Annotated in this window: 111 protein-coding genes (2 of these 111 cut by a window edge); 41 read left to right on the plus strand and 70 right to left on the minus strand. The window is 70.1% G+C overall.

What is annotated here, in order from left to right:
• Both LQ938_RS12700 and LQ938_RS12705 read right to left on the minus strand, forming a co-directional pair.
• Positions 1-543, minus strand: the 5' portion of a protein-coding gene (locus LQ938_RS12700) for a PfkB family carbohydrate kinase (protein WP_223722703.1). It extends 381 nt beyond the left edge of the window; only the first 543 of its 924 coding nucleotides appear in the window; it begins with the start codon at positions 541-543; its stop codon lies beyond the left edge, outside the window.
• Between the two features lie 2 nt (positions 544-545).
• Positions 546-1037 carry an FBP domain-containing protein gene (locus tag LQ938_RS12705; RefSeq protein ID WP_223722702.1) on the minus strand — a complete coding sequence of 164 codons (492 nt, stop codon included), beginning with the start codon at positions 1035-1037 and terminating at the stop codon, positions 546-548.
• A 74-nt stretch (positions 1038-1111) separates the two neighbouring features.
• Here LQ938_RS12705 and LQ938_RS12710 point away from each other — a divergent pair, with 74 nt between their 5' ends.
• Positions 1112-1600: a YajQ family cyclic di-GMP-binding protein gene (locus tag LQ938_RS12710; protein ID WP_223722701.1), complete on the plus strand. Its 489-nt coding sequence runs from the start codon at positions 1112-1114 to the stop codon at positions 1598-1600.
• Between the two features lie 70 nt (positions 1601-1670).
• Here LQ938_RS12710 and LQ938_RS12715 read toward each other — a convergent pair whose 3' ends face one another.
• The 8 genes from LQ938_RS12715 to LQ938_RS12750 all read right to left on the minus strand — a co-directional run bounded on the left by LQ938_RS12715 (position 1671) and on the right by LQ938_RS12750 (position 9304).
• The gene (locus LQ938_RS12715; RefSeq protein WP_223722700.1) at positions 1671-2231 is read right to left on the minus strand and encodes a manganese efflux pump MntP; all 561 of its coding nucleotides are present in this window, start codon (positions 2229-2231) and stop codon (positions 1671-1673) included.
• Between the two features lie 240 nt (positions 2232-2471).
• Positions 2472-3149: an esterase/lipase family protein gene (locus tag LQ938_RS12720; protein WP_223722699.1), complete on the minus strand. Its 678-nt coding sequence runs from the start codon at positions 3147-3149 to the stop codon at positions 2472-2474.
• Positions 3146-3931, minus strand: coding sequence for an alpha/beta fold hydrolase (locus LQ938_RS12725; protein ID WP_223722698.1), 786 nt, complete (start codon positions 3929-3931; stop codon positions 3146-3148). The genes LQ938_RS12720 and LQ938_RS12725 overlap by 4 nt, the downstream gene beginning before the upstream one ends.
• A 150-nt stretch (positions 3932-4081) precedes the next feature.
• On the minus strand, positions 4082-5062 hold the full coding sequence (locus LQ938_RS12730) for an alpha/beta hydrolase (protein ID WP_223722697.1): 981 nt from the start codon (positions 5060-5062) through the stop codon (positions 4082-4084).
• 127 nt (positions 5063-5189) lie between these two features.
• Positions 5190-6563 (minus strand): FAD-dependent oxidoreductase, encoded by a 1374-nt coding sequence (locus tag LQ938_RS12735; protein WP_223722696.1) that lies wholly within the window; start codon positions 6561-6563, stop codon positions 5190-5192.
• 61 nt (positions 6564-6624) lie between these two features.
• Positions 6625-7686 (minus strand): polyprenyl synthetase family protein, encoded by a 1062-nt coding sequence (locus LQ938_RS12740; RefSeq protein WP_223722695.1) that lies wholly within the window; start codon positions 7684-7686, stop codon positions 6625-6627.
• Positions 7687-7768: 82 nt separating this feature from the next.
• The gene (locus tag LQ938_RS12745; protein WP_223722694.1) at positions 7769-8503 is read right to left on the minus strand and encodes a demethylmenaquinone methyltransferase; all 735 of its coding nucleotides are present in this window, start codon (positions 8501-8503) and stop codon (positions 7769-7771) included.
• Between the two features lie 234 nt (positions 8504-8737).
• Entirely contained in the window at positions 8738-9304 is a 567-nt protein-coding gene (locus tag LQ938_RS12750) for a DUF402 domain-containing protein (protein WP_223722693.1), read from the minus strand.
• 22 nt (positions 9305-9326) lie between these two features.
• Here LQ938_RS12750 and LQ938_RS12755 point away from each other — a divergent pair, with 22 nt between their 5' ends.
• Positions 9327-10571: an isochorismate synthase gene (locus LQ938_RS12755; protein WP_223722692.1), complete on the plus strand. Its 1245-nt coding sequence runs from the start codon at positions 9327-9329 to the stop codon at positions 10569-10571.
• Between the two features lie 114 nt (positions 10572-10685).
• Here LQ938_RS12755 and menD read toward each other — a convergent pair whose 3' ends face one another.
• Both menD and LQ938_RS12765 read right to left on the minus strand, forming a co-directional pair.
• Entirely contained in the window at positions 10686-12479 is a 1794-nt protein-coding gene (menD, locus tag LQ938_RS12760) for a 2-succinyl-5-enolpyruvyl-6-hydroxy-3-cyclohexene-1-carboxylic-acid synthase (protein ID WP_223722691.1), read from the minus strand.
• Position 12480: 1 nt separating this feature from the next.
• On the minus strand, positions 12481-12864 hold the full coding sequence (locus LQ938_RS12765) for a PLD nuclease N-terminal domain-containing protein (RefSeq protein ID WP_223722690.1): 384 nt from the start codon (positions 12862-12864) through the stop codon (positions 12481-12483).
• A 113-nt stretch (positions 12865-12977) separates the two neighbouring features.
• Here LQ938_RS12765 and LQ938_RS12770 point away from each other — a divergent pair, with 113 nt between their 5' ends.
• Positions 12978-13325, plus strand: coding sequence for a DUF4229 domain-containing protein (locus tag LQ938_RS12770; RefSeq protein WP_223722689.1), 348 nt, complete (start codon positions 12978-12980; stop codon positions 13323-13325).
• An 11-nt stretch (positions 13326-13336) separates the two neighbouring features.
• Here the strand turns inward: LQ938_RS12770 and LQ938_RS12775 are convergent, their stop codons facing one another.
• The 4 genes from LQ938_RS12775 to LQ938_RS12790 form a co-directional block, all read right to left on the minus strand.
• Positions 13337-14314 (minus strand): 1,4-dihydroxy-2-naphthoate polyprenyltransferase, encoded by a 978-nt coding sequence (locus LQ938_RS12775; protein WP_223722688.1) that lies wholly within the window; start codon positions 14312-14314, stop codon positions 13337-13339.
• A 97-nt stretch (positions 14315-14411) separates the two neighbouring features.
• Positions 14412-15563: an AMP-binding protein gene (locus LQ938_RS12780; RefSeq protein ID WP_223722732.1), complete on the minus strand. Its 1152-nt coding sequence runs from the start codon at positions 15561-15563 to the stop codon at positions 14412-14414.
• The gene (locus tag LQ938_RS12785) at positions 15560-16462 is read right to left on the minus strand and encodes a 1,4-dihydroxy-2-naphthoyl-CoA synthase (protein WP_223722687.1); all 903 of its coding nucleotides are present in this window, start codon (positions 16460-16462) and stop codon (positions 15560-15562) included. The genes LQ938_RS12780 and LQ938_RS12785 overlap by 4 nt, the downstream gene beginning before the upstream one ends.
• The gene (locus LQ938_RS12790) at positions 16459-17265 is read right to left on the minus strand and encodes an LLM class F420-dependent oxidoreductase (RefSeq protein WP_223722686.1); all 807 of its coding nucleotides are present in this window, start codon (positions 17263-17265) and stop codon (positions 16459-16461) included. The genes LQ938_RS12785 and LQ938_RS12790 overlap by 4 nt, the downstream gene beginning before the upstream one ends.
• 49 nt (positions 17266-17314) lie before the next feature.
• Between LQ938_RS12790 and LQ938_RS12795 the strand changes: the two genes are divergently transcribed.
• A complete protein-coding gene (locus LQ938_RS12795) occupies positions 17315-18304 on the plus strand; it encodes an o-succinylbenzoate synthase (protein ID WP_223722685.1) in 990 nt (329 codons plus the stop codon).
• Positions 18305-18364: 60 nt separating this feature from the next.
• On the opposite strand, the gene LQ938_RS12800 is transcribed toward LQ938_RS12795, so the two are convergent.
• The gene (locus LQ938_RS12800; RefSeq protein WP_223722684.1) at positions 18365-18982 is read right to left on the minus strand and encodes a TetR/AcrR family transcriptional regulator; all 618 of its coding nucleotides are present in this window, start codon (positions 18980-18982) and stop codon (positions 18365-18367) included.
• 130 nt (positions 18983-19112) lie between these two features.
• Between LQ938_RS12800 and LQ938_RS12805 the strand changes: the two genes are divergently transcribed.
• The gene (locus tag LQ938_RS12805) at positions 19113-21932 is read left to right on the plus strand and encodes an efflux RND transporter permease subunit (RefSeq protein WP_223722683.1); all 2820 of its coding nucleotides are present in this window, start codon (positions 19113-19115) and stop codon (positions 21930-21932) included.
• On the plus strand, positions 21929-23980 hold the full coding sequence (locus LQ938_RS12810) for a YhgE/Pip family protein (RefSeq protein ID WP_223722682.1): 2052 nt from the start codon (positions 21929-21931) through the stop codon (positions 23978-23980). Before LQ938_RS12805 ends, LQ938_RS12810 begins: the two co-directional genes overlap by 4 nt.
• Before the next feature lie 167 nt (positions 23981-24147).
• Here LQ938_RS12810 and LQ938_RS12815 read toward each other — a convergent pair whose 3' ends face one another.
• From LQ938_RS12815 to LQ938_RS12870, 12 genes are all read right to left on the minus strand, one after another.
• Entirely contained in the window at positions 24148-27177 is a 3030-nt protein-coding gene (locus LQ938_RS12815) for an alpha-mannosidase (RefSeq protein WP_223722681.1), read from the minus strand.
• Positions 27178-27200: 23 nt separating this feature from the next.
• Positions 27201-28094 (minus strand): carbohydrate ABC transporter permease, encoded by an 894-nt coding sequence (locus LQ938_RS12820; protein WP_223722680.1) that lies wholly within the window; start codon positions 28092-28094, stop codon positions 27201-27203.
• Entirely contained in the window at positions 28091-29020 is a 930-nt protein-coding gene (locus LQ938_RS12825; RefSeq protein WP_223722679.1) for a carbohydrate ABC transporter permease, read from the minus strand. Before LQ938_RS12825 ends, LQ938_RS12820 begins: the two co-directional genes overlap by 4 nt.
• Positions 29021-29024: 4 nt before the next feature.
• A complete protein-coding gene (locus tag LQ938_RS12830) occupies positions 29025-30386 on the minus strand; it encodes an extracellular solute-binding protein (protein ID WP_223722678.1) in 1362 nt (453 codons plus the stop codon).
• 119 nt (positions 30387-30505) lie between these two features.
• Positions 30506-31723: an ROK family transcriptional regulator gene (locus tag LQ938_RS12835; protein ID WP_223722677.1), complete on the minus strand. Its 1218-nt coding sequence runs from the start codon at positions 31721-31723 to the stop codon at positions 30506-30508.
• A 29-nt stretch (positions 31724-31752) separates the two neighbouring features.
• Entirely contained in the window at positions 31753-32775 is a 1023-nt protein-coding gene (gene ccsB, locus LQ938_RS12840) for a c-type cytochrome biogenesis protein CcsB (RefSeq protein ID WP_223722676.1), read from the minus strand.
• Positions 32776-32779: 4 nt separating this feature from the next.
• Positions 32780-34594, minus strand: coding sequence for a cytochrome c biogenesis protein ResB (resB, locus tag LQ938_RS12845; protein WP_223722675.1), 1815 nt, complete (start codon positions 34592-34594; stop codon positions 32780-32782).
• Positions 34575-35315, minus strand: coding sequence for a cytochrome c biogenesis CcdA family protein (locus LQ938_RS12850; protein WP_223722674.1), 741 nt, complete (start codon positions 35313-35315; stop codon positions 34575-34577). The genes resB and LQ938_RS12850 overlap by 20 nt, the downstream gene beginning before the upstream one ends.
• A gap of 10 nt (positions 35316-35325) precedes the next feature.
• Positions 35326-35940, minus strand: coding sequence for a TlpA family protein disulfide reductase (locus LQ938_RS12855; RefSeq protein WP_223722673.1), 615 nt, complete (start codon positions 35938-35940; stop codon positions 35326-35328).
• Positions 35937-36566 (minus strand): histidine phosphatase family protein, encoded by a 630-nt coding sequence (locus LQ938_RS12860; protein WP_223722672.1) that lies wholly within the window; start codon positions 36564-36566, stop codon positions 35937-35939. Before LQ938_RS12860 ends, LQ938_RS12855 begins: the two co-directional genes overlap by 4 nt.
• A 62-nt stretch (positions 36567-36628) precedes the next feature.
• The gene (locus LQ938_RS12865) at positions 36629-37312 is read right to left on the minus strand and encodes a DedA family protein (RefSeq protein ID WP_223722671.1); all 684 of its coding nucleotides are present in this window, start codon (positions 37310-37312) and stop codon (positions 36629-36631) included.
• Between the two features lie 117 nt (positions 37313-37429).
• Positions 37430-37951, minus strand: coding sequence for a DUF6264 family protein (locus tag LQ938_RS12870; protein ID WP_231341331.1), 522 nt, complete (start codon positions 37949-37951; stop codon positions 37430-37432).
• 58 nt (positions 37952-38009) lie between these two features.
• Between LQ938_RS12870 and aspS the strand changes: the two genes are divergently transcribed.
• The 6 genes from aspS to LQ938_RS12900 all read left to right on the plus strand — a co-directional run bounded on the left by aspS (position 38010) and on the right by LQ938_RS12900 (position 45036).
• Entirely contained in the window at positions 38010-39353 is a 1344-nt protein-coding gene (gene aspS / locus LQ938_RS12875; RefSeq protein WP_223722669.1) for an aspartate--tRNA(Asn) ligase, read from the plus strand.
• Positions 39354-39630: 277 nt separating this feature from the next.
• Complete coding sequence (locus LQ938_RS12880) at positions 39631-40770, plus strand: ABC transporter substrate-binding protein (RefSeq protein WP_223722668.1); 1140 nt, start codon at positions 39631-39633, stop codon at positions 40768-40770.
• Positions 40771-40811: 41 nt separating this feature from the next.
• Positions 40812-41714: an ABC transporter permease gene (locus tag LQ938_RS12885; protein WP_223722667.1), complete on the plus strand. Its 903-nt coding sequence runs from the start codon at positions 40812-40814 to the stop codon at positions 41712-41714.
• Complete coding sequence (locus LQ938_RS12890; protein ID WP_223722666.1) at positions 41711-42505, plus strand: ABC transporter permease; 795 nt, start codon at positions 41711-41713, stop codon at positions 42503-42505. The genes LQ938_RS12885 and LQ938_RS12890 overlap by 4 nt, the downstream gene beginning before the upstream one ends.
• Entirely contained in the window at positions 42502-43608 is a 1107-nt protein-coding gene (locus tag LQ938_RS12895) for an ABC transporter ATP-binding protein (RefSeq protein WP_223722665.1), read from the plus strand. Before LQ938_RS12890 ends, LQ938_RS12895 begins: the two co-directional genes overlap by 4 nt.
• Positions 43609-43815: 207 nt before the next feature.
• A complete protein-coding gene (locus LQ938_RS12900; protein WP_223722664.1) occupies positions 43816-45036 on the plus strand; it encodes a mechanosensitive ion channel family protein in 1221 nt (406 codons plus the stop codon).
• Here LQ938_RS12900 and LQ938_RS12905 read toward each other — a convergent pair.
• From LQ938_RS12905 to LQ938_RS12930, 6 genes are all read right to left on the minus strand, one after another.
• Positions 44985-45284 carry a Dabb family protein gene (locus LQ938_RS12905; protein WP_223722663.1) on the minus strand — a complete coding sequence of 100 codons (300 nt, stop codon included), beginning with the start codon at positions 45282-45284 and terminating at the stop codon, positions 44985-44987. The two genes, LQ938_RS12900 and LQ938_RS12905, sit on opposite strands and share 52 nt — an antisense overlap.
• Positions 45281-45568, minus strand: coding sequence for a glutaredoxin family protein (locus LQ938_RS12910; RefSeq protein WP_223722662.1), 288 nt, complete (start codon positions 45566-45568; stop codon positions 45281-45283). Before LQ938_RS12910 ends, LQ938_RS12905 begins: the two co-directional genes overlap by 4 nt.
• Positions 45569-45650: 82 nt before the next feature.
• Positions 45651-45944, minus strand: coding sequence for a rhodanese-like domain-containing protein (locus LQ938_RS12915; protein WP_223722661.1), 294 nt, complete (start codon positions 45942-45944; stop codon positions 45651-45653).
• Between the two features lie 85 nt (positions 45945-46029).
• Positions 46030-46128, minus strand: a complete 99-nt coding sequence (locus tag LQ938_RS12920; protein ID WP_003792170.1) for a 30S ribosomal protein bS22 — start codon at positions 46126-46128, stop codon at positions 46030-46032.
• Positions 46129-46211: 83 nt separating this feature from the next.
• Positions 46212-46403 (minus strand): helix-turn-helix domain-containing protein, encoded by a 192-nt coding sequence (locus LQ938_RS12925; RefSeq protein ID WP_223722660.1) that lies wholly within the window; start codon positions 46401-46403, stop codon positions 46212-46214.
• A gap of 93 nt (positions 46404-46496) precedes the next feature.
• On the minus strand, positions 46497-46895 hold the full coding sequence (locus LQ938_RS12930; RefSeq protein WP_223722659.1) for an ArsR/SmtB family transcription factor: 399 nt from the start codon (positions 46893-46895) through the stop codon (positions 46497-46499).
• Positions 46896-46980: 85 nt separating this feature from the next.
• On the opposite strand from LQ938_RS12930, the gene LQ938_RS12935 reads away from it, so the two are divergent.
• Genes LQ938_RS12935 through LQ938_RS12945 form a run of 3 tightly spaced genes read left to right on the plus strand, consistent with a single transcriptional unit; the run spans position 46981 to position 49572 of the window.
• Positions 46981-48423, plus strand: coding sequence for a TrkH family potassium uptake protein (locus LQ938_RS12935; RefSeq protein ID WP_374197479.1), 1443 nt, complete (start codon positions 46981-46983; stop codon positions 48421-48423).
• Positions 48416-49087 (plus strand): potassium channel family protein, encoded by a 672-nt coding sequence (locus LQ938_RS12940; RefSeq protein WP_223722658.1) that lies wholly within the window; start codon positions 48416-48418, stop codon positions 49085-49087. Before LQ938_RS12935 ends, LQ938_RS12940 begins: the two co-directional genes overlap by 8 nt.
• Before the next feature lie 17 nt (positions 49088-49104).
• Positions 49105-49572, plus strand: coding sequence for a hypothetical protein (locus LQ938_RS12945; RefSeq protein WP_223722657.1), 468 nt, complete (start codon positions 49105-49107; stop codon positions 49570-49572).
• Between the two features lie 19 nt (positions 49573-49591).
• On the opposite strand, the gene proC is transcribed toward LQ938_RS12945, so the two are convergent.
• Entirely contained in the window at positions 49592-50422 is an 831-nt protein-coding gene (gene proC / locus LQ938_RS12950; protein ID WP_223722656.1) for a pyrroline-5-carboxylate reductase, read from the minus strand.
• A gap of 93 nt (positions 50423-50515) precedes the next feature.
• Between proC and LQ938_RS12955 the strand changes: the two genes are divergently transcribed.
• Both LQ938_RS12955 and LQ938_RS12960 read left to right on the plus strand, forming a co-directional pair.
• Entirely contained in the window at positions 50516-51643 is a 1128-nt protein-coding gene (locus LQ938_RS12955; protein WP_223722655.1) for an alpha/beta hydrolase, read from the plus strand.
• Between the two features lie 16 nt (positions 51644-51659).
• Positions 51660-52589, plus strand: a complete 930-nt coding sequence (locus LQ938_RS12960) for an LLM class F420-dependent oxidoreductase (RefSeq protein ID WP_223722654.1) — start codon at positions 51660-51662, stop codon at positions 52587-52589.
• A gap of 65 nt (positions 52590-52654) precedes the next feature.
• Here the strand turns inward: LQ938_RS12960 and tadA are convergent, their stop codons facing one another.
• The gene (gene tadA, locus LQ938_RS12965) at positions 52655-53122 is read right to left on the minus strand and encodes a tRNA adenosine(34) deaminase TadA (RefSeq protein ID WP_223722653.1); all 468 of its coding nucleotides are present in this window, start codon (positions 53120-53122) and stop codon (positions 52655-52657) included.
• A 35-nt stretch (positions 53123-53157) separates the two neighbouring features.
• On the opposite strand from tadA, the gene upp reads away from it, so the two are divergent.
• Positions 53158-53790 carry a uracil phosphoribosyltransferase gene (upp, locus tag LQ938_RS12970; RefSeq protein ID WP_223722652.1) on the plus strand — a complete coding sequence of 211 codons (633 nt, stop codon included), beginning with the start codon at positions 53158-53160 and terminating at the stop codon, positions 53788-53790.
• 33 nt (positions 53791-53823) lie between these two features.
• On the opposite strand, the gene LQ938_RS12975 is transcribed toward upp, so the two are convergent.
• Together LQ938_RS12975 and LQ938_RS12980 are read right to left on the minus strand one after the other, a co-directional pair.
• Positions 53824-54822: a magnesium and cobalt transport protein CorA gene (locus LQ938_RS12975; protein ID WP_223722651.1), complete on the minus strand. Its 999-nt coding sequence runs from the start codon at positions 54820-54822 to the stop codon at positions 53824-53826.
• Positions 54823-54892: 70 nt separating this feature from the next.
• On the minus strand, positions 54893-58468 hold the full coding sequence (locus LQ938_RS12980; RefSeq protein WP_223722650.1) for a TM0106 family RecB-like putative nuclease: 3576 nt from the start codon (positions 58466-58468) through the stop codon (positions 54893-54895).
• Between the two features lie 80 nt (positions 58469-58548).
• Between LQ938_RS12980 and LQ938_RS12985 the strand changes: the two genes are divergently transcribed.
• Entirely contained in the window at positions 58549-60615 is a 2067-nt protein-coding gene (locus LQ938_RS12985; protein ID WP_223722649.1) for an NAD(+) synthase, read from the plus strand.
• Between the two features lie 99 nt (positions 60616-60714).
• Here the strand turns inward: LQ938_RS12985 and LQ938_RS12990 are convergent, their stop codons facing one another.
• The gene (locus tag LQ938_RS12990) at positions 60715-61641 is read right to left on the minus strand and encodes a phenylacetaldoxime dehydratase family protein (RefSeq protein ID WP_223722648.1); all 927 of its coding nucleotides are present in this window, start codon (positions 61639-61641) and stop codon (positions 60715-60717) included.
• A 149-nt stretch (positions 61642-61790) separates the two neighbouring features.
• Positions 61791-62804: a carbon-nitrogen hydrolase family protein gene (locus LQ938_RS12995; protein ID WP_223722647.1), complete on the minus strand. Its 1014-nt coding sequence runs from the start codon at positions 62802-62804 to the stop codon at positions 61791-61793.
• Between the two features lie 214 nt (positions 62805-63018).
• Here LQ938_RS12995 and LQ938_RS13000 point away from each other — a divergent pair, with 214 nt between their 5' ends.
• The gene (locus LQ938_RS13000; protein WP_223722646.1) at positions 63019-63918 is read left to right on the plus strand and encodes a helix-turn-helix domain-containing protein; all 900 of its coding nucleotides are present in this window, start codon (positions 63019-63021) and stop codon (positions 63916-63918) included.
• A gap of 64 nt (positions 63919-63982) precedes the next feature.
• Here LQ938_RS13000 and LQ938_RS13005 read toward each other — a convergent pair whose 3' ends face one another.
• Positions 63983-64564, minus strand: a complete 582-nt coding sequence (locus LQ938_RS13005; RefSeq protein WP_223722645.1) for a hypothetical protein — start codon at positions 64562-64564, stop codon at positions 63983-63985.
• Positions 64565-64752: 188 nt separating this feature from the next.
• On the opposite strand from LQ938_RS13005, the gene LQ938_RS13010 reads away from it, so the two are divergent.
• Both LQ938_RS13010 and LQ938_RS13015 read left to right on the plus strand, forming a co-directional pair.
• Positions 64753-65706 carry an aldo/keto reductase gene (locus tag LQ938_RS13010; RefSeq protein WP_223722644.1) on the plus strand — a complete coding sequence of 318 codons (954 nt, stop codon included), beginning with the start codon at positions 64753-64755 and terminating at the stop codon, positions 65704-65706.
• A gap of 58 nt (positions 65707-65764) precedes the next feature.
• Positions 65765-65923, plus strand: coding sequence for a hypothetical protein (locus LQ938_RS13015; RefSeq protein ID WP_223722643.1), 159 nt, complete (start codon positions 65765-65767; stop codon positions 65921-65923).
• Between the two features lie 19 nt (positions 65924-65942).
• Here the strand turns inward: LQ938_RS13015 and LQ938_RS13020 are convergent, their stop codons facing one another.
• Positions 65943-66473 (minus strand): hypothetical protein, encoded by a 531-nt coding sequence (locus tag LQ938_RS13020; RefSeq protein WP_223722642.1) that lies wholly within the window; start codon positions 66471-66473, stop codon positions 65943-65945.
• A gap of 355 nt (positions 66474-66828) precedes the next feature.
• Here LQ938_RS13020 and LQ938_RS13025 point away from each other — a divergent pair, with 355 nt between their 5' ends.
• Complete coding sequence (locus LQ938_RS13025; protein ID WP_223722641.1) at positions 66829-67881, plus strand: right-handed parallel beta-helix repeat-containing protein; 1053 nt, start codon at positions 66829-66831, stop codon at positions 67879-67881.
• 10 nt (positions 67882-67891) lie between these two features.
• Here the strand turns inward: LQ938_RS13025 and LQ938_RS13030 are convergent, their stop codons facing one another.
• The 3 genes from LQ938_RS13030 to LQ938_RS13040 form a co-directional block, all read right to left on the minus strand.
• Positions 67892-68062 (minus strand): hypothetical protein, encoded by a 171-nt coding sequence (locus tag LQ938_RS13030; RefSeq protein ID WP_231341333.1) that lies wholly within the window; start codon positions 68060-68062, stop codon positions 67892-67894.
• A 233-nt stretch (positions 68063-68295) separates the two neighbouring features.
• A complete protein-coding gene (locus LQ938_RS13035; RefSeq protein ID WP_223722639.1) occupies positions 68296-68754 on the minus strand; it encodes a VanZ family protein in 459 nt (152 codons plus the stop codon).
• Positions 68755-68834: 80 nt separating this feature from the next.
• The gene (locus LQ938_RS13040; RefSeq protein WP_223722638.1) at positions 68835-69998 is read right to left on the minus strand and encodes a MalY/PatB family protein; all 1164 of its coding nucleotides are present in this window, start codon (positions 69996-69998) and stop codon (positions 68835-68837) included.
• A 195-nt stretch (positions 69999-70193) separates the two neighbouring features.
• Between LQ938_RS13040 and LQ938_RS13045 the strand changes: the two genes are divergently transcribed.
• Together LQ938_RS13045 and LQ938_RS13050 are read left to right on the plus strand one after the other, a co-directional pair.
• A complete protein-coding gene (locus LQ938_RS13045; protein WP_223722637.1) occupies positions 70194-71222 on the plus strand; it encodes a TerC family protein in 1029 nt (342 codons plus the stop codon).
• Positions 71222-72088, plus strand: a complete 867-nt coding sequence (locus LQ938_RS13050) for a cation-transporting ATPase (protein ID WP_223722636.1) — start codon at positions 71222-71224, stop codon at positions 72086-72088. The genes LQ938_RS13045 and LQ938_RS13050 overlap by 1 nt, the downstream gene beginning before the upstream one ends.
• Before the next feature lie 10 nt (positions 72089-72098).
• Here LQ938_RS13050 and LQ938_RS13055 read toward each other — a convergent pair whose 3' ends face one another.
• Positions 72099-72926, minus strand: a complete 828-nt coding sequence (locus LQ938_RS13055) for an endo alpha-1,4 polygalactosaminidase (protein WP_223722635.1) — start codon at positions 72924-72926, stop codon at positions 72099-72101.
• Positions 72927-72954: 28 nt separating this feature from the next.
• The gene (locus LQ938_RS13060) at positions 72955-73317 is read right to left on the minus strand and encodes a response regulator transcription factor (RefSeq protein WP_223722634.1); all 363 of its coding nucleotides are present in this window, start codon (positions 73315-73317) and stop codon (positions 72955-72957) included.
• A 63-nt stretch (positions 73318-73380) separates the two neighbouring features.
• Between LQ938_RS13060 and LQ938_RS13065 the strand changes: the two genes are divergently transcribed.
• Entirely contained in the window at positions 73381-75348 is a 1968-nt protein-coding gene (locus LQ938_RS13065) for a sensor histidine kinase (protein ID WP_223722633.1), read from the plus strand.
• Between the two features lie 13 nt (positions 75349-75361).
• On the opposite strand, the gene LQ938_RS13070 is transcribed toward LQ938_RS13065, so the two are convergent.
• The 3 genes from LQ938_RS13070 to LQ938_RS13080 all read right to left on the minus strand — a co-directional run bounded on the left by LQ938_RS13070 (position 75362) and on the right by LQ938_RS13080 (position 79385).
• Entirely contained in the window at positions 75362-77095 is a 1734-nt protein-coding gene (locus tag LQ938_RS13070) for a hypothetical protein (protein WP_223722632.1), read from the minus strand.
• Between the two features lie 119 nt (positions 77096-77214).
• Positions 77215-78372 carry a cystathionine gamma-synthase gene (locus LQ938_RS13075; RefSeq protein ID WP_223722631.1) on the minus strand — a complete coding sequence of 386 codons (1158 nt, stop codon included), beginning with the start codon at positions 78370-78372 and terminating at the stop codon, positions 77215-77217.
• Complete coding sequence (locus tag LQ938_RS13080; RefSeq protein WP_223722630.1) at positions 78369-79385, minus strand: pyridoxal-phosphate dependent enzyme; 1017 nt, start codon at positions 79383-79385, stop codon at positions 78369-78371. The genes LQ938_RS13075 and LQ938_RS13080 overlap by 4 nt, the downstream gene beginning before the upstream one ends.
• Before the next feature lie 314 nt (positions 79386-79699).
• Between LQ938_RS13080 and LQ938_RS13085 the strand changes: the two genes are divergently transcribed.
• The 6 genes from LQ938_RS13085 to LQ938_RS13110 all read left to right on the plus strand — a co-directional run bounded on the left by LQ938_RS13085 (position 79700) and on the right by LQ938_RS13110 (position 86259).
• On the plus strand, positions 79700-80677 hold the full coding sequence (locus tag LQ938_RS13085) for a MetQ/NlpA family ABC transporter substrate-binding protein (RefSeq protein WP_223722629.1): 978 nt from the start codon (positions 79700-79702) through the stop codon (positions 80675-80677).
• 91 nt (positions 80678-80768) lie between these two features.
• Positions 80769-81809 carry a methionine ABC transporter ATP-binding protein gene (locus LQ938_RS13090; RefSeq protein ID WP_223722628.1) on the plus strand — a complete coding sequence of 347 codons (1041 nt, stop codon included), beginning with the start codon at positions 80769-80771 and terminating at the stop codon, positions 81807-81809.
• On the plus strand, positions 81806-82465 hold the full coding sequence (locus LQ938_RS13095; protein ID WP_223722627.1) for a methionine ABC transporter permease: 660 nt from the start codon (positions 81806-81808) through the stop codon (positions 82463-82465). The genes LQ938_RS13090 and LQ938_RS13095 overlap by 4 nt, the downstream gene beginning before the upstream one ends.
• Positions 82465-83655, plus strand: coding sequence for an acyl-CoA dehydrogenase family protein (locus tag LQ938_RS13100; protein ID WP_223722626.1), 1191 nt, complete (start codon positions 82465-82467; stop codon positions 83653-83655). Before LQ938_RS13095 ends, LQ938_RS13100 begins: the two co-directional genes overlap by 1 nt.
• Positions 83652-84845 carry a hypothetical protein gene (locus LQ938_RS13105; RefSeq protein ID WP_223722625.1) on the plus strand — a complete coding sequence of 398 codons (1194 nt, stop codon included), beginning with the start codon at positions 83652-83654 and terminating at the stop codon, positions 84843-84845. Before LQ938_RS13100 ends, LQ938_RS13105 begins: the two co-directional genes overlap by 4 nt.
• Before the next feature lie 13 nt (positions 84846-84858).
• Positions 84859-86259, plus strand: coding sequence for an NtaA/DmoA family FMN-dependent monooxygenase (locus LQ938_RS13110; protein ID WP_223722624.1), 1401 nt, complete (start codon positions 84859-84861; stop codon positions 86257-86259).
• Positions 86260-86350: 91 nt separating this feature from the next.
• Here LQ938_RS13110 and LQ938_RS13115 read toward each other — a convergent pair whose 3' ends face one another.
• Complete coding sequence (locus tag LQ938_RS13115; protein ID WP_223722623.1) at positions 86351-87220, minus strand: sulfurtransferase; 870 nt, start codon at positions 87218-87220, stop codon at positions 86351-86353.
• A gap of 125 nt (positions 87221-87345) precedes the next feature.
• On the opposite strand from LQ938_RS13115, the gene LQ938_RS13120 reads away from it, so the two are divergent.
• Together LQ938_RS13120 and LQ938_RS13125 are read left to right on the plus strand one after the other, a co-directional pair.
• Positions 87346-87816, plus strand: coding sequence for a MarR family winged helix-turn-helix transcriptional regulator (locus tag LQ938_RS13120; RefSeq protein ID WP_223722622.1), 471 nt, complete (start codon positions 87346-87348; stop codon positions 87814-87816).
• Between the two features lie 33 nt (positions 87817-87849).
• Positions 87850-88272 carry an organic hydroperoxide resistance protein gene (locus LQ938_RS13125; RefSeq protein ID WP_223722621.1) on the plus strand — a complete coding sequence of 141 codons (423 nt, stop codon included), beginning with the start codon at positions 87850-87852 and terminating at the stop codon, positions 88270-88272.
• 80 nt (positions 88273-88352) lie between these two features.
• Here LQ938_RS13125 and LQ938_RS13130 read toward each other — a convergent pair whose 3' ends face one another.
• From LQ938_RS13130 to LQ938_RS13160, 7 genes are all read right to left on the minus strand, one after another.
• Positions 88353-89030: a response regulator gene (locus tag LQ938_RS13130; protein WP_223722620.1), complete on the minus strand. Its 678-nt coding sequence runs from the start codon at positions 89028-89030 to the stop codon at positions 88353-88355.
• Complete coding sequence (locus LQ938_RS13135; RefSeq protein ID WP_223722619.1) at positions 89027-91552, minus strand: sensor histidine kinase; 2526 nt, start codon at positions 91550-91552, stop codon at positions 89027-89029. The genes LQ938_RS13130 and LQ938_RS13135 overlap by 4 nt, the downstream gene beginning before the upstream one ends.
• 226 nt (positions 91553-91778) lie before the next feature.
• Positions 91779-92387 carry a potassium-transporting ATPase subunit KdpC gene (kdpC, locus tag LQ938_RS13140; RefSeq protein ID WP_223722618.1) on the minus strand — a complete coding sequence of 203 codons (609 nt, stop codon included), beginning with the start codon at positions 92385-92387 and terminating at the stop codon, positions 91779-91781.
• 22 nt (positions 92388-92409) lie between these two features.
• A complete protein-coding gene (gene kdpB / locus LQ938_RS13145; protein WP_223722617.1) occupies positions 92410-94569 on the minus strand; it encodes a potassium-transporting ATPase subunit KdpB in 2160 nt (719 codons plus the stop codon).
• Position 94570: 1 nt separating this feature from the next.
• On the minus strand, positions 94571-96253 hold the full coding sequence (gene kdpA, locus LQ938_RS13150; RefSeq protein WP_223722616.1) for a potassium-transporting ATPase subunit KdpA: 1683 nt from the start codon (positions 96251-96253) through the stop codon (positions 94571-94573).
• Positions 96253-96342, minus strand: a complete 90-nt coding sequence (locus tag LQ938_RS13155) for a potassium-transporting ATPase subunit F (RefSeq protein WP_223722615.1) — start codon at positions 96340-96342, stop codon at positions 96253-96255. The genes kdpA and LQ938_RS13155 overlap by 1 nt, the downstream gene beginning before the upstream one ends.
• Positions 96339-96485, minus strand: a complete 147-nt coding sequence (locus LQ938_RS13160; protein ID WP_223722614.1) for a hypothetical protein — start codon at positions 96483-96485, stop codon at positions 96339-96341. The genes LQ938_RS13155 and LQ938_RS13160 overlap by 4 nt, the downstream gene beginning before the upstream one ends.
• A 157-nt stretch (positions 96486-96642) precedes the next feature.
• Here LQ938_RS13160 and LQ938_RS13165 point away from each other — a divergent pair, with 157 nt between their 5' ends.
• Both LQ938_RS13165 and LQ938_RS13170 read left to right on the plus strand, forming a co-directional pair.
• Positions 96643-97287, plus strand: coding sequence for a TetR/AcrR family transcriptional regulator (locus LQ938_RS13165; protein ID WP_223722613.1), 645 nt, complete (start codon positions 96643-96645; stop codon positions 97285-97287).
• Positions 97284-99050 carry an MDR family MFS transporter gene (locus LQ938_RS13170; RefSeq protein ID WP_223722612.1) on the plus strand — a complete coding sequence of 589 codons (1767 nt, stop codon included), beginning with the start codon at positions 97284-97286 and terminating at the stop codon, positions 99048-99050. The genes LQ938_RS13165 and LQ938_RS13170 overlap by 4 nt, the downstream gene beginning before the upstream one ends.
• A 9-nt stretch (positions 99051-99059) precedes the next feature.
• On the opposite strand, the gene LQ938_RS13175 is transcribed toward LQ938_RS13170, so the two are convergent.
• Positions 99060-99440, minus strand: a complete 381-nt coding sequence (locus tag LQ938_RS13175) for a hypothetical protein (protein WP_223722611.1) — start codon at positions 99438-99440, stop codon at positions 99060-99062.
• A 185-nt stretch (positions 99441-99625) separates the two neighbouring features.
• Between LQ938_RS13175 and LQ938_RS13180 the strand changes: the two genes are divergently transcribed.
• Complete coding sequence (locus tag LQ938_RS13180; protein WP_223722610.1) at positions 99626-99922, plus strand: DUF7882 family protein; 297 nt, start codon at positions 99626-99628, stop codon at positions 99920-99922.
• Between the two features lie 59 nt (positions 99923-99981).
• On the opposite strand, the gene LQ938_RS13185 is transcribed toward LQ938_RS13180, so the two are convergent.
• The gene (locus LQ938_RS13185; RefSeq protein WP_223722609.1) at positions 99982-100428 is read right to left on the minus strand and encodes a MarR family winged helix-turn-helix transcriptional regulator; all 447 of its coding nucleotides are present in this window, start codon (positions 100426-100428) and stop codon (positions 99982-99984) included.
• Between the two features lie 84 nt (positions 100429-100512).
• Positions 100513-100866 carry a DUF7882 family protein gene (locus LQ938_RS13190; RefSeq protein ID WP_223722608.1) on the minus strand — a complete coding sequence of 118 codons (354 nt, stop codon included), beginning with the start codon at positions 100864-100866 and terminating at the stop codon, positions 100513-100515.
• Positions 100867-101018: 152 nt separating this feature from the next.
• Between LQ938_RS13190 and LQ938_RS13195 the strand changes: the two genes are divergently transcribed.
• Entirely contained in the window at positions 101019-101204 is a 186-nt protein-coding gene (locus LQ938_RS13195) for a hypothetical protein (RefSeq protein ID WP_223722607.1), read from the plus strand.
• Between the two features lie 151 nt (positions 101205-101355).
• Entirely contained in the window at positions 101356-102432 is a 1077-nt protein-coding gene (locus LQ938_RS13200) for an alkene reductase (protein ID WP_223722606.1), read from the plus strand.
• Between the two features lie 82 nt (positions 102433-102514).
• Here LQ938_RS13200 and LQ938_RS13205 read toward each other — a convergent pair whose 3' ends face one another.
• A complete protein-coding gene (locus LQ938_RS13205; protein WP_223722605.1) occupies positions 102515-103945 on the minus strand; it encodes a GH1 family beta-glucosidase in 1431 nt (476 codons plus the stop codon).
• Between the two features lie 163 nt (positions 103946-104108).
• Here LQ938_RS13205 and LQ938_RS13210 point away from each other — a divergent pair, with 163 nt between their 5' ends.
• Entirely contained in the window at positions 104109-104921 is an 813-nt protein-coding gene (locus tag LQ938_RS13210; RefSeq protein WP_223722604.1) for a shikimate 5-dehydrogenase, read from the plus strand.
• A 55-nt stretch (positions 104922-104976) separates the two neighbouring features.
• On the opposite strand, the gene LQ938_RS13215 is transcribed toward LQ938_RS13210, so the two are convergent.
• The 4 genes from LQ938_RS13215 to LQ938_RS13230 all read right to left on the minus strand — a co-directional run bounded on the left by LQ938_RS13215 (position 104977) and on the right by LQ938_RS13230 (position 110105).
• Positions 104977-105900: a methyltransferase family protein gene (locus tag LQ938_RS13215; protein WP_223722603.1), complete on the minus strand. Its 924-nt coding sequence runs from the start codon at positions 105898-105900 to the stop codon at positions 104977-104979.
• Between the two features lie 705 nt (positions 105901-106605).
• Entirely contained in the window at positions 106606-107655 is a 1050-nt protein-coding gene (locus LQ938_RS13220; RefSeq protein ID WP_223722602.1) for a fumarylacetoacetate hydrolase family protein, read from the minus strand.
• A 321-nt stretch (positions 107656-107976) separates the two neighbouring features.
• Positions 107977-108873 (minus strand): MBL fold metallo-hydrolase, encoded by an 897-nt coding sequence (locus LQ938_RS13225; protein ID WP_223722601.1) that lies wholly within the window; start codon positions 108871-108873, stop codon positions 107977-107979.
• On the minus strand, positions 108870-110105 hold the full coding sequence (locus tag LQ938_RS13230; protein WP_223722600.1) for an MFS transporter: 1236 nt from the start codon (positions 110103-110105) through the stop codon (positions 108870-108872). The genes LQ938_RS13225 and LQ938_RS13230 overlap by 4 nt, the downstream gene beginning before the upstream one ends.
• A 137-nt stretch (positions 110106-110242) precedes the next feature.
• Here LQ938_RS13230 and LQ938_RS13235 point away from each other — a divergent pair, with 137 nt between their 5' ends.
• The gene (locus tag LQ938_RS13235) at positions 110243-111214 is read left to right on the plus strand and encodes a LysR family transcriptional regulator (protein ID WP_223722599.1); all 972 of its coding nucleotides are present in this window, start codon (positions 110243-110245) and stop codon (positions 111212-111214) included.
• Here LQ938_RS13235 and LQ938_RS13240 read toward each other — a convergent pair.
• The 3 genes from LQ938_RS13240 to LQ938_RS13250 all read right to left on the minus strand — a co-directional run.
• Complete coding sequence (locus LQ938_RS13240) at positions 111211-111690, minus strand: BLUF domain-containing protein (protein WP_223722598.1); 480 nt, start codon at positions 111688-111690, stop codon at positions 111211-111213. The genes LQ938_RS13235 and LQ938_RS13240 overlap by 4 nt on opposite strands.
• Complete coding sequence (locus tag LQ938_RS13245; protein WP_223722730.1) at positions 111687-111908, minus strand: hypothetical protein; 222 nt, start codon at positions 111906-111908, stop codon at positions 111687-111689. The genes LQ938_RS13240 and LQ938_RS13245 overlap by 4 nt, the downstream gene beginning before the upstream one ends.
• A 167-nt stretch (positions 111909-112075) precedes the next feature.
• A protein-coding gene (locus tag LQ938_RS13250) for an ABC transporter permease (RefSeq protein WP_223722597.1) crosses the window boundary here: on the minus strand, positions 112076-112192 show its end. It continues 1170 nt past the right edge of the window; only the last 117 of its 1287 coding nucleotides appear in the window; the start codon falls outside the window, past its right edge; its stop codon occupies positions 112076-112078.

Here is a 112192-nt window from a genome sequence, read left to right on the forward strand (position 1 = left end):
CACGAGGTCGGCCATTCGGGCGACCGCCTCGAAACCGCGCACGAAGCGGTCGCGGTCGTGCATCATGCCCTCGCGCGGGTTCGGATCGATCGCGACGAGGCCGTCCGCATCCGCGAGGGCCGAGGCGAGCTCCGCCGTCTGCTCCTCGTCGTCGAACGGCATGCAGCTGACCACGGTGATCGCGGCTCCCGCTATCGCGGCGCGCTCGGCCTCACCGAACCGCACCCGCCGAGCCTGCGCCGCGTCGTTGAACACGTAGACCGGTTCGCCGCCGGGCCCGCGCGTGCTGGTCGCGCGGGAGCTGCCGAGCGGCGAGATCGTCGCGATCAGCGCCACGCCGTAGTCATCGAGGTACGAGCGAATCTGCGCGCCCGCCTCATCGTCGCCGACCATCGCAATGAGGGTCGCGGGAAATCCGAGCCGGGCGAGGCCGACCGCCACGTTCAACGCGGCGCCGCCGACGAACTCGCGCGAGCCCTCCGCATCCTGGATCTCATCGATGAGTGCGTCGCCGATGACGACGACGGGTCGCACGCTCGCCATGTCTACATCCCCCGTCCGGCGACGCGGTCGATGAATGCCTCCGCGCGGCGCCTGGTGCCGTCGATGCGCCGGTCGACGCTCGCTCGGATCTCGCTCGGCGCCAGCGGAGCCGCCAGGCGCACGTTCTCGTGGCACGAGAGGTCGGCGCACATGTACGTTCCGACACTGTCGCCGTGTCCGCCGGCATCCCCGGCCTTACGCGCGGTGAAGAGCGTCACCTGGTCGGCCGGCTGCATCGTGTGGCAGACGTTGCACATCGCCGAACGGGCCGAGCTCGACCCGTCGGCCGCGCGCAGCAGAATCCCCACCGCTTCACCGTCCCGGTCGGCGACGAGGTACGCGCGTCCGCGGCTGCGCGGATCCCGCCACGCGAGAAAGTCGAGGTGGTCCCAATCCGCGAGCACGAAGTCGAGCGGGATCGCCGCGACCCGGCGCTCGTCTGCATCCGCATTCACCAGCGCGGCGCGCAATTCATCCTCGGTCAGTGCCCGCATCCGCACAGTCTATGAACGCGGGTGCGCGCGGGCGACTCCGGATGCGGAACCCGCCCGCCCGGTAGAATCGCGGCATGGCTGACTCCAGTTTCGACATCGTCTCCAAGATCGACCGCCAGGAGGCGGACAACGCACTGAACCAGGCCCGTAAAGAGGTCGAGCAGCGCTACGACTTCAAGGGCGCGGATGCCTCGATCGAGTGGAGCGGCGAAGCTGTGCTCATCAAAGCGAACAGCGAAGAGCGCGCGAAGGCCGTTCTCGACGTCTTCCAGACCAAGCTCATCAAGCGCGGAATCTCGCTGAAGAGCCTTGAGACGGGCGAGCCGATGCCGAGCGGCAAGGAAGTGCGCATCACCTCGACCCTCAAAGAGGGCATCACGCAGGAGAACGCGAAGAAGCTCGGCAAGATCCTGCGTGACGAGGGCCCGAAGTCTGTCAAGTCGCAGATCCAGGGCGACGAGCTGCGTGTGCAGTCGAAGAGCCGCGACGACCTGCAGGAGGCCCAGCGTCTGCTGAAGGCCGCCGACCTCGATTTCGACGTGCAGTTCACCAACTACCGCTGAGCCAGCCCACGACCGGGTGCCACGCGACCACGCCCCGCGGACCGCATCCGGGGTCGTCGACGACCGCCGCTCAGGCCAGCAGGTGTTCGAGCAAGATTTTCGTGCCGATGCCGATCAGCACGATGCCGCCGCCGATCTCGGCCGCTTTCTGGAACCGGGTTCCCACCCGGTGTCCGATCGCGACACCCAGGAACGAGACGGCGAACGTGATGACGCCGATGAGCGCCACGGCGGGCACGATGTCGACGTCGAGGAACGCGAAGCTGATTCCGACCGCGAGCGCGTCGACGCTGGTCGCGACACCGAGCAGGACCAGTTCGCGGGGGCGAATCCGGCCGTTCGGCGCGGCGTCGGGGTGAGCCCGGAACGCCTCCCAGAGCATCCTTCCGCCGATGAGCGCGAGCAGCCCGAAAGCGATCCAATGGTCGACCGGAGCGATGAAAGTGCTGAACTGCGCCCCCAGCACGAACCCGAGCAGCGGCATGAGCGCCTGGAAGAGCCCGAACGTCAGCGCGACGATGAACGCGTCCCGGTACACGTGCCGCGTGACGCGCACGCCCTGCGACAGCGAAACCGCGAAGGCGTCGGCGGAGACACCCACCGAGACGACGAGCAGAGTGAAGAAGGACATGGTCGCCTTTCCGACGTGCCCGGCGCGACAAACCCGACACGTCGATGGTGTCGAGAGTCTCGTTCACCCGGAATCCGGGCGGCGCACCGGGTGAGGCCGATCTCACCAGCATGTCGACACGCTCTGCGGGAACTACTCCCTCTCGGTGAACCATCCTGGCAACTCCGGGGCGAACTTTTCGTTCGGTGCCCCGAAAGCGATGACGCCCGCGGGCGCCCGCTCGCTCGGCGATCCCGCGTGTCAGGCGCTCTCACTCATCGCGGCCACCTCGGCGACGATGCGCGGATCGGCCAGGATGCGGAAATGCCCACCGGTGTCGAGCTGCACATTCTTCGCTCCGGCGAGCGCGCTCCCGCCCGGGATGTGCGGGTCGAACCGCCCGTAGACCGAGACGATCCGCGCGTTGACGGCCGTCTGCTGTCCGAGGAGCAGGATCGTCTCATCACGCGGCGAGAAGATACGGAGCGAGCGCGACACCGCGAGATACCGGGCGTACACGGAGCCACCGAACGGCGCCGCGACGGTCACCATCCCCCGGATGCGACCGGATGCGGCGCCGAACGCCATCACGTGCTTGCCGATCAGCCCGCCCTTGCTATGCGCGACGAGCACGACGTCGCGCAGGTCGCGCTCGGCGAGATAGTCGACGACCCGCGCGGCCCCCTCGGGCACGGGCTGCAGGTTCGAGCGGAGCGGATCCAGCACGTGCACGGGATGGCCGCGATCGTGCAGAGCGACGATCAACGGCTGCAGGAACCGCCAACTCTCGTACACGCCCGGGATAACGACGATCGGTACACCGTCGCCGGTGCGGAATCCCGCCGGATCCGTGCGGCCGAAGAACGCCCGTACCTGCCAGACGATCGCGTACGCGTAGTCGCGGATCCACCACCCGAGGTTGCGCGCGAGGGTGATCACCGCGGCACCGGAGGGAGTGCGGCATCCGGGCCGATGGCGGCATCCGCATCCGCGAATGTCCGGATCGCGGAGGCGACGGCGCGCGGGGCGGAGTGCTGCGCGTAGTGCGGACGACGAGGGATCTCGACCAGGTGCGCATCCCGCGCGCTGTCGCGCACCTCGCGGCTCCAGCGTCTTCCCGCCACCGGGTCCCATCCCCCGCGGATGACGAGAAGAGGCATCCGGAGCACAGCGGTCCGCTCCTCGAGCGGGTACGCCAGCATCGCCCGCAGCTGAGTCACGAACCAGGGCAGCCCGCACCGGATGTAGTCGGCCACGACGATCGCGTTCGTCGCCGGACGCTCGCGAGTGGAGTCGACGGCGAGCGCGAGCCCCTGCGCGAGCGCGGTGCGGTGACGCACGTCGGCGGCCGGGCCGATCACGACGACGCGCGACACGAGGTCGGGGCGCTGCACCCCGAGCTCGGTCACCCACTGCGCGCCCATCGAGTGGCCGACGGCGACGATCCGCTGCGCGCCCAATCCATCGATCACACGTCCGAGAGCGGCCGCCATCGTCGGCACATCGAGTTCACCGGCCGGCCGGGGCACCCCGCCGAAGCCCGGCAGATCGATCGTGTGCACGGTCGCGTGGGCGGCGAGAGCGGCGTGCAGTCCTTCGAGCGAGCGGTGCGACATCCCTATCCCGTGCACCAGCACGTAGACGGGGGCGCCGGGTGCACCCCTCGAGGAGAAGACGCGGAACTCGCGCCCCTGGGGATCGACGACGCGCGCGGGCTGCATCCCCCGATCATGCGCCTCGCCGCGGCGCACCGGGCGGGCATGCGTCCGATGCGGCATCCGTGCTAGAAGGCCAGGCACGACTGGTGCTTCGGATACGGCGGACGCTGGGGCTGCGGCCGGCCCTGCTTCGAGCGCGGGCGCGTCGCGATGCTACCGGGGCAGCCCGGCGGCCCAGTCCGCGACCACCCGGTACGCGCTCGCCCGAGGTTCCGGCGCCGACAGGAACACGTCGTGGATGGCCCCGTCGATGCGGGCGACGGTCACGAGCGGCCCGATCCGGAGCGCGGCCCGCGCGATCTCATCGTCCACGAGCACCGAGTCGGTGGAGGTCATCTCCGGCAGCCACCGCACCGGCGGAGTCGACCGCGCGGAGAGCACCACGAGCGCCGGAGCGCCGACATCGACACCGTCCGCGATGGTGGCGTGCCCGACGAGAATAGCGTGGAACCAGCCCGGATGCGTCGGAAAACCCTGTGGGGGCCGCCACTCCGACTGATACTCCGGCGTCGGGATGACGCCCAACTCCGTCTGCGCTCGCGTGTAGAACCCGAGGTCGACGACCGGATGCTGCCCTCGCGGCTGGTAGCGCGCACGCGCCGCCACGAGCGGAGCGATCGCCTGCCGGGCGAGCGCCCCGACCTGCAGTTCGAGCCAGGGACTGTTCAGAATCAGCGCGGCGACGCGCCCGTGATTCCGCGCCGCCCAGAGCGTCAGAGTGAGCCCGCCGGTCGAGTGCCCGAGCAGCATGACGCGCCGCCGCATCCGTCCGCGCTGCCCCATCGCCTCGAGCGCGAGTTCGATGTCTTCGTCGTACTCGTCGAGCGAATCCGCGTAGCCCGGGATCTGCCCGGGCCGCAGGCTCCGCCCGTACCGGTGCAGATCGAGCGCGTAGAAGCGGGCACCGAGTCGATTCCAGAACTGCGCGAGTTCCTTCTGGAAGAAGTAGTCCGACCATCCGTGCACGTACAGGATGTCGACGTCGCGCAGCGGAGCGGTCCAGGAAGCGAGCGGATGCGGCAGGCTCCGCACCAGCGTCGCGACGAGCTGGCCGTGCTCACCCGGGAGCGCGAGCGGCAGCGTCAGCTGCTCGAACCCCGCCCCGAGCAGGTCGGGGCTCCACCCGTCACGCATGCCGTCAGCCTAGCGGCGCCCTCCGCCGCCGACGCCGACCCACCCCCTTACGCCCGACCCACCCCTGTAATACCTGCGTAAAGGGGGGCGGGTCGGAGAGAAGGGGGTGGGTCGGCGACCGAGCGGGTCACTCGCCTCGCGACACGTTCACCATCTCGGCGCGATCGACGACTTTGATGCGGGCGCGAGCGTGCGGTTCGCCGAGGGCGACCTCGTGCTCATCGAGACGGTGCCAGCCCTCGAGGTCGGTCCAGCGCACGCCGCGTTCGGCCAGGAGCGCGGGAATCGACTCTTCCGACGGGTCCTCCGGCTGCCACCACGAACCCTGCCCGTTGATGACGTGCCGCACGGTCTCCATCGCGTCGGACTTCGTGTGGCCGATGAGCCCGACCGGACCGCGCTTGATCCAGCCGGTCGCGAAGACGCCCGGCACGATCTCGTTCGAATCCGGATGCAGCGCCTGCCCCTCCTGGTTCGGGATCACGCCGTGCCGCTCGTCGAACGGCACCCCCGGCAGCGGCGAACCGAAGTAGCCCACCGCACGGTAGAGCTGCTGGATTGGCAGCTCGCGGAGCTCGCCGGTACCGGTCACACCACCCTCGCCATCGGGACGCGTGCGCTCGTAGACCAGCGCAGACACCCGACCGTCGGCATCCTTCTTCACCTCGACGGGCTTCGCCCAGAAGTGCAGGTGCAGACGCCGCGAGGCCTCGCCGCCGGCGTTGTTGACACTCGGGCGCTTCCGCCACGACTGCAGCACGCGGTCGATGACCATGATCTGCTTGTTGCTGGCGATGGCGTTCTTGGTCGCCTCGTCGTAGTCGAAGTCCTCGTCGTAGACGACCATGTCGACGTCGCGCAGTTCGCCGAGCTCGCGGAGTTCGAGCGGCGTGAACTTCACCTGGGCGGGTCCGCGCCGGCCGAACACGTGGACGTCCGTGATCTCGGATGCGGCGAGCCCGGCGTGCACGTTCTCGGGGATCTCGGTGGGGAGCAGGTCTTCGGCGTGCTTGACCAGCATCCGGGACACATCGAGGGCAACGTTGCCGACACCCACCACGGCGACGGACTGCGCGTCGAGCGGCCACGTGCGCGGCACATCGGGGTGACCGTCGAACCAGCTGACGAAGTCGGCGGCGCCGAATGAGGAGTGCGCGTCGATGCCGGGGATGTCGAGGTCGGCATCCCGGATCGCGCCCGTCGAGAAGATCACCGCGTTGTAGTGCTTCTTGAGGTCGTCGAGCGTGATGTCCTGCCCGAAGCGCACGTTGCCGAACAGCCGGATGTCGCCACGGTCGAGCACATCGCGAAGGGCCGTGATGATGCCCTTGATGCGCGGATGGTCGGGGGCGACGCCGTAACGGACGAGTCCGTAGGGTGCGGGCAGCTGCTCGAAGAGGTCGATCGAGACGTCGAACGCCCGCTCCGCCTTCAGCAGCAGGTCTGCGGCGTAGATCCCCGCGGGACCTGCACCGACGATCGCCAGCCTCAGCTTGCTCATGGGTGTCCTTTCGAAGGGAGGGCGCGGGTCGTCGCCGACCGGCCTCGTCGTGGGGGCGGGATCAGCTGCTGCGGTCGGCGACCGCGTCGGCGAAGCGGGTGAGCGCCTCGCGCACGGGCCCGCGCGGCAGGGGCGCGAGTGCCTCGACGGCTTCGGCCGACCAGCGGTGCGCCAGGCGGAGGGTCTCCGCGGTCGCGTCGTGCTCGCGCAGTTCGGCGAGCGGGCCGTCGAGAATCGCCGCGTCAGCGCCGTCGGCGATCAGCGCGACACCCTCGTCGATGCGGGAGACGAGTTCGGCGGATGCCGCATCCGTCCGCGTGGCGAGCAGCAAGTACGGCATGGTCGGCACGCCCGCGCGCAGATCGGTGCCGGGCACCTTGCCGGTCACCGCCGGGTCAGCGGAGAGATCGATGACGTCATCGAGCAGCTGGAACGAGACGCCGACCTTTTCGCCGAAGACGAGCACGGGCTCGCGGTACTCGGCGGGGGCGTTGGAGAACAGCACTCCCGCCTGGGCAGCGGCGGCGATGAGCGACCCGGTCTTGTCGGAGAGCACCTGCAGGTAGTGGTCGACGGCGTCGACGCCTTCGGTCGGGCCCACCGTCTCGTGCATCTGGCCGAGCACGAGCCGTTCGAACGTGTCGGCCTGCAGCCGGATGGCGCGTTCGCCGAGTCGGGCCATGATCTGGCTCGCGCGGGCGAAGAGCAGATCGCCGGTCAGGATGGCGATGCTGTTGCCCCAGACGGAATGCGCCGCCGGAACACCGCGGCGCTTGTCGGCACCGTCCATGACGTCGTCGTGGTATAGCGAACCGAGGTGCGTGAGTTCGAGGGCCGCCGCGCCGTCGATGACCTCGTCGGTGACGCCGTCGCCGAGCTGAGCGGTCAGCAGGGTCAGCATCGGGCGCACCCGCTTGCCACCCGCCTCGTACAGGTAGCGGCTTGCCGCATCCGCGACGCGATCGGTCACGCGCAGCTCTTCGCCGATGTGGATCTCGACCCGGTCGAGGCCCTCCTCGACCGCCTTCAGCAGCCGCCGGGAGGCGGGACCGGCGAACACGCGCTCGGTCAGGCCGAGACGGCTCGCGAAGTGCGCACCAGGCGCGGCGGGGCTGCGGGTCACTCCCTCAGCCTACCCGGGGTGGGCGTGCCCGGTTCCGTGCGTGCCCCGTGGATCAGGACCGAACGGCGGATGCGGGCGCTGCTCAGAGGGCGTCGGCCCGGGGGAAGGGCGCCCGGGCGCGGTGCAGAGCGACGATGCCGAACGTGAGGTCGCGGTAGGCGACGTCGGCCCACCCGGCTTCACGCAGCCACACGGCGAGCGTCTTCTGGTCGGGCCAGTCCTTGATCGACTCGTTCAGGTAGTCGTACGCCTCGGCGTTCGAACTCACGCCCTTCGCAACGACCGGCAGGATGCGGTCGTTGTAGAAGCGGTACAGGCCGGCGAAGAGCGGATGCTGCGGGTGCGAGAACTCGCAGATGACGAGCCGTCCGCCGGGTTTGGTGACCCGGCGCATCTCGGCGAGCGCCGCGCGCGGGTCGTTGACGTTGCGGAGGCCGAACGAGATCGTCACGGTGTCGAACTCCGCATCCGCGAACGGGAGAGCCGTGGCGTCGGCTTCGACGAACGACAGTCCGGGCACGTCGCCGTGGCGGCGGGCTCCCTCGGCGATCATGCCGGGTGAGAAGTCGGCGGCGACGACCTCGGCGCCGCTCCGCGCGAGAGCGACGGAGCTCGCGCCGGTGCCGGCGGCGAGGTCGAGAATGCGCTGGCCGCGACGCGGGGCGACCGCGCGGGTCGTGGCGATGCGCCAGAGCCGGTCGTTGCCGAGACTCAGCACCGTGTTCGTGCGGTCGTAGTTCTGCGCGACCTGGTCGAACATGCCGCTGACGCGCTGCGGGTCTTTGCCGAGGTCGGCGCGGTTGTGCTCTTCGCTCACCCGCCCAGCCTAAGCGCTCCCCCGCGCGCAGGCCTCGGTCGCACTCCCGGGCCCGGCGCAGGTTCCCGCGATGCGAGGCACGCGGGCCGAGGTGCGGGGGCCGCGCGCTAGTTTTCTGCTCGCGCGCTTCAGATCTGTGGCGCGCGAGCAGAAAAGTGGCGCGCCAAGCACGGAGGGCGAGTGAGATGCGGACGCGGCGCGGGCGCGGCGCGGGCACGACGCGCGGCAGCGCGGTCAGCGCGAGGGGCCGAGCGCGGCCAGGCGCGCGAACCAACGATCGGCCGTGGCGTCGTCGAACGGGGGTTCGTGGGCGCCGACGCGTCGCTCGAGATCGAGCGCGAGCGGCTCGAGATGCGCGATGACCTCCGCCGGGTACCCGTAGTGCGCGAGATGGTCTTCCCACTCGTCACGGTCGTCGATGTACAGCCCGCGATCGTCCAGCGCGCGCACGACGTCGAGATCCATGTCGATGCCTTCGATCACGTCCGCATCCGTCGTCGACCAGCGCACGTCCCAGGCCAGATCGATGTAGATCCGAATGCGGGCGGGCGCTGCATTCACGGTGCACGCGTAGGTGCCGGCGGCGGGCACGAGGGTGACGTTCGGGCTCTCAGCGACGACGTCGCGGCCCGGCCGGGCCGACCGCCATCCGGCCTGCTGCCCGATCCAGTCGCCCCACTCGTCGCGTCCGAGGTAGACGCTCTCGTGCACCCAGTGCGGGGCGCCGTCCCATTTGCGCCACCGGAAGGTCACCGGGGTACCGGGCGCGGGACGGTCGGATGCAGGCGGGGCCACGGTCACGCGACGAGTCTAGGCTTGGACGGTGACCCGATCCGCCCTCCCTCGACTGCGGGTGGAGACCCGTGAGATCGACCACGTCGAGGACCCCCTGGCCTTCACCGACGCCACGCATCCGCTCGTCTGGCAGCGGCGCGGCGACGGCATGGTCGGGTACGGCGCCGCGGTCGCGCGAGTGACGGGCGATGCGGGGACGGCGATCGAGGACCGCTGGCGCGAACTCGCCGCCGCGGCCGACATTGACGACCCGATCGGCTTTCCCGGAACGGGGCTCGTCGGTTTCGGCGCGCTCGCGTTCGCCGCCGCATCCGCCCGCTCGAGCGCCATCGTCGTGCCACAGCTCATCGTCGGACGCCGTCACGGCCGGTCGTGGCTGACGACCGTCCGCACCGACGGCGCGATCTCGGCGACGCCGCGCGCGACAGAGTACGGCCCGCACTGGTCGGCCACGCTCGGTCCGGGCGCGCAGTCGCCGGAGGGGTACATGGCATCCGTTCGCGCGGGCCTCGCCGCCATCGCCGCCGGAGACGTGAGCAAAGTCGTGCTCGCCCGCGACCTGGCCGGAACGGTGCCCGCCGGCTCCGACCTCCGCCGCCTCGTGCGAGCGCTCGCTTCCGGATACCCCGACACCTGGGCGTTCGCGGTCGACGGGTTGATCGGCGCGAGCCCGGAAACGCTCGTCACGGTCGAGCACGGCGTCGTGACCGCACGGGTGCTCGCCGGCACCGCCGCTCGGGGCGCGGATCCGGATGCGGACACCGCCGCATCCCTCGCCCTCGCCACGAGCCCGAAGGATCAGGACGAGCACCAGTTCGCGGTGCGCAGCGTGCTCGAGTCTCTCCGCCCGCACACGAGTGCGCTGCGCGCGAGCGAGCAGCCGTTCACGCTGAAGCTGCCGAACGTCTGGCATCTCGCGACCGACGTGGAGGGCCGGCTGGCGGATGCGGCATCCGCCCTCGACCTCGTGGCTGCCCTGCATCCGACCGCCGCGGTCGCCGGCACCCCGACGGCCACCGCGCTCGAGGCCATCGGCCGCCTCGAGCCGTTCGATCGCGGGCGGTACGCCGGTCCGGTCGGCTGGATCGACGCGAACGGATCGGGCGAGTGGGCCATTGCGCTGCGCTGCGCGCAGTTCGATCCCGGCGACCCGGGCGCCCCGATCCCGCTGACCGCCTACGCGGGTGCCGGGATCGTCGCCGGCAGCGATCCCGAGTCGGAGCTGCTCGAGACCCGGGTGAAGTTCCGCCCGATCGTCGACGCGCTCGCCTGACCCCGCCCGCCGAGCCACCCCCTTCGCGCCGAGCCGTCCCTTTCTGCGCGTGCCGCACAGGGGTGGGTCGCGCACAGAGGGGTGGGTCGGCGAGCGGGCGACCCCGCGCCGGGGTCAGCGCGGGAGCGGGACCTCGATGATCTGGCGGCCACCGGCGGGCGAGGTCAGGGCCTGGTCGAGGGCGGCGCGGGTCGTGACGCGCTGATACTCCCAGCCGTACGCCTGCGCGAGATGTTCGAAGCGCGCGGACTGCGGGGTGTAGAGCACCCGGTCCATCGCATCGGCGTCGGCGACCGCCGCGACCTCGAGACCGTCGAAGATCGTGCCGCCGCCGTCGTTGCCGACGATCACCTGGATGCGCGGCTCCTGCTCCGCGCCGGGGAAGAGCAACGCCCCGACATCGTGCAGCAGCGTCAGGTCGCCGAGCAGCACGCGGGTGACTCCCGGACGACCGTCGCGCTGGCTGGCGAGCGCAATGCCGAGCCCCGTCGCGACCGTGCCGTCGATACCGGCGAGCCCGCGATTCGCGTGCACGGGCACCTTCTTGCCGCCGAGCAGGCGATCGGCGACCCGCACGAGCCGCGACGACCCGAACATGAGCCGATCGTGCGGCCAGGTCGCCCGCCAGACGGCATCGGCGAGCGCCGCGCGATCGAGCGGCGCGCGGATCACGCCGAGTTCGGCCGAGATCGCTCCGAGACGCTCGCTCGGATTCGTCGAGGCGAGGGCATCGGCATCCGGTGCCGGCGGGGTCAGATCGACGGATGCGGCGCGCGACGCCCGCATCCACTCCCCCAGCCATTCGCGGTCGCCGGCGCCCGGGGCCACCGCGATCTCATCGACCGGGGTCGTCGTGCCGTTCAGGTTGAGCGGTTCACCGGGGCCGCGGAGCGCCACCACCTCGATGTCATCGCGTGCGAGCACGGCGGTGACCTCGCGGCTGAGCGTCGGGTGGCCGAGCACGACGGCACGCTCGATGCGACCGCCGAGGTGCGGATCGGCGAGCAGATCGCGGTATCCGTGCACGATGTTGCGACCGAACCGCGCGCCGCTGACGATCTCAGCGACGAGCGGCCATCCGCCCTCGTGCGCGATGCGCTCCGCGTCGGGGCCGGCATCCGCGCCGGCGATGACGATCGTGCGAAGCCCGCGGTGCAGGATCTCGGGGGCGTCCGCGACGTCGGCGGGTCCGTCGGACTCGCCGATCCCGCCGCCGCCCTGGTACAGCGCACCGGATGCGGCGACCTCCTCGGTCGGCGCCTCCGTCTCGGCGGGTTCGGACTCGCCGCCCACGGCGGTCGCCGCCCACGGCGGAAGCACCCCGGCGAGCGGCTCGCGGAACGGCAGGTTGAGGTGCACGGGGCCCGCGGAGCGCAGCCCTGAGCCGAGCGCCGCATCGAGCGCCTCGTCGGCGAGCTGACGCACCATCGCCGTCTGGGCGCCCGTGCCGTCGGGATCGATCTCGTCCGGCACCGGGGCGTCGGCCTCGAACCGCGTCGCGGCGGTGAACAGGCCGGGCTGGCGGGTGGTCTGATTCGCGCCGACGCCGCGGAGCTCCGGCGGGCGGTCGGCGGTGAGCAGCAGCATCGGCACACCCGAGTGATGCGCCTCGAGCGCCGCGGGCAGCAGGTTCGCGACCGCGGTGCCCGACGTGCACACCACGACCGCCGGCATCCGCGACTCCCGCCCGATGCCGAGCGCAGTGAACCCCGCGACCCGCTCATCGATCCGCACGTGGACGCGCACGAGACCGGCGCGTTCGAACTCGGCGGCGACGAGCGCGAGGGCCTGCGAGCGCGACCCCGGGCTGAGCACGATCTCGGTGAGACCGCGCTCCACCAGACGCCCGAGCAGGGCAGTCGCCGCATCCGTCGCCGGTGCGCGACCGGCGGTGTCTTGCGCGCTCACGTCAGCTGGCGCGGGTGTCGTCGTCGTCGCCCGGACGATGCGGCGCCGGCGGCCCGGGTTCTGCGTCGTCGCCTTCGGCGTCGAGCTGGGCGAGTTCTTCTTCGAGCCGACGGATGCGTTCGTCCTGATCGCTGATCGAACCGATCGTGCGGAGGAACTGCGGATCGTCATCGGGTGCGCGGCGCACGACGGGAGTGCTGCGCCGGCCACGGCCGACGAGGAGCCAGAGGATGCCGCCCACCACGGGGAGCAGGATCACGATGACGATCCAGGCACCCTTGCTGACGCCTCGGTGCCGCGTCGACGGCTGCAACGCGCAATCGACGGCGGTGTACACCCAGAAGACGACGGCCACGAGCGCCAGAATGAGCAGGAGCCTCGCCATGAGGCCAGTCTAGGCTGCGCGCCACGACCCCGGGCGGCAGCACCCGCGCGCTCAGGCCTCTCACGGGCGCGACCCCGGGCGGGGCGCGCGGCGCCCGCACGTAGGATGAGGGGGTGAAGGCCCGTCCCGCGATCGTCTACTCGATCTTGCGAATTCTCGCGTTCCTGGTGCCCTTCGGCATCCTGATGCTGTTCCCCGTGTTCCAGGATCTGTACTGGCTGGCGGCCATCTTCGCCGCCCTCATCGGCCTCAGCCTGTCGCTGCTCCTGCTGCGCCGTCCCCTCGCGGATGCCACGGCCGGCCTCGGGCAACCGCGCGCGCCCCGCCGCGTCGCCGGCGCAGAAGACGCGGAGGCCGAAGACGCCGTCGCCGACGATGCCGCAGGCACCACGCCCACCGCGCCCGACGCCGCTGGCACCACGCCCGCCGACGCTGGCGCCGCGCCCGACGCCACGCGCTGAGCGAGAACCGGTCAGCCGGTGAACGCCCAGAAGAGCAGCGCGCCGTAGGCCACCGAGGCGAACGACGTCAGGCTCAGTGCGACGACGAGTTCGCGCGGCTTGCCGAAGGTCCAGACGATCAGGATCGCGGGCAGCGCGAGCAGGAGCGCCATGAGCGTCAGCCACGCGATGGGGTAGAAGACCGCGAGCCAGACGCCGATTCCGAACGGCACGAGCACGAACACCGTGAAGAGCACCTGGGTGCCGCGCGTGCCGATCAGGACGCTCAGGGTGCGCTTGCCCGCGGTGCGGTCCTGGTCGATGTCGCGCAGATTGTTGGCGAGGAGGACGGCGCAGGCGAACAGCCCCGCCGCGACCGCACCGAACCAGGCCTCCTGCGGAACGATCTGCACCTGGATGAATGTCGTGCCGACCGTCGCGACCAGGCCGAAGAAGACGAAGACGAAGACCTCGCCGAGCGCGTTGTAGCCGTACGGTCGTTTACCGCCGGTGTAGAACCAGGCGGCGACGATGCAGACGGCCCCGATCGCGATCAGGAACCACTGCTGCGTGCGGATGGTCATCGCGAGCCCCGCGACGCCGGCGAGCGCGAAGAAGGCGAGCGAGACGAGAAGCACGGTGCGCGGGCGCGCCTTGCCGGCGCCGGTCAGGCGCGCGGGTCCGACGCGCACGTCGTCGGTGCCGCGCACCCCGTCGCTGTAGTCGTTCGCGTAGTTGACGCCGATCTGCAGCAGCACCGCGACCGCGAGGCAGCCGAGTGCGAGCAGCCAGTGGAACTCGTTGTCGGCGAGCCGGGCGGCGCCCGTGCCGATCAGCACGGGCGTGATCGCGAGCGGGAGGGTCCGAAGCCGTGCCGCGCCGATCCAGTCGCGGGCCGTCGCCTTCACCGGGGTGCGCGGGTCTCGAGAGACGTGCGCCTTCTGCGGATTGCCGCGCGGATGCGGACGCTTCGTGCCGGATCGGGACTTCTTACGCGGGGTGCCTGCCACGGGGAGCAATCCTAGGCCCGTCGGGGATGACGCCCCGCCACGACCCCGACGCGCACCCTCCCCGCGGGTCCTCGCCGCGCCTCGATTCCGCGTCGGCTCACCCGGCCGCGAGATGCCGCAGCGCCACCCGATCGGGCTTCCCGCTCGACAGCGTCGACAGGGCGTCCACTCGCCGCACGCGCGACGGACGCGCGGGGGCACCGAGCTCGGCGCCGACCGCATCCCGAACCGCGCGCAGAAGTGCACCGTCATCACCGTCATCGTCATCGTCGTCACCGGCGAACACGACGACGGATGCCTCGCCCCACTGCGCGTCGGGCACCCCGACGACGACAGCCTCCGCGAGTCCCGGAAGGCCGCGCACGATCCGCTCCACGCGGTCGAGCGAGACATTCACGCCGCCCGAGACGATGACATTGTCGAGGCGGCCGTGCACGCGCAGGCGGCCGCTCGAGATCTCCGCCGCGTCGCCCGTGCGGTACCAGCGGAGGCCGTCGTCGTCGCGGGCGAAGGCGGCATCGGTGCGCTCGGGGTCGCCGAGGTACCCGTCCGCGAGGGTCGGGCCCGCGAGCTGCAGCTCACCGGATTCGATCCGCATCCGGACGCCGTCGAGCGGCACCCCGTCGTACACGCAGCCGCCCGCGGTCTCGCTCGCGCCGTAGGTGCGCACTACCCGGGCGCCGAGCGCTGCGGCCCGCGCGTGCACGGGTTCGGGCAGCGCCTGGCCGCCGATCAGAATCGCCTCGAACGAGCGCAACGCGTCGCGGACGTCCGCGCCGCCCGCCTGTTCCGCGGCCTCGACCAGCCGGATCAGCTGCGTGGGAACGAGCGAGGTGTAGGTGGGGACGCGGTCGCCACCCCGACTCGACGCCATCAGCCGCGTGGCCGCGGTGAACGCCGAAGGGCTGAAACGCCCCTCGAGCACGGCGGGTTCGCGGCCCGCCATGAGCGAGCGCACCAGCACCTGGAGTCCGGCGACGTAGGCGGCGGGGAGGGCGAGCAGCCACGCCCCCTCGCCGATGCGGTCCCGCGTTGCGAAGGCGCTGGCCGTGAGGGCGCTCCGACTGAGCAGCACGCTCTTCGGGTATCCGGTCGACCCGGACGTCGTGACGACCGCCGCGGTGCCCGCGGGAACCTGGACGGGATCGGCCGCGCCGAGCAGCACGGCGGGGCCGGCCCCCTCGACCGCCCGGCGCACCGCCCGCAGCACATCGCGGGCACCCGCACCATCCGGCGGAACCGCCGTCAGTAATGCCACGGGTAGGGCGACCAGTCCGGCTCGCGCTTCTCCAGGAACGCGTCGCGCCCCTCGACCGCTTCATCCGTGCCGTACGCGAGGCGCGTGGCCTCCCCCGCGAACACCTGCTGGCCGACCAGACCGTCGTCGACGGCGTTGAAGGCGAACTTCAGCATCCGGATGGCGGTCGGCGACTTGCCGAGGATCGTCCGCGCCATGGCGATCGCCTCGCGCTCGAGGTCGGCGTGCGGCACGACGCGGTTGACGGCGCCCATCTCGTACGCGCGCTGGGCGGAGTACTCCTCCGCGAGGAAGAACACCTCCCGCGCGACCTTCTGGCCCACCTGGCGGGCCATGTACGCCGAGCCGTAGCCGGCGTCGAACGAGCCGACGTCGGCATCCGTCTGCTTGAACCGGCCGTGCTCGGCCGAGGCGATCGACAGGTCGGCGACGATGTGCAGCGAGTGTCCGCCGCCCGCGGCCCACCCCGGGATCACCGCGATCACGACCTTCGGCATGAACCGGATGAGGCGCTGCACCTCGAGGATGTGCAGGCGCCCGGCGCGTGCGGGATTCTGCACCGAGGTCTCTTCGTCGGAGTACTTGTACCCGTCGCGGCCCCGGATCCGCTGGTCGCCGCCGGAGCAGAACGCCCAGCCGCCGTCCTTCGGACTCGGACCGTTGCCGGTCAGCAGCACCACGCCGATCCGCGGGTTCTGACGTGCATCGTCGAGGGCGCGGTAGAGCTCGTCGACCGTATGGGGCCGGAACGCGTTCCGCACCTCGGGCCGGTCGAACGCGATCCGGGCGATGCGCCCGTCCCGGGAGATGTGCGACGTGATGTCGGTGAAGGCCTCCGCACCGGGCGCGACCTCCCAGACGCTCTCGTCGAACAGCTCGGATACGCTCACGCGCGCCCGCCGTTCTTCGCATCGCGCCAGGCGAGCCAGGTGCGGACGATCTCGACGTCGTAGTCGGGGCCGTTGACACCGAGCGTGAACAGGCGCGTGCCGGCGTCGAACAGCGCGTCGGCCGACGCCGCGTCGCGGTCCTTCAGCTCGTTCGAGACGATCAGCCCGGAGACATCGCGCTCTTCGGTCTCGGCCCAGCGCTCGATCACGCCGACCTTGTGGGCGATCTCCTGCGGGTCGACGAAGCTGTGCCAGATGTCGGCGTGACGCGCGACGAGGCGGAGGGTCTTCTGCTCGCCCTTGCCGCCGATCAGGATCGGGATGTGGCGGGTGGGGGCAGGGTTCAGCGTCGACCAGCGTGCCGTGACCCGGCCGAGGCCATCGCCCAGGTCGTTCAGGCGGGAACCGGCCGTGCCGAACTCGTAGCCGTACTCGTCGTAGTCGCGCTCGAACCACCCGGAACCGGTGCCGAAGATGAACCGGCCCTCGCCGCCCTTCGCGCTGATGTGGTCGATCGTGCGGGCCATGTCGGCCTGCAGATCGGGGTTGCGGTAGCTGTTGCAGTTCACCAGCGCACCGAACTCGACCCGCTCGGTCTGCTCGGCCCACGCGGCGAGCATCGTCCACGACTCGAAGTGCGCGCCATCCGGGTCGCCGTAGAGCGGGAAGAAGTGGTCCCAGTTGAAGAGGATGTCCACGCCCATGTCCTCGAAGCGCAGGGCGGCATCGCGGATGTCGGTGTAGGTCGCGTGCTGGGGCTGGATCTGCACGCCGAGGCGTACCGGAGTGTCGAGAAGGGGCATGGCCACAAGCCTAGGACCGCGACACTGCCCGTGGCGGGATGATGGCAGCATGAGCTCCTCCGTTCCTGCCCTAACCGACCTCCTCGCGACCGCGCGCGTCGTCGCCCTTCCGCTCGTGACACGCTTCCGCGGCATCGAGGTGCGGGAGGCGCTCGTCTTCGAGGGCCCGGAGGGGTGGGCGGAGTTCGCGCCGTTCCTCGAGTACGGCGACGCGGAAGCCGCGGCGTGGCTCGAGGCGGCGATCGATTTCGCCTGGCGACCGCAGCCGCATCCGCTCCGCACCCGCGTGCACGTGAACGCCACGGTTCCCGCTGTCGCGGCCGCCGCGGTGCCCGGAGTGCTCGCACGATTCGACGGATGCCGGACGGCCAAGGTGAAGGTCGCCGAACCCGGGCAGACCCTCGCCGACGACGTCGCACGGGTCGCCGCGGTGCGGGCGGTCATGGGCGCGGAGGGCCGGGTGCGGGTCGACGCGAACGGCGCCTGGAACGTGGATGAAGCCGAGCACGCGTTCCACGCGCTCGCGGAGTACGACCTGGAGTACGTCGAGCAACCGTGCGCCCGCGTGGAAGAACTCTCCGAGCTGCGCGAGCGCGTCGCGTACATGGGCATCCCGATCGCTGCGGACGAAAGCGTCCGGAAGGCCGAGGATCCGCTGCGGGTCGCGCGGGAGGGGGCAGCCGACCTGCTGGTCGTGAAGGCCGCCCCGCTCGGCGGAGTGCGCCGCGCGCTCGAGATCGTGGCCGAGTCGGGGCTGCCGGCGGTCGTCTCGAGCGCGCTCGACACCTCGGTGGGGATCGGGATGGGACTCGCGCTGGCCGCCGCGCTCCCCTCGCTCGACTACGACTGCGGGCTCGGCACCGCGTCGCTGCTCGGCGCCGACGTCACCGCCGACCCGCTCCTCCCGCAGGACGGCGCGATCGACGTGCGCCGGGCGAGCGTCGATCCGTCGGCGCTGGATGCGCACGCCGCGTCGGTCGAGCGCCGGGACTGGTGGTTCGCCCGGCTCGAGCGCTGTCACGCGCTCCTGTCCGACTGAGCAGGGCCAACCGAGCACACCCTTCCGAGCGGTCCCGGCAGAGCGCTCCCGGCCGCCCGGTCAGTCGGCGATGGCGGCGGCGAGCGCGGCGGTGCGCTCGGTGACCAGGCGCAGGGTGTCGGCGGTGCCGAGTCCGGCGATCACGGCGTGCACACACGTCGCATCCCAGTTCTGCAGAACGAATCGAGCGGCGTCGAGCACCGGCATCCGCAGGCGCAGGGAGTAGGTGCGGGCGAGGTCGGCGATGATCTGGGCGACCCGCTCGGTCATGGCGGCATCCCATTCCAGGTACGCCGCCGCGAGTCGTCGATCGCGCATCGCGTTCGTGCGGATCTCGCTCATGAGCACGACGCCGAGTCGCTCCTCGTGCTCGATGTCGAGCACCCGCAGCACGAGCTCCGCCGGCGTCATGGCCGGCAGCCCTTCGCTCTCGAGCTCGCGCACTCGCGTCGTCACCCGCTCGAGCTTGGCGTCGGACACCTGCTGCACCAGTCCGAAGAACAGCTCGTCCTTGGAGGCGAAGTTCGAGTAGAACGCGCCGCGGGTGAATCCGGCGCGTTCGCAGATCGCCTCGACCGAGGCGCCGTCGAATCCCGACTCGGCGAAGACCTCGGATGCGGCGGTCAGCAGACGTGCGCGGGTGTTCTCACGACTGCGCGGAGGAGACGCTTCGCTCATCCCGGGCCCTTCCTCCGATGCGGCATTCACCCCGCGCACAGTTTCGCTGCGCGGGCGATCCTTAGGATACACATCTGTATCGGATACGCTTGTGTATCGAACTCGTCGTCACCCGCAGCCGGAGGCATCTGTGTCCACGCTCCTGTACTCGCTCGGCCGCTGGTCGTTCCGTCACCCGTGGCGCGTGCTCCTCAGCTGGGTGCTGCTCCTCGCCCTCGCCGCCGGAGGCGCCGCCCTCCTCGCGAAGGGCACCGACAACAGCTTCTCGATTCCGGGCACGGAGTCGCAGGCCGGGCTCGAGCAGCTGAACCGCACGTTCCCGCAGGTCAGCGGAACGAGCGCGCAGTTCATCGTGGTGGCGGCCGACGGCGACGCCGTCACGGACGCGGACTACCACGACGCGATTGAGAACACGGTCGGGCAGATCGAAGATCTCGACGGCGTCCTCGCCGTCACCGACCCCTACAGCGACACCGTGCGGGGCAACATCTCGGACGACGAGACCGCGGCGATCGTGCGGATGCAGTTCGACGGCCAGGCGACGAATGTTCCCGCCGAGACGGTGACCGCGCTCGAGCAGGTCGTGGACGAGCTCGGACCGGAGCTTCCGAGCGGGGCGCAGGTGCAGCTCGGCGGCGATCTGTTCGCGGTCTCCCTGCCGGGCGTCACGGTCACCGAGCTCGTCGGACTCCTAATCGCGCTGCTCGTGCTGATCGCGACCTTCCGCTCGTTCGTCGTGGCCGGCCTTCCGCTGCTCACCGCGATCCTCGGCGTCGGCCTCTCGATGGCGCTCATCTTCGTCGCCACGGCATTCGCGTCGGTCTCCTCGACGACTCCGCTGCTGGCGCTGATGCTTGGTCTCGCCGTCGGCATCGACTACTCGCTCTTCATCATCTCCCGGCATCAGGATCAGACCCGCGCCGGCGCCGACCCGGAGGAATCCGCGGCCCGCGCGACCGGCACTGCCGGCTCGGCGGTCGTGTTTGCCGGCATCACCGTGCTCATCGCGCTCATCGGTCTGAGCTTCGCCGGCATCCCATTCCTCACCACGATGGGCGTGGCCGCCGCCGTCGCCGTCGCGATCGCCGTGGCCGTCGCGGTGACCCTGACGCCCGCCCTCCTCGGCCTCGTCAAGGGTCGCGTGCTCGGCTGGCGTCGCCGGGCGGCGAAGAAGACGGATGCGGCCACCACCCCCGCGCGTCGCGGTTTCGCCACGCGCTGGGTGGGGCTCGTGACGCGGCACCCGCTGCTCACCACGATCGCCGTCGTCGTCACCCTCGGAGTCGCGACGATTCCCGCCGCCAGCCTCGCCCTCGCGCTGCCGAACGCCGGCCAGCTCCCCAAGGACGACGCCGCGCGCATCACCTACGACCTGACCACCGAGCACTTCGGCCCGGGCGCCAACGGACCGCTGATCATGACCGGCACGATCGTCACCTCGAACGACCCGGTCACCCTGATGACCGAAATCGGCGACGAGATCGCCGCGCTGCCGGGAGTGAAGGAGGTCGCCCTCGCGACCCCGAACGAGGCCGCCGACACGGGCATCGTGCAGATCGTGCCCGAGACGGCGCCCGACGACCCGGCGACCGCCGACCTCGTGCGCGAACTGCGCGCTCAGCACGACCGCCTGCTCGACGAGTACGGCGTCGACCTGAAGGTCACCGGCTTCACCGCCGTCGCGATCGACATCTCCGACCGCCTCGGCCAGGCTCTGCTCCCGTTCGGGCTCTTCGTGGTCGGTCTCTCCCTCATCCTGCTGATGATCGTGTTCCGGTCGGTGTGGGTGCCCCTGAAAGCCGCCCTCGGCTACCTGCTCTCGGTCGGGGCGTCGTTCGGTGTCGTCGCGGCGGTCTTCGAGTGGGGATGGTTCGCCGATCTGCTGCACGTCGCCCGCACGGGCCCGGTCATCAGCTTCATGCCCATCGTCGTGATGGGTGTGCTGTTCGGCCTCGCGATGGACTACGAGGTCTTCCTCGTCTCCCGGATGCGGGAGGACTACGTGCATGCCCTCCGCCGCCGCGGCGGCGGGTCCGCGAAGGCCATCGCCGTGGATGCGGTGCGCAGCGGCTTCTCCGCATCCGCCCGCGTCGTCACCGCGGCCGCGGTGATCATGTTCGCGGTGTTCGCCGCGTTCGTGCCGGAGGGGGACTCCAACCTGAAACCGATCGCGCTGGGTCTTGCCACGGGTGTCGCCATCGACGCGTTCCTCGTGCGCATGACGCTCGTGCCGGCGGTCATGACGCTCCTCGGCGACCGCGCCTGGTGGTTCCCCCGCTGGCTCGACCGCTTGCTCCCCCACTTCGACATCGAGGGCGAGGCCGTCGAGCGCGAACTCGCCCTCGCGGACTGGCCCGCCGAGCCCGCCGCCATCACCGCCGAGGGCGTGACCGTGCGGGCCTGGAACCGCCGCGAGGGCGAGGTCACCGTGCTCGCCGAAACGACGTTCCGCGTGCGCCCCGGTCACTGCCTCGTGGTGACGGGGCCGCGCGAATCGCGCCGCGCCCTCGCCCTCGCGGTCGCGGGACGCGCCGATCCGTCGGACGGACGGATGCGGGTCGCCGGGCGCCTGGTTCCCGAACGCGCCGGGTGGGTGCGACGGAATGTCGGCATCGCCCTCCTCGGCGACAGCGCCGACCCCGGCGACGAACTGCGGCAGGCGCTCGGCGCCCGCGCGAACGTCGTCGTGATCGACGGCCTCGACCTGCTCGAGGGCGCGGCGCGCGCGCAGGCGGTCGATGCCATCCGCGACGCGGCGCTCCTCGCCTCCGAACGCGCTGACGACGCCCGCACCGCGCTCACGCTCGTCGTGACGGCGGCCGACTCGGGGCGCGCGCAGGCGCTGCTCACCGACGCGCTCCGCCCGCACGTGCAGACCCTCGAGGTACTGCCGGGCGACGCATCCGCTTCCGCATCCGATCTCGCATCCGCACCTGAGGTGACCGCATGACTCTCCCCGTGGAACGTTCCCGCTCCGGCCGCCCCATCACCTGGCTCACGGTCGTGGGCGTGCTGCTGCTGCCGGTCGTGATGGGCGCGCTGCTCGTCGCGGCGCTCTACAACCCGGCCGAACGCCTCGGCAACATGACCGCCGCCATCGTCAACGACGACAAGGCGGTCGAGATCCAGGGGCAGCTCGCCCCGCTCGGCCGGCAGCTCACCGGCGGGCTCGTCGCCGGGTCGGATCAAATCGCCAGCAACCTCGACTGGACCATCTCCAACGACGAGGATGCCGCCGAGGGACTCGCCGACGGCACCTACAGCGCGATCGTCCGGATCCCGGAGAACTTCTCCGCCGCCGCGACCTCGACCGCGGGCACGTCACCCGAACAGGCGACGATCGAGGTGCAGACCGCGCCCGATGGCCGCATCGTCGACGACGCGATCACGGCCCAGATCACGCAGGCCGCGGCCACCGTGTTCGGCACGGAGGTGTCGAAGACGTACCTCGAGAACGTGCTGCTCGGCTTCACGACGCTGCACGACCAGCTCGGCGACGCCGCATCCGGCGCCCACGAGATCGCCGACGGCGCCGACCAGGCAGCGTCCGGGGCCACCACCCTCGCAACCGGTGCCGACGACCTCTCCGCCGGCGTCGGCCAGCTCGCGAGCGGCGCGCAGGGCATCGCGGATGGTGCCGGCGCGCTGTCGAGCGGAGCGAACCAGCTCGCGTCGGGCGCGTCGACCGCCGCGAGCGGGCTCGGCACGCTCGCGGGAAGCGCCGACACCCTCGCCGCCGGCAACCGGCAGCTCTCCGACGGCCTGAACACACTGGCGGGATCACTGCCGCCCGGCACCGCGGAAGCCGCCGGCCAGCTCGCCGCGAGCGCCCCGGCGATCACCGCGGGACTCGCCCAGGCGAGCGACGACCTGTCGCGCCTGGCCGCGCAGTGCGACCCCGCCGCCACGCCCGATCTCTGCGCGTCACTGTCGGATGCCGCGGCCGACGCGGACGCGGCACTGCCCGGCACGACCCGGTTCGTGACGCAGGCCGGCCAGCTCGCCGGCGGCCTCTCGGCGCTGCCCGGCGCGCTGCAGGCTCTCGCGGCATCGTCTGCGCAACTGGCCGACGGCACGTCGGCTCTCGCCGGCGGCGCCCGGCAGGCGGCCGACGGCGTGGGCGCGCTCTCCAGCGGTGCGGCGCAGCTCGCGACGGGCGCGTCTACCCTCCAGGGCGGTGCGGCTCAGCTCGCCACCGGGGCGGCGTCGGCCGCATCCGGATCCGCCGAACTCGCGACCGGTGCCGACACGCTCGGAACGGGAGTCGGCCAGGTGGCGAGCGGCACGCGCACGCTCGCCGACGGGCTCGACACGGCCGTTGCGCAGGTGCCGACGTACAGCGACGAACAGGCCACGAGCCTCGCGACCGTCGTGGCCGACCCGGTCGCCGCGGAAGGAGTGGGCACCGACCTGTTCGGCGCATCCGCCATCCCGCTGCTCGCGATGCTCGTGCTCTGGTTCGGCGGACTCGGCTCGTTCGTGGTGCTGCGGGCGGTCTCGGCGCACACCCTCACGAGCCGGCGCACGTCGCTGCTGCTGACGCTCCGCGCCTTCGCCCCCGCCGCGCTGATCGGCGCCGCGCAGGGCGCGCTCGTGGCCGTCGTCGTGCAGATCGCCGCATCGTACGACTGGGCCGACTGGTCGCTGTTCGCCGCCCTCTGCGTCGCCGCGGGCATCGCGTTCGCCGCGGTGAACCAGGCGCTCGTCGCACTGTTCGGCGGTGCCGGACGCTGGATCGCCGCCGTCGTCGGCGCCCTCGCGCTCGCGACCGGCGTCGTGTCGACCGTGCCGTCCGCCCTGACGTCGGCGGCGGGCCTGCTGCCCACGGCTCCGGCCTACTCCGCGATGCTCGGGGCGCTGACCTCGACGGGCGGCGTGGGCGCGGCGCTGGTCGGGATGCTCGTGTGGTCGGCGCTCGCGCTGATCGCCACGACCCTGGTGGTGGCGCAGCGCCGCAAGGTGCGCGCGAGCGCGGTGCTGACCGCATCCGCCCCCTGAGACATCCGCCCCCTGAGGCATCCCCCCAGCCGCCCTACCCCCACCCCGCATGTCCCACTTTTTGCCGCTTTCCCGCACTCATAGCGGCAAAAAGTGGGACATGCTCTGCAATTAGTGGGACATGGGTGCTCAGCTCCGGATGGGGTGCTCAGCTCCGGATGCGGTGCTCAGCTCCGGGTGAAGCGGAGCGTCGCGAGCTGGAACGGCCGCAGCGCGATCTCCGCGCCGTCGGACCCCGCCGCGACGAGCGCGGCGGCCGGGATCTCGCGCTCCAGCAGATCGGTCTCGATGACCCCCGAGGCTGCGAATCCGGGCACCACTCGCGTCGCCGCGCGGTGCCCGAGCGATTCGTAGAGCCGCACGATCACGTCGCCGCTGCCGTCCTCGGCGAGCTTGACCGCTTCGATGACGACGGATGCATCCTCGACGCGCACGAGAGGGGCGACCTCGCCGACCCCGGCCCCGGTGACGACCCGCTCCGGCAGGTTCGCACGGTAGCCCTCGGTCACCGCATCCTGCGTCTGCGCGCCGACGACGATACCGACCTCGAGGTGGTGCTCGCCCTGGTCCTGCTGCGGATCGGGGAAGAGTGCACCGCGGATGACCGACAGCCGCACGATCGAGACCGTGCCCCCGCCCGTCCGCGCGTGCCGGGTGATGTCGTGCCCGTAGGTCGAGTCGTTCGTCACGGCGACGCCGAAGTCCGGTTCGGCCACCCGCACCCAGCGATGCGCGACGGTCTCGAACCGTGCCGCATCCCACGAGGTGTTGGTGTGCGTGGGGCGCACGATGTGCCCGAACTGGATCTCGGACTGCGCCCGGTCGGTGTGCACATCGACCGGAACGCTCAGCTTGAGCAGCTTCTGCCGCTCGTGCCAGTCGACATCGATCGACAGGCGCAGGGTGCGCGACCCCTCGAAGAGCGTGATGCGCTGCACGAGACGGGAGTCGCCGAACCGACGCGTGATGACCACCGCATCGCCCTCGATCGCGACGCTCTCGGCGTCGACGAGATCGATGACATGCCGGCGATAGTGCTCGTCGATGTCCCACGCATCCCACTGTGTGGGGGTGTCGCGGTGCAGCTGGAACAGACCCGCGGTCGACCCGGGCGGCACGACCTCGCGGCCCGACCCGACCTCCACCAGCGACACGATGAGTCCGCGCGGATCGATGACGGCCCGCACCACCCCGTTGTCGAGGACGAGGTCGTCACCCACGCGCACCGGGGCGACCGGCGTCTCCGCCGGCGCGGACCCGAGCGCCAACGCGGGAACGGCGCCGCGCGCGTGCGGGGCGGCGTTGGCCCGGAGCGTGTGGTCGCCCGATCCGGCGAGCACCCGCAGGCTCTCGTCGATGATGTCGGTCAGTTCGGTCGCGATCGCCGCGTAGTTGCGCTCCGCATCGCGGTGCACCCAGGCGATCGACGATCCGGGCAGGATGTCGTGGAACTGCTGCAGGAGGGTCAGCTGCCACAGCCGCTTCAGCGTCGCCGCGGGGTAGGCGACGCCCGCCCGCACGGTGGCTGTCGCCGCCCAGAGCTCCGCCTCGCGAAGCAGGTGCTCGCTCCGGCGGTTGCCCTGCTTGGTGCGCAGCTGGCTCGTGTAGGTACCGCGGTGGAACTCGAGATAGAGCTCGCCCGCCCACACCTCCGGATCGGCGTACTCGCGCTCCGCAGTCTCGAAGAAGCGCGCGGGGGTGGAGTGCTCGACGATCGGCGACCCCTCCAGCGACCCGGTGCGCGCGATCGTGGCCGCCATCTCCCGCGTCGGTCCGCCGCCGCCGTCGCCGTAGCCGTACGGCAGGAGCGAGACGTTCGTCCGCCCCTTGTCGGCGAAGTTCCGCTGCGCGTGCGCAAGGTCTTCCGCCGAGACGTCGGAGTTGTACTTGTCGACCGGCGGGAAGTGCGTGAACAACCGCGTGCCGTCGATGCCCTCCCACAGGAAGGTGTGGTGCGGCATCCGGTTCGTCTCGTTCCACGAGATCTTCTGGGTCAGGAACCACTTCGATCCGGATGCCCGGATGATCTGCGGAAGCGCCCCGGAGTAGCCGAAGGAGTCGGGCAGCCAGACCTCGGGGGTCTCGATGCCGAACTCCTCGAGGAAGAAGCTCTTCCCCTCGAGCAGTTGCCGGGCCATCGCCTCGCCGCCGACCATGTTGGTGTCGGATTCGACCCACATGCCCCCCACCGGAACGAAGCGGCCCTCGCGCACCCGCTCGACGAGCCGCGCCCAGAGCGCCGGGTAGTACTCCTTGACCCACGCGAACTGCTGCGCCGACGAGCTCGCGAACACGACGTCCGGGTCCTCGTCCATCAACGCGAGCACGTTCGCGAACGTGCGCGAGACCTTCCGCGCCGTCTCGCGCACCGGCCAGAGCCAGGCCGAGTCGATGTGCGCGTGTCCGACGGCGTGCAGCGTGTGCGCGCTCGCGTGGGCGGGGCGCTCCAGCAACGGCAGCAGAACCGCACGCGCCGCGGCAGCCGTCGCCGCGACGTCGTCCGGATCGACCGTGTCGATCATGCGGTCGAGGCCCTCGAGGAGTTCGGCCCGGCGCGCGGACGTCGGATCGAGCTGCGCCGCGAGGCCCCGGAGCGCGAGGGCATCCGCGAGCAGCTCCGCCACGATCACGTCGCGCAGACCGATCTCCACCGTGCGGAGCACGTAGATCGGGTCGGTGCCGGCCGTCGCCCGGTCGCCCAGGTGCGTCGGCTCGAAGGTGAACAGACTGCCGACATCGGGGTTGGATGCGGCTTCGACCCGCACATCCACCCGCCCCGCGGCATCCACCGCGGACGACACCGCCTGGTTGAAGGGTGAGACGCCCTTGAGCGGGCTTCCCGACCGGTCCCACACGAGGGCTTCGGCCTGGAATCCGCTCTGTCCCGCCGTGAAGCCGAGGTCGATGACCAGCTCTGCGCGCGTTCCCTCGGGGAGTTCGCCGGATGCCTGCCACCACTCGGACGGCACCGCTCCCTCGACGTGGAACCAGGTGGTGCCCCACGGGCGGCCCCAGCGGCGGCCGACGCCGAACGGCACGTACTCGGCCGCATCCGCGACCTCGAAGGGGACGGGCTCCCCGGGAGCCTCCCACGCCGAAACGGCGAGCGGATGGTGGGCGCGATAGACGGCGGGTTCGAGCCGCTCGCGGATGAAACGGTCGATGCGCAGCTCGGTGAGCGCGGTGCGGTCGTGCATGCGATGGTTCCTGACGTTCGGGGTCAGCCCTTGAGTCCGCCGGCGAGGGCGAACGAGCTGCCGGTGATGCGCTGCATCACGAGATAGAGGACGAGAATCGGCACGGAATAGAGCATCGCGAAGGCCGCGAGCTGGCCGTAGGCGACCGCTCCGTGGTTGCCGAAGAAGGTGAAGATCGCGACGGCCGCCGGCATCTTCTCCGCGCTGAACAGGAGCACGAACGGAACGAAGAAGTTCCCCCACGCCTGCGTGAACACGAAGATGAAGACGACACCGATCCCGGGACGCATGAGGGGCAGCACGATCTGTCCGAGCGCGCGCATCGCGGATGCGCCATCGACCCACGCGGCCTCTTCGAGCGAGATCGGCACCGAGTCCATGAAGTTCTTCAGCATCCAGATCGCCATCGGCAGCGACGTCGCCGACATGAAGAGGATGACGCCGACGAGGGAGTCGAGGAGCTTCAGCTGCACGAACATCGCGTAGACCGGCACCATGAGCGCGGTGATCGGCAGGCAGGAGCCGAACAGCACGCCGTAGAGGAAGCCGCGCTGGAACCGCTGCCGGAACCGCGAGAGCGGATACGCCGCGAGCACGCCGACGACGACCGTGAGCGCGGCCGTCCCGAACGAGATCAGCGCCGAGTTCCACAGCGGCAGAATCGTCTGGGAGTAGGTCAGGACCGCGCTGAAGTTGTCGAGCGTGAACGCCTCCGGGAGGGAGATCGACACGGTCGCCGCGGGATCGATCGCCGAGAAGACGATCCACGCGATCGGCACGACGAACACGATGCCGAGCGCCGCGAGGACCAGGTTGGCGATGAGCTTTCCGCGCCGCGGAGCCGGTGAGGCGACGGAGAGGGGCACACGGGTGCGCCGTCGCGGCGAGACGATTGCTCGCGTGGTCGTGGATGTCATGACTCCACCTCCGGCTTCAGGATCTTGATGTAGATGGCCGCGAAGACCGCGCCGAGCACGATGGTGACGGCGGCGATGGCCGTGCCGTAGCCGACCTGGGCGAACCGGAACGCCTCTTGATAGGCAAGCACCGGCAACGTGGAACTGCGCGTGCCCGGGCCGCCGCCGGTCATCACCCAGATGAGACCGAAGGTGCCGAGGGTCTGCAGCGTGGTGAGCATGAGGTTGGTGGCGATCGAGCGGCGGATCATCGGCAGCGTCACGAGGAAGAAGCGCTGCACGGTGTTGGTGCCATCGATCTGGGCCGCCTCCGTGATCTCCGGCGGTACCTCGCCGAGCGCCGCGTTGTAGACGAGCATCGAGAAGGCCGTTCCGCGCCAGATGTTGGCGAGGATGACCGAGAGCATCGGGTAGTCGATGAGCCAGCTGACGCTTCCGAGCCCCAGACCGTCGAGCACCGAATTGAGCGTGCCGTCGGCGGAGAAGAACGCGTAGAGGGCGAAGGCCGCGACGATCTCCGGCAGCACCCAGGCGACGACGACGAGCGTGCTGACGATGGTCGACACGATCCGGGATGAGGCGCGCAGCAGGACCGCGATCGCGAGCCCCAGAACGTTCTGCCCGATGATCGCCGAGAACAGCACGAACACGAGAGTCAGGACGACCGAGTTCCAGAAGTCCGCGTCGGCGAACAGCGCGGCGTAATTGTCGAGGCCGATGAACTGCGGCTTCGCCGCGCGGTAACCGGTGAGAGCGGCGTTCGTCAGCGAGCCCCAGAGCGCGAAGCCCATCGGGCCGACGAGGAAGATCGCCAGCAGGATGAGCGCCGGCACGAGCGGCGTCGAACGGGAGATGGCGCGAAAGGTGCGCCGCCTGCCCCCCGCTCCGTGAGGAGCGGAGGGCAGGCGAGAGGACGTTGTCGTCATGAACTCAGTCGCCTTGCTCCACGTTCGACTCGCTCACGATCTTCGTGAGGTCCTCGTCGTAGGCGGAAGTCGCTTCTTCGGCCGTCGCATCCCCCGTGATCACGGATTCGACCGCCTGCTGCAGCGCACTCGAGATCTGCGAGTAGTCCGGGGTCGCCGGGCGGAAGTGCGTGTACTGCACGAGGTCGGAGAAGAACGCGAACGTCGGGTTGTACGACAGGTAGGCGTCGGACGTCGCGACGTCGTCGCGCACCGCGATCTGGCTGTTCTCGGTGTCGTACTTCAGCGAGTTCTCCTGGTTCAGCGCCATAGCGATGAAGTCGAACGAGGTCTTCGGGTAGTCGGTCTGCGCGCCGACCGCGAGGGTCCAGCCGCCCGACATCGAGGTGAAGCCGGGGTCGCCGCCATCCTGCGTCGGCATCTTCGCGAGACCGATCGTCTGCTCCCACTCGGGCCATGCGCTCTGGCCTTCGATCCAGCCACCGGGCAGCCACGAGCCGTCGATCGCCATCGCGACCTTGCCCTGCGGGATCAGCTCGGTCGAGACGCGGCTGCCGATCGTGGTGTCCAGCGCCAGGTCGAGCGGCGTTCCGAGGCCCTCCGAGTAGAGGTCCTGGTAGAAGCCGAACGTGTCCTTCATCCCCGTCGAATCGGTGACCCACTTCTGCGAGTCCGTGTTGTAGAGCGTGGAGTCCGTGCCGTAGAGCAGCATCTCGACGCCTTGCATCGACGTCTGCTCGACGGCCGCCTTGCTGCCGTAGATGTTCAGCGGGATGACGTCGGGGTTGCTGGCCTTCAGCGCACGGGCCGCGTCGAGGATGTCGTCCCAGCTGGTGGGCTGCCAGTCGGTGGGCAGGCCCGCCGCGGCGAAGAGGTCCTTGTTGTAGTAGATCGCGCGGGTGTCGGTGCCCATCGAGACGCCGTAGGTCTTGCCGTCGTCGCCGAGACCGGCCTCCTTGGCGGCGTCGTAGAACTGGCCCCAGTCCTCCCACTGCGCGACGTAGTCGTCGATCGGGAGCAGGTATCCGGCGGCCGCATCCGAGCGGATCTGGAAGGTGTCCTCGTAGATGACGTCGGGCGCGGTATCGGCCGAACCGTTCATCAGGGCGAGCTTCGTGAAGTACTCGTCCTCCGACTCGATCGGCTGGAGGTCGACGGTGACGTCGGGGTTCGCGGCCTCGAACTCGGGCTTGACCTTCTGGAACAGGTCGTCGAGCTGATGGAACGCCGAGGTCTTCTGATAGGCGACCGTGATGGTGCGATCGCCGGTCTCGTCGGCGGGCGCGGATTCGGCTGAGCTGCAGCCGGCGAGGGCCAGACCAGACACCGCTATGGCGGCGACGGCGGCGAGAGTCCTGTGACGCATTCCTGCTCCTTTGCTAGGGTTTGGCGCCTCAGAGCGCCGTGCGGGGATAAATCTATCAAATGGATTAATAGAATCAAGTCCGAGTTTCATCACGATCCGGTCACCCCGCGGACCGGGGGTCAGCCGGTGATGAGCAGGTCAGACGGGCGCGCCGCGAAGGCGCCGTCCAGCAGCAGGCAGGCCGCGCCGACGGCGGCCGCATCCGTACCCAGTCGGGAGTCGCGCAGGTGCAACGGACGGAGTGTGCGGATGGCGGGATCCGCCGCCAGGCTCTGCCGCAGGGGCTCCCGGAGCACGGGCCACAGGCGCGCCCAGACCGGACCGCCCACGACCGCGACGCCCATGTCGAGCACGTTGTCGAGCTGCACGAGGCCGCGCGCGAGCCGCCGCGCGGTCAGGGCAATCGCGGCCATCGCGGCCGGGTCGCCCTCCTCGGCCAGCGCGCGGAGCCGATCGAGCTCGGGGCGCGGATCGGCCGGAAGCTGCTCGACGGGCGCCTGACCGCTCCGGATGCCGGCGAGCCGCAGGATCGTGTCGGGTTCGAGCGATGCTCCGAGGCAGCCCGCGTTGCCGCACTCGCAGATGGGTCCGGACGGATCGACGCTCAGGTGGGCGATGTCGCCGGCGTTGCCCGTGGCGCCGCGTACCGGCATGCCGCCGACGGCGAGCCCCGCACCGATCCCGGCGCCGTAGTAGAGGAACATCGCGTCACCGACGTCGTATCCGCGGTCCAGCCACAGTTCGCCGACGACGGCCGCCGTGACGTCCTTCTCGACGACGATCGGCAACCCGGTCGCGGCGGCCAGCCCATCGCGGATGCTGACCCCGTGCCACGCCGGCAGGAGCGGCGGGGTGAGGAAGCGTCCGTCCTGGAGCGGACCGGGAGCGGCCACCCCGACGCCGACGATGCGGTCCTCGTCGATGCCCGCGCGCGTGATGATGTCGAGCACGGCGTCGGCCATCGATCCGATGAGGCGGCCCGCATCCGTCGACCGCCCGGGCGGGTGCTCGGCGTGCGCGACGACCGTGCCGGCCATGTCGATCACGACGATCGTGTCGACCGCCGGGTCGAGGTGGATGCCGATCGCGAAGCGCGAGCGCGGAACGAGCGCCAGCAGGGTGCGGGGCTTACCCGGACCGGAGATCACCTTGCCGGCCTCGGCGATCAGCCCCTCCTCCACGAGGCGCCGCGTGACGTTGCTGAGGGTCTGCGCCGATAGTCCGGAGCGCTCGGCGAGCTCGACGCGGCTCATCCCCCCCGGGGCACGCCGGATGAGGTCCAGGACGACGGTCTGGTTGTACGTCCCGACCGCCGGCAGGTTGGATCCCCTGCGCATGGCCACTCCCCCTCGCGGCTCGCGCGGACTCAGCTCAGGCCGGAGTAGACGTGCAGGCCCTTGAAGAACATGTTCACGATCGTGAAGTTGAACATCACCGCGGCGAACCCGATGATCGACAACCACGCCGACCGGGTGCCACGCCACCCGCGCGTGGCGCGGGCGTGGATGTATCCGGCGTAGAGCACCCAGATCACGAAGGTCCATACCTCCTTGGTGTCGAAGCCCCAGTACCGACCCCACGCGTCGTTGGCCCAGATCGAGCCGGCGATGAGCGTGAAGGTCCAGAAGATGAACCCGATGATCGCGAACCGGTAGGCCAGCGACTCGAGGTCGGTGGCGCTCGGCAGGATGCGGAGGAAGCCCGGTCCGGTCTTGCCCACGGTGCCGACGGCGGCTTCGAGCGCTTTGCGCTCGCGGCGGGCCTGCAGCAGCTGCACGACCGAGAGCGCGAACGCGAGGGCGAACAGCGCCGTCGCGAGCGACGCGACGAACACGTGGATGACGAGCCAGACGCTTTTCAGCGGGTCTGACAGCGGCGAGACGTCGACGTGGAAGAGCGTCGCCCCACCCATCAGCACGGCGACCAGACCCATGATGAACGACCCGAGGAATCGCAGGTCGTAGCGGAACAGCACGCCGAGGTAGACCGCGACGATCAGCAGGGTTCCCGTCATCGAGAACTCGTACATGTTCGACCACGGCACGCGCTCGGCCTCGATGCCGCGGGTGATGGTCGCCCCGAGGTGGAAGAGGAATCCGAGCCAGGCCATGGCCGTGCCGATGCGGGCCCATACCGGCCGGGAACGATCGCGACCGCGAGCGCTCAGCGACACCGCTGCGGCTTCTTCGCTCGCGCGCACCTGGGCGATCGTCTCGCCGCCGGCACCCACGAGCTCACGCTCGCGCACGGTGGCGTCCTGGGCGTCGACCGCCTGCGCGGAACGGCGGGACAGATCGATCGCGTAGGCGATGAACGCCAGCGCGTAGATCGCGATCGCCGTCCAGATCAGGAGCACCGAGACGTCGTCGAGCGAGAGCTGGTCGGTCATGGCGTCAGTCTACTTTCGGGCGGGAGCCGGACGGCTCGGCATCATCGAGATCGGCATGGAGGGCCGCGGCGGATGCCGCCGTGTGCCGCTCGGCGAACTGTGCGACCGCAGCGGCGAGCTGCGGGTCCTCGCCGCGGGCGAGTCCCGCGTACTCGAGGTGCACGGCGCCGTCGCGCACACTCGCGCGCACCCACATCCGGCGGCGCGGAACGAACAGCGCGAGCATGAGCCCGCCGAGAGCGAGCAGCGCGAAGGCGAGCACCCAGGGCGCTCCGACGTCGTGGTGGATCGAGAGCGAGACGAAGCGCTTGACCGACCCCTGGTAGCTGCCGTCGGGAGCGAGCGAGTCGAGCGTGCCGTCGGTCGCTTCGACCGTGGTCGGGTCGGCGGCGTTCTCGAACGTGATCGTGCCGAGACCGTTCGGGAGCTGCGCGCTCTGGCCGGGCAGCAACTGGATCGAGGGGACGTCTGTGCCCCGCCCGGTGAGCTTCGTCATGTCGCCCGTGTCGAGCGTGTACACCGATCGGGGTGTGCCGTCGTCGATGCCGAGGTCGCCCGAGTAGGCGTCGAGGGTCAGCACCGGGAACACGAGGTCGGGGTAGACCGAGGTGAGCGCGCCGGTCGTGAGCTCCTGCGCCGTCGGGTAGAAGAAGCCCACGAGGCCCAGCTGCTCGGGCAGGCCGTCGGCGATCTTCACGACACCGAGCGAGGTCATCTGGTTGCTCTGCGGCAGGAACGGCACGTCGTCGTGGAAGATCTCTTCGCCCGCGGCGTTTCGCACGGTGATCGACGGCGCGTAACCGTTGCCCATCAGATACACCCGGTCGCCGGCGATCTCGAGCGGATGATTCACCCGCACCTCGCCGGTCTTCGCCTCCTCGTCGGGCTGCTGGGTCGTGACGTGCGCGACGAAGTTGCCTGCCTGACCCGCGCCGGGCGAACCGGCCGGCTGGTACGTGATGTCGAAGTCGTCGAGGGCGATCGTGTACGGCGACAGGTTGTCGGCGTTCACGAAGCGGCCCGGGTTGAACGACGAGTAGTCGGTGAGAGCGTTCACGAAGCCCTGCCCCTGCACGATGGCCCGCTGGCCCGTGTACGTGAGCGCTCCGCCCACGCCGACCGCGATGAGCACGCCGACGAGCGCCATGTGGAACAGCAGGTTGCCGGTCTCGCGCATGTACCCGCGTTCCGCGGAGACCGACAGCGACCCGCGGCCGTCGTATCGCTCGGTACGGTAGCGCGCGCCGCGCAGCTGGGCGCGGGCGAGCGAGATCGCCTCCGCGGCAGCGGCGTCCGCATCCGCCCCCGCCGGCAGGCGCAGCACGCTCTCGCGGTGGTCATCGAGACGGGAGAGGCGCGCGGGAGTGCGGGGCGGGCGGGCGCGCAGGGCCTTCCAGTGGTGCTGGGTACGCGGGATCACGCAGCCGATCAGCGAGATGAACAGCAGCAGGTAGATCGCCGAGAACCAGACCGAGGAGTACACGTCGAACAGCTGGATGCCGTCGAGGATCGGGAACAGGTCGGGGTTGTCGGTGCGGAACTGCGTGACGCCGTTCGGGTCGGCCGAACGCTGCGGGAAGATCGAGCCGGGGACGGCGGCGATCGCCAGCAGCAGCAGCAGCACGAGGGCCGTCCGCATGCTCGTGAGCTGCCGCCAGCCCCAGCGCGCCCACTCGAGAGGACCGAGGCGGGGGGCGGTGATGCTGTCGTCGTCGACGCCCGACGCGGAAGCGCGACCGGATGCCGCCGGAAGCCCGTCGACGTGGTCGGACGGGCGGAGCGGATCGTTGTTCTGGTCGTCAGAGCGGGGCCGGGACATTCAGGAACACCCCCTGCAGGTAGGACATGAGGGTCGACCAGACACCGCTGACCATGAGGATGCCGAGGATGACGAGCAGCACGCCGCCGAGGATGTTGACCACGCGGATGTGGCGACGGAGGAACGTCGTGGAGCGCGTCGCCCAGCCGAATCCGGCGGCGAGCAGGACGAACGGGATGCCGAGGCCCATCGAGTAGGCGAAGCCCAGGATGCCGGCGCGACCGGGATCGCCGAGGTTCCAGGAGACGGCGATGATCGCGCCGAGAGTCGGGCCGATGCACGGAGCCCAGCCGATGCCCAGGGCGAGGCCGAGCAGCGGCGCGCCGACGAGGCCGACGTTGCTGCGGACGGCGGGCTTCAGCGTCCGCTGCGCGAAACCGAAGAGGCCGACGAAGACGAGGCCGAGCAGGATCACGACGACACCGAGCAGCCGCGTGATCACGTCGGCGTACTCGAGGAAGAAACGACCGAAGGTGCCGCCGAGGATCGTCACCGCCATGAAGACGACCGTGAAGCCCGCGATGAACAGCAGCACGCCGAGCATCAGTCGTCCGCGACCGGAGCCGCGGCCGCGGCCGCTCGTCTCGGCCTGCCCGCCGAGGTAGCCGAGGTAGCCGGGAACGAGCGGCAGGACGCACGGGGAGAGGAAGGAGACGAGTCCCGCGAGGAGGGCGAGGGGGATCGCGACCCACAGCGCCCCCTCCGCGACGATTCCGGTCACGAGGGGCCGATCACGAGGACTCGGCGAGCGCGTCGCGAACGAGCGTCTCGAGGATCGAGGGCTCGGAGAGTTCCCCGACGATGCGGGCCGCGACGCGACCCTCCTTGTCGAGGACGAGCGTCGTCGGGGTCGCGCTGAGGGTGGTCGCGGTCGCGAAGGCGAGCTTCAGCTGCGTGTCGTCGACGGCCAGCATGCTCGGGTAGCTCACGCCGTTGTCGCGGGCGAACGACTGCGCGGTCGAGGCCTGGTCATACGTGTTGACGCCGACGAACGTCACGTCTTCGCCCTGCACGGACTGGTAGGCCTCCTCGAGGCGAGGGGCCTCCACGATGCACGGCCCGCACGCGGCGTACCAGAAGTTCACGACGACGACCTGGCCGGCGACGTCGGCGCTCGTCAGGGTGTCGCCCCGATCGGTGACGCCGGAGAACTCCACCGGCTCGGTGCGGTCGTCGGCGGAGATCTCCACGACCTGCAGGCCGTCCGCCCCGATGAAGCCCTTGTTGGACCCCTCGCGGTACTGCTCGGCGAGGCCGTCGCTGGAACACCCCGCGAGTCCCAGCATGAGTACCGCGGCGAACGCGGCGGTGGCGCGGCGCGCGAGGCGCCGTTCTCGGACGGTCATACTGCTCCCACGTCGATACTGCCGGCGGATGCGGCCGGCTCCGCGTACGCGACTTCGCGCCACGATCCGGGTCCGCCTTCGAAGCTCGTCACACTCGACAGTGCGCAGCGGCGCTGGCGCGGGTCGTGTCGCAACCGGTCGCCCGCGACCGATAGGTGCGTGACCCAGATCGGCAGCTGATGACTGACGATGACGACGTCGCCGCTCGGCACCGCATCCCACGCTCTGTCCATGGCGCGCCGCATCCGATCCACGACCTGCGCATACGGCTCGCCCCAGCTGGGCACCTCGGGCTTGGCCAGGTGCCGCCAGTTGAGCGGGTTCATCAGGGCGCGCTTCATCCGGCGTCCCTCGAAGACGTTCGTCGGTTCGATCACGTCTTCCGTGATGACGGGCTCGATGCCGAACACCTCGGTGAACGGCTCGGCGGATTCACGCGCGCGCTGCAGCGGCGAGGAGAGAAGCGCGCTGACCGGTCGGCCGAGATCGTGCACGTACTCGGCGGCCTGCCGCGTCATCGCCCGTCCGTCGACGCTCAACCGGAAGTTCGGGAGCCGACCGTAGAGCACACGGGAGGGGTTGTGGACCTCTCCGTGGCGCACGAGGTGGAGGCGGTCGGCGGGCACCCGTCGATTCTACGTCCGGGTGCTCTTTGCGTTCCCTGAACGGAGGCTGTGGACGGCAGTGATCAGTCGGATGCGGGATCGGAGTCGCGCCGGCTGCGCATCAGGGTGCGCGTGCGGGTGTAGACGAACCATGCCACCGCCGCGAAGACGACCGCGATCACGATGTACTGGAAGATCTCGGCGTACTGCTCGACGATGTGCCACTGCTCGCCGAGGAAGAACCCCGCGAGCACGAAGATCGTGTTCCAGATGAGGCTCCCGGCCCCGGTCAGCAGCCCGAACTTCCACAGCGGCATCCGCGTGACGCCGGCGGGGATCGAGATGAGGCTCCGGAAGATGGGCACCATCCGGCCGAAGAACACCGCCTTGCCGCCGTGCTTCTCGAACCAGGCGATCGTGCGGTCGATGTCTTCCGGATGCAGCAACGGCACCTTCGCGGCGACGCGGCGCAGCCGCCCGACACCGAGCCACGCGCCGATGCCGTAGAGGGCGAACGCCCCGACGATCGATCCGAGCGTCGTCCAGATCAGGGCTTCGGCGATCGTGAAGGACCCGCGACTGGCGGTGAGGCCGGCGAGCGGCAGGATGGCCTCGCTCGGCAGCGGCGGGAACAGGTTCTCCAGCGCGATCGCGATCCCGGCACCGACCGGGCCGATGGTCTCCATGAGCGAGACGATCATGTCGACGAGCGAGGTCAGCCACGACCCCCCGTCCGTGCGGGCAGCGACCAGGGCGGTGGCGGTCATCGGGGTCCTCGTGGGGGTCTCGGTGATCGGCGCGCTGGGCAGCGGGCACTGCAGCAGACCCTATGGGATGAGTATGAACCCCTGCTGTGAGGGCGAATCAGGTCGACGCCGCACCCGTCAGGTGGCCGCCCATACGAGGAAGACGCCGAGCGACCAGAGGGCGGCGAGCAGAATCGTCCCCGCGATCGGCACCCAGAACGCGCGGCGGCGCACCACGAGCAGCACGATCGCGAAGAAGGCCGTGACCGCGAGCACCAGCAACGGGGTCGTGAACAGCATCCACACCCCGATGGAGAGGAGGTCGTCGCGGCAGACCCGTCCGCCACTCCCGCAGGCATCCGCGGACGCCGCCATGACGAGCCCGAGACTCGAGGCGATCACCGCGGCGACCGCCAGCAGCACGACGAGCACGATCGTCAGCGCGATGTCCCAGCCCCGTCGTCGGCGCGGCGAGCGGGCGGATGCGGTCCGCGTCGCCGCATCCGTCGCGGTAGGCGGCGCGGCAGGCGGCGGTGCGGCGGTCGGCACCGGCTCGGGCGTCGCGACGGGGTCCTGCGGCTGCGCGTGCGCGCCGACGCGGAATGCCTCCGTCGGCATCCGGTAGACGCCGGGATCGTCGTCCGGCCGCGTTCCGCTCACGCCGCCATCGTACGGCGCGGCGGGAGCGCGCGACGCGCCGCACGTAGACTTGCTCCTCATGAGCGAACGCGTCCTCGTCCAGCAGTTGAAGACTCTTCCGGCCGGCCCCGTCACGGTGTCGGGATGGGTGGAGACCGTGCGGGACCAGAAGAAGGTGCAGTTCGTCATCCTCCGCGATGAGACCGGCGCCGTGCAGTTGGTGAACCCGGCGACGCGCGAGCTCGCCGAAGACGCCGACTCGGCCGCCGGGGCCGCGCTCGCCCTCACCGAGACGATCTCCGGCCTCGCCTCCGGCACCTTCCTCACCGTCACCGGAGAACTCAAGCACGACGAGCGCGTCAAGCTCGGCGGGGTGGAGATCAAGATCGCGGGCCTCGATATCGCGGCCGCGGCGAACCCCGAGACGCCGATCGCCGCCGACTCCAGCGTCGACAAGCGCATGGACTGGCGTTTCCTCGACCTTCGCCAGCGCCGCAACAACCTCATCTTCCGGGTGCAGACGACGCTGGAGCACGCCATGCGCACGTACTGGGTCGAGCGCGACTACATCGAGGTGCACTCGCCCAAGCTCATGGCGTCTCCTTCGGAGTCGAACGCCGAACTGTTCGAGGTGCCCTACTTCGAAGACAAGACGGCCTACCTCGCCCAGAGCCCGCAGTTCTTCAAGCAGATGGCGCAGGTCGCCGGCTTCGGCAAGATCTTCGAGATCGCGCCCGCCTTCCGTGCCGACCCCTCCTTCACGAGCCGGCACGCGACCGAGTTCACCTCGATTGACGCAGAGATCAGCTGGATCGACTCGCACGAAGACGTCGCCCGGATGCAGGAGGAACTGCTGCAGTTCTCCATCCAGGCGGTCAAAGACAAGCACGGCGCCGAGATCGAGGAACTGTTCGGCCTCGAGGTGCAGGTTCCGGCGATCCCGTTCCCCCGCATCCCGCTCGCCGAGGCACTCGAGATCGTCAAGGAACGCGGCTACGAGGTGCCCCGCACCGACGGCGACCTCGACCCCGAGGGCGAGCGCCAGATCGCGGCCTACGTCGCCGAGAAGTTCGGACACCAGTTCGTCTTCATCACCGACTACCACCCGGCGATCCGCGCTTTCTACCACATGCGCGACGAGCAGACCGGGCTCACGAAGAGCTACGACCTGCTCTTCAACGGCGTCGAGATCACGACCGGTGCGCAGCGCGAGCACCGCGTCGATGTGCTGATCGAGCAGGCGAAGGAGAAGGGTCTCGACCCCGAGCACCTCGACTTCTACCTCGACTTCTTCCGCTTCGGCGCCCCGCCGCACGGCGGATTCGGCATGGGCCTCGCCCGGGTGCTGATGCTGCTGCTCGGCGAGTCCTCGATCCGCGAGGTCACCTACCTCTTCCGCGGTCCCACGCGCCTCGCGCCCTAACCCGCCCTGCGCCGGGCCCCGCCCGCGCTCCTCGACGGCCGTCGCCCCGCCCGGGCGGCGGCCGTCGTCGTTCCCGCCCCCTCCCTTCCCGGTTCACTTGCCTCATCTACACGCTTTCGCCGCCTCGAAGCGTGCATATGAGGCAAGTGAACTGTTCAGTGGGCGTTCACCCGTCGCCGCCGCGCGGTTCACCCGACCGAATTAGCGTCCCCCTCGTCCCGATGCAACCGACGCACCCGTACGTCCGGATGCATCGACTCACCCGAGAGGAACGCACATGTCCATCGTTTCCCGCCGTCGCAGCCGCACCGCTGCCGGCATCGCCTTCGTCGCCGCCGCGACCGTCGCCCTGGCCGGTTGCGCCGGTTCGTCCGACGCCGCCTCCAGCGACGACAGCACCGCAGCAGCGTCCGCCACCAGCGTCGCCGACTTCGGCACGTTCGCCGACCTCGAGGCCGCAGCCAAGGCCGAAGGCGCGCTGAACGTCATCGCCCTCCCGCGCGACTGGGCCAACTACGGCGCCGTGCTCGACGCCTTCGCCGCCAAGTACCCCGAGATCAGCATCGAGGAGCAGACCCCCGACGCGTCCTCGGCCGAAGAGATCGACGCCGCCAAGACGAATGACGGCCTCGACACCGCCCCCGACGTGTTCGACCTCGGCCTGACGGTCGCTCTGCAGAGCACCGACATGTTCGCGCCCTACAAGGTCGAGAACTGGGACGACATCCCCGAGGCGCTGAAGGAGCCCACCGGCTTGTTCGTGGGCGACTACGGCGGGTACATGTCGGTCGGGTACGACTCGTCGAAGTTCGACGCGCCCACTTCGCTCGCCGACCTGCTCGGCGACGCGTACCGCGGTTCGGTCGCCATCAACGGCGACCCGACCCAGGCCGGCGCGGCGTTCGCCGCAGTGGGCCTCGCCACCGTCCAGAGCGACGGCACGCTCGACGACTTCCAGCCCGGCATCGACTTCTTCTCCGAGCTCAACAAGGCCGGCAACATGCTGAAGGTCGACGTCACCTCGGGCACCGTCGCGAGCGGCGAGACCCCCGTCGTCTTCGACTGGGACTACCTGAACGCGGCTCACGCCGAGTCGAACCCGAACTGGAAGGTCGTCGTCTTCCCGGGTACGGGCTACGCCGGCTACTACAACCAGGCCATCAACAAGAACGCCCCGCACCCGGCGGCCGCTCGCCTGTGGCAGGAGTTCCTCTACAGCGACGAGGCGCAGAACCTGTGGCTCGCCGGTGGCGCGCGCCCCGCGCGCATGGAGGCCATGCAGACCGCGGGCACTCTCGACGAGGACCTCGCCAGCAAGCTGCCGGCCGCGCCCGACGACACCGTCGTGCCGACCGAGGAGCAGAGCACCCAGGCCGGCACGCTCCTCGGCGAGAAGTGGGCCGCGGCGGTCTCGTGACCTTCTCTCCTGCTGTTCTCACCGGGCCCGAAGGGGCCCACGTGAACGCCCCCGCCGCGCCGGAGCACTCTGCTCCGGCGCGGCGGGGCGCGCGCGGCCGGAGCTGGCTGGCCGCCCTCGGACTCGTACCGTTCGCGGCCTACCTGCTGCTGTTCTTGCTGCTGCCGACCGTCCTGGCCGTGGCATCGGGACTGTTCGATGCCGACGGTACCTTCACGCTCGACAACATCGCGGCCCTCGGCGATCCCGTGATCCTCACGACCTTCGCCAACTCCACGTGGTTGTCGCTGCTCACCGCGGCCGTCGGCGCGGTCGTCGGCGCCCTGGTCTGCTGGGCCCTGCTGGGACTCCCCGAGACCGGCGCCATCCGCACCCTCGTCGATGCCGCCGCGGGCGTGCTGGCGCAGTTCGGCGGCGTGATGCTCGCATTCGCCTGGATCGCGACGATCGGCATCCAGGGAATCGTGACGCAGGCGCTCCTGAACACCTTCGGGATCGATCTGTTCGCGGATGGCGCCTGGATCTACGCGCTGCCGGGCCTGATCCTGCCCTACATCTACTTTCAGATCCCGCTCATGGTCATCACCTTCATGCCCGCCATGACGGCGCTCAAGCCCCAGTGGGCCGAGGCGAATCTCACGCTCGGCGGCACCCGCGGCGGCTTCTGGCGCCACGTCGGCATGCCGGTGCTCGCCCCCTCGTTCCTCGCGAGCCTGCTGCTGCTGTTCGCGAACGCCTTCTCGTCCTACGCGACCGCCGCGGCGTTGGCCAGCCAGGGTTCGCAGATCGTGCCCCTGCAGATCCGCACCGCCCTCACGAGCGAAACCGTCCTCGGCCGCGAGAACCTCGCCGGCGCACTCGCCCTCGGCATGATCGTCGTGGTCGCCGTCGTCATGTGGCTGTACTCGCTCGTGCAGCGCCGAGCCGCGAGGTGGCAGTCATGAACACCATCGCCCCGCGCGCTCTCACCCGGTGGATCATCGGCATCCTGGTCGGGGTCTTCTTCGCCCTGCCGCTGCTCGCGACGTTCCTGTTCACCCTCCGCGACGGCGACGGCTACTCGTTCGCGAACTGGACGGGTCTCTTCTCTGCCGAGAACGCGTCACTGCTCAAGCCGGTCTGGGCTGCGCTCGGCAATTCGCTGACCCTCGCCGTCGTCACGGTGCTGATCGTGCTGTTCCTGATGACCCCGACGATGATCCTCGTGTCCCTGCGGTTTCCGCGGATGCGTCGCATCTTCGAGTTCGTCGCGCTCCTGCCCATCTCGATCCCGGCGATCGTGCTCGTCGTCGGGCTCGCGCCGATCTACCAGCAGATCGGTCGCACGCTCGGCACGGGCGCATGGACGCTCGCGTTCGCCTACGGCGTGCTCGTGCTGCCCTTCGCCTACCGGTCGATCCAGGCGTCGATCGACGCGATCGACATGAAGACCCTGTCGGAGGCCGCGCGCACCCTCGGCGCGGGCTGGATCAGCGTCGTGCTCCGCGTCATCGCACCGAACCTGCGCCAGGGCCTGCTCTCGGCATCCCTCATCTCCGTCGCGGTCGTGCTCGGAGAGTTCACGATCGCGTCGCTGCTGAACCGCCAGGTACTGCAGACCGCGCTTCTCGTCGTCAACAAGGTCGACCCCTACTCGGCGGCGATCTTCACCCTGCTGGCACTCGTCTTCGCGTTCGTGCTGCTGCTCGTGATCGGTCGCGCCGGACGCGTCGGATCCGGAAAGGCCTCCTCATGACCACCGCCGACTCTCCCCTGCGGAACCTGCCGCAGACCTCCGACAACATGCTGCTCGCCGAAGCCGGCGAGGGCACCCGCGTCGAGTTCCGCGGCGTCGAGAAGGACTACGGTACGACCCGGGTGCTCCACGGCGTCGACCTCGACGTGGCGCCCGGTGAGTTCGTGTCGCTGCTCGGCCCGTCCGGATGCGGCAAGACCACCGCCCTCCGGGTGCTGGCCGGCCTGGAACGAGCGACCGGCGGCAGCGTGCTGCTCGGCGGCAAGGACGTGTCGGGAGTCCCCACGAACAAGCGCGACATCGGCATGGTGTTCCAGTCGTACTCGCTCTTTCCGCATCTGAAGGTCGCCGACAACACCGCGTTCGGTCTGCGCCGCCGCGGGGTCGGGCGGACGGATGCGGTGCGCCGCGCCGGCGACGCCCTCGACCTCGTCGGCCTCAGCCACCTCGCCGACCGCTACCCGCACCAGCTCTCCGGCGGGCAGCAGCAGCGCGTCGCGCTCGCCCGAGCGCTCGTCACCGAACCCCGGGTGCTGCTGCTGGACGAACCCCTGTCGGCCCTGGATGCGAAGGTCCGCGTGCAGCTGCGCGATGAGATCCGCCGCATCCAGCTGCGCCTGGGCATCACGACCGTGTTCGTCACGCACGACCAGGAGGAGGCGCTGGCCGTCTCCGACCGGATCGCGGTGATGAACGCCGGCCGCATCGAGCAGATCGGCACCCCGGAAGACCTGTACCTGCGCCCCGCGACGGCCAATGTGGCAGCCTTCGTGGGCGTTTCGAGCCTCGTGCGGGGCGTCGTGCGCGGCGGGATCGTGTCGGTGTGGGGCCAGGACCTGCCGCTGCAGAGCCCGGCGGACGACGGTGATGTGCAGGTGTTCCTGCGGCCCGAGAACGTGCGCCTGCGGAGCGCCACCGACCCGGGCGTGGACGCGGTCGTGCAGGAGAGCACCTTCCTCGGCAGCTTCCGCCGCTCGGTGGTGCGCACGGCCGACGGTGCGCTCGTGAACGTGCAGCACGCGGCATCCGACCGCGTCGAGTACGGGGATGCGGTGCGCGTCGCGCTCGATCCCACCCCTGTCACCACGCGCCCCCTTCCCTGATCCCGATCCGGGATCGCCCGTCACGGGATTCGGAGATGCGACCGGATGCGGAGCATCGGGGGTATTCCGCTCCGAATCCCGTGACATCTCCGAATCCTGTGACCCCCACACCCGCACAGACGCCTGCGCCCACTCCCCCGACCGCGCGCGGAGGCGGCTCGGAGGTCGGGTGTGAGAGCGTGGAACGCGTCCGACCCGAGGAGGCTCATGCTCGACCCCTGGCTGCAATTCGCCCTCACCCTGGCCATCGCGCTCGTCGCGGCGATCGCCGTGACCGTGATCGTGTCGACCGCGACCCGGCTGGCCTCCCGCCGCCGTTCGTGGCCGGCGGGACTCATCCGGCGCGCCCGTCGCCCGTTCCGCGGTCTGCTGCTGACCCTGGCGGTCTGGGTCGCGCTGGGACTCGCGTTCCCCGACCGGGACTGGATGCCGGTTCTCGACCAGCTCTTCACGATCCTCGTGATCGCGGCGGCCGCCTGGCTTCTCGCGGCGCTCGTGACCTTCGGGACCGACGTGACGCTCGGCCGCTACCGCATCGACGTTCCCGACAACCGTGTCGCCCGCCGCATCCGCACCCAGACCCTCATCGTGCGCCGTCTCGCGATCGCGCTCATCGTCGTCGTCGCGATCGGCGCCGCGCTGCTGACGTTCCCCGCGGTCCAGGCGTTCGGCGCGAGCGTGCTCGCCTCCGCCGGTATCGTCTCGATCATCGCCGGTCTCGCCGCGCAGTCCGTGCTGGCGAACATCTTCGCGGGGCTCCAGATCGCGTTCAGCGATGCCCTGCGCGTCGATGATGTCGTGGTCGTGGAGGGCGAGTGGGGCCGGGTCGGCGAGATCACCCTGAGCTACGTCGTGCTCGACCTGTGGGATGACCGCCGCCTCGTGCTGCCGTGCACCTACTTCACCACCACGCCCTTCCAGAACTGGACCCGTCAGGGCTCCGAACTGCTCGGCTCGGTGGAACTCGACCTCGACTGGCGCGTCTCGCCGACCCGGATGCGGGCGCACCTCGACGAGGTGCTGACCCAGACCGACCTTTGGGACGGCCGGGCGAGCGTGCTCCAGGTGACCGAAGCCACGGGCGGACTCGTGCGCGTGCGGATCCTCGTGACGGCGCAGGACTCCCCGACGCTCTTCGACCTGCGCTGCGTCGTCCGCGAGGCGATGGTGACGTGGGTGCAGAGCACGATGCCGGCGGCGCTGCCTGTGCAGCGCGTGATGATGACGCAGCCCGAGCCGGAGCCGCTCGTCGAGCCCGACCACGCTCCTGGAGAGGGCCTGTTCACGGGGAGCGCCGAGGCGGAAGCGCGCGCGAGCACGTTCACGCAGGCGATTCCGATCATCGTGCCGGCGGATGCGGACGCATCCGCGCGGGCTCAGAGTTCGAAGTCGACGGCGACGCGGTCGGAGACGACCGATCGCACGTAGGTGACGACGTCCTGGTGCGCGGGGTGCACGGCGTAGCCCTCGAGCGCCTCGACGTCGGTGAAGTCCGCGACGATGGCGAGATCCCAGTTAGCGCCGCCGATGACGTCGGCGCCGACCGTGATGTCGACGATGCCGGGCACAACGTCGCGCAGGGCCAGCAGTTCGCGGCGGATGCGGCCCGACTGCTCCGCCCGCTCGGCGGCGTCATCGGATGCGAGCTTCCACGCCACGATGTGTCGGATCGTCATCGGATCGCTCCTTCGGTGCGAGACCGGGTGGCCGTGAGCACCGCGTCGCGGAGACGCTCGGGCGCGACCCGCCAGTGCGCGTGCAGGGTGCCGTCGATCAGCAGCACGGGGATCTTGTCGGACCACCGTTCGAAGAGCGCGGGTTCTTCGAGGATCGACTGCTCGATCACCTCGACGCGATCCGCGGCGTCCTCCGGAATGTCGGCGAGGACGTGTTCGAGCACCCCGCGGGCGACGTCGCAGAGGTGGCAGCCGTCTTTACCGATGAGCGTGATCGTGGTCACGTCACCATCCTAGGCGGCGGCACGAGGGCACGGCGGCACGGCCGAGCCACGGCACGCCACGCCACGGCCGTGAACGCGCCGCTCAGCTCTCGACGGGGAATCCCGCGGCGACCCACTCGCCGGTTCCGCCGTCGACGTTCGTCGCGTCGTACCCGCGGGCCTCGAGGGCCTGCACGACCCGCGCCGAGCGCCCGCCGACCTGGCAGATCACATCGAACGGCCCGTCCGGCAGGTCGTCGAGGTGCTCGTTGATCGTTGACATCGGGAGGTTGACGGCGCCGGGCACGTGGCCTGCGGCGTACTCGTCGACTTCGCGGACGTCGATGAGGGGGACATCCTGCCGGTCACGCAGCTGCTGCACGGAGATCGAGTTCACGCCCCCAGGCTAGCCGCAGACGCGGCGTGCCGGCACAACACGAAGCGCCCGTCCGGTGGACAGGCGCTCGGTGTCGGTGCCGCGATTACTTCTTGTTGCGGCGCTGGTGGCGAGTCTTACGAAGCAACTTGCGGTGCTTCTTCTTCGCCATGCGCTTGCGGCGCTTCTTGATGACAGAACCCACGGAAAACCTCACAGATCAGCGGTCTGGGCTCAGGGTGGCCTGTGCCCGGGAACGAGGCATCGAAAAAAATGCCTCGGATAAGTCTAGCCGACGTCGGCGGCCGGCCGCTGCACGAGCTCTGCGACGGCCGATTCCGGCACGCGGTAGCTGTGCCCGAAGCGGATGGCGGGCAGTTCTCCCGCGTGCACGAGTCGGTACACCGTCATCTTGGAGACGCGCATGAGCTGCGCGACCTCCGCGACCGTCAGGAACCGCACATCCGGCAGCTCGGCCATGCCACACCCCTCCCCCATCGCCCGTCGGGCTGCCCGCCACTCTAGGTCCCCGGTGGGACGGATGTAAACCGCTGGTGCTCGTGGGAATGCGGGTCAGCGACCGGGAATCTTGCCGAACGCGGCGGTGACGGCCCGACCGACGGATGCGGCGGCACGGCCGACGACGTCGGCGGCGTGCGCGGCGGGCTCCGGGAGGGTGGAGATCGAGTCGTCCAGATCCTCGTCGAGGAACGGGATGAGCCAGTTGTCGATCTCGTCCAGCGGACCGGACGACAGCGAGTAATAGCGGTGCTGACCCTCCTCGCGCACGGAGACCAGTTCGCTGTCGCGCAGCACCTTCAGGTGCTTCGACACGGTGGGCTGACTGACACCGAGCCTCGCGACGATGTACGACACGCTCGTTCCGCGCTCGCCCGCCATCGATCGATCGAGGAGGAGGCGCAGGATGTCGCGCCGGGTCGCGTCCGCGATCACGCCGAAGATATCCGCCATGCGCTTAGGTTAGTGGGGCGCCGGGCGGAGTACCATTACACCCGTTCGGGTCGCCGACCTGTTGTTCGTGCGAAAGGGGTGCCGGATGATGTCCGACACCGCGCGCGTGCTGTCGCGGGAACGCCTCTCGATCGCCTTCGACCGGTTCCGAGACGGAGCGCGCGAGTTCACGACGTCGTCTCCCGCACGTTTCGCGGTCTTGATCTTCTCGTCGTTGATCCTGCTGTTCACCGCGCTGCTGTCGCTGCCCGCGGCGGCCGCATCCGGTCAGGCGACGCCGCTCGCCGACGCCGTGTTCACGGCCGTCTCCACGATCTGCGTGACGGGTCTGTCGACGGTCAACATGGGCGCACACTGGTCGCCGCTCGGCCAGGTGTTCATCTACATCGGCGTGAACGTGGGCGCACTCGGTGTGCTGACCCTGGCGAGCATCCTCGGGCTCGTCATCTCGAAGCGCCTGGGTTTGCGTGCCAAGCTCATTGCCGCGGGCGACTCCAACCCGATGCGCGTGCACGGCGGCCCGGTCAACGAGGGGCAGACCGTGCGGCTCGGCGAGGTGGGCCAGCTGCTGGCCACCGTCGCGCTCTCGACCCTCGTCATCGAGGCGGGCCTCGCGGTGCTGCTCTACCCGGGCCTGCTGCTCGGCGGCGTCGACCCCATCACGGCCCTCTGGGAGGCGCCGTACTTCGCGGCGATGTCGTTCACGAACACCGGCTTCGCCCCGAACGCCGACGGACTCGCGCCGTTCGCCACCGACTACTTCTTCATGTCGGTGCTGATGGTCGGGGTGTTCCTCGGCTCGATCGGGTTCCCCGTCATCTTCACGCTGTGGCGGCACCGCTGGCACGTGCGGCACTGGTCGCTGCACACCAAGCTCACGCTCATCACGACCGTCATCCTGTTCTTCGCGGGCGCCGTGGCGTTCGTGACCCTCGAGTACGACAATCCGCAGACGTTCGGCGGGATGGATGCGTGGGACACCACTTTCCAGTCGTTGTTCCTCTCGGCGATGACCCGCTCGGGCGGGTTCTCCGTCATCGACATCGGAGAACTGCACGGGTCGTCGCTCCTGGTCGGCTCGATGCTGATGTTCGTCGGCGGCGGTTCCGCGTCGACCGCCGGCGGCATCAAGGTGACGACGCTCGCCGTGCTCGCTCTCGCCGTCTTCTCGGAGGCCAAGGGACGCCCCTCGGTGCAGGCGTTCGGTCGCCGCATCCCGAGCGATGTGCAGCGTGTCGCCCTGTCGGTCGTGGCATGGGGCGCGACGATCGTGGCGGTATCGACGATCACGATCGCCCAGATCACGAAAGCACCCGTCGACGAAGTGCTGTTCGAGGTGGTGTCGGGGTTCGCCACCGTGGGCCTGTCGACCGGGCTCACGACAGAGCTGCCCGACCCAGCGGTGTACGTCCTCGCCGTGACGATGTTCATGGGCCGCGTTGGTACAGTGACACTCGCCGCGGCCGTCGCCGCTTCGTCGCGTTCGCAGTTGTACTCGATGCCTGTTGAGAGGCCGATCGTTGGTTGAGAAGCTCCGCTCGGATGCCCCCGTGCTCGTCATCGGGCTGGGCCGCTTCGGCGCCGCCTGTGCGGGCGAGCTCGACCGGCTCGACCGCGAGGTGCTCGCGATCGACGAGAGCCTCGACCTGGTGCAGAAGTGGTCGGAGCGGGTCACGCACACGGTGCAGGCCGACGCGAAGAACCTCGAAGCGCTGAAGCAGATCGGCGCGCAGGACTTCCAGGTCGCCGTCGTCGCGGTCGGGTCATCGATCGAGGCGTCCGTGCTCATCACGGCCAACCTCGTCGACCTGAAGGTTCCACAGATCTGGGCCAAGGCCGTGTCGCAGTCACACGGCAAGATCCTCGCCCGCGTCGGGGCGAACCACGTCATCTACCCCGAACGCGAAGCCGGCGAGCGCGTGGCACACCTGGTGAGCGGCCGGATGCTGGACTTCATCCGGTTCGACGACGACTTCGTGCTCGCCAAGATGTACCCGCCGCGTTTCATCCGCGGCGTCGGCCTGAACGAGTCGGGCGTCCGCAGCAAGTACCGCGTCACGGTCGTGGGCGTGAAGAGCCCCGGCAAGCCATTCCGCTATGCCGAGGCGAACACGGTCGTCACGAACCACGACCTGATCATCGTCTCGGGCACGAACAGCGACATCGAGCGCTTCGCGACGCTCGACCGCTGAGCGAGACGAGCGACCGCATGGGATTCTCGCTGAGCTTCTATCCGATCGACGGTGACGATCTGCGCGCGGACGACCGCGCGCAGATCATGGCATTCCTCGACGCACGCGGACTGACGGTCGATCCGGAGACGCACGGGCTCTATCGGGTGACAGACGGCGTAGCGCTGGCCTTTGATGGTGCGTGGACAGACCTGGAGCTCGACCCGCTGGATCAGCCCGAACCTCTGACGGGGTCGCTGCCGCACGCGACCCTCACCGAGGCGGAGTGCACCTTCGTATTCGAGCTGTGCGCGGCCGGCGGTCTGATGATCGTGAACCCGCAGGGACAGCCGATGTATCTCGGAATCCGCGGCGTCCACACGCCGGAGATGTTCCCCGACCCGGATGACGCCGTGTGGATCGACAGCCCCGCGGCGCTCGCGTCGACCCTCGGGGGAAGCTTCGGCGATTTCCAGGACTACCTTGGGCGCGTCCGAGGCCGCTGATCACCGACGACGCATCGACTCAACCGCCGGCGGCGAGTTCTTTCGCCCGGGCGAGCGCCGCATCCGTCGCCCGCGCGAACACGTCGTCTAGGTGCGCGTCTTGGAGGACCGCGATCGCCCGCTCCGTCGTGCCCTTGGGGCTCGTCACGCGACGACGCAGCTCCGCGGGTTCTTCGCCCGACGCAGCGAGCAGCGCGGCCGCCCCGATGAAGGTCTGCTCGGCCATCGTGCGTGCCTCGTCGCGGTCGAAGCCCTTGCCGATCGCCGCGGTGCTGAGGTTCTCGATCAGCAGGAACACGTAGGCCGGGCCGGAGCCCGAGATGGTCGACAGCGCGTCGATCCGGTCCTCGGCCACCTCGAGCACGGTGCCGACGGTCTCGAAGATGGCCGTGACCGTCGCGACGGCGGCGGCATCGGCGTTCGTACCGGCGGCGAGGCCGGTGACGGCCGCTCCGACGAGTGCCGGAGTGTTCGGCATCGACCGGAGCACGACGGCATCCGCGCCGAGAATCCGCTCGAAGGTCGCGATCGTGACGCCCGCCGCGAGGCTCACCACGATCGCGCCCGCGCGCAGGTGCGGGGCGATCTCGGCCAGCAGGTCCGGCACCATCGCGGGCTTCACACCGATCAGGACCACGTCGGCGGATGCGGCCGCCCGCGCGTTGCCCTCCGGATCCTCCTCCAGCGCAATGCTGTCGACGCCGTCGAGTTCGGCGAGCGCGGCCGCCTTCGCGCGGGTGCGGTTCGTGACGGTGATTCCGGCGGCGCGCCCGGACCGGACGACACCGTGCAGAACGGCACCGCCCATCGAACCGGCTCCGAGAATGGCGATCGAGGGAAGCGAGATCATTTCTCCAACCTAGGCCTCGGGGTTCGTCGATAGCCGAGGTCTATCATCGGACATGCCGGGGCACGGCAGCCCCCTCGCGGTAAAGGACCCGACATGACGGAACCGACGACACCTCTTCTCGATGGAATCGATGCGCGACTCGTGGAGACCTCGCGGCTCAGCGTGAACATCCTGGAACGAAGCGGTGACGACCCCGCAACGCCGGCCGAGCGCACGGTCGTCCTCGTGCACGGCAATGTCTCCTCGGCCCTGTTCTGGCAGGAACTGATGCAAGACCTGCCGAGCGACCTGCGCGTCCTGGCCGTCGATCTGCGCGGCTTCGGCGGCACCGAGAGCCTGCCCGTCGACGCAACGCGCGGCGTCCGCGACTTCAGCGACGATCTGCACGCGACGCTCGAGGCGCTGCAGATTCCGTCGGCGCATCTGGTCGGCTGGTCGATGGGCGGCGGTGTCGTCATGCAGTACGCGCTGGATCACCCGGCGCTCTCCCTCACCCTGCAGGCACCGGTCTCGCCCTACGGGTTCGGCGGCACGCGCCGCGACGGAAGCCGACTGACCGACGACGACGCCGGATGCGGCGGCGGCGGCGCCAACCCCGACTTCGTCCAGCGCCTCATCGATCACGACGCCTCGGACACCGCCGAGACCTCGCCGCGCAGCGTATTCCGCTCGGCGTACGTGTCGTCGACCTACACGACCGAGAACGAGGACATCTGGGTCGCGTCCATGCTGACGACCTCGACCGCGCCCGGCAACTACCCGGGCGACTCGGTATCCAGCCCGAACTGGCCGGGCTTCGGCGCCGGCCGCAACGGGGTTCTGAACACGATGGCCCCGCAGTACTTCAACACCTCCGGGATCGTCGACATCGAGCCCAAACCCCCCATCCTCTGGGTGCACGGCGACGTCGACGCGATCGTGTCGGATGCCTCGTTCTTCGACCTGAACCATCTCGGGTCGCTCGACATCATCCCCGGCTGGCCCGGCGATGAGGCGGCGCCCGCGCAGCAGATGGTGTCGCAGACCCGCGATGTGCTCGCGGTCTACACCGAACGCGGCGGTCACGTGCAGGAGCTGCTGCTCGAGGGCGCCGGCCACGCGCCGCACCTGGAGCGGCCGGCGGAGGTGAGACGCGCTCTGCTGGAGGTCATCGGGTACATCGGGCAGGCGCAGCATCCGGCACCGCCGACCGAGACCATCATCCTCCGGTCCGCTGACTGACCGCGGCGCACCGACCATGGAGTACTGCGTCTTCACCGAACCCCAGCAGGGTTTCTCCTACGACGACCAACTCGCCTTCGCGCAGTCCGCGGAGCGGCACGGGTTCGACGGGTTCTTCCGTTCCGACCACTACCTGCGGATGGGGCCGGGTGACCCGCTCCCCGGTCCGACCGATGCGTGGACGACCCTGGCCGGCCTCGCTCGCGAGACCTCCCGCATCCGCCTCGGCACGCTCGTCTCATCCGTCACCTACCGGACGCCGGGAGTGCTCGCGATTCAGGTCGCGCAGGTCGACGCGATGTCGGGCGGACGCGTCGAGCTCGGCCTCGGCACCGGGTGGTTCGAGGAGGAGCATCGCGCGTACGGTATCCCGTTCCCGCCGAAGCGGTTCGCGCTGCTCGAAGAGCAACTCGAGCTCATCACCGGACTCTGGCAGACACCCGTCGACGAGGCGTACTCGTTCGACGGCGCGCACTACCGACTCGAGCAGGCACCCGCCCTGCCGAAGCCCGTGCAATCCCGTGTGCCCGTCATCGTCGGCGGGGGCGGCGCACGGCGTACGCCCGCGATCGCCGCCCGGTTCGCGACGGAGTTCAACATCGGATTCCAGCCGGAGAGCGTCGTGGCGGAGAAGTTCGACGGCGTCCGTGCCGCGTGCGAGGCGATCGGCCGCGACCCGCAGACCCTGAAACTGTCCGTGGCACTGCCAACGCTCGCGGGCGGGAGCGACGACGTTCTCTCGCGCCGGGCAGAGGCGATCGGCACCGACCTCGCCGGTTTCCGCGGTGACACGAACATCACCGGCGGGGCCGATGAGATCCTGGCCAAGGTCGAGCGGCTGCGCGCACTCGGGGCCGAACGCGTCTACTTCCAGCTGATGGACCTGCGCGACCTCGACCACCTCGAGTTCCTCGGTGCCGAGGTGCTGCCGCACCTTCCGCGCTGACCGCGCGTTGCGCCCCGGACGCTGACGTCAGGGCGCTGTCGCCCGAACGATACCGCGCGCGTTCCTCAGCGTCGCGCGTCGAAGAATGCCCGGAGCAACGCGGATGCCTCGGTCTCGCGCACTCCGGCGACGACCTCGACCCGGTGCGGCAACCGGCGGTCGCGGACCAGGTCGTAGACCGATCCGGCCGCACCCGCCTTCTCGTCCCACGCGCCGAAAACGAGGCGGGGCACGCGGGACTGCAGGATCACCCCGGCGCACATGACGCAGGGCTCGAGGGTCACGACGAGCGTGCACCCCTCGAGGTTCCACTCGCCCCGCGCGGCCGCCGCGCGGCGAAGCGCCACCACCTCCGCGTGAGCGGTCGGGTCCCCGGTCTCCTCACGCTCGTTGCGGCCCTCACCGAGAATGCGGCCGTCCGCATCCATCACGACCGCACCGACCGGCACGTCTCCCGCGTCACCGGCCTCCGCCGCGAGGACCAGCGCCCGCACCATCGCTGCATCGTCGCGGATAGTCACGGGCAGGCTCATCACTCCAGGCTAGCCGGGTGCTCTAGCCTGGAGACATGCGCCTGCACGTCGCGGACCATCCGCTCATCACCCACAAGCTCACGGTCCTTCGCGACAAGACGACGCCCTCACCGGTGTTCCGTCAGCTCACCGAAGAACTCGTCACGCTGCTCGCCTACGAGGCCACGCGGAACGTGCGGGTCGAGCCGGCCGAGATCCAGACCCCTGTGACGACCACGACCGGGGTGAAGATCAGCGAGCCCCGCCCGCTCGTCGTGCCGATTCTGCGCGCGGGCCTCGGCATGCTCGACGGCATGGTGAAGCTCCTCCCCACCGCCGAGGTCGGATTCCTTGGAATGGTGCGGAACGAAGAGACCCTCGAGCCCACCACGTACGCGGAGCGCCTGCCCGACGACCTGAGCGACCGTCAGTGCTTCGTGCTCGACCCGATGCTCGCGACCGGCGGCTCGCTCGGCGCGGCGATCGACTTCCTGTTCCGTCGCGGTGCGCAGGACGTCACCGCCATCTGCCTGCTCGGTGCACCCGAGGGCGTCGCCGCGATCGAGAAGCAGGTCGGTGACCGGGACGTCACCCTCGTCCTCGGCGCACTCGATGAGCGTCTCAACGAGAAGGGCTACATCGTGCCCGGTCTCGGCGATGCCGGCGACCGCCTGTACGGCACCGTCTGACCGCGGCGTCCCGCCCTCTGAGCGGGCGTTCGCTCAGAGCCACTTCTTCGTCTTGAAGATCGCGAAGAGTCCGCCGGCGAACGCCAGCATCATCGCCACCGCGACCGGGTAGCCCCATGCCCAGTGGAGCTCGGGCATGTTGTCGAAGTTCATGCCGTAGATCGAGGCGATGAGCCCCGGCGCGAAGATGATCGCCGCCCACGACGAAATCTTCTTGATCTCATCGTTTTGAGCGAGGCTCGCCTCCGTCTGCCGGCGCGCCACCAGCGCCGAGTGCACCGTCAACGCCTTGTCGAGGACGGCACGGAATCCCTCGATCCGGTCGTTGATCCGGATCGAGTGGTCGAGCACGTCGCGCAGGCTGCGCTGCACTTCGAGGTTGACGTCGTACTTCTCGTATCCGCGCTGCAGCCACTCCAGCATCCCGGTCAGCGGCGCGACCGCACGGCCGAAGTCGATGACCTCACCGAACAGTTCGTAGATGCGTCGCGAGAGGGCGTCGTCGTCGCTGTGGCCGAAGAGCTGATCCTCGATCTCGTCGATGTCGTTCTCGATGCCCGCAACGACCGGCTCATACTCGTCGACCACCCGGTCGAAGATCGCGTACAGCACGGCCTCGGGGCCGAGCGCGAGCAGCTCGGGCTGGGACTCGAGCCGGTGCCGCACCGCGGCCAGGTCGGGCGACTCCGCGTGGCGGATGGAGATCACGAACTCCGGCCCGACGAACAGGTGCAGCTCACCGAACTCGACCTCTTCGCGCGCGTCGTCGTAGCGGGCGGGGCGCAGCACCACGAACAGGATGTCGCCGTAGCGCTCGACCTTCGAGCGCTGGTGCCCGCTGAGTGCATCCTCGACGGCGAGCGGATGCAGATCGAACTCGAGCGCGACGGCCTCGAGCTCTTCGCGACTCGGCCGGTACATCCCGATCCAGGCGAGACCGCCGTACTCGGCACGCAACTCGAACGTCTCGTCGAGGTTCTGCGGGGTGGCGACACGTCGGCCGTCGACGTAGATGGCGTTGTCGATGAGCATGGGATTCTCCTTCACAGCCGACGGGCGATGATAGCCCACGCTCGCCGACCATTCGTGAACGTGCCGCCGCTCAGACTCCCTCGCCCACCAGCCGGGCGAACGCGCTCAGTCGGGTGACGCCGTCGGGAGTGCGCGGCAGATCATCGAGGAGCCCGGGCGAGTAGACGACGTAGGCGGCGAACTGCGCACGGGACACGGCGACGTTCAACCGGTTCTGCAGCAGCAGGAACTCGAGTCCGCGCGGCGCATCACGACCGGATGACGCGGCGAGCGTCACGATCGCGACGACCGCCTCCTGGCCTTGGAAACGGTCGACGGTACCCACGCGGACACCCGGGATCCCGGCCGCCTCGAGCGCGGCTTCGACCTCGCCCTGCTGCGCGTTATAGGGGGTCACCACGATGATGTCGTCGGCCGTGACCGGGCGCGAGGGAAGTTCCGTCACCACCCCGTCGATCTCGTCGGACGGCGTCCACGTGCGGCCGAGCGTCGCGCGCACGAGCCGCACGACCTCCGCCGCCTCCTCGGGAGACGCAACCGCATTCCCGCGGTGCCGCACGGGAACCGCGTGCACGCCGGGCACGACGCCCTCGAGGTTGCGGAGCGCGGTGGGCGGCGCCGAGGCGAGTTCTCCCGCGTACGACAGCAGCGACACCGGGCGGGCGACCTCCGGATGCATCCGCCACGACCGCGACAGGAATGTGCCGTACTCCCGCGGCAGCACCGCGGCGCCGCGCATCACCCAGCCGAGCGCGGAGGTGTCGACGGGTTCCGGGTGCGTTCCCTGGCTCACCTGCGGAAGCTGCTGCGGGTCGCCGAGGAGGAGCAGCCGCGTCGCAGCGACCGAGACCGCGATCGTGGAGGCGAGCGAGAACTGCCCGGCCTCGTCGATCACGAGGAGATCGAGACTCCCGCGCGGGACGCGGTTCGAGTGACTGAAGTCCCACGCCGTCCCGCCGATGACGAAGCCGCCGGGACGACCCTCCGTGAAGGCCGCGACACCGTTCTTCTCGATCGCGGTGAACGAGACCGTGGCCGCCGCATCCGGATCCTTCAGCGCCTTTCCGACGAGATGCTTCGGCACCCCGGCCGCGACCACGCGGTCGAGCATGTGCTCGATGACGGCGTGCGATTGCGCCACGACACCGACGCGATAGCCGTGCTCGTGCACGAGCCGGGCGATGACGTGGGAGCCGACGTAGGTCTTGCCGGTGCCGGGCGGGCCCTGCACCGCGAGGTAACTGCGTTCCAGTGCCCGGATGCTGCGCGTGATTGCGGTGATGTCATCGAGGGCGCCGCCCGCCGCATCGAGGCGGTGGCTTCCGGTGCGAGGGGGCAGCCGTCGGAGGATGTCGGTCGCGGGGTCTTCGGGGAACGTCGGCGCCGCATCGATCACGCGGTCGGCCCACGCGTCGATCGCGGTCTGCTGGTTGCCTGCGGACGGCGGGGCCGACGGCGTGAGCGCGAACGGCAGTTCCACCCAGGTCTCGCCGTCGCTCGCCAGCTCTTCGACGATCGCGCCGTCCTCGAGCACCTCCACGACCCGCACCGTGCGAGCCACGTGGATCCACCGCGGCGACGGCACGGTGGGGAAGGGCGCGGGGAGCGGGTAGAGCACGAACGGCTGCCCGCCCGCCGACAGGCGGGTTCCGGGCGCGAGATCGCCGCGCAACTCGAGCCGGCGGCGGAGCGAACGGGCGCGCCCCTCGCCGGTGTGCCAATCCTCGAGGAGGTGCGAACGCTCGGCATCGACCACGACGACGTCGCGGGTGTCTTCCCAGAGCGACACGGGCTCGCGGAGGCGGAGGAAGTGCGACGCCCAGAAGGTCTTCGCCTCCCGCGGGTAGTAGTCGATCGCGGCCGCGGCCAGCCGCAGCGCCACGACGTCGTCATCGGTCGTCGGATCGGCGCCGGCGGCCGTCACGACCTCGGCGGCGGCGTCCGCGGCTCGGCCGAGGGCGACGGCGCGGGGCGACGCCTCGTACACGAACTCGCCGACCGACGGATCGCCGGACGGCATCAGCCCCGCGTCGCGCGCACGGTCGACCAACCAGTCGCGCAGCCGCAGGGTCGAGACGCAGTCGTCGCGGTTGTACTCGGCGAGGTCCGCGAAGATCGCGGCGGCCGCGTCGCGGTCACCGGCATCGCGCAGCACGCGCGCTTCGACATACCGCACGATCGAGTCGTCGCCGCGCTGCACCTCACTCGTGCGGAGCGCGTCACCCATGTAGAGCGGCTCGAGCTTCTTGATCGAATACGACCGCGAGCCCACCCGCAGCGCGCGACGCACCACGGGGTAGAGATCGACGAAGAGACCGTCGCGCAGCATCCGGTCGATCTCCGCCTCACGGGTGCCGTACTTCGCGGCCATCGCCAGCAGATGCGTGGGCTCGTACGGCGCGTAATGGTAGATGTGCATTCCCGGATGCTGCCGCCGCCGCAGCTCGATCACGTCGACGAACGTCTCGAAGGCCGTGCGCTCCTCGGCGAAGGAGTGCGCCCAGAGGGCGGTGTACTGCTCGCGGGTGTCGATCCACCCGAACAGGTAATCGATCCCCCACTCCCCGCTCGCACCCTCGGTGTACAGCGGATCACCCTCGAAGTCGAAGAAGAGGTCGCCCGGGTCTCGGCGCGGGAGCGCGCCGAGCGCCTGCGGCAGCACGACTTCGTAGCGCGGCACGGCGGGGCGGGCGTCCGGCGGCGCCACCTCGCCGGACGGGACTCCGGCCGGGCTGTCGAGCTGGAGGCGCGCCTGGGTCTGCAGCGAGGCGAAGACATCGGCGCTCATCCGTGCGGGCGCCGCGTCGTCGCCTGCCGCGGCGAGCGCGTCGATCGTCGTGATCCCGGCGCGACGGAGCCGCTCCCGCTGCACCGGGCGCATGCCCGCCACCAGCAGCAGATCGCGCGCGGCGACGACCTCCTGCTCGCACGTCGCGCATCGTCCGCACGCCACGATCTGCAGATCGCCGCGGTCATCGCCCCACGCGAGCGGGTTTCCCGCCGCACCGGCCGCGAGGTCGCGGTCGGCCACGAGCGCGGCGAGTCGTCGCCGACGCAGCGCGTACACCGGCGCGAGGTCGGTGACGCGGTGCACGCTCACGGAGCCGTCACCCAGAAGCAACTCCACCCGGTCCGACCGGGGAACACCCAATCGGTCGAGCTGCTCGGCGTATGCCGCGAGCTGCATGAGCGCGGTGACCCGCGCGTGCCGGGCGAGCTTCGTGTCTTGCACGATCCACGAACCGTCGTGACTTCGAACGAGGAAGTCGGCGAATCCGACGAAATCGTCGGTGCGGAACGCCGCCTGGTAGATGACCCGGACAGACGGATCGGTCAGTGCGGCGATCGTCGCCGCCACCGCAGCGGTCATGCCCTCGGCGTCTCCGGAGCGCGTCTCCGCGATCTCGGCGACCGCGTCGCCCTGCTCCGCCCGGTACCGTGCGAGCGCGTCTTCTTCGTGCCGGGTGCCGAGCCGGGCGGCCCGCTCGAGCATGAGATCTTCGGGGTCGGGAACGGCGGCGATCCGGCCGAGGCGCGCGTCGATCTGGCGCGACCACGCGAACTCGCATTCCGCCGCGGCCTTCAGATCGCTCGCACTCCACACGATCCTGCCGGGCTCGCCCTCCTGGGGCTCGATGTACCGCATCCGTTCCCTTCCGCGTTCGACCCTAACCGCGCCTTCCGACACGACCTGCACGACGCCGCCCGGCCTGCGAGACTGGGCACATGCGCCGCGACCTGCCCTTCGAGAGCTCCTACCGGCACGGCTTCGCGCGGATCGCCGCCTGCACGGTGCCGGTCGCGATCGCCGATCCCGCCGCGAACGCCCGCGCGGTGCTCGAGCAGGTGCGCGCGTGCGACGCCGAGGGCGTCGCGGTGGCCCTGTTCCCGGAGCTCGCCCTGAGCGGGTACGCGATCGACGACCTGGTCCTGCAGGACCCCGTGCTCGACGCGGTCGTGGATGCCGTGGAAGAACTCGTGGCCGCATCCGTCGACCTCCTGCCGGTGATCGTCGTCGGCGCGCCGCTTCGCCACGGCAACCGTCTGTTCAACTGCGCGGTCGTGATCCATCGCGGAGAGCTGCTCGGCGTCGTGCCGAAGTCGGCGCTGCCCACTTACCGCGAGTTCTACGAGCGCCGCTGGTACGCGCCCGGCGACGACCAGCGCGGGCAGGACATCCGCGTCGGCTCCCTGTACGCCCCCTTCGGGCCCGACCTGCTCTTCGACGCGCTCGATGTCGAAGGACTCGTCGTGCACGCGGAGATTTGCGAAGACATGTGGGTGCCCGTACCGCCCTCGGCAGAAGCGGCACTCGCGGGCGCGACCGTGCTGCTGAACCTCAGCGGCAGCCCCATCACCATCGGCCGCGCCGACGACCGCAAGCTGCTCGCGCAGTCGCAGTCGCTCCGCTGCCTGGCGGCCTACGCGTACGCCGCCGCGGGGGTCGGCGAATCCACGAACGACGTGTCGTGGGACGGCCAGACCATGATCTACGAGGGCGGCACCCTCCTCGCCGAGACGGAGCGTTTCCCCGGCGCCGCCCGGCGGAGCGTCGCCGATGTCGACCTCGACCGGCTGCGGCAGGATCGCCTTCGGCAGGGCACGTTCGACGACAACCGCCGGTCGCTCCAGAGCCGCGTCGACGGTTTTCGCACGGTGCACTTCCGGCTCGATCCGCCGGCGCGCGACATCGGTCTGCGGCGTACGCTCGACCGTTTCCCGTTCGTTCCGGATGACGCGGCACGGCTCGCGCAGGACTGCTACGAGGCCTTCAACATCCAGGTGTCCGGACTCGAGCAGCGCCTGCGCGCGATCGGCGGCCCGAAGCCCGTCATCGGCGTGTCCGGCGGCCTCGACTCCACGCACGCCCTGCTCGTCGTCGCCCGCGCGATGGACCGCGCCGGGCGGCCGCGCAGCGACATCCTGGCGTACACGATGCCCGGATTCGCCACGAGCGAGCACACCAAATCGAACGCACTGGAGCTCGCCGCGGCGATCGGTGCGACGGTCGAGACGATCGACATCCGCCCGGCGGCCACCGAGATCCTCACCGGCATCGGACACCCGGCCGCGACCGGCGAGAAGCTGTACGACGTCACTTTCGAGAACGTGCAGGCGGGCGTCCGCACTGACTTCCTGTTCCGCCTCGCGAACCGCCACGGCGGCATCGTGGTCGGCACATCCGATCTCTCCGAGCTCGCCCTCGGCTGGGCGACGTACGGCGTCGGCGATCAGATGAGCCACTACGCCGTGAACTCGGGCGTGCCGAAGACGCTCATGCAGCACCTCATCCGATGGGTCATCGCTGCGCGCGAGGGGGTCGATGACCGCACCGTGGCCGTGCTGCAGGCGGTGCTCGATACCGAGATCAGCCCCGAGCTCGTGCCCGCCGGCGAAGACGGCAAGGTGCAGTCCACCGAGGACTCGATCGGACCGTACGCCCTCCACGACTTCGCGCTGTACCACGTGCTGCGGTTCGGCATGCGGCCCTCCCGCATCGCGTTCCTCGCCGAGCGGGCCTGGGCGGATGCGGATGCGGGCGCCTGGCCGCCGGGATTCCCGGCGGAGGATCGCTACGCCTACGACCTCGCCACGATCTCGCGGTGGCTGCACGAGTTCCTGCGGCGCTACTTCGGGTTCGCGCAGTTCAAGCGCAGCGCGATCCCGAACGGTCCGAAGGTCTCGCCGGCGGGCTCGCTGTCACCGCGCGGCGACTGGCGCGCGCCCAGCGACGGCAACGCGCGGGTGTGGCTCGCCGAACTCGACGCCGCGCTCCCCGACTACGCGGAGTGACCCGCCCTCATCCGAGCGCCCGCGAACGGCCGAGCCGCACGTTCCGGCACCCCGCACAGGAACTCTTCGTTCCTGTGCGGGGTGCCGTTCGTTCCGACGTCAGGTGGCGACCGACCTGAGCAGGCCGGTGCGGTCGTGGCATCCGACGTAGATGAAGCGCTGCTCGTGCTCCGTGGGCACGGTGACCTCGTGGTAGAGCGTGAGTTGCGCGGCCGACCCAAACGCAGAGAGGTACCGCATCGCTGCTCCGAAGATTCTCACGTGCGTCTCGTGGGAAGCCGACCAATCTTCGAGGGCGCTCAAATCACGCCACCAGCTCATGCCGAAGGTGCGTTCGGTCGGCTGGTCGTCCTCATCGAGGACGACCATGTATCGGTTCTCGTAGCATCCGACCGTTTCGCCGTGGTCGCGCAGGTAGTCCATTCCGGCGCGCAGCGGAGGTTCGACGGTACCGAGATAGATCTCGCGCTGTTCGCCCGTGGTCTCGCCGTAGTCCTGACCTGACCGAATCAGGCAGGCGTTGCGATGCAGACGAACGGTCCGGGTGAGCCCCGAGATCTCGGCGACCGTCTCGCCGCCGGGGTACAGCGGGTCGGCCTGCGCGGCAGGGAGACGGTCACGCATCGACCCCCAGTACCCGTGTTCCTCGATCATCCCGCTCATCGTCGTTCCCAGGTGCGAGACGCCCTCCGGCGGCTCCGGCGACGAGAAGATCGTCTCGAACCTGTCGGCAGTGGGAGTGACGAGTTCGAGGAACCGGCCGACACCGGGAACGACGTCAGCTTCATCGAGCCAGGAGGCAAGATTCGCGCGCTCCCAACGAGCGAACGCTCGCAGGTCGTCCCAGTAGGCGATGTCGATGACCGTGTCGTAGCCGCGCGCATCCACGTAGCCGGCACGATCGACATGGCCGGGCCCGTCCGCCGTCGCACACAGAGTGCGCAGATGCGCACGCGCCACGGCCGCATCCGGATCATCCGCTTCGCGCGCCTGGACGCCGAAGTAGGCCATCACGACCGCGCCCATATCCTGCGCGAATCGTGCACTGAACGAGGGATACGGCGGTTTATACGTACCGACCGGATGCTTCGGTGTCCGATCCGGGTGCCGAAGATGGGAGGGGATAGAAGATTCCATGGTCATGCTCTGCGCGATCCTTCTTCGCCGCTCTCCGACTAGACCAACGCCTCGACGTCGGCGCCGTCGATGATGTCATCTGCCCGCTGCGGAAGGGTGGTCACCACTTTCTGCAACCGGCCCGCGTTCTCGAACCGCAGCGTGAACACGTCCGGCCGCGAGTAGTGGCCGACCGGATCGGCCGCATTCTTGGCCGCGAGGATCGCGGAGAAATCGATGTCGGCGAACAAGAGCCCCTCCTCGGTAGGCGCCATCGGCTCGGCGAGCGAGCCGCCGTCCGGACCGAAGATGCGCGCGTGTCCGCCACCGAGTGCGAGGAACTGCTTCTTCAGGTCGGTGTCTGTGTAGACGGCCTGTGCCGCTTCACCGATCACGCCGCACGGCGCGAGAACGAACGTCTGCCCTTCAGCGGCGTACTGGCGCGAAGCGCCGACGTTCACCTCGGGACCGAGCGCGGTCGCCACGCCTTCGAAGATCGAGAAGCTCGGCCACGCTGCGATGTGCAGTTGCTCGTCCTGCGAGAACATGGCGTACTTCGTCAACGGCTGCAGGTGCTCCCAGCAGTTGAGAGATCCAACCCGCCCGACCGCAGTATCGGTCACCGCCACGTCGGACCCGTCGCCGTCACCGAAAAGCGTGCGCTCGACATGGGTCGGCTTGAGCTTGCGGCGGGTGGCGACCGTCTTGCCCTCCGCGTCGATGAACGCCTGCCCCATGTAGAGCGATGCTCCGAACCGCTCGCTGTATCCGAAAGCGATGGCGATACCGATGTCGGCTGCGGCCTTCTCGATACGCTTCCATTGCGCCCCACCCACCTCGAGCGAGTTCGAGGCGTAGGGAACGAGGAACTGCGACTGCCACGGCACCGAGTCCAGCCACAAGAACCACGGGTATCCCGGCAGCCACACTTCGGGGAAGGCCACCACTTCGGCGCCGCCCGCCTTCGCTTCCTGCGACAAAGCGATGAGCTTGTCGATGCCGCCGTCGAGATCGTTCCAGACCGACTCCGCCTGCACGGCCGCAGCACGGAACTTCTTCGTGTAATCCACCATGGTGTCCTCCTCCGCGAGGTGATCGGGAGAGCTCGCGGTGTCATCACGGTAGAAAGAGTTACGAGCCGGGATCCGACGTTTCGCGTACGCAATCCGGCAGTGCGCGCACACGTTCACCGGAATCCGGCATTCTGCGCACGCAGCTCTGCGGCGGGCATCGGTTCGAAACAACACGAAGCCGTGGCCGAAACAATCTGCGTGTGACACTTGCTCCATGCCGCCCGCCCGCGTCACCTCACCGTCGCAATGGGCCGCGGTGTGCAGCGACGCGTTCGTCCCCCTCGCCGTGCGCTCGACGACGCCGAGCTTCAGCGCAACGCTCGTTCAACGCCGTTTGAGCGACACCGTGGCCCTGACCCGCGTCGCGAGTGGCCCGTCCCAAGTTGTCCGCGACCGCGAGATCATCGCTGCCAGTCCGCGCGAGAACGTGCTCATCTCTCTCCACCGCAGTGGCACCGGCAACGTCACGCAAAGTGGACGCTCGGTAGCCCTCGCGCCCGGCACGGCGACCATGTACGACACGTCGTCCCCGTACCTGCTGGACTTCCCCGGCAGGATGAGCGAGATCGTGCTGCAACTGCCCCGCGACACCGTCTCGAAGACGGGCAACGCGTTCTCAGACCTGACTGCTCGACCGCTGCCCGCGGGCGCGGGGCTGCGCATGCTCCACGCCCTCGCCGCAGCCTCGTCCTCTTCGTACGAGCAACCGCTCGACCTGGAACTCGACGCGCTCACCGAGGCCCTTACGAGCCTTGCGGCGACGGCGATCTCGGGCATCCGCGCGGCACCTGTCGAGACGTCCGTCCTGTTGCTCAGCATGCGCACCTACATCGGCGACCATTTCGCCGATGTCAGGCTGACGCCCGAAGTCGTCGCATCAGCACACCATGTCTCGCTCCGCTTCGCCCAGAAGCTGTTCGAGCACGGCGGCGACTCCCTCGCCGCATGCATACGCCGGACTCGCCTCGAGGAAGCCCGTAAGCTCCTCGAAGCGGGCGCCCGCGTCTACACCGCTGCCCATCGGAGCGGATATGACGATCTCGACTCATTCAGCCGAGCGTTCAAGAGACACTACGGAGTGACGCCGTCGTCATCGCGTCCTGCATCTGCCTGAAGCGGGCGTTTTCTTCGGCGACCGCTGCGTTGACCGGTTCGAGATGGACGTCGTCATGCGTGGACTAGTCGATCGGCGCGACGCTGTGGGCCATCGTGATCACGAAGGCGTTCCGCGACAGGTCGACGACCTCGTAGCGCGTCGGCCGGTCGTTGATCCAGCCGCGCGTGCCGTTCCGGTCGAGCACGACCCAGTCGGCGCGCACGCGCGCGCCGCGGCCGTCGGCGGCGAGGATCGCCTGCACCCGCGTCCAGTGCGTGAGGAAATCGAGTTCGGTCGACCCGTCCCACAGCTTGCTGTGCGAGCGGATGACGGCGCGCGTCTGCGCATCCGGATGGAGGTCGCGGAGGTCGACGCCGACCAGCAGCTCCGGCTCGTGCACCCAGACGACGGTCGCCGCCCGATACTCGGCGACGCCGATCACCACGGGAAGCTCGGTGCCGTCCACCGACGCGATCAGACGCGTGTGGTGCCCGAACGTCGTCGGCGACTCACGCTCTATCCGAACGGCGGTCGTCTCGATACCGAGCCGCGCGCCGATGATCTGACGCGCCAGAATGCGCTTGCGATCGTGCGGCGTCACCGCGGGGTCCCACCCGAGCCGTGCGTTGATTCCTGCGGCGGCGTCCAAAACGACCGAATCCATCAGGACCTCCTCAATCCGGGTACGCAAACCTGATGCCAGCCTAGGCCGCGGCGCTCACGCTCGTCGCGACCGGGTGCCGTGAGAAACGCCGGGGGAATGCCGATGGCGTCCGCGGCCTTGTCATCGACGTACGGCGCCGCGATGCCCGCTGATCGCGCCTCGCGACGCACCGACCTCGGAAGGACATCATGACCCGCATCGGACGCAGTGACCTCGACATCTTCCCGCTCTCGCTCGGCGGCAACGTGTTCGGCTGGACGGCCGACCGCGATGCCACCTTCGAGATCCTCGACGCGTTCCACGCCGGGGGCGGCGACTTCATCGACACCGCCGACTCGTACAGCGCCTGGGTTCCGGGTAACACCGGCGGAGAGAGCGAGAAGCTCATCGGCGAATGGCTCGCGTCTCGCACGCCGCAGAACGTCGTGGTCGCCACGAAGGTGAGCCAGCATCCGGACTTCCGCGGCCTCTCCGCCGCGAACGTCCGTGCCGCCGCGGAGGCATCGCTCACCCGGCTCGGCGTCGACACGATCGACCTGTACTACGCGCACTTCGACGACCCCGAGACACCCCTCGAAGAGACGGTTGCCGCATTCGGCGACCTCGTCACTGACGGGCTCGTCCGGTACGTCGCCGTGTCGAACTTCAGCGCCGACCGCATCCGTTCCTGGATCGAACTCGCGAAGGCCGGCGGCAGCGCCCTTCCGGTCGCGGTGCAGCCGCACTACAACCTGGTGCACCGGAACGAGGTCGAGGAATCGATCGTCCCGGTCGCGGAGGAGTTCGGCCTGTCGCTCGTTCCCTACTATGGCCTCGCCTCGGGATTCCTGACCGGCAAGTACCGGTCGGCGGAGGCAGCGCAGGCGCCGTCCACCCCGCGTGCCGAGGGCGCCGCGAAATATGCGACGCCGCAGGGCCTGCGGATCATCGACACCCTCGGAGAGATCGGTGCGGCACACGACGCATCCATCGCCGCGACCGCTCTCGCCTGGCTGCGCGCGCAGCCGACCGTCGCGGCCCCGATCGCGAGCGCATCGCGCGTCTCGCAGGTCGACGATCTGCTCACCAGCGCACGCATCGACCTGACCGCCGACGAACTCGCGGCGCTCGACGCCGTGTCCAGCTGGTCGCCCGCGTCCTGATCGTCCGCGGGGGGTCGCGCTTCTCCGCGACCCCCCGCGCCTCGGCTACTGTCGAGGAGTGAGCTTTCTCGGCAACAACTCCGGCGCCGGAGCCGGCGACCCCGGCAACGACCCCAAGAAGCCCTCGCCGGCACGCATCGGCGTGTGGCTGGTCGTGGGCGCCGTGGGCGTCTACATGGTCGCGTCCGGAGTGATCGGAATCATCTCCGGCGGCTGAGAGCCGAGTCTCCCGCGGGTTACTTCTTGCGGGCGATGACGACGACGAGTCCGACCAGCGCGAGCACAGCGGCTCCCGCGACGGCGATCGTCCGCAGCGGGTCGGAGCGGTACGCGCTGTGCGCGGTGCTGATGGCGCGACTCGCGGTCTCCTGCGCGGCCTCCGCTGCCTGGCGTCCGGCGTCGGCGGTCTGCGCCAGCACGTCCTTGGCGGTGTCGGCGATCTCTTCGACGCGGCTGTGGGCGGCGTCCGCATCCGCGTCGACCTTCCCGGACAGCTTGTCGATCGTCTCGTGGGCGGCCTGCTTCGCTTTCTCCACGCCGTCGGATGCGGCGTCCTCGGCGGTGTCGATCCCATCATCCGCCTTCTCCGCGGCGGCCTTAACCCCGGCACTCGCGCGGGTCGCCGCGGCGTCGCCGCCGTGCTGAGCCGCGTCGGACAGGTCGTCTGCGGCGGCCTCGACGTGGGTCTGCACATCGGCGGCCGTGTCGGCCGCGGCCTTCTTCGCCTTCTCGACGGTTTCGCTGACGGTGTTGTCGTTCTCGCTCATGGTGGTCCCTCCCACGGGTTCCGGATGCGGATGCGGTGCCGACGGCCCTCGCGCCGAGCGCGCCAGCCGTTCGCGATACCAGCACAGCACACGCACCCCGCCGTCCGTCGTCCCCTTGCGCTTCCCCCGCGCACTGTGCTGCGCCCCCGCATCCGCCTCCCGCACCCGCACCCGCACCCGCGAGACTGCAGTTCGGTCACGAGACTGCGGCCGCGAACCAACGTCTCGTGGCGCACCTGCAATCTCGCGGTCAGAAGGACGGTCGAAGGGACGGTCGAAGGGGCGCTCGGAGGACGAACCGGGGTCGGGCACGTAGAGTGTCGGTGATCGTCGTCCCCCACGAGCAAGGCCCCGCATGACCGGACTCGCCCATCTCCGTCGCGTGTTCGCACCGACCCTCGTCGCCGCAGTGCTGTTGCTCGCCGGGTGCACCGCCACCGCGGCCTCTCCGGATCCGGATGCCGCCCCCACCGGCAGCGCGACTCCGTCCGCATCCGCGACGCCCGACAACGCCTGCGCTCCCGGCGCTCGCCTCGTCGGCGACACCCCGAAGAAGCTGCAGGCGGCGCTCGATGCCGCCGAGCCCGGCGACGTGCTCCAGCTCGCCGACGTCACCTACACCGGGTCGTTCACCATCCGCACCTCGGGCACGGAGGCCGCGCCGATCATCCTGTGCGGCACGTCCGGGTCGGCGTTGGAGGGCAAGGGCGCGACCTCGGCGGGCATCGTCCTCCGCCTCACCGGGGCGTCGTACTGGACGCTCGAGAACTTCGCCGTGCGGAGCGCGCACGCGGGCATCGTGCTGGACGGCGCATCCTCCAACCAGCTGCGGAAGCTCTCGGTCTCCGACATCGGCGGGCAGGGCATTCGCCTCCGAAGCACCAGCGCGCACAACATGATCGTGGACTCCACGATCCGCGACACCGGCATCACCGACCGCGACATGGGCGAGGGCATCGCCGTCGGTTCGCGGGAGTCGTCGTGGTGCCAGTACTCGGAGTGCGAGCCCGACCGGAGCGACGCCACGATCATCGTCGGCACGACGGTCGACCACACCGCCGGGGAGGCGATCAGCGCCGAAGAGGGCACGTCCTCGGGCGTCATCCGCGACAACTGGCTCTCCCGTGGCGACGGCACGAGTTCCGATTCCGTCGTCGATCTGAAGGGGAACGGCTGGATCTTCGCGCAGAACGAAGTCGGCGATGCCGCCGGCCCCGGCGTGCAGGTGCACAGCTTCATGCCCGAGTGGGGCCTGAACAACCGCATCGTCACGAACAAGTTCGGCGGCTCGGCCGACGAGCTCGCGATTCAGGTGATCGGCGTCGCCGCTCTCACGGCCACCGAGGTCGGCTGCAACAACGCGATGACGTGGGGCCCGCCGGCCCGCACGAACATCGAGTGCACCTGAGCCGGAGAGCTCAGGAAGGTCGGCCGGGACGCCCGCGGCGTTCGTTGCGGGCCTTGGCCTCGTCGCGTTCGGCCTCTTCGGCCTTCCGCCGTTCGCGGCGGAACACCTGCGACGGTCGATAGCTCGGGATGGGGATGGGTTTACTCACGGGAAGATCCGGATTCGGGTTGGAGTTCGTCATAGTGGGCGACTACCGGATCTGTGCACGAAGTCCTCGGTGAGGGCGTCTTCGAAGTCATCGGCATCATCCCGGAGGTCGTCGGCGACCAGGTCATGCATGGGGTTCCTCCGCTCGAACGTCAGCGCTGGTGCCGCTGGTTCGTCGCTCGGCGACGTTGCCGGAAGCGAGATGTTGATCCCGCCGTGATGCTGTCGGCAAAGGTTCGAGCGCGAACCCGTGCGGCTGACTTCAGGCTAGGCGCGGCTCGGATCCGTGCCGGGGTCTTGCCAAACGGGCCGGACAGGCGTACGCCGCGCCCAGATGGCCGCGAGCAGCATCCCCACGCACGTTCCGGTCGTGTTGGCCAGGACGTCGTAGATGCTCGCCGTCCGCTGGGACAGCAGCTCCCCCTGGATCGCCTCGATCGCGACGGTGGTGACGATGCCGATCGGCAGCACGAGATGGCGGGATCGATCGAGCAGGATGCTGAGCAGCCACCCGAACGGAACGAAGAACACGATGTTCGCACCGAACTCGATCCGCCGGTACGTGGCCCACGGGAGAATCTGCTCGACCCGGTGCAGGAACCCGGTCGCCCCGGAGTCGACCGGTACCGGCCAGAACGCGACGAGCGCCGCCGCGACCAGGTACGCGATGAGCAGCACCGCGGCACGGACGCGTGCGCGCCGCTCGGCCGTGGTTCGCTGCTGCATCCTGACACCGTATCCGGGCCAGTTTTCGATCCCGTGACAACCGCGCGGCAATCCGCCGTGCGGCGCGCGCGGGGGCCGGGTCAACGGCGGGCGGTCACCGCATCCGCCATCGCGTGCACCGCCTGGTCGAGGATCGGCCGCGGCATCGCGAGCACCATCCGCACATAACCCTCGTAGCCGCGGCCGCAGAGGGCGCCGTCGGTGAGCACTACCCCGGCCCGCTCGCGGAAGAAGGCGGCGGGCGAATCGTCGAGGCCGAGCGCCGAGACGTCGACCCAGGCGAGATACGTCGCCTCGGGCGGTGCATAGCGCGCGCCGGGAAGTGCGTCGGCGAACAGACGGGCGAGCGCCTGCCGATTGCCGTCCAAGTACGCGTTGGTTTCCGCGAGCCAGCGTCGGCCGTCGCGATAGGCCGCGGTCGACGCGACGACGCCGAGCGTCGCGGCGCCGTGCACGACGGCGAACCCGAAGCGGCGGTAGCGCTCCGCATCCGCGGCGTTCGAGGTGATGAGCTGCGCCGCTTTCATGCCGGGGATGTTCCACGCCTTCGAGGCGCTCGTTCCCGTGATCGTGTGCCCGGCAGCCGCCTCGGAGATCGATGCGTACGGCACGTGCACGGCGCCCCCGTACCGGATGGGGGCGTGGATCTCGTCGGCGAACACCCGACCGCCGTGCCGCTCGACGATCTCGCAGATCGCGAGCAGCTCGGCCCGCTCGAGCACCGTGCCGGTGGGGTTGTGCGGGTTGCAGAGCACGAGGGTGCGCGCACCCGCCGCGAAGGCCGCGTCGATGGCGTCGAGATCGTGCTGCCAGCGCCCAGCGTTCACGAGGCCCGGCACCTCCACCACGGGGTGCCCGATGCTCGGCAGATAGGTGAGGAAGGGCATGTACGCGGGCGTCGGCACGATCACCGCGGAACCTGCCGGCGAATAGTGCTCGACCGCGGCGCCGAGCGCGGCCATCACGTCTGCGACCGGGTGGACCCACTCGGGATCGACCGCCCAACCCTGATCGTGCGCCAGCCACTCCGAGGTCGCCTGTCCGAGCCGCGCCGCGACGGTGGGCGACAGGTAGCCGAGGTTCTCCTCGTCGATCGCGCGGTGGAGCGCGGCGGTCACCTCGGGCGCGGTGCCGAAGTCCATCTCGGCGACCCACGCGCCGATCGTTCCCGGATACAAGCTCCACTTGCGGCTTTCCGGTCGATCCAGCATCCGCCGGGTGCGCTCGTCGAAAGGATGGACCATGGGCGCGAGCCTACCGATTGCGGCGCCCGGCGCCCCCGTGATGCAGTATTCTTGTCGACAGCAAGGGGAGTACTCCCGTCTGCGGTCGGCCCGTCAATACGGATGCATCGTTGCATCCCGGGTCGCCGGTTCCGGTCACGGAGCGGAGGAGACCTTGGCGTCATTGTCCGCGCCACCCCCTTTTGGAGTACGTCCATGCAGGTCACCCCGCTCATCTGGCTCATCACGATTGCCGTGACGATCGCCTTCTTCGTCTACGAATTCTTCGCGCATGTGCGAAAGCCCCACGCACCCACGATCGGCGAATCCGCTCGCTGGTCGGCGTTCTACATCGGTCTCGCGCTGCTGTTCGGTGTCGGAATCGGCATGGTCTCCGGCTGGCAGTTCGGCGGCGAATACTTCGCCGGGTATCTGACCGAGAAGGCGTTGTCGGTCGACAACCTGTTCGTCTTCCTCATCGTGATGACCGGGTTCGCCGTCCCGAAGGAGTACCAGCAGAAGGTCCTGATGATCGGGATCGTCATCGCTCTGATCATGCGCGGTGGCTTCATCGCGGTCGGGGCGGCGCTGATCGAGAACTTCTCCTGGATCTTCTACATCTTCGGTGCGCTGCTGCTGTTCCTCGCCTACCGACAGGCCTTCTCCCACGGCGAGAGCGACCCCGCCAACGGTCGATTCATGAAGTTCGTCCGCCGTCACCTCCCCATCACCGACGAGTACCACAGCGACAAGCTCACCGTGAAGATCGACGGCAAGCGCTTCTTCACGCCGATGATGCTCACGATCGTCGCGATCGGCTTCATCGACCTGGTCTTCGCCGTCGACTCGATCCCGGCCATCTACGGCCTCACCAATGAGGCCTACATCGTGTTCACGGCGAACGCCTTCGCCCTGATGGGTCTGCGTCAGCTGTTCTTCCTCATCGGCGGTCTGCTGGAGCGCCTGGTGTACCTGGCTCAGGGCCTCGCGGTCATCCTCGCCTTCATCGGCGTGAAGCTCGTCTTCCACGCCCTCCACGTCAACGAGCTCCCGTTCATCAACGGCGGCGAGCCGCTGCTGTGGGTGCCGGAGATCCCGACGTGGCTCTCGCTGGTGTTCATCGCCGCGACGATCGCCGTCGCGACGGTTGCGAGCCTGATGAAGACGCGCGGCGACAAGTCCAAGAGCGACCGCGACCGCGTGCAGGGCGAGGAGATCACCTCCAGCGACGAGACGGCCCGCTGATGGGCAAGCTGTCCAAGATCATCGGGATGGCGAAGAAGGCCCTCGACGAGAACGGATCCGGCTCCGGATCCGGCTCCCGGACGGGATCCTCCGGCGGCGGGACCGACTGGACGTCGATGGTGCGGGGTGCGGCCAGCGCTCTCACCGGAGACAACCGGTCGTCGACCCCGAGCACACCGCCGTCGACCGCTCGTTACGTTCCCGGCGAGTCCGCGTACGGGCAGAACCGCTCGTCCGCTCCGGCCACGACTCCCCCGTCGGGCCCCGCGGATGCGGCCGATCGCGCCGCCATCGCACGGTACGACTACCTGCTGCAGACGGCCGACCCGCACCAGATCGAGCAGGTGCACCGCGAGGCGTTCGCGCGGCTCTCTCCGGAGCAGCGTGCACACATCGCGGCGCGGATGCAGTCCGAACTTCCCCCGCACGAGCACCCGCGCTCGGCCGAGGCTCCGGACCTGGCCCGCGCCGCCGCGCGGACGGAGGCGAGCCGACCCGGCGTGCTGCGGGGTCTCCTCGCTCGCGCCGGCGACGGACGCGGACGCTCGCGAATGGGCGGCGCCGGCCTGGCGCTCGGCGGCGCCGGCCTCGCAGCCGGTGGCGTGCTGGGCGCGGTGGCCGGCGGTGCGGTGATCAGCTCCGTGGCCGGGCCGCTGCTCGAACAGGCCGCCGGATTCGGCGTCGACTTCGATGCACTGGCCGCCGGAATCGACCTCGACGCCCTGGGCGGGCTGGACGAGTTCGCGGCGGGTGCCGGGGATCTGGCCTCGGGCGTCGGGGATCAGGTATCGGGCGTCGGCGAGCAGATCACCGACTTCGGATCGGGCTTCGAGATCCCGGGGCTCGGCGACCTCTTCGGACGCTGACGCGGAGCCCTCAGGGGCAGAGCTCGAAGACGTGCGCGGCGTCACCGGCGGGGGCGAGCCCGCGGTCGCGCAGCACCATGGAGGCGGGCGAGTCCTCGTCGGCGCACATCTCAGCGAACGGGCGCGGCAGCGCATCCGTGTACTCGATGTCGACGACGTGCGGGCCGTACACCGCCGTGTACGCCCCGCACTCGCGGTACACCGCGCACTCCTCGACCACAGCGAAGTCGAAGCCGGCGTCGCGCCGGAGGCGTGCGGCGTCTTCGGCCGCGTTCTTCTGTCCGGCGGCCAGGCCGTGCGCATGGGCTGAGGTCACCAGCAGTTCGGCGAGCGCGAGGTTGTCACCCAGCTCGAGCGCACCGTCCGAGCGCGTGTACGAGTCGAGGTTGTCGAACTCCACGGCCTGGAATCCGGCCTCCGCGCACCCGGAGATCCACCCGCCGATCCGCTCGGCGATCGCCGCGCGGTTCGCGGCACTCCCGGTGTCGAGCAGCGACTCGTCGGGCCAATCGGGGTCGATGACGTCGTCGCCGACCGCATCCGTCAGCACGAGTTCGCCCGGCCAGTCCGCACGCTCACCCGGTTGCGTCTGGAATCCGTTGAGGTAGCAGATCGAGTAGCGGCCCTCGGCCGGTTCTGCCGCCCGGTCCCGATCGACGATCTCGACGCGCGGATCGGGGTCGTACGCGCCCCCGAGCTGGTAATCCAGCGGTGCCCCGGCAGGCGGGAGGGCGACGGATGCGGCGTGCCCGCCCGCATCCGATGTGCAGCCGGCGACACCCCCGACCGCCAGTGTCACCGCGAAGGCGGCCAGAAGCCGGGTCGAGAGGGAGCTCACTCCCCCATCCTGCCCGGCCGCACCCCGGTCAGCCGACGAGCGCCTCGACCCGGGCGAGCAGTTCGCGGGGCGAGAACGGTTTGGTCATGTAGTCGTCCACCCCCGCGGTGTACGCCCGCTCGATGTCCGCGGCTTGGGCACGCGCGGTGAGCATGATGATCTTCACGCCGTCGAACGCGATCTCCGCGCGCAGGTCCTCGCAGACTTCGACCCCGTTCCGGCGCGGCATCATCCAATCCAGGATGACGACGTCGGGCCGGATCTCGTGCGCGGCAGCGAGTCCCTCGATGCCGTCACCGGCGACCGTCACGGTGTGCCCGGAAGCGGACAGCCGATGCTCGATGAGGCCCGCGACGTCGCTGTCGTCTTCGACGACCAGGATGACGGCCACGGCAGCTCCTCTGCGTCGGTCCGCACAGCGCCGTGGGTGCATCACGCACGGTACGTTCACTTTATGGAGCCGGCGACCTCGCTGACAAGCCTCGGGGGTGGGGAGTACCGCTCGTGGGTGCCGTCGTGGTGGGTGTGGCTGCTCGCCGCAGTCACGATCGGTGCGCTCGGAGTGTGGGGAGTCACGTCGTCAGGCGAGGGGTCGATCGTCGCCGCCTGGTGGCCCGCGGCGGGAGTCTCGGTCGCTTTCGTGCTCGCGATCGCGCCCCGAAGGCGGCTGGGCGCGATCGGGCTCGTCCTGGTCGTCACGGCGGCCGCGAACCTCATCGGCGGACGCGAGCCGGGCGTCGCCATCGGGTTCGCGATCGCCAACGCCGCCGAGGCGGCGGTGGTCGTTGCCATCCTGGCGGGCAGGCGACGACGATTCGCCCTGTCGACCGTGATCGATGGCCTGCGCTTCGTGCTGGCCGTCGCCGCCGGAGCCCTCGTCATCGGCGCCCTGGCAGGGGCCGTCGTGGCCGTGCGAGCGAGCGGCGATTTCGGGTCGACGTTCGCGACCGCCGCCTCGTCGCACGCTGCCGCCGTGCTGCTGATCGCGCCGTTCGCCGTGCTGCCCGAGCAGATCCTCGAGCGGTTCTCCTGGGTGGAAGTCGCGCTGCAGACCGTCCTCGTCGGAGCGACCGTCTATCTCGTGTTCCGCCCCGGCGCGCAGCTGCCGTTGGCGTTCATCCCGCTGACATTCGTCGCGTGGGCCGCCTTCCGCTTCCCGATGGTCATGGCGCTGGCCCAGTCCCTGCTGATCGGCGTCGCCGTTCTGTTGCTCTCCCTCGCTGGCGGCGGCCCCTTCGGCATCCTCCCGACGGTCGGCATCCCCTCCGCCGCGCTCATCGACGTCTTCCTCGTCGCCCTGGCCGTCATGACCGTGCTGCTCGTCACCGCGAGAAATCAGTTGCGGGTGGCGACGCGCGCAGCCGCGCAGACGATGCAGCTCGTGACCGGTGGCTTTGTCGGGTCGGAGGTCGGCCTCCTCATCGCCGACGGAAGCCGCGGAGCGTCGCGGGTCGTGTGGGCCAACGGCGCCGGTCAGAACGCCGTCGCGGCCGAGGTCGACGACGACGGCCGCTGGACGGGCCCCCTCGAGGCGGGCGCCCGCACAGCGCTCGATACCGGTGCCGAGTCCGTGTACGAACGCGATGGGTACACCATCCGGATCGTCGCGAACCCGCTCCCCGAGCTGTCGACGCGGTTCGCCGTTCAGATCATCGATGTCTCCAGCACGGTCCGGATGACGCAGATTCGCGTCGAGGCGGAACTCGAGCGCGACGCCGCGCGGGCCGCCCGGATGGACCTGGAACGGCAAAGGGAGGACTTCGTCGCCACGACGAGCCACGAGTTGCGTACGCCCATCACCAGCATCCTCGGCTACTCCGAGTTCCTCGCCGAGTCGGATGATCTGACTGCCACCGAGCGGGAGTGGGTCGGGGTGATCATGCGCAACGGCGCACGGCTGTCCGCGCTCGTCGAAGACCTGCTGACGCTCGGCCGCGCGAGCGCCGCCCCGGTCAACCCGGCTGCCGTTCGCACCCTCGACAGTCACGATCTGATCCACGACGTCGTCATGACGCAGCAACCGATCGCCGATGCGAAGTCCCTCACCATCCGCGTGCAGACCCAGGACGACGACACGGTGCGGGTGTACCCACCGGATGCGGTGCAGTCGCTCGGCAACCTGGTCTCGAACGCGCTGAAGTTCACCCCGAACGGCGGCTCGATCCGCATCCGCACCGCGCAGGACGGAGACGACACGGTCATCTCGGTCGCGGACTCGGGACCGGGAATGCCCGCTGACGCCCGCGCGCATGCGTTCGACCGCTTCTACCGTGCGCCCGCCGCGGAGCGGGAGAACACTCCGGGAGCGGGGCTCGGACTCTCGATCGCCCGCGAGCTCGCCGAGCGCAACGGCGGCACGATCGAGCTGTCGGCCGGCGAGAACAGCGGGCTCGTCGCGTCGCTGCGCCTGCCGCGCGGGTAACCCGAAGACCGCGTCAGAGAGCGACCGTCGCGGCCAGCACGACCGAATCGCCGCGCTGCGACACCTCGCCGCCGACGTGCCGGACGCCCCGCCCCAGCGGCCCGATTCCGGGGGCGAGCACCCCGGGAGAGACGACCTCGACCTGCAGGACGGGCCGGTCATCGAGGGTGCCCGCGTGCACCGACAGCGCCGCGTGACGCGCCCCCGCGTGCTTGACCGCATTGACGAAGCCCTCGCTCGCCACCGCCGCCACCCGCTGGGAAACGCCGCGGTTCGTCGATAACGCCTCCACCGCTTCCGGGTCGAGCTCCGCGCGGATCTCGAGCACGTGCGACCACGCGGCGATAATGTCGCCGATCTCGTCGACACCGGGCTGGCTGTCGACCGCGGGCGCGAGCACCGCATCCAGTGCGGCCTCGATCCGGATGCGGAAGTCCGCGGCCTCGGCAGGTGTGGCCGCGGCATCTTCGAGCGCGGCCGCGAAGACGACGCAGCGCCCCTGCACGGACCCGTGCAGTTCGCCTGCCGCGGTTCGCAGCATCTCCCGCGTGCGCGTGGTGCGCGCCGTGAGCGACACCGCCTCATCGGCGAGCGCCCGGGTAAGCAGGCGCGACCGCACCCGTGAGCGGTGCACGGCGTCCGTGCAGAGCGCGGCGACCACCGCGACCCCGGGAAACGCGATCAGCGGAACGAGGGCGGTGACGCCGGCCGCGGGCAGCAGCCACAGTCCGGCCGCGGTGATCGCGACGCCGACGACGAGCCATGCCGCCAGCAGCACCGCGCCTCGCGTCTGCGGGGACCGACGCACGGGGCGCCGGCTGACGACGTCCGCGACCCGGCCGAGTGCGATCGCCAGCACCGCCGCGATCAGGATCAGGTACCAGGGCGCGACCTGGAGCATGTAGGGCAGGCTGCACATCAGGTAGGCGATCGGCACGGACAGGGTCGGCGGCGGGCGCAGGCGCGTGAGGAACGGTCGGTGCGCCCGAGGCGCGGCGGGGGCCGGTGCGGTGTCGACCCGCAGCTCGGTCAGCTCGATCCCGGCGCGATCCTCCAGGTCGTGGCTCGCCGCCCGAACCACCTCCGAGAAGCGCCGGACGTCGTCGAAGCCGGGAGCATCGGCCGTGAGCGCTGCGAGCTCGAGACGGATCAGACCAATGCGATCAGCCAACGCCACCCGAGACTCGCGGGCGAAGGCGTCGGCGCGGCGGTCGGCGACGGCGAGCGCCGCCAACGCACGCCGCAGCCGCTGGTTCACGGCTTCGGTCGTGGAGTATCCGACCGTGGCGACCGCGACCAGCGACAGCAGCAGCATCCAGACGAGCAGGTTCGTCGCGATCCGCTGCGGCCAGCCGCCCACGGTCGGATCAGGCAGGAGCAGCAGCGCGAGCGCATCGTTGAGCAGCGGACGGATGCCGCTGACCACGACGATCGCGCTCAGCACCAGCAGCCCCCGGGCGAGCGGTGTCCGCATCCGCCGTTCCTCGTACGCGATCGGCAGCATGCCGAGCACCAGCAGCGACCACGACAGCACCGAGATACCCAGGGCCGGCACGTACTCGCGCGCCAGGTCGATCCCCGAGTACGCGCCCAGGATCGTGACGCTGACGACGAGCGACACCGCCGCCGACCACCACGTGAAGAATCGTCCGCTGCTGAGGGTCGCCCACCACACGTCGACGGCCGAGCGGAGGATCTGGCCCGGGCGCCGTCCGCGCGGAGCGAACCTGCCCGTCGATCGACTCACGCGATCGCGGGCGCGGCGATGACCACCCGCGCAACTGACATTGGTGCTCCCTGAGCCGCGTTCGGGCGCGGCCTCAGGGGGATTCTAACGGCAGGTGCCGGATGCCCGCGCGATACGACTCAGAGGGCCCCGAGCGCAGCATCCAGATCGGCGATCAGATCGTCGGCATCCTCGATGCCCACCGACAGCCGCACGAGCTCGACGGGAACCGCGAGCTCGGTGCCTCGAACGGAGGCGTGCGTCATCTCGTCGGGGTAGTTCACGAGCGACTCGACGCCGCCCAGGGACTCCGCGAGCGTGAACAGACGCGTGCTCTCGGCGAACGTGCGGGCGGCCGGGCCGTCGGCGAGTTCGAGCGACACGATGCCGCCGAATCCGCTCATCTGACGCGCCGCGATCTCGTGCCCGGGGTGGGACTCGAGTCCCGGGTAGTAGACGCGGGCGACCCGACTGTCGGCCGCGAGGAAACGCGCGACCGCATCCGCGTTCGCGCTGTGCTGTCGCATCCGGATGGCGAGAGTCTTGATGCCGCGTGTCGTCAGCCAGGCATCGAACGGTCCGGAGACGGCGCCGGCCGCGAACTGCAGGAACTTCACCTGCTCGGCGAGGGCGTCATCGTTCGTGACGATCGCACCGCCGACGACGTCGGAGTGACCGCCGAGGTACTTGGTCGTCGAATGGACGACGACATCTGCGCCGAGGGCGAGCGGCTGCTGGAGAGCGGGAGAGGCGAACGTGTTGTCGACGACGACGAGCGCCCCGGCGGCACGGCCGAGCCGGGCGAGCCCGGCGATGTCACTGATCTTCAGCAGCGGGTTCGAGGGGGTCTCCACCCACAGGATGCGGGCGGGACGCTCGTTCAGCGCGTGCTCGACGGCGGCGAGGTCGCTCATGTCGACGATGCGCAGGCCCACCCCCCACGGGGCGAGGAGGCGGGCGATCAGACGGTAGGTGCCGCCGTAGACGTCGCTGCCGAGCAGCACCTCGTCGCCCGGCTTCAGTACAGCGCGCAGCAGCGCGTCTTCGGCGGCGAGGCCGGAGGAGAACGAGATGCCATGCGCGGCGCCCTCGATCGCCGCGAGCTGCGTTTCGAGCGCCGTGCGCGTCGGGTTGCCGCTGCGTCCGTACTCGTATCCGCCGCGGAGGCCCCCGATACCGTCCTGGGCGTAGGTGGACGACATGTGGATCGGCGGGATCACCGCGCCCGTCGTCGGGTCGAACTCCTGTCCGGCGTGCACGGCGAGGCTCGCGAATCCGCGTGCGGCGTTCTCGGTCATCGTTCTACTCCTGCGTTCGAGGCGGACTCAGCGTGGGCGGTGGCGGGCGCGGGGACGTCGACCTCGTAGCCGTGGTCGCGCATCCAGTCGTCATCGAAGATCTTGCGGATGTAGCCGCGACCGGAGTCCGGAAGAACGACCACCACGACCGCCTCGGCCGGCAGATCGCGGGCGGCGCGGAGCGCCGCGACGACCGCCATGCCGCTCGATCCGCCGACCAGGAGACCCTCTTCCCGGGCGAGGCGCCGGGTCATGGCGAACGCATCCGCATCCGAGATCGACAGGTACTCGTCGACGACCGCGGGGTCGAACGTGTCGGGGTAGAAGTCCTCCCCCACCCCCTCGACGTCGTATCCGTGCACCTCGCCGCCAGCGTAGATCGAACCGATCGGGTCGGCGCCGATGACGCGTACCGCACCGTGCGAGACCTCTTTCAGGAACCGCCCGGTGCCGCTGATCGTGCCGCCCGTGCCGATGCCCGCGACGTAGTGCGTGATCTCGCCGTCGGTGTCGCGCCAGATCTCGGGGCCGGTGGTCTCGTAGTGGCTGCGCGGGCCGTTCGGATTCGCGAACTGGTTCGGCTTGAAGGCCCCGGGGATCTCGCGCGCGAGGCGGTCCGAGACCGAATAGTACGAACGCGGGTCCTCCGGCGGCACGGAGGTCGACGTCTCGACGACCTCGGCGCCGTAGGCCTTCAGCACGGCGACCTTCTCGCCCGCGAACTTGTCGGGCACGACGAACACCATCCGGTATCCGCGCTGCTGCGCGACGAGCGCGAGTCCGACGCCGGTGTTGCCGCTGGTCGGTTCGACGATCGTGCCGCCCGGACGCAGCAGCCCGTCGCGCTCGGCCGCGTCGATGATGCGGCTCGCGATTCGGTCCTTGGCGGAACCGCCGGGGTTGAAGTACTCGACCTTCGCCAGCACGGTCGCGGCGATGTCGCCCGTGACGTGGGTGAGGCGGACGAGGGGGGTATTGCCGACGAGGTCGACGACGCTCTGGGCGTAACGCATGGTGGGTGTCCTGTTTCGGGAGCCGCGGGGCTATCCCATCGCGGCGGCTGTCGGAAGTCGAGAAGAGTGCGCGCGAGAACGCGCGGGATCACTCAGCGACAACAGCGACAGGACAGCACGCGACGACCCTACCACCGCGAACCGACCGCGCGGGCGCCGGAGATCGGCCGCAGATGACCCCGCGTGACGACGCGCAACGTTTCGTGACGGCCCGATTCGACTCCGATCGGCCTCCCTGGCGCAATGGGGGAAGCGACCCGATCGGCTCGCCACGATGCACTTTGCACCTGCTCCCGTACCCGAGAGGAAACACCATGTCCGACAAGGACCCCGCAGCCCAGAGCGACCTCCGGTCGTCGGTCGGCTCCGCCCGCACCCGACGCCGCAACATCTTCATCGGAATCGGCGCCGTCGTCGCCGTGGCGCTCGTCGTCGGAGTCGTCGTGATCGTCAACACGCTCACGAACTCCCCGACCAGCGCCGCCGCGGGCGACGAGCGCCTGACGCTGCGCATCGCGACCTCCGAGGACACCGACTTCCAGAGCGCGATCGGTGACATCGCCGCCGAGAAGGGACTGGACGTCGAGTGGGTCAACGTCGATGACTGGGTGCTGCCGAACACTGAACTCGCCGCCGGCACGGTCGATGGCAACGCCTTCCAGCACATCCTGTACCTCTCGAACTTCAACGCGCAGAACGGCGAAGACCTGACGCCCGTCTTCTCCACCGTCATCACGCAGTGGGGCATCTTCTCCGCCACCCTCGGCGGCACCGACGAGATCCCGGATGGCGGACGCATCGCCATCCCCGACGACCCCTCCAACGGCGGACGCGCACTCGGCATCCTCGCCGCGGCGGGTCTCATCGAGCTGTCCTCGGATGCGGGCGACTTCCCGACCGTCGACGACATCACCGCGAACCCGCAGAACCTGGAGTTCGTGCCGATCGCCGCCACCACCATCCCGCAGCAGTTCGACGACCCGAGCCTGTCGGCCGTCGTCGTGGGGCTGTCGTACTTCGACCCGTCGCAGAACATCACCGCCGACGACGCGCTCTACCTCGACGACTCGCTCGATGAGAAGAACCTGCCGTACACGAACGTGATCGCGAGCCGCGCCGACAACGCGGACGACCCGGCCTGGAAGATCCTCGAGGAGGCCTACGCCGACCCGCGCGCCGCCGAGGCGCTCGAGACCGAGGACAAGGGCGCGACCGTGCTCGTGCAGGTTCCGGTCGAGACGCTCCGCGACAAGCTCGCAGAGCTCGAGAAGTCCGCAGCCTCGAACGGCTGACCCGTCCCCGCCTCACTTGCCTTGAATGCACGGGCGACACGCTGTGTCGCCCGTGCATTCAAGGCAAGTCAGCGTGTGTCCGAGGAGGACCATGAGCACCGCCATCCGCTTCGAGAACGTCACGAAGACCTTCACCACCGCCAAACGCACCTCGTTCACGGCGTTGAAGAACGTGTCGCTCGACATCGATCCCGGCGACATCTACGGCATCGTCGGGTACTCCGGCGCCGGCAAATCCACGCTGCTCCGCACGGTCAACGCCCTCGAGCGGCCCACGAGCGGGCGCGTGATCGTCGGCGATCAGGTCGTCTCCGACCTCACCGGCGCCGCGCTCTCCCGCGCACGCCAGAACATCGGCATGATCTTCCAGCAGTTCAACCTGCTTCGTTCGCGCACCGTGTACAAAAACATCGCGTACCCGCTGCGTCTCGCGGGCGTCTCCGAGTCCGACACACTCGACCGCGTCGAGGAACTGCTCGACTTCGTCGGCCTGACCGACAAGGCGCTGCAGTACCCCTCGCAGCTCTCCGGAGGACAGAAGCAGCGGGTCGGCATCGCCCGGGCACTCGCGAACCGCCCGGACGTGCTCATCAGCGATGAGGCCACGAGCGCCCTCGATCCGCAGACCACGAGCGAAGTGCTCGAGCTGCTGCGCCGCATCCACACCGAGTACGGCATCACGATCCTGGTCGTCACGCACGAGATGGACGTCATCCGCGAGGTCTGCAACAAGGTCGCCGTCATGCAGAACGGCGAGGTCGTCGAACACGGCAGCGTCTACGACGTGTTCGCCCACCCACAGCATCCGACCTCGCAGCGCTTCGTCGCGTCGGTGCTGCACCACCTGCCCTCGGCCGACACGATCCGCCGCATCCGCGCCGTGCACACCGGCCGCCTCGTGCAGTTGCACGTCGAGAACCGCGAGTCGAACGACCCGTTCCTCTCGCGCATCGCGCGCACGCACGATGTCGACGTGAACGTCGTCTACGGCGGGGTCGACGAGCTGCAGTCCCGCCTGTTCGGCAGCCTCACGGTGGAACTCCTCGGCGCCGAACAGAACATCGATCGCGCGATCGCCGACCTCCGCCAGGGGTCGCTCGTGACAGAACTCGCGGATGGAGCCGCCGCATGAACGACTACCTCGACGCCCTTCTCCCCCGCATCAACAAGGCACTGTTCGAGACCCTGCTGATGGTGAGCGTCTCGTTCGTGCTCGCCACGGTGATCGGGCTCCTTCTCGGCCTGCTGCTCTACGCGACGCGGCCCGGCAACCTGCTGCAGAACCGTGGGGTGTTCGGCGGGCTCAACCTGATCATCAACATCGTGCGACCGATCCCGTTCCTCATCGTCGCTGTCTCACTCATCCCGTTCACCCGGCTTCTCATCGGCACGAGCATCGGTCCGCAGGCCGCGATCGTGCCGCTGACCCTGGTCGCCTCCGTCGCCATCGCCCGCATCGCGGAGTCGAACCTCGTCGCGGTCGACCCGGGAGCGATCGAGGCGGGCGCGGCCATGGGCGCGCGACCGGCGCGCGTGCTGTTCACGATCGTCGTGCCGGAGTCGCTCGGGCCGCTGACCCTCGGGCTGACCTACATCCTCGTGGCGCTCGTGGATGCGACGGCGGTGGCCGGCGTGCTCGGCGGCGGCGGCCTCGGCGACCTCGCCATGAAGTACGGCTACCAGCGCTTCGACTGGCTCGTCATCGGGATCATCGTGCTGATCCTCATCGTGCTGGTGCAGTTCGCGCAGCTTCTCGGCAACTGGGTATCTCGGAAGGTGATGCACTGATGACTCTCGACGACGACTGGACGACGCTGCTGACGACTTGGCGCGCGGGCGCCTCCGAACGCGAACGCGAGCGCGAGCTGCTCTTCACCCCCGTCGAACAGCTCCGGAGGCTCCGCTTCGGCGCGTTCCGCCTGCCGACGGCGCTCGGCGGGGCCGGGGCGAGTCTTCCCGCGCTGTTCGCGCGCGTCATCGCCCTCGCCGAGACGGATTCGAACCTCGCGCACATCTGGCGCGGGCACATCGCGTTCGTCGAGGGCCTGCACTGGGACGGACTGGAGACGGATGCGGCCGCGCGCTGGCTGCCCCGCCTCGCGGCCGGCGACATCGTCGGCAACGCCTTCTCCGAGCAGCGCGAGACGGCGGCGCTCACCACGCGGCTGCACCGGACCGACTCCGGGCTGACGGTGAGCGGCACCAAGCACTACACGACCGGTTCGATCTACGCGGACTGGATCCACGTCGCTGCGCTCGACGACGAGGATCGCCGCCTCTCCCTGACAGTGCCCGCGCGGGCCCCGGGAGTGCGGATCGTCGACGACTGGGACGGCTTCGGGCAGCTTCTCACCGGGTCCGGCACGACGATCTTCCAAGACGTCGCCGTCGCGCCCGACGATGTCTCCGGAGACGGCGACCCCGGAATCGACCGTCACCGCTACATCGGGTCGATCTATCAGCTGAGCCTCCTGGCCGTCATCGCCGGCATCGCCCAGCGGGCCGTCTCGGACACAGCCGACTTCGTTCGGCCGCGCCGGCGCACCTTCGGCTTCGCGGGCGAGACGCGCCCCGCGGAAGACCCGCTCGTGCAGCTGACGCTGGGCGAGGTGAGCGCCGCCGCATCCGCCGCCCGCCGCCTGGTGCTGAGCCTCGCCGCCGACCTCGAGCCCGCCGCGCAGGCGGCCCGCGCGGGCGACGGCGCCGACCTCGCCCGCCTCGAGCTCGAGGTCTACCGCGCGCAGCACACGATCCCCGAGCTCGTGCTGGCCGCGACCACACAGCTGTTCGAGGTGGGCGGCGCCAGCGCGACCGCCCGTCAACTCGGACTCGACCGGCACTGGCGGAACGTGCGCACGATCGCCTCGCACAACCCCGTCGCCCAGCGCGTGCGCGCGGTCGGGCGGTTCGAGCTCGACGGCACGGCACCCGCGTGGGCACCCCCGGCGGCGCCGGTCGCCGTCGGGACGCCGGCGTGACCGGCACGCGCACCGCGGCGCTGGTCGCCCGCTACGCCCCGGTGTTCGATGAGGTCGGCGCGGATGCGGTCGCGCGCGAACGCGAGCGACGGCTGCCGTTCGCGGAGGTGGAGGCCCTGCGGGGCGCGGGCTTCACCCGGGTGACGCTGCCGACGGAACTCGACGGCGAGGGGGCCACCGCATCCGACCTGTTCGAACTACTCGCGGAACTCGGTCGGCGCGACCCGAACCTCGCCCAGCTCCTGCGTTCGCACTTCTCCTTCATCGACCGCGCCCTGCTCGCCCCGCCCGATCCGCGCCGCGACCGGCACCTCGCCCTCGCGGCCGAGGGGCTGATCCACGGCAACGCGACCTTCGAACGCGGCCCGGCGGCGGTCGGTCACGTCGCCACGACCCTCACCCGCGATGAGCACGGCCTGCGCCTGGACGGACGCAAGTTCTACAGCACGGGCACGCTCTTCGCCGACGTCGTCTCGGTGCTCGCCGAGCACGACGGCGGTCAGGTGGGAGTGCTCGTGCGCACGGATGCGGACGGACTCGAGCGCATCGACGACTGGGCCGGGTTCGGGCAGCGGATGACGGGCAGCGGCAGCACGGTGTTCCAGAACGTCCGCGTCAGAGGCGACGACGTCACCCCGCGCGGCGGCGACACCCTGAGCCACGCGGGCGCGTTCGTGCAGCTCGTGCTGCTCGCCGCGGCCACCGGCATCGGGCGCGCCGTGGCCGACGACGCAGCCGCGTTCGTGCGGAGCCGCACCCGCGGTTTCAGTCACGGCTCGGCGGCGCTGCCGCGCGAAGACCCGCTCGTGCAAGAGGTGGTCGGCGACCTCGCAGCGGCGTCGTTCGCCGCCGACTCCGCGCTCGCGGCGGCCGCGAACGCGATCGACGCCTCCCACGCGGCACTGCGGGGCGAGGATCCGGATGCGGCGCGCTCCGCGGTCGCCGCGGCCGACCGGGCCGCCACCTCGGCGCAGCTCGTGATCCTGCCGGCAGTGCTGGACGCCGCGAGCCGCCTGTTCGAGGTCGGCGGGGCGAGCGCACTGGATGTGGACCGCGCCCTCGACCGGCACTGGCGGAACGCCCGGACGCTCGCCTCCCACAACCCGGCCCGGTACAAGGCGCGCGCCCTCGGCGAACACCTGATCGGCGGCGCACCGCTGCCATCGTGGTGGAGTGTGGGCGAAGCATGAACGAAGGAGACCGATGACCGAGCCCAAGAAGCTCATCCTGAACCTGTTCGAGATGAACACGGTCAGTCACATCACGCACGGCCTGTGGACGCTGCCCGGCAACAACCGGCACCGCTACGGCGAGCTCTCGTACTGGACCGAGCTCGCGGAGATCCTCGAGGACGGCGGTTTCGACGGCGTCTTCCTCGCCGACGTGGTCGGTGCCTACGACACGTTCCGCGGCGGTCCGGAGACGGCCGTCCGCGAGGGCCTGCAGATCCCCTCCAACGATCCGATGCTCGTCGTGCCCGCGATGGCGGCCGTGACCCGACGCCTCGGGTTCGGGATGACGTTCTCGACGAGCTACGAGCCCCCGTTCGCCTTCGCGCGCCGCATGTCGACGCTCGACCAGCTCACCGACGGCCGCATCGGGTGGAACGTCGTCACGTCGTACCTGCCGAACGCCGCCCGGAACTTCGGCCTCGCCGACGAGATCCCGCACGACCGTCGCTACGAGATCGCGGACGAGTTCCTCGACGTGGTCTACAAGCTGTGGGAGGGCTCGTGGGATGACGACGCCGTCCGGGTCGACCGTGAGGGCGCCATCTACGCGGACCCCGCCAAGGTGCGCTACATCGACCACGTCGGCGAGAACTTCCGGGTCGCCGGGCCGCACCTGTGCGCGCCGAGCCCGCAGCGCACACCCGTGCTGTTCCAGGCCACGGGCTCGCCCGCCGGAACGGCGTTCGCCGGTCGGCACGCCGAGGTCGTCTTCACGGGCGGACGAACGGCCGAGGACTTCCGTCGGAACGCCGACCGGATGCGGAACGCCGCGACCGAGAACGGGCGCTCCCCCGACGACATCCGCTTTATCGTGCAGGCCGGCGTGGTCGTCGGGCGCACCGAGGCGGAGGCCGCCGAGAAGTGGCGGGTGTTCCGCGAACGCACGAGCCTCGACGGCATCCTCGCCCACGCGAGCGTGCCCCTGGACCTGCCCGCGTTCCCGGGCGAGATCACGGTCCGCGAGGCCGCGATCCGCGCCGGGCTCGATCCGGAGAAGGTCGGCCTGCCGCTGGATGCGACGGTCGCCGAAACCCTCGAGGGATTCCGGGCGAGCCGGGAGGATCGTTACTTCGTCGCGGGAACACCGACGGTCGTGGCGGATGAGATCTGCCGCTGGCTGGATGAGGACGGCATCGACGGCATCAACCTGCGCCAGTACCACTCGTTCGAAACGGCCCGGGATTTCGCGGAGCTCGTCGTTCCGGAACTGCGGCGGCGCGGCCGCATCCGGGATCCCGAACCGGCGACGCTGCGAGAGCGTCTGTTCGGTCGCGGACCGACTCTGCCGGAGACCCACGTCGCCCGGCGCTACCACGACGGCGCGAACCTCGACCGCCCGCTGCCGCCGCTCCGCTTCACCGCGCCGGTCTGAGGCCGGCGCGGGCGCGCGGTGCCGCGGGCGCGCGGTGCCGGCGCCCGGCCTGCCGCGCGGGCGGCCGGCTGCGCTGCGGGCTCCGCGCGGTTCAGCGGGCGAAGACCTCGCCCCAGGGCGTGGGGCCCACCGCGACCGGGCGCCCGCGCGAGCGCGACCAGCGGCTCCACGACCCGGGGAAGAGTCGGGCGTCGATGCGGGCCGACGCCAGGGCCAGCGTCGTGTGCGCCGCCGCGATGCCGGAGCTGCAGTAGACGACGACCTGCGCGTCGGGATCGGCACCCGCATCCGTCAGCGTCCGTCGCACCTCATCCGGCGGACGCAGCCGGCCATCGGCCGCGACGTACGCGAGGGTCGGCACGTTGATCGCCCCGGGGATGTGCCCGGCGCTCGGATCGGGGGTCGGGGCGGCGCCGCGATAATGCAGCGGCGCACGCGCGTCGATCAGCACGCCCTCCTGCGGCGCGCGCGCCGTCTGCTCGATCGTCGCGGTGCCGGGGTCATCGTCGGCCAGCACGACGTCGCCCGCGGGCGGACGCACGTCACCGCCCTCGAGCAGCTGGCCGTCTTCGATCCAGGCGCGGAGCCCGCCGTCGAGGACCCGGATGTCGACACCGCGGCGCCGGAGCAGCCACCACGCGCGGGCGGCCGCGACCCCGTCGTTGTCGTCGTAGGCGACGACCAGGTCGCCGCCCCGCACACCCCAGCGCCGCGCCGCCTCCTGCAGATCCGCCACGTGCGGAAGCGGATGGCGCCCCTCCTCGGGGTGCCCGGGGCGCGTGAGCTCCTGTTCGAGATCGACGTAGACCGCGCCCGGGAGGTGACCGGCGAGGTACGCGGGACGCCCCTCGGGACGATCGAGGCGCCAGCGCACGTCGAGGATGCGGACGGGCTGCTGCTCTCGCACCCGGGCGAGATCGGCGACGCCGATCAGCGGCGTCGGGGGGAACGCGAAGGCCATGATGCGAGCCTGCCCGCGGGGCGGCATCCACGGGAGGGCACCGTGTCACACGCCGTCACCGGCCGTCATCCTCCGACACACACAGATCGGTTGTGCACAATTGAATTGCGTGCAATGCTTCTGGCATGACCTTCGCCACGGATCATCCGGATGCGGCATCCCGCGCCCTGATCCTCGACGAGATGGTCTGCTTCTCCCTCTACAGCGCGAGCCGCGCGACGACCCAGGCGTATCGACGACTCCTGGAGCCGTGGGGCATCACCTACCCGCAGTACCTCGTGCTGGGGCAGCTGTGGACGCGGGGGCCACTGTCGGTGCGCACGCTCGGCGATGACCTCGGGCTCGACTCGGGAACCCTTTCGCCGCTGATCACCCGCCTCGAGAACGCCGGAATCGTCACGCGCTCCCGCACCGAGACCGACCGGCGCATCGTCACCGTCGCCCTCACCGACCGCGGGCAGACGCTCCGGGGCGAGATGGCAGAGGTGCCCGCCCAGCTGATCACGTGCATGGGCCTCTCGCTCGACTCCGCCCGCATCCTCATCAATTCCCTGCACGCGCTCACCGAGAGCGTGCAGGCCACCCCCGCCGGATGAACTCGGCGCCCCCGAAGAAAGGTGAACAACACCATGGAAGCTCTCTACACCGCTGAAGCCCTCGCCACGGGCGGCGGCCGCAACGGCCACGTCGCGACCTCCGACGGGATCCTCGACCTCGACGTGCGCGTGCCGAAGGAGATGGGTGGCGCGGGCGGCGCCGCCAACCCCGAGCTGCTGTTCGCCGCGGGCTACGCCGCGTGCTTCCACAGTGCATTCCAGTCCGTCGCTCGCGCGCAGAAGGTCGAGATCCACGACACGAGCGTCGGCGCCCGCGTGCAGATCGGCCCGAACGGCGAAGGCGGATTCCAGCTGGCCGTCGAGCTCGAGGTCGTCGTCCCCGACCTCCCGCACGAGCAGGCCCAGGCCCTCGCCGACGCCGCACACCAGGTGTGCCCGTACTCGAACGCGACCCGCGGCAACATCGAGGTCACGGTACGCGTCGTCGAGGACTGACCTCCCCCGCAGGAAGCGCCCCCGGAGCCGAGCTACGGGGGCGCTTCTTCGGTTTCCGGCGTGCGCTTCCGGCGTCGGGCTCAGGCGTCGGTGACGAGCCGGTACCCCATCCCCTGTTCGGTCAACAGGTGCACAGGATGCGCCGGATCGGCCTCGAGCTTCTTCCGCAACTGCGACATGTACAGCCGCAGATAACCCGAATCCGACACCTGCTCGCTCGCCCAGATCTCCTTCAGCAGCGACTGGCGCGTGACGAGGGCGCCGGGGTGCCGCGCGAGGAACTCCAGCATCCGCCACTCCGTCGGGGTGAGGTGCACGGGAGCACCGGCGCGGGTGACGGTCTTCGCCGCCAGGTCGAGTTCCACCTCGCCGAAGCGCACCACCGCCTCCCCGGCCGCGGCGGGCACGCGCCGCCCGAGGGCGCGCAGACGGGCGAGCAGCTCGTCGATCTGGAACGGCTTGGTCACGTAGTCGTCGGCGCCCGCGTCGAGCGCGTCGACCTTGTCGGCCGAGCCGGTGCGACCCGAGACGACGATGATCGGGGCACTCGTCCACCCGCGCAGGGCCTCGATCACCTGCACGCCGTCGAGCCGGGGCATGCCGAGGTCGAGCAGCACGATGTCCGGATGCGTCTGCGCCGCGGTCGTGATCGCACTCGGTCCGTCGACGGCCGCGACCACCTCGTAACCGTGCGCGGCGAGGGTGATGCGCAGGGCGCGGACGAGCTGCGGGTCGTCGTCGGCCACGAGGATCTTCATCCGCCCATCCTCGCGGGTGCCGGCACGGTGTCGTCGACCGGCAACGAGATCACCATCGTGAGTCCGCCGCCGGGGGTGTCCTCGGGGGTGAGCGTGCCACCCATCCCCTCGACGAACCCGCGCGAGAGGGCGAGCCCGAGCCCGAGCCCGGTCGTGTTGTCGGTGTCGCCCGTGCGCTGGAACGGGGCGAACATGTCGTCGCGTCGCTCGATCGGCACCCCCACCCCGTGATCGACGACGCGGAGTTCGGCGACGGCGCCGAGCCGGCTCGTGGCGACGCGCACCCGCTCGCCCGCCGGCGCGTACCGGTGCGCGTTGGCGAGCACGTTGACGAGCACGCGCTGCAGGAGCACGGCGTCGGCCCGCACCGCCGGAAGATCGGGGTCCAGGGCCAGCTCCACATCCGCCGGCCCCAGACGCAGCTCGTCGAGCGCCGCCAGCACGCTGTCCGCCGCGTCCACCGGGGCGAGCGACACCGCCAGCACACCCGCCTGCACCCGGCTCACGTCGAGCAGGTCGGTCACGAGCGTCGTGAGGGTGCTGAGGCTCTCGTCCGCGGTGGCGAGCAGCTCGGCGCGGTCCTCGTCGCTGAGCTGCACCCCCGCCGCGCGGAGCCCACCGACCGCCGCGACCGCCGCCGCCAGGGGGCGGCGCAGATCGTGACTCACAGCCGACAGCAGCGCGCTCCGCACCTGATCGGTCTCGGCGAGCGCCCCCGCCTCGCGGGCGGTCTCGCTCAGGTCGGTGTGCTCGATCGCCGCGGCGAGCTGCGCGACGATCACGTCGAGCAGGCGACGCGCCGCCGCATCCCGCAGCGCACCGTGCAATTCGAGCGTCGCGCGCGGCTCGGCATCCGTCCCGCCGACCGGGAGCGCCGAGAAGGCATCGCCCCGCACCGGCTCGCCGTCGGTCGCCAGCACGGCCCCGTCGTCGGCGACGAGCCGCACCCCGGCGAGTCCGAACGCCTCGCGCGTGCGGCTCACCAGCGCGGGCACGGCGCTCTCGCCGCGAAGAACGGAGCCGGCGACCGTCGCGAGGAGCTCCGACTCGGCGGCCGCACGCTCCGCCCGTCGCGTGCGGCGCGCGGCCTGATCGACGATGTAGCTCACGAGGATCGCGATCACCACGTACAGCGCGAGCGCGAGGGCGTGCAGCGGATGCTGAATCGAGATCGTGAACTGCGGCGCCACGAAGAGGAAGTCGAGCGTGAACCCCGATAAGACGGCGGCGAAGAGGGCCGGCCAGATGCCGCCGACGAGCGCCACCACCACGACGAGCAGCTGGTACGACAGCACGTCCGCGGTGATCGATTCGTCGCTGCGGAACGTGAACAGCAGCACCGACAACAGCGGGCCGAAGATGAGAGCCACCGCGAAGCCCAGGATGCGGCGCTTGACGCTCAGCGCGCCCCGCTGCATCCGGGGCAGCCGCAGCCGCCCGCCGGCGGCGGAGTGCGTGACGATGTGCACGTCGATGTCGCCCGACTCGCGGATCACGGTCGCCCCGATGCCCGGGCCGGTGAGCGCCGCGCTGAGGCGGCTGCGCCGACTGACGCCGATGACGAGCTGGCTGGCGTTCACCGAGCGCGCGAACTCGACGAGCGCCCCCGGCACGTCGTCGCCGACGACCTGGTGGTAGCTGCCGCCGAGGGTCTCTACGAGCGCCCGCTGCCCGGCGAGCGCCGCCGGGTCGGCGCGGCGGAGGCCGTCCTGACTCGACACGTGCACGGCGAGCAGTTCTCCGCCGGCCGAGCGGGCGGCGATCCGTGCGCCGCGACGCAGCAGGGTCTCCCCCTCGGTGCCGCCCGTCAGCGCCACCACGACGCGCTCCCGAGCCTGCCAGCTGCCGCGGATGCCGTGCTCGGCGCGGTAGCTCTGCAGCGCACTGTCGACCTCGTCGGCCAGCCACAGCAGCGCGACCTCGCGGAGGGCCGTGAGGTTTCCGAGACGGAAGTAGTTCGACAGCGCCGCATCCACGCGCTCCGCCGGGTAGACCTGTCCGGCCGAGAGCCGGTCGCGCAGCGACTGCGGCGCGAGATCGACGACCTCGATCCGGTCGGCTCGACGCACGACGGCATCCGGAACCGTCTCGCGCTGCAGGGCGCCCGTGATGCGTTCGACGACGTCGCCGAGCGACTCGATGTGCTGCACATTCACGGTCGTGATCACGTCGATGCCGGCGTCCAGCAGCTCTTCGACGTCGGCCCACCGCTTCTCGTTGCGCGATCCCGGGGCGTTCGTGTGGGCGAGCTCATCGACGAGCGCGACGTCGGGATGCCGGGCGAGCACCGCCGCCAGATCCATCTCGGAGAGCTCGACTCCGCGGTGCTGCACCATTCGGCGGGGCACCTGCTCGAGCCCCTCGATCTGCGCCGCCGTGGCCTCCCGGCCGTGCGTCTCGACGATCGCGATGACGACATCGCGGCCGTCCTGGGCGAGCCGACGGCCCTCCTGCAGCATCTCGAACGTCTTGCCGACGCCGGGGGCCGCACCCAGCAGCACCCGCAGCTTGCCGCGCTTCATCCGCGCATCCCTCGCCACACCCTCCGAGTATCCTCCGCCGCGCGCTCCGCGCGCCCCGCCTCGCGCTCCTCGCGGCTCGCCTCGCGCTCCGCCCCCACACGCTCACGTGGCGCAATCCGCCGCAGCCGCCGACCGATCGCGACACGTGAGCCCCTCACGGTTGCGCTCACGTGGCGCAATCCGACGGGTCGGGCGACAGATCGCGACACGTGAGCCATTCGGGCGCTCAGCGCAGCGCGTCGAGCGCGAGGTTCAGCTCGAGCACGTTGACGCGCGGTTCGCCCAGGAACCCGAGATCGCGCGACGTCGTGTGCGCGGCGACGAGGGCCTGCACGTCGAAGGCATCGAGGTCACGCGCCGCGGCGACGCGGGCGACCTGCAGGTCGGCGTACGCGACGCTGATATGCGGATCGAGCCCGGATGCGGACGCCGTCACCGCGTCGGCCGGCACCGACGCCGGGTCCACTCCCTCGAGTTCGGCGACCGCGGCCCGTCGTTCGGTGATGGCCGCGATCAGGTCCTCGTTCTCGGGGCCGAGGTTTGAGCCGGACGACGCGCCCGCGTCGTAGCCGTCGCCGGCGGCCGACGGCCGCGACTGGAAGTATTCGGGGAGCGCCTGGCCGTCCGCATCCGTGAAGGACTGTCCGATCAAGGCGCTGCCGACGACCGTGCCGGCGGCATCCGTGACGGGCGAACCGTTGGCCTGCGCGGGCAGGAGGACCTGCCCGACGCCGGTGATGACGGCGGTGTAGCCGACGCCGAGCACGAGGGTGGCGACGAGCATCGCGCGAACGGCGACACCCGCCTGGCGGAGGGTGGTGCGAGTGGATGACATGGTGTTCTCTCCTGAGACCGGGTCAGAAACCCGGGATGAGGCTCACGACGAGGTCGATGAGTTTGATGCCGACGAAGGGGACCACGACGCCGCCGACGCCGTAGATCAGCAGGTTGCGACCGAGGATCTGCGCGGCCGACGCGGGCCGGTACCGGACCCCGCGGAGGGCGAGCGGGATGAGGGCCACGATGACGATCGCGTTGAAGATGATCGCGCTCGTGACGGCGGATGCGGGCGAGTGCAACTGCATGATGTTGAGCGCCGCGAGGCCCGGGAAGATCCCCATGAACATCGCCGGGATGATGGCGAAGTACTTGGCGATGTCGTTGGCGAGCGAGAAGGTCGTGAGCGCCCCGCGGGTGATGAGCAGCTGCTTACCGATCCGCACGATGTCGATCAGCTTCGTCGGGTCCGAATCGAGGTCGACCATGTTGCCGGCCTCCTTCGCCGCCGACGTGCCGGTATTCATCGCGACGCCGACGTCGGCCTGCGCGAGCGCCGGGGCGTCGTTGGTGCCGTCGCCGGTCATGGCCACGAGGTTGCCGCCCTCTTGTTCGCGACGGATGAGGGCGAGCTTGTCTTCCGGGGTGGCCTCGGCGAGGTAGTCGTCGACGCCGGCCTCCGCCGCGATGGCCTTCGCGGTGAGCGGGTTGTCGCCCGTGATCATGACAGTGCGGATGCCCATCGCGCGCAGCTCGTCGAACCGTTCGCGCAGCCCCTCCTTGACAATGTCCTTCAGGTGGATCACGCCGAGCACCCGACCCGCGCCCGCCGCGTCGATCGTCGCCACGACGAGAGGGGTGCCTCCGGCCTGCGCGATCGCATCGGTCTCGCCCGTGAGGGAGGCGCGGATCGAGGCGCCGACCGGGGAGCCTTCCTCCTCGAGCCAGGCCGCCACGGCCGAGCCGGCTCCCTTCCGGATGCGGCCGCCATCCGCGAGGTCGAGTCCGCTCATGCGGGTCTGCGCGGTGAACGGCACGACGACGGCGCCCGCGGGCTCTTCGACGTGGATGCCGCGGGTCGACGCGAGCTCGACGACCGAGGTGCCCTCCGGGGTCGGGTCGGCGAGGGAGGACAACGCGGCAGCGCGGGCGAGCTCGTCGTCTCCGACGCCCGCCAGCCGCACGAAGTTCGCGGCGCGACGGTTGCCGTAGGTGATCGTGCCGGTCTTGTCGAGCAGCAGGGTCGTCACGTCACCGGCGGCCTCGACCGCGCGGCCCGACATGGCGAGCACGTTCCGCTGCACGAGCCGGTCCATCCCGGCGATGCCGATGGCCGACAGCAGCGCGCCGATCGTGGTCGGGATGAGGCAGACGAGAAGCGCGACGAGCACGGGGATGCTGACCGGCGCCGCCGCGTACGAGGCGATCGGGTTGAGGGTCAGCACCACCACGACGAACACGATCGACAGGCTCGCGAGCAGGATGCCGAGGGCGATCTCGTTCGGAGTCTTCTGCCGACTGGCACCCTCGACGAGTGCGATCATCCGGTCGACGAAGGTCTCACCGGGCTTCGATGTGATGCGGACGACGACCCGGTCGCTCAGCACCCGGGTGCCGCCGGTGACCGCGCTGCGGTCGCCGCCGGACTCGCGGACGACGGGAGCGGACTCGCCCGTGATGGCCGACTCGTCGACCGTGGCGATTCCGTGCACGATGTCGCCGTCACCCGGGATGAGTTCTCCCGCCGACACGACGACGACGTCCCCGAGCGTCAGATCGCTCGACGCGACCTCCTCGGTCTGCGCGTGGGCGGCCGCCGTATCCGCCGCGGAGTCGTATCCGCGCACGCGACGGGCCATCGTGCTGGTGCGGGTCTGGCGAAGCGTCGCCGCCTGCGCCTTTCCGCGGCCCTCCGCCACGGATTCGGCGAGGTTCGCGAACAGCACGGTCAGCCACAGCCAGACCGCGATGCCCCAGGTGAATCCCGCGGGAACAGCCGCCCCGCCGGAGTCCTCCGCGCCCCCGAGGAAGGGTTCGGCGATCGCGATGACCGTCGTGAGGGCCGCGCCCACCCACACGAGGAACATGACGGGGTTGCGCCACAGCTCCCGGGGGTCGAGCTGGCGGAGCGCTCCGGGGAGCGCCTGAGCGAGTGCCGCCGCGCTGAAGGCGCGGGAGCCCGCGCGCCCGGTCGGAGCCGCCGGCTCGGTCGCGAGTGAGGTATCGGTCGAGGTGGACATATCAGGCAAGCCCTTCCGCCAGGGGACCCAGCGCGAGAACGGGGAAGTAGGTGAGTGCGGTGATCACGACGGAGACGACCACGAGAAGTCCGACGAACTGCGGACGGTGCGTGGGCAACGTGCCCGTCGTGTTCGGCAGCCGCTGCTGGCTTGCGAGCGAACCGGCGAGCGCCAGCACGAGCGCGATCGGCACGAAGCGTCCGAGCAGCATCGCGACGCCGAGCGCCGTGTTGAGCCAGGGCGTGTTCGCGGTGAGACCGGCGAAGGCGGAGCCGTTGTTGTTCGCGGCGGAGGTGAAGGCGTACAGCACTTCGGTGAGGCCGTGGATGCCGGGGTTCCAGATCGACGTCGCCTCGACGTCGTCACGGACGGCCGGAACGGCGAAGCTCAGCGCGGTGCCCGCCAGCACGAGGGTCGGAGTGACGAGGATGTAGAGGCTCGCGAGGGTGATCTCGCGCGGCCGCATCTTCTTTCCGAGGTACTCCGGGGTGCGCCCGACCAGCAGACCGCCCACGAACACGGCGATGATGGCGAGCACGAGCAGCCCGTAGAGACCCGACCCGACGCCGCCGGGCGCGATCTCGCCGAGCATCATGTTGAGCAGCGGCACCATGCCGCCGAGCGCGGTGTACGAGTCGTGCATCGAGTTGACGGCACCGGTCGAGGTGAGCGTGGATGCGGCGCCGAACAGCGTCGATCCGAAGAGGCCGAACCGGTCCTCCTTGCCTTCCATCGCGGCGCCCGCGAGCTGCGGCGCGCTACCCAGGCCGAGCGACTCGATCCAGGTGAGCGCGGTCAGGGACGCGAGGAACAGCGTGCTCATGACCGCGAGGATCGCGTAGCCCTGGCGGTTGTCGCCGACGATGCGGCCGAAGGCCCGGGGCATGGCGAACGGGATGGCGAGCATCAACACGATCTGCAGGACGCTCGTCCACGGGGTCGGGTTCTCGAACGGATGCGCGGAGTTGGCGTTGAAGAAGCCGCCGCCGTTGGTGCCGAGCTGCTTGATCGCCTCCTGCGAAGCGACCGGGCCACCGGGGATGGACTGGGCGCCGCCGACGAGGGTCGTCGTGTCGGTGAAGCCCGCGAAGTTCTGAACGACGCCGCCGACGATGAGCGCGACCGCCGCGATCGCGGCCAGCGGCAACAGCAGCCGCACGACGCCGCGGACGAGATCGACCCAGAAGTTGCCGATCGTGCCGGATCCGCGCCGCGCGAAGCCGCGGACGAGCGCGATCGCGACCGCGATGCCGACCGCCGCGGACACGAAGTTCTGCACCGCGAGACCGGCGAGCTGCACGGTGTAGCCCATGGTCAGCTCGGGCGAGTAGGACTGCCAGTTCGTGTTGGTGACGAACGAGACCGCCGTATTGAAAGCGAGCCCCTCCGGAACGGCCGGCAGGCCGAGCGAGTACGGCAGGAACTCCTGCGTGCGCTGCAGGAGGTAGACGAGGAACACGCCCACCACCGAGAACATCAGCACACCGCGCAGGTACGCCTGCCAGGTCTGCTCGGAGGCCGGATCGACGCCGATGACGCGGTAGATCCCGCGCTCGATCCGCCAGTCCCGCACCGAGGTGTAGACGTACGCGATGGCGTCGCCGAGCGGACGGTAGAGGAGCCCGAGGATCACCAGCACGGTGGCGATCTGCAGGATGCCGAACCAGATCGTGGCCGCATCCATCAGAACTTCTCCGGCTTCACGAGGGCCACCACGAGGTAGGCGATAGCGGAGACGCCGAGGACGACGGCGATCACGGACAGAACCGTCATAGCTTCTCGACCCCCTTGGCGACGAGGGCGACGAGCGCGAAGAGCGCGAGGGTCGCTGCGACGTAGATCACATCGAGCACGGAGGACTCCCGGATGCAGGGCACGTGCGCGGGCACGTGAGCGCCCGAGGTGAGCGCCGACATTGATCGAACCGCGCCGCCGGCCCGTGCCCGCGGATCCTCACGGGATCCCTACGGGTCGCGCGACGTTCCTCACGGTCCTCCTACGCCGCATCCGTCGTCACGGCGCGCGCCGCACGTCGATGTGCACTATCTGCCAAGGAGTGCAATACTGCACTTCGTGCAACAGAGTGCAGATTCACTTCGCGAGCGGCGACGAGCGGAAACCGGGCACGCGCTCATCCGCGATGCTCGGCGGCGCACCGCCGAGATGGGCCTCCATGGCTTCACCGTGGAAGAGGTCTGCGAGGCCGCGGGCGTGTCTCGCCGCACCTTCTTCAACTACTTCGCCTCGAAAGAAGACGCCGTCCTCGGGGTCACGCTGCTGCGCAACGACGAGGCGGCGGTCGCCGCATTCCTCGCCGGCGGCGACCCGGAGAGCCCCGACCTGAGCGCGACGCTCCTCGATGACCTTGCGACCCTCTCGATCGAACGCTGGTCCGTGATGGATCTCGCCCCCGACACGTTCGCGGAACTCCTCGCCGCGGTCGACCGCGAGCCGCGCCTCCTCCCCCGCCTACTCGACCACGGCGCCGCGATCGAGCGTGCGGATGCCTCGCTCATCGAACAGCGGGAGGGGCTCCCCGAGGGCGACCTCCGCGCATCGATCGCGGCGCAGGTCGTGGGCACGATCGGCCGGTCGACCGTGCACGCGTTCCTCAACGGCGGTCACGATCGCCCCTTCGCCGACCTCTACCGCACCCACCTCGACGCCGCACGACAGCTGCTGCGTTCTCAGAATCTCCTCCCGGAAGGCCCCGCATGACCACCGCCCCCACGCGCACCGCCCCCGCGGCGAACGCGCCGATGCTGCTGACGCAACGCCGCATCTGGATCATCTTTTCCGCGCTGATCGCGGGGATGCTGCTTTCGAGCCTCGATCAGACGATCGTCTCCACCGCGATGCCGACGATCGTCGGCCAGCTGGGCGGCGTCGAGCACCAGGTCTGGATCACGACCGCCTACATCCTGGCCACGACCATCGTGATGCCGATCTACGGCAAGTTCGGTGACGTGCTCGGCCGGCGCCGGCTCTTCCTGGTCGCGATCGCGATCTTCACCCTCGCCTCCATCGGTTGCGCGTTCGCCACCGACTTCTGGATGTTCGTCGTCTTCCGCGCGATCCAGGGACTCGGCGGCGGCGGGCTGATGATCCTGTCACAGGCCATCATCGCCGACATCGTGCCGGCCTCGGAGCGCGGCAAGTACCTCGGCCCGCTCGGCGGCGTCTTCGGCCTGTCGGCCGTCGCCGGTCCGCTCCTCGGCGGATTCTTCGTCGACCACCTGACGTGGCAGTGGGCGTTCTACATCAATATCCCGGTCGGACTCGCCGCGTTCATCATCGCGCTGGTGGCCCTCAAACTGCCGAACAAACGAGCGGTGAAACGCATCGACTGGCTCGGCGTCGTGCTGCTGTCGGTCGCGACGACCTGCCTGATCATGTTCACGGACTTCGGCGGCGACAGCGAGATCGGCTGGACCTCCATGACCACCTGGACGTGGGGCCTCGGGATGGCGGTCGCCGTCGCGCTGTTCATCTTCGTGGAGTCGCGCGCCGACGACCCGATCATGCCGTTGCACCTCTTCCGCAACCCCATCTTCGTCAACGCCACGGCAATCGGTCTCGTGCTCGGAATCGGAATGTTCGCCGCCATCGGCTTCATCCCGACGTTCCTGCAGATGTCCTCGGGCACCTCGGCCGCCGAGTCCGGACTCCTCATGCTGCCGATGATGGTCGGCCTCATGGGCACGTCGATCGCCTCCGGAATAGCGATCAGCCGCACCGGCAAGTACAAGATGTTCCCGATCATCGGCACCCTGCTCACGGGCGCCGCCATGGTCGCGATGACGTCGCTGGCCGCATCCACGCCCATCTGGCTGATCTGCGTGTACCTGTTCTTCTTCGGTGCCGGGCTCGGCCTGATCATGCAGGTCGTCGTGCTCGTCGTTCAGAACGCCGTTCCCGCCGCCGACCTCGGCACGGCGACCAGCTCGAACAACTACTTCCGCGAGGTGGGTGCGGCGCTGGGCACGGCCGTGTTCGGCGCGCTGTTCACGAGCCGCCTGACCCAGAACCTGCAGGGCGTCTTCACGGGGGCGGGGGCGTCCGCATCCGACGCCGCAGACGCCACCGCGACGATCGACCCCGCGACGCTGAGCCAGTTGCCGGACTCGGTGCGGGAGGGCGTGGTCTCGGCCTACGCCGATGCGCTGGCCCCGGTGTTCTGGTACCTGGTTCCGTTCATCGCGGTGGCGTTCCTGCTCGCCCTGTTCCTCAAGCAGATCCCGCTGTCGGACGTCGCGGGCCTGGTCGCCCGGGGCGAAGCCGTCGGCGGCGAAGAGGCCGAACGCCTCGAGGCCGCTCAGCGCGGAACCCCGCCGCGGAAGGGCTCGGGCTCTGCGGATGCGGGATCTGCGGATGCGGGATCTGCGGATGCGGGCGCGGGTTCTGCGGATGCGGGCGAGAGTCGGGCGACCGACGGAGCCGGCGGGAGTAGCGCCGGCGGGAGCGACGCGGCGCGACCTTAACGCCCGCGCTCAGACGGCGGGCGCGAGATTTCCGTGAGCGGATGCGGAGCGCCAGGCACGGCTCGTGCGGGCGATCGCGACGTCGTCGGGGCGGGAGCGCGCCGGGGTGCACTCCTCGAGAGCACCCTTGGCCGCGCCGAGCGTGACGAAGGTGCCGCGCGGGCGTCCGGCTCCGTCCATCGTGGCGAAGCCGGCGCCCGTGTCGGTCACCGTTCCGACGAAGGTGAACGATGTGTTCGCCACGTGAAGGCCCGGTTCGACCTCGACCCACACGGCGCGGGCGCGTCGAACGGCCGCGTCGTCGATGAGAGGAAGCGTGATGGGTTCGGTCGGCGGCAGCGAGTCGACATCGGGACGATTCACGATCGCGTGCATCAGCGGGTGCTCCATTCGGCGGGTCATTCGAGTTCGAAAATCAGTGTCCCCTCGACACCATCCGCGCACCCCGGACTGGCGGCGCACCGCCGGATCTGCTAAAGCTCATCCACTTCTCGCAGGGCATGCAATTTCTCGGCCAACTGATTAACCCGGTTAAGCACCGATAGTTAAGGCAAGTCGGCAGTTAGGCTGCATCCGTGGGACAGTTGCTTTACGACGCCGGTGCGCAGTCGTTCGATATTGAAGACCGTGCGCTCGCGCATCTGCGAGTGATCCTGATGAACAAGTTGCGGCGTGGGGAGCCGTTCTTGCTGCACCTTCCGGACCCCCAGAACATGGGTATCCGGAGCGTATGGATCCACCCCGCGATCTCGCTGGTGCTGTCGTTCTACGGCAGCCGGAGTCCGTCGCTCAATCGGGAGTGGCTCGACGAGCTCATGACCGATGCGAACGGGCCGCACGGGCTGACGCTCGGCACGGAGCCGGCGGCCTGACGCAGCATCGCGGCGCCCTCTGGCGTCAGCGACCTCGGCGTCTCAGCGGACTCGGCGCCTCAGCGGCACTCGAGGTCGACCGAGTCGACGATCTGCTCGAGGAACTCGGCGACAGCGGTGGCGACCTTCGGATCGAGGTCGCTCGCCATCTCCCGCACGCGGGCGGTGAGCGGGTCGAGGTCGTCCGCATCCACCGACCGGTCGAACGGCACGACGAGCTTGCTCCGGCGATCTTCGGGGTTCTGCGCGAAGGAGATCATGCCGCCCGCGTGGAGCTTGTCGAGGATGCCGGTGACGGCGGCCGGCGACACCCCGAGGTGAGCGGAGATGGCGCGCGGAGTCACGCTCTCGCCCGCATCCGCTCGCTCGAGGATGAGTCGCATGGCGGCGCGCGCGTTCTCGCTCGGACCGCACTGGGTCTGTCGACGCCGGGACAGGCTGGCCTCGGCCAGCCGTAGTCGCTCCATCGCCTGGGATGCGCGCGTCCTCGCGTCGATTTCCGCCATCGTTACGTCCCTTCACCACCGCATCCCTACGGGCGTCGGGAGCGCAGTGCCCTAAACGTTAGCCGGTGCACGGAGGCGATGTCTTTATGCGGCCGCCGTGGGTTTCTGCTGAGTGCCGGCGGGGTTCTGCTCGGCGGCCGCAGCCTCGTGCTCGAGCGTGAGGCTCATGCCCCCGGACGAGTTGGCCGACGCCGCAAGCGTGGTCAACAGCTCGGAGTCGAGGGACTCGGCTTCCGCGGAATCGAACACGAATCGAAGGGGGATGGAGGGCTGGATCCAGATGGTGCTGCGACCGGAGTTTCCGGATGCGTGCCGCCAGGAGAGCGTGAAGCTCTCGTTGCGGCGGAGCTTCGTCGCCACCACGACCTTCACGTGCGCGAGCAGGCGATCCTCGATCTCGATCGGATCGCGGTCGTCGCCGTAATACAAGCTCCCCATCGCTCCTCCGTCTGCGCTGAAATGGTGAGTAGTTAGCTGAGCGATATATTCATAGCTCACCCCGCCCGGCCGCGCAACGCGCGCCGGAACATGCCGCCTCACGCACCGCAACCCCTCGCCGAGGAAAAATTCCGTTCGGCTATATTCGCGGCATGTACGTGCTCGATGGTGGCCCCCGCGCGGGCCAACTCGTCGACGATCTTCCCCGCGGGTACGCCCTGGATGGCTCGTCGCGACCGTCTTTCGCGCGCGTTCTCATCGCCGACATCCCTGCGGTCACCGCGGTGTGGACCGCGCCGCCGCCACTCCACGGCGCGCACCTCCGTCGCGTCGAGTGACCGCGTAGCGGCGGGCGGGGTGACTCGCCCGCCGGCCTCGCGGCGCGGGGTCACTCGCCCGGCGCACTCACGGCGCGGCGACCGCGCGGCCTCACCACCTCCTCGAAGAACTCACGGGAATGCACAGCCTCCCCGCGGTGCTGGGTCTGGGGTGGACATTTTCGAACCCCTGACCCTCGGCCGAACCCGACTCGCGAATCGCGTTGCCATGGCGCCCCTCACGCGCCTGCGCGCCGGTGAGGACGGCGTGCCCGGCGACCTTCTCGTCGAGCACTATCAGCAGCGCGCCGGCCTTGGCCTCATCATCACCGAAGGCACCTACCCCGTGCGCGAAGGCCGCACCTGGATCGGCCAGCCCGGCATCGAAACGGATGCGCAGGTCGCGGGCTGGAAGCGCGTGACCGACGCCGTGCACGCCGCCGGCGGACGGATCGCCCTGCAGATCATGCACGGCGGACGCATCTCCCACCCCGAGATCACCGGCACCGGGCGCGTCGTCTCAGCCAGCGCGCTCGCTGCGCCGGGCGAGGTCCGCATCCCGTCGGGCAAGGCCGACCACCCCGTCGCGCACGCTCTCGAGATCGACGAGCTCCCCGACGTCGTGCGCGGATTCGCGGATGCCGCACGCCGCGCGATCGAGGCGGGGTTCGACGCCGTCGAGGTGCACGGTGCGAACGGGTACCTGATCCAGCAGTTCCTCGCGCCGAGCTCGAACCAGCGCGACGACGCCTACGGCCGCACTCCGGAGGGTCGCGCGCGGCTCGCGATCGAGGTCGTCACCGCGGTTGCCGAGGCCGTCGGCGCCGACCGCACCGGCATCCGCCTCTCCCCCGAGCACAACATCCAGGGCGTCGTGGACAGCGACCCCGCCGAGACGGCGGCGACGTACGCGGCTCTCGCGGCCGGAATCGCGCCGCTGGGCATCGCATTCGTCGACATCCTGCACGCCGACCTGCGCGGCGAGCTCGTGCAGGCGATCCGTCGCGATTCCGGCACTCTTGTGATCGGCAACTCGGGCTTCAGCTCGCAGACCACCCGCGACGAGGCATCCGCGCTGATCACCGAGGGCGTCGTGGATGCGGTGGCGGTCGGCCGCGCCGCGATCGCGAACCCCGACCTCATCGAGCGCTGGCGCCACGATGCCGAGGAGAACACGCCGAACCCCGGCACGTTCTACGGCCCGACCGGCGAGGGATACATCGACTACCCGACGCTCGCGCGGGTCTGACCCCCACCCGCATCGCGAGACGGGATCTTCGCGCCGAGACGGAGGGGTTACCCCGCGGTCTCGGCGCGCAGATCCCGTTTCGCTACCTCGGCAGCACGCCTGTCGCCGCGAGCTCGCGGAACCAGAGCCCGCTGTCCTTCACCGTGCGCTCCTGCGAATCGAAGTCGACCCGCACGATTCCGAACCGCTTGGCATAGCCGTAGCCCCATTCGAAGTTGTCGAGCAGCGACCACACGAAGTACCCCCGCAGGTCGACACCCGCCGCGAGGGCCCGGTGCGCGGCCGTCAGGTGGCGACGCAAGAAGTCGGTGCGCTCCTCGTCGCGGATGCGGCCGTCGTCCGTCACCGCGTCATCGAACGCCGCACCGTTCTCGGTGACCATCAACGGCAGCCCCGGCAACTGCTCCCCGAGCGAACCGAGCAGCTGCTCGAGCGCCTCGGGCGCGATGTTCCACCCCATCGACGTGTGCGGACCGGGCTGCTCGAGGAACTCGACCACGTCGCTGCTACCCGGCCACGCGGTACCCTCCGGCGCACCCTTGTGCCCGTCGTGCGTTTCCCGGGGCGAGACGCCGTCCCACATCCGCACCGTGACGGTCGAGTAGTAGTTCACGCCGAGCACGTCGATCGGCTGCGCGATCGCGGTCAGGTCGCCCTCGCGGACGAAAGACCAGTCGGTCACCGCCGCCGTGTCGGCGATGAGGTCGTCCGGGTAGGCACCCTTCAGCATCGGGCCCGTGAAGGCACGGTTCGCCAGCGCGTCGACGCGGCGGACGGCCTCGGCCGCATCCGGCCCCTCGCCCCGCGGCACGTGGAAGTTGAGCGTCACCGAGTACTCCGGCGAGCCCGTCGAAGTCGCCCGCAGCGCCTGCACCGCGCGACCGTGCGCGAGGTTCAGATGGTGCACCGCGGCGAGCGCCGCGGCCGGCTCGTGCCGCCCGGGCGCATGCCCACCCTGACCGTAGCCGAGGTAGGCGGAGCACCACGGCTCGTTCAGGGTCGTCCAGGTGTGGATGCGGTCTCCCAGCGCTGACCCGACGATCTCCGCGTAGCGCTCGAAGGCGTCGGCGGTCGCCCGCACGGGCCAGCCGCCCGCATCCTCGAGGGGCTGCGGAAGGTCCCAGTGGTAGAGCGTCGCCACGGGGCGGATGCCGCGCTCGCGCAGCCCGTCGACGAGCCGCGAGTAGAAGTCGAGTCCGGCCTGGTTCACCTCGCCGGTGCCGGTCGGCACGATGCGCGGCCAGGCGATCGAGAACCGGTAGGCGTCTAGCCCGAGCTCGGCCATGAGGTCGAGATCCGATTCCCACCGGTGGTAGTGGTCGCACGCGACATCACCCGTGTCGCCGTCCCAGACCTTGCCGGGCGTTCTGCTGAACGTGTCCCAGATCGAGGGAAGCCGACCGTCCTCGGCGGCCGCACCTTCGACCTGGTACGACGCGGTCGCCGATCCGAAGGTGAAGCCCTTCGGGAAGACGAGTCCGCTGTCGCGGTAGTCCGGGTTTCCTGCGCTCATGCCGTTCGCTCCGCTTCGCTGCTCGATCGCGCGCGGGGGTCGGAGGATCGACCGGTCCGTGCCGTCATCCCACCGTAACGGATTGACGTGGGAGCGCTTCCATCACCCTCTCGAACGGCGTCGGACCGTCACGAGACCGCATCCGCCGTCGGAGAATGGGACCATGCCGATCCTCAACAAAGACATGACCCTGTGCATCTCGCTGGCCGCACGGCCGTCGAACATCGGCACCCGTTTCCACAACTATCTGTACGACGAACTCGGGCTGAACTTCATCTATAAGGCGTTCACCACCGACGACATCGCCGGAGCGATCGGCGGCATAAGGGCCCTCGGCATCCGGGGCTGCTCGGTGTCGATGCCGTTCAAGGAAGACGTGCTCGCCCTGGTCGACGAGATCGAGTCGTCGGCCGCCGCCATCCAATCGGTCAACACGATCGTGAACGCGAACGGCCGTCTGACGGCATCCAACACCGACTACGAAGCCGTCGCCCAGCTCCTCGCCGAGCACGCCGTCGACCCCGGCGCCTCCGTGCTGGTGCGAGGTTCGGGCGGAATGGCGAAGGCGGTCGTCGCGGCCTTCGCGGGCGCCGGCTTCCGCGATCTGACCGTGCTCGCCCGCAACACTGCGGCCGGCGCCCGCCTCGCCGACCAGTACGGGTTCCGCGCCGTCACCGAGATTCCCGCGCCCGGTGCCGACGTGATCGTCAACGTCACGCCGCTCGGGATGAGCGGGGCGGATGCGGACGCCCTCGCCTTTCCCTCCTCGCACATCGCCGCTGCGCACACGGTCTTCGACGTCGTCGCGTTCCCGTCCGAGACTCCGCTCATCCGGGCAGCACGCGCGCACGGCGTCGCAGTCATCACGGGCGCCGAAGTGATCGCCCTGCAAGCGGCCCGGCAGTTCAGCCGCTACACGGGAGTGACGCCGACCCCCGAGCAGATCGCCGCCGCATCCGCCTTCTCCCGCGCGTGACGGGTGCGGCGTCGCACGCGATGCGCCCCAGGTGACGCGTCGCAGGTGATGCCCCTCAGGTGATGCCCGCGGCGACGGTCGCCGCGACCGGCCGCCACCGCGGACACCAACAGCGCACCGCTGACCGGTACCGCCGGAAGTCGTCGCCGAACCGTTCCTCGAGGTCGCGTTCCTCGAGCGGGCGGATGGCGTAGTTCCACACCAGCGAGCCGCACACGGCGTAGACCACCACCAGCCACGACGACAGCATGAGACCCACCGCGGCTCCCTGGACGATGCCGGCCAGAGCCATCGGGTTGCGGACGAATCGGTACGGACCACGCACGACGAGATCGCTCGCCATCGCCGCGGGCAGCGGGGTCCCCCTCCCGAGAGTCGACATGACAACCGCCGACCAGATCCCGAGCGCGCTTGCGGCGACGAAGACCACGGCTCCGGCGATCACCACCACAGCCGGGACCGGCACGTCGACCCGCCACCTCACCTCGAACCACCGGATGATCGCCGGTACCACTCCGAGCGCCAGCCCCCAGAAGACGAGAATCTGCAGCCCCGTTGCCGCCATGTGGCGGTAAACAGGTGCCCCGCGATCCGCCGCCCGGAAGCGGAACGGACCGTTGAGCAGCCAATGCGTCGGGACTCTCCCCCACAGCACCAGCCCGAGCGCGAGTGCCGATGCGACCGCCGCCGCGATCATGAGCACGGCACCCCATCCGGCCGTTCCGGTCATCGTCGCGTAGCCGACCAGGAGCACGGCGACGATCGCACTCCACAGCGTCGCGATGATAGCTGCGGCACTGATGCCGCATGCCGCCAGCACCGAGCCGGCGACGAAAAGCGGAACGTCGAAGGCGGCCACGAGCAGCGGGTCGAGGCCGCCGAGGGTCGCGCGTCGCACCGCCGGGACGAGGAACACCGCGAGCCACCACCCGGCGCCGGCGACCGCCTGCACCGCGAAGTACGCGCCCCCCCACACCATGTCGGCACAGTAACACCGCCCGCCCAGGCCCCGAGTGGCTCCGCAGTCGTCGGACGCGTGGGGCTGGTGATGACAGATGAGGCGGATGAGGCGCGCCCCGTGCGTCGAATCCGACAACTGCGGAGCCATCACCCCAGGGAGGGGGGTCGGCAGGGCGTCTGCGGGCACGCGCGAGCACCCGGCAGGCACCCCGCCAACGCCCGGCAGATGCCCGCCGAGGAGCCCGGCTACTCCGCAGTCGTCGGACCGCTGGGGCTGATGATCACAGATGAGGCGAATGAGGCGCACCCCGCGCGTTGAATCCGACAACTGCGGAGCCAACACCCCGGGGAGCCGACCCGGCCCGGCGCCTGCGGGCACGCGCGAGCACCCGGCAGGCACCCCGCCAACGCCCGGCAGATGCCCGCCGAGGAGCCCGGCTACTCCGCAGTCGTCGGACCGCTGGGGCTGATGATCACAGATGAGGCCGATGAGGCGCATCCCGCGCGTTGAATCCGACAACTGCGGAGCCATCACACCGGGGAGCCGGCCCGGCAGGGCGCCTGCGGGCGGCGCGAGCCCGCAGCGGGCTCGCGCCGTCGGGCGCGCGGGATGGCGAGCGCGGGCCGGCGAGCGCGGGCCGGCGGGCGCGCGCCGTCGGGCGCGCGGGATGGCGAGCGCGGGCCGGCGGGCGCGGGCCGGCGGGCGCGGGCCCGCGGGCGCCGCTCAGCGGGTGCGGGTGCGGGTGCGCGGGCGGGCGGGCGGCAGCGCGGGAGCCGGAACGGCGGCGCCGACGCGGTTGACGAGCCGCCCGATGCCCTCGATCGTCATCGCGACCTCGTCGCCCTCCCGGAGCGGCGGCGGCGTCAAGCCGCCGTTTCGGCCCCACAGCTCGCCGAGGCAACCGCCGTTGCCGACGGTGCCCGACCCGAGCACATCGCCCGGCACGACCCGCGAGTTACGTGACGCGTAGGCGACGAGCTCCGCGAACGGCCAGCCCATGTTCGAGATCAGGTCCTCCCCGATCAATTCACCGTTCACGCGCGCCTCCGCGCGAATGCCCAGAAACCCGTCCGCATCGAGAAATTCATCGAACTCGTCGGCCGTCACGATCCACGGACCCAGCACGGTGCCGAAGTCCTTGCCCTTCGCAGGCCCCAGCCGCACCTTCATCTCCCGCGCCTGCAGATCGCGAGCCGACCAGTCGTTCATGATCGTGTAGCCGAAGATGGCGGATGCCGCCTCCGCCGCCGTGAGGTTCGCCTCGCCCGCTCCGCCGCCGATCACCGCGGCGAGCTCGAGTTCGAAATCCAACCGCTCGGTGACCGGGGGACGGAGATCCTCGCCGTCGGCGAGCACCGTATGCGGGTTCGTGAAGTAGAACGTCGGAGCCTGGTACCACTCGTCGGGCACGTCGCTCTTGCCCTCGACGCCCGCCGACACCCCTTCCACGTGCTCCTCGAAGGCGACGAAGTCGCGGATGGATGCGGGAACGAGCGGCGGAAGCAACGTCACCTCCGTGAGCGCTACCTCGTCATCAGGGCGCCCGTTATCGCCGCCCCTCTTATCGCCGCCCGCGTCATCACCACCCACACCAAAGCCCCCCGCGTCATCGGCCCGCCCGTCGCGCACGCGAGCGTACGTCTCGTGCGCCGCGCCGAGCCCCGCCGCCAGCAGAGCGGCGACGGTTCCACCGTCCGGGAAGGGGACGACTCGATCGTCGATGACGAAGCCTTCGGCGGTGACTCCGTGGTGCGTCCAGCGCGCGATTCTCATGGGAGGGATCCAATCATTCGGGGGCGATTTACGATGCGTGGCCGGGCCAACGGCCGGAGCCGGAGAGCCAGCGGCAGGACCGGAGAGCCAGCGGCAGAACCCGAGAGCCAGCGGCAGAACCCGAGAGCCAGCGGCAGGGCCGGAGTGCCAACTCCGGAGCCGGAGTGCCAGCGGCAGGACCGGAGTGCCAGCGGCGAGGCCGGAGAGCCAGAGCCGGGTACGCCCGCAGGCCGGCATCACAGCCCGCGCCGGCGGGCCAGCCAGCCCCGCGCCGCGGGCCGGCGGCAACACGCCGCCAAAGCCCACCCGGCGCGTCAACCATCAGGCGTGACAGTCGAGCGGCTGCGACCCGTTGTATTCGTACATGTCCTGCCACGCGGCGGGAACGTCGGGTTCGGTGCCGTCGAGCTCGGCGAGCGCGCGGTGCAGGTTGCCGACGATCCGCTCGCGCTCGGCGAGCGCGCCGAACGGCCCGAGGTCCAGTCCGCGCGCGGCCTCCGCGGCCGACAGCCCGGCACGGTGCGCGGACTCCGCTGCGTCGAGCAGAAAGCGGAGGTAGTCGGCCACCGGGGCGAGAAGCTCCGGGCCCCCGACCGCACCGTGTCCGGGCACGACCGTTTCGGGCTCGAGCGCCGCGAGCTGTTCGAGCGCCCGGAGCCACCCCGCGGGCGAACCCGACAGCGCGAACGGCGTTCCACCGTGGAAGACGAGGTCGCCGGTGAACAGCACGCCGTCCTCGGGAAGCCAGACGTAGGCATCGCCGGTCGTGTGCGCGGGTCCGCCCGGATGCCGCACCTCGAGCCGGTGCCCGCCCTCGTCGATCGTGAGGGCGTCGCCAAAGAGGATCGTCGGCAGCCGCGGGCTGACCGCGCCCTGGTCGAAGGGCGAGAAGATGTGCGGCGCCAGCGCGTGCGACCGCCGGAGGTCGTCGGCGACCGAGCGATGCGCGACGATCTCCGCATCCGGCAGCAGCGATGCCCCGTTGCAGTGATCGGGATGCGAGTGGGTCAGCACGATCCGGCGCACCGGCGCGTCCGTCGCACCTTCGACGGCCCGCAGGTAGGCCCGCATCCGCTTCTCGGTCGATGTCGCGTCGATACTCGTGGCGCCGTAGGGCCCTGCGACGAGGCCCGTGTTGTTGATCATCCAGCCGCCGTCGGGCTGGATGTAGGCCCACACGCCGCTCGCGAGCTGCTGCAGCTCGGGGGCGGAGGTCATCGGACGTCTGCCCGCGAGAAGCGCGGCAGGGTCAAGAGGATGACGGCGGCGACGCCCATCATGACCGCGGCGAGGATGAGCGGGATGGTGTAACTGCCCGTGCCGTCGAAGGCGAAGCCGGCGAACACCGGCCCGAAGGCGCTGCCGATCATGAACACGCTGTAGACGAGGCTGTACAGCGCACCGAAGGCCCGGGGCCCGAAGTAGCGCGAGCTGAGGTACGACATGAGGTCGATCTCGGCGCCGAACCCGATTCCGATCAGGAGCGCGGTCAGCGGTGCCGCGCCGGGGCCGGCCCAGAGCAGCAGCAGACAGCCGAGCGCGGCGGCGAGGAAGAGCGGCACGGCGACGTAGGTCGCGTAGAAGCGATCGAACAGCCAGCCGATCACGGGGCGCGCGATCACGGTGCCGGCACCCACGAGCGATGAGAGGAAGGCCGCCTGCACGGGGTCGACGCCCGAGTCGATGAGCAGCGGCACAAAGTGCGGGATCATCGTCAGCAGCGCCCAGCCGAGCAGGAAGAACACGACGCACAGGCTCCAGAACTCACGGCGCCGGATGGCGAGGCGAAGCGTGAGACCGGGGAGCGTGGAACGGTCCACCGCGGCGACGGCCGACGGCGGCGTCAGCCGGGCGAAGAACACCAGGACGAAGGGCAGCGCGGCCAGGAGCGCCATGACCAGGTAGGCCGCGCGCCATCCGCTGTCGGCGATGACGACACCCATGAGCGGTGGCAGCACGAGTCCGGCCGCACCCAACCCGCCGGCGACGATCCCGAGGGCGATGCCGCGCCGCCTGTCGAACTTCTCCACGACGGCCTTCGAGTAGGTCACCGCGGAGGTGCCGGCGCCGAGGATTCCGGCGACCGCGTAGAAGGAGAGGAAGGTCGCGAGGCTCGAGGTGAGTGTGCTGAGCAGGATCATCGCGATGACGAAGAGCGGAACCGACACCATCACGACGCGCTTCACCCCGAAACGGTCGAGGAAGCGACCGACGAAGGGCAGGGCCGCGGCAAGTCCGAGGGAGCTCACGAGCGAGGCGAGGTTGATCTCGCCTCTTCCCCATCCGAATTCCGTCTGGAGCGGCACGACCAGTGTGCCGAGGATGTAGCCGAGCGAGCTCAGGCCAACGCCCGCGCCGATCGTGCTGAAGATCAGGGTGGGCCAGCTGCGGCGGAACTCGCCGGTGGCCGGCGCAGCCTTCTGGACGTCGGAGGTCACGGCGTGGGTCATCGGCATATCTCTTTCGACAGAGCGCTTTCGGCGGTGAAAGCGCGGCGCGCATCGGTGGGCGTACGGTCCACACTGCCCCCGCTGTACTATCCACACAAACTCGTATTTGCCATGCGGCGTATCCATACCGTGAATACATGGAGAGAGAGGATGCTGTGCCGGAGTTCGACCTGAACCTGTTGCGCCCGTTGCTCGTTCTGCTCGAAGAGCGCAGCGTCACTCGCGCCGCGGTTCGGCTGCACTTGAGCCAGCCCGCGACCTCCGCCGCTCTCGCCCGGCTTCGACGCCAGTACGACGACGACCTGCTCGTGCGCACGGGACGCACGATGCAGCTGACGCCCTTCGCGCGCGATCTGCTGCCCGCGGTCGCCCACGCCGTGGCGGAGCTGCGCCCCGTGATCGATCGCAAGCAGTCGTTCGACCCGGCCCACACCGAGCGCCGCTTCGTCATCGGCGCAACGGACTACATGACCGCCATCCTCGCCGGCCCGCTGCTGCGCACGTTCGCGGCAGAAGCGCCGCGGGCGTCGCTCGACTTCGCGCCGCAACCCCTGCGCGATGGCACGCTCGCGCCGTTCAGCCAGCTCGATCTGATCGTCGGGCCCGTCGGGTTCCAGCTCCCCGGGCGGAGCCAGGAGCTCTTCACCGACGAGTTCGTGCTGATCGCCGACCCCGACAACTCCGTTCTCGGGGTGCCGGATCCGGCGATCGAGATGCTCTCCGCCGTGCCGCACGCGACCGCGTACTTGAACGACCCCGATCACGACGAGCTGCAGGATCTGCTTCGGCGCGCGGGGATCGACTACATCGTGGGCGCGCGTCTCTTCGGTCTCGCCGCGCTCCCGCTCCTCGTCTCGGGCACCGACATGGTCGCGCTCGTGCCCCGGATGCTGGCGGCCAAAGCCTCGCGCACCCTGCACCTCGCGGTGCTCGAGCTACCCGAGCAAGTCCGTATGCCGATGATGGAATGCATGTACTGGCACCCGCGCGACGAAGACGATCCGGCAATCTTGTGGCTTCGAAACGCGCTGTCGCGGACCGTCCCGTCCCTCTCCCGAGAGCCGAGCGGGCCCGCGCCCCGACGCCTGCGCGCCGCGACCTCCGACTAGCCGCGCTGCGCGGAGCGGACGCGGAACCAGAGGCTCAGTTCGCGGATGGCCCGAAGCGTGGCCGTGGGGTCGGCGTCCTCGTCGAGGTCGTCGAACGTGTTGCGGAACCCGTCAGGGAGCTGCTCGGTCGACACGGTCATCGGCTGAAAACCCATCGTCCAGTCCCGGAACCGACGTTCGGTGATCGGCTCCTCCATCATCACGCGCACCCCGGAGTGGCGGGGGTCGTTCCGGATGACATCGAAGATGTCGCGCACGACACCCTCGGGACCCTCCAGCACCTGAACGAACCGGCCGCCTCGGTACAGCAGCATCCCGGTCAGCCCCTTCTCGGCGTTCGACGCGCGACTCTGCTCCAGCAGCGCCGAGAGGTCCGCGTCGTCGAACGACTGGTTCGCGGCACTGATGTACACGATCGAGAGGAGGGGGTCGGGCCCGGTCATCGTCATCTTCCTGGTCGTCGCGGAGTCGGTCATGCCGTGCGGCTCGGCGAGCTGGACGACACTGCGCGCATCGCCGAGGTGAGGTCGACGAAGCCGCCGATGATGCGGGAATGCAGGTCGAAAGCGACGAATCGCCCGTCGGCCTGCCGGTCGATGTATCCGAGGAACTCGCCGTGCCTGCTGCCGACGTGGAAGCCGTCTTCGACGCGCGCCCAGGTCGTACCGGCGCCTTCTCCGTCGTGGTGGAACATCGGGTTCACGAGACTCTCCTCACCGCGGCATCGCTCCGGACCGGGGCACCCGACACGTCGATGTGTGCGGGCAACGGGGAGAAGATCGCCAGGGTTACACCCTTTCACGGCCCCCGGACACCGGGGGCGGATTGCCAAAACCCTGCCCGATACGCCACGATGCGGCGTCAATACCGGATGGCGTCGATCACCTTCACGCGCACGGCGACGATCGCCGGCAGCAGCCCCGCGAGCGCTCCGACGGCGGATGCGGCGATCAGGCCGAGGATCGCGGCATCCACGGG

Source organism: Microbacterium sp. cx-55, from assembly GCF_021117345.1.
GTDB lineage: Bacteria > Actinomycetota > Actinomycetes > Actinomycetales > Microbacteriaceae > Microbacterium.

What these genes read in the sequence shown, in the direction of transcription:
- LQ938_RS13235 (WP_223722599.1), top strand. Translation starts at nt 110,243, where the DNA reads ATGGAGAGAGAGGATGCTGTGCCGGAGTTCGACCTGAACCTGTTGCGC.
- LQ938_RS12890 (WP_223722666.1), top strand. Translation starts at nt 41,711, where the DNA reads ATGAACACCATCGCCCCGCGCGCTCTCACCCGGTGGATCATCGGCATC.
- LQ938_RS12945 (WP_223722657.1), top strand. Translation starts at nt 49,105, where the DNA reads ATGGGATTCTCGCTGAGCTTCTATCCGATCGACGGTGACGATCTGCGC.
- LQ938_RS12710 (WP_223722701.1), top strand. Translation starts at nt 1,112, where the DNA reads ATGGCTGACTCCAGTTTCGACATCGTCTCCAAGATCGACCGCCAGGAG.
- LQ938_RS13195 (WP_223722607.1), top strand. Translation starts at nt 101,019, where the DNA reads ATGTACGTGCTCGATGGTGGCCCCCGCGCGGGCCAACTCGTCGACGAT.
- kdpA (WP_223722616.1), bottom strand. Translation starts at nt 96,253, where the DNA reads ATGGATGCGGCCACGATCTGGTTCGGCATCCTGCAGATCGCCACCGTG.
- LQ938_RS13205 (WP_223722605.1), bottom strand. Translation starts at nt 103,945, where the DNA reads ATGAGCGCAGGAAACCCGGACTACCGCGACAGCGGACTCGTCTTCCCG.
- LQ938_RS12990 (WP_223722648.1), bottom strand. Translation starts at nt 61,641, where the DNA reads ATGGGCGCGGTCGTGATGGCCTACTTCGGCGTCCAGGCGCGCGAAGCG.
- aspS (WP_223722669.1), top strand. Translation starts at nt 38,010, where the DNA reads ATGAGCGAACGCGTCCTCGTCCAGCAGTTGAAGACTCTTCCGGCCGGC.
- LQ938_RS12730 (WP_223722697.1), bottom strand. Translation starts at nt 5,062, where the DNA reads ATGCGTGACGGGTGGAGCCCCGACCTGCTCGGGGCGGGGTTCGAGCAG.
- LQ938_RS12810 (WP_223722682.1), top strand. Translation starts at nt 21,929, where the DNA reads ATGACTCTCCCCGTGGAACGTTCCCGCTCCGGCCGCCCCATCACCTGG.
- LQ938_RS12815 (WP_223722681.1), bottom strand. Translation starts at nt 27,177, where the DNA reads ATGCACGACCGCACCGCGCTCACCGAGCTGCGCATCGACCGTTTCATC.
- LQ938_RS13190 (WP_223722608.1), bottom strand. Translation starts at nt 100,866, where the DNA reads ATGGGGAGCTTGTATTACGGCGACGACCGCGATCCGATCGAGATCGAG.
- resB (WP_223722675.1), bottom strand. Translation starts at nt 34,594, where the DNA reads ATGTCCCGGCCCCGCTCTGACGACCAGAACAACGATCCGCTCCGCCCG.
- LQ938_RS12830 (WP_223722678.1), bottom strand. Translation starts at nt 30,386, where the DNA reads ATGCGTCACAGGACTCTCGCCGCCGTCGCCGCCATAGCGGTGTCTGGT.
- LQ938_RS13085 (WP_223722629.1), top strand. Translation starts at nt 79,700, where the DNA reads ATGTCCGACAAGGACCCCGCAGCCCAGAGCGACCTCCGGTCGTCGGTC.
- LQ938_RS13220 (WP_223722602.1), bottom strand. Translation starts at nt 107,655, where the DNA reads ATGAGAATCGCGCGCTGGACGCACCACGGAGTCACCGCCGAAGGCTTC.
- LQ938_RS13230 (WP_223722600.1), bottom strand. Translation starts at nt 110,105, where the DNA reads ATGACCCACGCCGTGACCTCCGACGTCCAGAAGGCTGCGCCGGCCACC.
- LQ938_RS13075 (WP_223722631.1), bottom strand. Translation starts at nt 78,372, where the DNA reads ATGACCGAGAACGCCGCACGCGGATTCGCGAGCCTCGCCGTGCACGCC.
- LQ938_RS13005 (WP_223722645.1), bottom strand. Translation starts at nt 64,564, where the DNA reads ATGGATTCGGTCGTTTTGGACGCCGCCGCAGGAATCAACGCACGGCTC.
- LQ938_RS13100 (WP_223722626.1), top strand. Translation starts at nt 82,465, where the DNA reads ATGACTCTCGACGACGACTGGACGACGCTGCTGACGACTTGGCGCGCG.
- LQ938_RS12905 (WP_223722663.1), bottom strand. Translation starts at nt 45,284, where the DNA reads ATGACGATCCGACACATCGTGGCGTGGAAGCTCGCATCCGATGACGCC.
- LQ938_RS12705 (WP_223722702.1), bottom strand. Translation starts at nt 1,037, where the DNA reads ATGCGGGCACTGACCGAGGATGAATTGCGCGCCGCGCTGGTGAATGCG.
- LQ938_RS13125 (WP_223722621.1), top strand. Translation starts at nt 87,850, where the DNA reads ATGGAAGCTCTCTACACCGCTGAAGCCCTCGCCACGGGCGGCGGCCGC.
- LQ938_RS12790 (WP_223722686.1), bottom strand. Translation starts at nt 17,265, where the DNA reads ATGCCCCTTCTCGACACTCCGGTACGCCTCGGCGTGCAGATCCAGCCC.
- LQ938_RS13130 (WP_223722620.1), bottom strand. Translation starts at nt 89,030, where the DNA reads ATGAAGATCCTCGTGGCCGACGACGACCCGCAGCTCGTCCGCGCCCTG.
- LQ938_RS12985 (WP_223722649.1), top strand. Translation starts at nt 58,549, where the DNA reads ATGCGCCGCGACCTGCCCTTCGAGAGCTCCTACCGGCACGGCTTCGCG.
- LQ938_RS12995 (WP_223722647.1), bottom strand. Translation starts at nt 62,804, where the DNA reads ATGGTGGATTACACGAAGAAGTTCCGTGCTGCGGCCGTGCAGGCGGAG.
- LQ938_RS13160 (WP_223722614.1), bottom strand. Translation starts at nt 96,485, where the DNA reads ATGTCGGCGCTCACCTCGGGCGCTCACGTGCCCGCGCACGTGCCCTGC.
- LQ938_RS13240 (WP_223722598.1), bottom strand. Translation starts at nt 111,690, where the DNA reads ATGACCGACTCCGCGACGACCAGGAAGATGACGATGACCGGGCCCGAC.
- LQ938_RS13020 (WP_223722642.1), bottom strand. Translation starts at nt 66,473, where the DNA reads ATGAGCGAGAACGACAACACCGTCAGCGAAACCGTCGAGAAGGCGAAG.
- LQ938_RS13155 (WP_223722615.1), bottom strand. Translation starts at nt 96,342, where the DNA reads ATGACGGTTCTGTCCGTGATCGCCGTCGTCCTCGGCGTCTCCGCTATC.
- LQ938_RS13035 (WP_223722639.1), bottom strand. Translation starts at nt 68,754, where the DNA reads ATGCAGCAGCGAACCACGGCCGAGCGGCGCGCACGCGTCCGTGCCGCG.
- LQ938_RS12715 (WP_223722700.1), bottom strand. Translation starts at nt 2,231, where the DNA reads ATGTCCTTCTTCACTCTGCTCGTCGTCTCGGTGGGTGTCTCCGCCGAC.
- LQ938_RS13215 (WP_223722603.1), bottom strand. Translation starts at nt 105,900, where the DNA reads ATGGTGTGGGGGGGCGCGTACTTCGCGGTGCAGGCGGTCGCCGGCGCC.
- ccsB (WP_223722676.1), bottom strand. Translation starts at nt 32,775, where the DNA reads ATGACCGACCAGCTCTCGCTCGACGACGTCTCGGTGCTCCTGATCTGG.
- LQ938_RS13095 (WP_223722627.1), top strand. Translation starts at nt 81,806, where the DNA reads ATGAACGACTACCTCGACGCCCTTCTCCCCCGCATCAACAAGGCACTG.
- LQ938_RS12880 (WP_223722668.1), top strand. Translation starts at nt 39,631, where the DNA reads ATGTCCATCGTTTCCCGCCGTCGCAGCCGCACCGCTGCCGGCATCGCC.
- LQ938_RS13090 (WP_223722628.1), top strand. Translation starts at nt 80,769, where the DNA reads ATGAGCACCGCCATCCGCTTCGAGAACGTCACGAAGACCTTCACCACC.
- LQ938_RS13135 (WP_223722619.1), bottom strand. Translation starts at nt 91,552, where the DNA reads ATGAAGCGCGGCAAGCTGCGGGTGCTGCTGGGTGCGGCCCCCGGCGTC.
- LQ938_RS12795 (WP_223722685.1), top strand. Translation starts at nt 17,315, where the DNA reads ATGAGCTCCTCCGTTCCTGCCCTAACCGACCTCCTCGCGACCGCGCGC.
- LQ938_RS12960 (WP_223722654.1), top strand. Translation starts at nt 51,660, where the DNA reads ATGGAGTACTGCGTCTTCACCGAACCCCAGCAGGGTTTCTCCTACGAC.
- LQ938_RS12955 (WP_223722655.1), top strand. Translation starts at nt 50,516, where the DNA reads ATGACGGAACCGACGACACCTCTTCTCGATGGAATCGATGCGCGACTC.
- LQ938_RS12800 (WP_223722684.1), bottom strand. Translation starts at nt 18,982, where the DNA reads ATGAGCGAAGCGTCTCCTCCGCGCAGTCGTGAGAACACCCGCGCACGT.
- LQ938_RS12820 (WP_223722680.1), bottom strand. Translation starts at nt 28,094, where the DNA reads ATGACATCCACGACCACGCGAGCAATCGTCTCGCCGCGACGGCGCACC.
- LQ938_RS13000 (WP_223722646.1), top strand. Translation starts at nt 63,019, where the DNA reads ATGCCGCCCGCCCGCGTCACCTCACCGTCGCAATGGGCCGCGGTGTGC.
- LQ938_RS13245 (WP_223722730.1), bottom strand. Translation starts at nt 111,908, where the DNA reads ATGTTCCACCACGACGGAGAAGGCGCCGGTACGACCTGGGCGCGCGTC.
- LQ938_RS13120 (WP_223722622.1), top strand. Translation starts at nt 87,346, where the DNA reads ATGACCTTCGCCACGGATCATCCGGATGCGGCATCCCGCGCCCTGATC.
- kdpB (WP_223722617.1), bottom strand. Translation starts at nt 94,569, where the DNA reads ATGTCCACCTCGACCGATACCTCACTCGCGACCGAGCCGGCGGCTCCG.
- LQ938_RS12835 (WP_223722677.1), bottom strand. Translation starts at nt 31,723, where the DNA reads ATGCGCAGGGGATCCAACCTGCCGGCGGTCGGGACGTACAACCAGACC.
- LQ938_RS13225 (WP_223722601.1), bottom strand. Translation starts at nt 108,873, where the DNA reads ATGACCTCCGCCCCCGAGCTGCAGCAGCTCGCGAGCGGCGTGTGGGCC.
- LQ938_RS13025 (WP_223722641.1), top strand. Translation starts at nt 66,829, where the DNA reads ATGACCGGACTCGCCCATCTCCGTCGCGTGTTCGCACCGACCCTCGTC.
- LQ938_RS13030 (WP_231341333.1), bottom strand. Translation starts at nt 68,062, where the DNA reads ATGACGAACTCCAACCCGAATCCGGATCTTCCCGTGAGTAAACCCATC.
- LQ938_RS13040 (WP_223722638.1), bottom strand. Translation starts at nt 69,998, where the DNA reads ATGGTCCATCCTTTCGACGAGCGCACCCGGCGGATGCTGGATCGACCG.
- LQ938_RS13050 (WP_223722636.1), top strand. Translation starts at nt 71,222, where the DNA reads ATGGGCAAGCTGTCCAAGATCATCGGGATGGCGAAGAAGGCCCTCGAC.
- LQ938_RS12980 (WP_223722650.1), bottom strand. Translation starts at nt 58,468, where the DNA reads ATGCGGTACATCGAGCCCCAGGAGGGCGAGCCCGGCAGGATCGTGTGG.
- kdpC (WP_223722618.1), bottom strand. Translation starts at nt 92,387, where the DNA reads ATGTCATCCACTCGCACCACCCTCCGCCAGGCGGGTGTCGCCGTTCGC.
- LQ938_RS13080 (WP_223722630.1), bottom strand. Translation starts at nt 79,385, where the DNA reads ATGCGTTACGCCCAGAGCGTCGTCGACCTCGTCGGCAATACCCCCCTC.
- LQ938_RS13110 (WP_223722624.1), top strand. Translation starts at nt 84,859, where the DNA reads ATGACCGAGCCCAAGAAGCTCATCCTGAACCTGTTCGAGATGAACACG.
- LQ938_RS13115 (WP_223722623.1), bottom strand. Translation starts at nt 87,220, where the DNA reads ATGGCCTTCGCGTTCCCCCCGACGCCGCTGATCGGCGTCGCCGATCTC.
- LQ938_RS12855 (WP_223722673.1), bottom strand. Translation starts at nt 35,940, where the DNA reads ATGACCGTCCGAGAACGGCGCCTCGCGCGCCGCGCCACCGCCGCGTTC.
- LQ938_RS12895 (WP_223722665.1), top strand. Translation starts at nt 42,502, where the DNA reads ATGACCACCGCCGACTCTCCCCTGCGGAACCTGCCGCAGACCTCCGAC.
- LQ938_RS13185 (WP_223722609.1), bottom strand. Translation starts at nt 100,428, where the DNA reads ATGGCGGAAATCGACGCGAGGACGCGCGCATCCCAGGCGATGGAGCGA.
- LQ938_RS12865 (WP_223722671.1), bottom strand. Translation starts at nt 37,312, where the DNA reads ATGACCGCCACCGCCCTGGTCGCTGCCCGCACGGACGGGGGGTCGTGG.
- tadA (WP_223722653.1), bottom strand. Translation starts at nt 53,122, where the DNA reads ATGAGCCTGCCCGTGACTATCCGCGACGATGCAGCGATGGTGCGGGCG.
- proC (WP_223722656.1), bottom strand. Translation starts at nt 50,422, where the DNA reads ATGATCTCGCTTCCCTCGATCGCCATTCTCGGAGCCGGTTCGATGGGC.
- LQ938_RS13175 (WP_223722611.1), bottom strand. Translation starts at nt 99,440, where the DNA reads ATGGAGCACCCGCTGATGCACGCGATCGTGAATCGTCCCGATGTCGAC.
- LQ938_RS13045 (WP_223722637.1), top strand. Translation starts at nt 70,194, where the DNA reads ATGCAGGTCACCCCGCTCATCTGGCTCATCACGATTGCCGTGACGATC.
- LQ938_RS12930 (WP_223722659.1), bottom strand. Translation starts at nt 46,895, where the DNA reads ATGGCGGATATCTTCGGCGTGATCGCGGACGCGACCCGGCGCGACATC.
- upp (WP_223722652.1), top strand. Translation starts at nt 53,158, where the DNA reads ATGCGCCTGCACGTCGCGGACCATCCGCTCATCACCCACAAGCTCACG.
- LQ938_RS12765 (WP_223722690.1), bottom strand. Translation starts at nt 12,864, where the DNA reads ATGGCGAGGCTCCTGCTCATTCTGGCGCTCGTGGCCGTCGTCTTCTGG.
- LQ938_RS12925 (WP_223722660.1), bottom strand. Translation starts at nt 46,403, where the DNA reads ATGGCCGAGCTGCCGGATGTGCGGTTCCTGACGGTCGCGGAGGTCGCG.
- LQ938_RS12725 (WP_223722698.1), bottom strand. Translation starts at nt 3,931, where the DNA reads ATGCAGCCCGCGCGCGTCGTCGATCCCCAGGGGCGCGAGTTCCGCGTC.
- LQ938_RS13010 (WP_223722644.1), top strand. Translation starts at nt 64,753, where the DNA reads ATGACCCGCATCGGACGCAGTGACCTCGACATCTTCCCGCTCTCGCTC.
- LQ938_RS12975 (WP_223722651.1), bottom strand. Translation starts at nt 54,822, where the DNA reads ATGCTCATCGACAACGCCATCTACGTCGACGGCCGACGTGTCGCCACC.
- LQ938_RS13170 (WP_223722612.1), top strand. Translation starts at nt 97,284, where the DNA reads ATGACCACCGCCCCCACGCGCACCGCCCCCGCGGCGAACGCGCCGATG.
- LQ938_RS13210 (WP_223722604.1), top strand. Translation starts at nt 104,109, where the DNA reads ATGCCGATCCTCAACAAAGACATGACCCTGTGCATCTCGCTGGCCGCA.
- LQ938_RS12900 (WP_223722664.1), top strand. Translation starts at nt 43,816, where the DNA reads ATGCTCGACCCCTGGCTGCAATTCGCCCTCACCCTGGCCATCGCGCTC.
- LQ938_RS12935 (WP_374197479.1), top strand. Translation starts at nt 46,981, where the DNA reads ATGATGTCCGACACCGCGCGCGTGCTGTCGCGGGAACGCCTCTCGATC.
- LQ938_RS12735 (WP_223722696.1), bottom strand. Translation starts at nt 6,563, where the DNA reads ATGAGCAAGCTGAGGCTGGCGATCGTCGGTGCAGGTCCCGCGGGGATC.
- LQ938_RS13065 (WP_223722633.1), top strand. Translation starts at nt 73,381, where the DNA reads ATGGAGCCGGCGACCTCGCTGACAAGCCTCGGGGGTGGGGAGTACCGC.
- LQ938_RS12825 (WP_223722679.1), bottom strand. Translation starts at nt 29,020, where the DNA reads ATGACGACAACGTCCTCTCGCCTGCCCTCCGCTCCTCACGGAGCGGGG.